Raw genomic sequence first — 113,467 nt, 5'->3', positions numbered from 1 at the left:
TGAGCCTGAGCTACGTCAACCTGCTGGCCTCGCTCAACGGGCAGATCCTGGCCCATCACGGCCGGCCGGAAGTCGTCGCGCCCTGGCTGGCGAAGCTCACGCGGGGCGAGGCGCTGTTCGCGATCGCCCTCACCGAGCCGCGCGGTGGTTCCGATGCCGCCAACCTGCGCCTGCGCATCGAACGCGTCGGCGACGAATACGTCGTCAATGGCGAGAAGACCTCGATCTCCGCCGCCGACCAGGCCGATGCGGCGGTGGTGTTCGGCCGCACCGGATCGATCGAATCGGCGGCCCATGGGGTCACGGCCCTGCTGGTGCCGATGGACCTGCCGGGCATCACCCGCAACCGCTTCGACTGCCACGGCCAGCGCGCGATCGGGCGCGGCTCGCTGTTCTTCGAGAACGTCCGGGTGCCGGCCAGCCACCGCCTGGGCGACGAGAACAAGGGCTTCGTGCAGGTCATGCAGGGCTTCGACTTCTCGCGTGCGCTGATCGGCCTGCAGGTGCTGGCTGTCGCCCGCGTGGCGCTGGAAGAGACCTGGGGGTACGTCGCGCAGCGCGAAGCCTTCGGCAAGCCGTTGTCGGCCTTCCAGGGCGTGTCGCATCCGCTGGCGGATTTCGACACCCAGGTCGAGGCGGCTCGCCTGCTGTGCCTGCAGACGCTTTGGCTGAAGGACAAGGGCGTACCGCACACCGCCGAAGCCGCGATGTGCAAGTGGTGGGCGCCCAAGCTGTCCTACGACGCGATCCACCAGTGCCTGCTGATGTTCGGCCATGGCGGCTACGACCGCGGCGCGATGGAGCAGCGCCTGCGCGACGTGCTGGGCTTCCAGATCGGCGACGGCACGGCCCAAATCATGAAAACCATCATCGCCCGCACGCGCGCCGGACGGGAAGCGGTGCCTTCCTGAGACCTTGCGGGACAGATCAAGAAACTGCGCAGCAGTTTTTGCTCTGTCCTCAACTGACCAGGCCGAGACACTACAACAAGGAGACACAACATGGAATTCGACGCCGTACTCATCGCGCCGCGCCGCGCCCGGATGGTGGCCCAAGGCCTCTGGCACGACCGCACCATCAACGACGACCTCGACGCCTGCGTCGCGGCCTGCCCCGACAAGATCGGGCTCACCGCCTTGCGGGTGGAGGAGGGCGGCACCACCCGCTTCACCTACCGCGAGATGGCCCGGATGGCCGACCGCATCGCGGTCGGGCTGGCGCGGCTGGGCGTGGGCCGCAACGACGTGGTGGCCTGCCAACTGCCCAACTGGTGGCAGTTCACACTGACCTACCTGGCCTGCTCGCGCATCGGCGCCGTGATGAATCCGCTGATGCACATCTTCCGCGAGCGCGAGCTGTCGTTCATGCTCAAGCACGGCGAAGCCAAGGTCCTGATCGTGCCGCAGGCCTTCCGCGGCCTCGACTTCGAAAAGATGGTGGCGGGCTTGCGGGGCGACCTGCCTGACCTCGAGCACGTGGTGGTGGTCGGCGGCAGCGGCGGCAACAGCTTCGATGCCCTGCTCAGCGGCCCGGCCTGGGAGGACAGCGCCGACGCGCAGGCGATCCTGGCGCGCAGCCGCCCCGGCCCCGACGACGTGACCCAGCTGATCTACACCTCGGGCACCACCGGCGAGCCCAAGGGCGTGATGCACACGGCCAACACCACCATGGCCAACATCATTCCGTACGCGCGGCGCCTGCGCCTGGGGGCCGACGACGTGGTGCTGATGGCCTCGCCGATGGCGCACCAGACGGGCTTCATGTATGGGCTGATGATGCCGATCATGCTCAAGGCGAGCGTGGTCCTGCAGGACATCTGGGAGCCGGGCCGGGCGCTGGAGCTGATCCGCAGCGAGCGGGTCAGCTTCACCATGGCCTCGACGCCGTTCCTGACGGACCTGACCCGCACCGTGGCGGAGCGCCGGCTGGAGGTGCCGACCTTGCGCACCTTCCTGTGCGCGGGCGCGCCGATTCCCGGCCCGCTGGTCGAGCAGGCCCGGGGCGTTCTGGGCACCAAGATCGTGTCGGCCTGGGGCATGAGCGAGAACGGCGCCGTCACCCTGATCGAACTCGACGACGAGGACGAGCGCGCCTTCAACACCGACGGCCACCCGCTGCCGGGCGTGGAGATCAAGGTGGCCGACGACGCGGGCCAGGCGCTGCCCGCGGGCGAGTCCGGCAGGTTGCTGGTGCGCGCGTGTTCCAACTTCGGCGGCTACCTCCGGCGGCCGCACCTCAACGGCACCGACGCCGACGACTGGTTCGATACCGGCGACCTCGCGCGCGTCGATGCAGAGGGCTACATCCGCATCACCGGCCGCAGCAAGGACGTGATCATCCGCGGCGGAGAGAACATCCCGGTGGTTGAGATCGAGTCGCTGCTCTACCGGCACCCCGCCATCGCCATGGCCGCGATCGTGGCCTACCCGGACGAACGCCTGGGCGAGCGGGCCTGTGCGGTGGTGGTGGCGCGGCCGGGCCACAGCGTGGACCTGCCTTCGATCGTCGACTTTCTCAAGCGCGAGAAGGTGGCCGTCCAGTACATCCCCGAGCGCCTGATCGTGCGCGACGCCATGCCATCCACGCCGTCCGGAAAGATCCAGAAATTCAAGCTGCGCGAACTGCTTGTTCAACCACAAAACAGTCGTAAACGAACCAAAACAGTCGTAAACGCATCAATAGAGTCGTAAACGACGCCTGGACTCAATCTTGCCGCGGAGGCAACGACTGGGAGGACGACCGGTTCTGGCCCATCTTGGGCGGGGCCATCCTCGTGAATGTTGCAACCCGTTAAGCCGTTAACCAACGAACCCTTTGATTTACTAAGGTTGTGGGATTTTTCCCTAGGGAAGCGGCCTCATTTGCTCAAAAAACGAGTTACGGGAACTTTCGACTAAAAGCCGGGGGGAGCGTTGCGCGCGGCGCCGGATGGTCGAACAGCCTCATGCGGCGAAGAACGCCAGCGTTCGACGAAGGTGTCCCCCTCAGTCGTCTTCAAGAGGGGGGAAGAATCCGAGCTGAATGTTCTTGCCAGGTGCGGGCGGCCGCTGCGAGCTCCCAATGAAGGCCATCCGAGTGCGTCGCGCCTCCCCGCAGATCGTGCCTTGCGTGCGCATTGGACATCTCTGAGGTGGTCGGCGCTGCTGCCGGCCCGCGACGAAGCCGACCGAATCCTCACGGGATCAATTTCGTCTGGGACGAAGAGGCATGGAATTTCTTTGTCTTAGAGGAGAGGGCCCAGGCGTTCCGACCTGGACCGCCGCGCCATCCTGATGAGTTCGTTCAAAGTTAGGCCGGAATTCCATCAAAATGAGGGCGTAAATTTGACGGCGATGCTCCTAAGTGACTGATTTATAAGAAGAATTTCCTCGGGTAGTCTCTGGGGCCGCGATGACCCTTCGTGGGTCATGGATTCCCGTGCGTTGCGGTCCGCAGCACCCATCGATCAGCACGGGCGCCCAAAAAACATTGCCTCACCTAGGCTTCCCTCTGGTTGTAGCCTTCAGTGGGGCACCGCCACGAGCTTCTGCCATGGCTATCAAAGATCTCTATATGCAACCGCTGAGGCCACCGCTGGATTGCTCCGAGCAGGGCGCAAGTACCGGCGCGAGCGGCTGCGGGCCGCAGACATGATCACCCTCGGCGAGGCGGCGTCGCTGATGGCAGTGGATAGGTCGACAGTCACCGCTTGGGTTCGCACCGGGAGGTGCATCGGGATCCCTGGCCGAACGATGGCGTTGCCGCGCTGGCAATTCGATCCCGCGGTTTGGCCCGCGATTCAACTCGTCGTCAATGGGCTGGGAACGACGGACGGATGGCGGGTGCTCATTTTCATGGAGACTGCGGCGCCAACCCTGAACGGCCTGACGCCCCGGATAGCGCTGGAACAAGGCGTCCCGATCAGTCGCATTGTGGACGTGGCCGTTGCGGATGCGCATTGAAAACGCTTTGAGACAGCGACGCGACGGCGGGAGCTTCGGTGGGCAGCAAGCTCATCTACCGCATGGACCGTACGTCCCGTGTAGGGATCCGGGCGCGTTTGCTCGTTTCGGTAGGCGGACTGAGCATCCGATCAACCCAAGCGCGGCCGGCAGCCAACGCTGCCGCACTCGTCGCCTGTCGACCCAGACTAGTGGCTGTCTTGGCCGTCTTTTGCGGGCCAATCGGTTTGCAGATCCAGCCCTCGGACGCTCCCCAAAAGGAATGATGCCACCGAACATGGAGAGTCCAGCCTTTGTACTCCTCCCGGAGAATAGACGTGGAGTTCAATGATCGGACAGCCATCGCGGCAGCATAGCCTTAAGGCCCGCGCCTTGCCGCAGCAGCTACTCGAAATCGAGGAGGGCAACCACTGCGATGGCAACATCGCGAAGTACTTCACTGACGATCGTGGTCGCCTCGCATAGATTTGAGGCTGAAGAAGAACAAGGAAGTCTGTAATGAAGAAATGGATCAGTATGGCGATCGCGATCGCGATCTCGGTCTTGGCGTACCTTCCAGGTGCGTATGCAAAAGGCGGCGGTCGCGTCGCGTATGGTGGTGGCAAGCACACGGCTAGCCATGGCGGCAACTACGCAGGTGGGCAGGGCAGCTCCCATCGTGGCGGCTCGTACAAGAACGGCCAGACCAGCGATCGATACGGGACGCACCAATAATTCCGCCGCGCGAGTTCGTCCGCCGCCGATCCGTCGCAGCATCGCCACGACTGGCGAGTCGAGCCAGCCACGTAGTCGAACAGCGACTTGACTCGGCAATGCGGGTCGCCTACGCACGAGCGCCACTCCACTTGTCCACGAACCCGAGGAAGAGGGGCGAGACGAACACGCGCAGTCGCAGATCGTTGAGCACGAAATGAGAGTCGCCAATCTAAAAATCGAAAACTTCCGCGGTGTCCGTTCGGGGTTTGTGCGCTTTGGAAAGCATCCAGTTATTGTTGGAGACAACAACACTGGCAAGACGACGCTCATCGAAGCGCTGACTCTTCTATTGGGACGAGACAGGTTGGTTCGGGAGTTGACCGAACATGACTTTTTCGGTTCCCGTCCGGAGCCCATTGATCGCATCAAGCTGGTCGCCACCATCACTGACTATCCGAATGACGACCCGGAGCACAGTAGTCACTGGTTTCGGGAGGGTAGAGCAGTCGTCAAATGGCTAGACGAGGCCACCGGCGCCGTGTATCCGTTGCGGGACAACCAGGCTTGGAAGCTGTGCTGTCAGATTTCGTCGCCAGAGTCCGCCTCGGTTCATACTAAATCACACCTTGCCCGTGGCCGCACACGAGCGATCAGGGAGAAGCTGCAGGCGCACCGAGGATGTGACTTGAGGTAGTCTCGGTGCGGCTCCTGTCTTGGGGCGAAGCTGAAAGGTTGAGCGTGACGCCTGCGGAACAGATTGCCTTCATCGCCAAAGAATTTCCCCACCTTGAGCAGAAGACAAGGACGACGCAAACGTCGTTTGGCATCAAGGAGATGGGTGCCCGTGGTCGGGCGATTCGAATCAAACACAGCAACGGCGAATTGAAGCTGGCAGCGACGGCTCTGCGCTTTCCCGACCGACAGTACCTCTACCCAAAGTTCAAAGGTCCGCCCGATGTGCTGCGTCAGCACGTCGAAGGCGAACTCGAGGTGCTGCACAACGAAGCGCCCGGGTCCGGACACACCGCTCCTCCGGTGCGCAACTGGCAGATCGCGCTTCGAGCTCTCGCACATGTCGGTGGCAAGGCCACACGCAAGGCGATCCTTGATGAAATTCGGATCGAACACCCAGCTTTCGACCCGGAGAACCTCCGCAAGGATCTCACCATGCTGAGCGTGAACGACGACTCCCGATTCAGCTATCGCGCGATCGAGACAAGGCGAACTGGATCACGTGCCGATCGCGACCTCGTCTTCCGAGGCGCCGGCCATGGGGATGAAACGGTACCCAACGCAAGCCGTCTTCGACAACGCCGTGCAGAACAGCTTGCGCGTGGTCTCATTGAACGCGGACGTCGCCGACGCAAGCTGGGCACGGCCCTACTGGCCGACCGACAAGAGAGAGGTCGAATACAAGAACGGTCGCTTGGTGATCTGGCTCTGTAGGCAACCTGGGTTTCGCGGAGTGCGCGGGGACGTGGATGCAATCAAAGAAGGATTGGCCACCGCAACACTTACCATCGATCAACTCAGGCAGGGGATCCTGCGATGGCTACTGGGCGTGGATGCGAACCAGCCCGGCAAGGACGGTCTCACACCGAGGCAGCGCTACTTGGAATATGGGCGCGCGCTGAAGCTGGCAAGGCGCAGTCCTCCTGACACGCGCCGACTCCGAATGCTCCGCATGCTTGCGCTTCCGAAACCGGTCACTTGGAATCGCTATGGCATTCGGATCCTGGGCGGCCTTACGTATCAGGACGCAGACCTGTTCACGCGCTATATCAACCGTTCTGGCGGCGAAATGAAAGTCAACGTCCGCATCGACCCGGACGACCTTTCCTCCATCTACGTGATCGTCCCAGATTCCGAGCTCGTCTTGGTGGTCGACTGTTGCGTTCCAGACTATGTCGAAGGACTGACCCTGTACGGGCAGAAGCTCATTCTGAAGCTCTGCCGCGAAAAGAAAAAGCAGAACCCTTCGATCATCGACCTGTGGTCTGCGCGAATGGAACTCCAGATGATGACCGAGCAATGGGTGGCGGACAAGAAGGTGGTCCTTCGCAAGCGCGCGGCCGCGATCAAGCAATCCATCGCACTCAAGAAGCAAAAGAAGGAGGAGGAATACGCGGCATCCCGGCTCGAGGTCGCCTGCACTGAGTTGGATGCCGTGACATTGGATCAGGAGGACGAAAGATGGCAGATGCCGACCGCCGCCTAGATCGGGAGCGTTGGCGAGGCGCCTCGCTCGCCGACCGCCATGCCGCCTTCAAGGCCGTCTACCTAGGGCACCCACAGTCCGTTAGGATCCTCAAAAACTTGGACATTCGACTCCGTATGCAAGGGCTGTCCGACGAAAGCACTGGCATCGTGATCCGCTGCCCGTCGGACGGTGGAAAATCCGCATTCGTCAGGTTCCTGAAGCGAAGATTTCCGCCTGTGGAAAAAGAGGATCGAACGTTGTATCCATGCATCGGATTCAGCGCTCCTATTCCATGCAATGCCCTCGGCATCGCCAACGCCATCCTCAAGGAGTTCCACGATCCCGATGCGGATGGAATGTATGCAGCGCGTCAAATCAGCCGCGCACGAACTCTATGCTGGGAAGCTCAAACAAGGATCATCGCGGTCGACAACTTCCAGGATGTTCCTGAGCGCCGAGGAGTCAAGGGGGTACAGATCGTCGGCAATGTGCTTCGTGACGTGATCGATTGCAACCTTATCGCAGTCCTTTTGGGAACCGACGAAGGGGACATTGTGGTGCGATCGAACGAGCAACTGCGACGTCGATCGCCGGCGAGCCTTCCGCTTGGCTACTACGACATCACGACGAAGGAAGGATTGTCGATTTGCCTTCGTCTCGTGGACCATTTCGAAGAAATATGCCCCTTGGCTGTCAGATCGAACTTGGCCTACACCTGGATCGGAAAGGCGATTGTCTTTGGCTCCAACGGGAAGGTCGGAGCAATGAGCAAGTTGTTCAGCTGGGGGCTGACCGCCTGCGTGGATGCCGGGCTCGAACAACTTCAGCTTGAGCACTTCCGTTACGCGTTCAACGAATACTTCGCCGGGTTCGAGGACTACAACCCATTCGTCGAGGCACCGCGTAAATGGCGACGCCTTGATCAACCGGGCGAGCCGTTCTTTCTCGTCAAAGCCTGAAGGGCAGGGCACATGTCCGAGGCATCGTCCTATCTTGTTCGAGTGCAGCCCAAGGTAGGCCAATCGCTCTCGTCTTGGCGACAGGATGCGGCCGTCGCCAACGGGTATGAGCTCTACCCTGTTCCGCAGGGCGCGCTGCGCCGCGTCGATCCTGACGCTGGCGCCAACCCCACGGAACTGGGTTGGCTCGCGAAGACGCACCGTATGGATTTGAGGGAGATCGAGGCGCTGACGCTGCGGGCCTTCGAGGGTAAGGTGTTTCGCTTGGCCCGCGTGCGAAGTCATCCGGTGTGGTTGCTGAGGACGAGGTACACGCGAGGGTGGCTGGTCCCCGGCCCTCAGTTCTGCCCGCGCTGCCTTGCTCAGCCCGACGGGGGGTACTTCAGAACGACTTGGCGCCTCGGCTTCATCACGCAGTGCCCGATCCATCTGTGTGAGTTGCTCGATCGCTGTCCGGCCTGCGGGGCAGGTGTATGGCCAGTTGGGGCGACAGTCCCGCGGTTGTTTGAGCTCGATAGGCAGACGGACTACATGCGATGCGCACGTTGCGGATTTCAACTCTGCACCGCGGACGTCAAGTTGGCCCCCGATGGGGAGGCTGCGGCTCGATGGGCAGGTTCCTTGACGGATGGGATGCCTCAGGAGATCTCGCGGGATAGGTCGGTAGCGAGCATGGACTACCTCCAGGCGTTGGACGCGATCTGTCATCTGTTCATCCGCAAGCGTGCCCGAGCGCAGATTCTCTCGGGGCCTTCAACCTGGGCTACGGTCGCACGGAGCTTGGTACTGGAGCCAGGGACGAACCAGGTCGAACTCCTTCGCGTGGAAGATCGCCGAATGCTGGTGAACCTTGCTCGGCCCATGCTCCGAGAATGGCCGGACGCCTTCGTGGACTTCGCCAGGCAGACGGGATTGAGCCAAGAGCATCTCAGTGGGACCGAACTCATGATGCCGGACTGGATGCGGTCGGCCGTCTATGAGAACCTGCGAAAGCAGAACAGGCTGACCGTGGAAGCCGTCACGGCCGAGATCGTGGCGATGCAAACCGCCGGACTTCAAGTCACCAAGCAGGCGCTGCGCGGACGGCTTGGAAGCGATGCGAAAGCGATCAAACTCCTCCTCCCGTCCAGGCTGAAGGCGAACTGGTTGGAGCTCAGGCGCTTCACGAGAAGGCTGACGAGCAAGCGCCAATGGCGGCGAAGGCGCCAGACAGTCGCGCTTGTAAGGAATCAGCTTCACTTGATTCTCGCGGTACTGTCTGGTCAGACCCTCGATGCGGTTGCGTCGATGACGGCCCGAGACATCCACGCCTTCGTCGACGGCGTTAGCGAGCCGACTGGCTCGGAGCGCGTACTTGCACAGGCGTTGTGCGAGCGTTGGAGCCGGCTGTCCGCACGCGCCTCGAGTTGGGCCGATCCGTCGTACCCATTGAGAACGTCCAAGAACACGGATGCTGTTCGATTCGCTCGTCAAGCCTTGGTCGCAGCGATGACTGGTTTGAAGCTGGATCTGCGGCGCGACGTCAGCGTCTTCTGGCGAACTGGGAGGCCACATCAGGTCTAGGGCTCCGCAGCCGACGGTCGGCCGTTTGCGCGAGGGGAGCCGATTTGTGGTTCGGCCACGGGCGCAAGGCGACATGTCTGGGCCGGGGGCGCTTATGGCTCTGTCGGAAGAGAATGGATTCGACGGAATCGAAGGGCTGGCTGCTCTGTATGGTGTCAGTGCGCGGCAGCTTGTCCAACTCGATTGCGGCGTTTGGTGGGATGTGATTCTCAATGGCAAACCAATTGAGGTTCGGTCAGCGGTAGGCCAGGCGGCGAGGTGTTCGATCTATTGCCGCGTTTGTGGGCAGTGCTTCGCCACCGACAGGAAGCCGTATCACCGCTCTGAGTGGGACCAGCCGCTCAGCCTCGTCTGTCGCATCCATTCGACGTTGCTTTTGGACGCGTGCGAATCTTGCGGTCGTCCGATTGACTATCTTCGCAGGAGCGTGACGAGGTGCTCGTGCGGCGCCCGTTTTCCGAATGCCGGCAAAGCGGTACCAGAGTGGGTGCATGGCATGGTGCGCTTTTTCGTGGATATTGAAGATCCGTCGCGCCGAGCAGGGTTTGCGTTGCCAAGCACCGACGAGACGAACGCCGCCCGCGCCCTGGTTCGGATTGCGGATCACCAAGCTGGCCGAAGGACGCTGTACGCGAGCGGGACGCGTGTTGTCGTGCCGATGGTGCGACAGACGCACCTCGAAGATCTGAGACCTTGGTTCGAGGAGGGGGCGGCATCGTTCCTTGCTCGCATGAGGGAACTCGGCGGCGAGAAGGAGGGATGGATGCGATACCGCATCAGTCTGAAGCTCTACAAGTTCCCGGCGCTGTCGGCAGTGCTTTCGGGCGCTATCAAGGGAAAGCCGTTGCGCGTTCGAAGGGCGGAGAGGAACGGTGAAGGCGCGCCAGAGGTGTTCTACCGCGCGAACGACCTGCGTCTAGCCTTCCATATGAATCCAGAGGCGCTCGACTATTGGGTCTCGGTTGGAATTCTTCCCGCGGACGCGTTCCCGCCAGGACAGCGTAGTCGCATCTCCTCCGCAGCGTTCGAGAAAGTCAAGAAGCTGTTCGAGGACAGTTGCTTGCAGCAAGAAGCTTCTGAACGCCTCGGATGCACGAGGCAGGTTGTACGCAGGCTGATCCGGTTGGGGGCGCTCAAGCGTGCGCACCTGCTACCCTCCGTCGCCAACGACCGAGTGGAACTGGAGTCGCTGCACGACCTGTGTCGGCTTTTCCTATCCCGTATCGCACCGGGACCCATTCAGGGTCAGTCCATCTCGTTCGAAGAGGTGGTCAAGACGATCGAGACCACGGAAGTGTGGAAGGCCATGCAATCGCACATCGAGTCGGAGGGCAGTGTCCAGCTGCAGGGAGGCGGAGGGAGTTGAAGGGCGTTGGCTGGGGACTTCTCCAGGCGGACGAACAAGGGACCCGCAGGCGCCAATCTATTCGCTTCACGAGTCGGTGCTGGACCTCGCGCCGAAATGGCGAGTGAGCGATGATCGAAGAACCGCTCAGGGTCGACCGCCGGCTGCCGGCTTGAAGCAGTCGTAGCCCGCAGCGCTAATCTCGCAGCCTCCGACAAGCAATAGGGCGGTCTGGCAGCGGTGCCACACCTCACTTGCGTGCGTCTAGGACGTCCGCCATTCACGGCGAAGCGTTTCTCGCGCACGCTTTGCACGATCGGCTAATGCTGATGACTATGAAGGTCGCGGAGGACGCATCGGTGCCGAGTAGGTGACCTGCGGCTCCGCCTTCACGGCCCGAATTTTCATGCGCGCAGGCGACATGAACGCAGGGGCCACTTGCGCCCCGCGAGTTCAGGCCGTTTGCGCCTTAGTGGGTCGGTGCAGGACGACCGGGCGCCCGCCGAACTGCCGTTTGCACATCCAGGCTGCAAGCGCAGAGTCCAGGTAGGCCGCATGTCCGGGGAACCAGTCAGCCAAGCTCTCAAGAAACGAAGGGGCCGCGCCGAAATCGCCGGCACTTGCTAGCTGCAGTACCTCCGCTGAGGACTTCAGCACTGCCGCGTGTTCGTCGATGTGGCAGTCGCGCGGCGGGAAGTCAGTGTCGATCATCCAACGGTTCTCGGCTTCGAAGTGGCTGCGCAGATGCGCGTCCAATTCCACGAGCAGGGGTAGCCAATTTCCCGCCGTGGCGATTCTTCCACGTCGTAGCAGCTCTTCGAATTCGGCATGGATGCTGTCCATCGGGGCATAGCCCAATTGCGCAGCGAAGTCGGCTGCGGGCGGTGCATCAGAGGCATGTCGGCGATCACTCATGTGTCGGTTCCATTCAATGCGATGGTAAGCACTCTCCCTCAAGCAATGGCCGCGGGGCAGCAGCTCTCGGGCTCTTCACGCGCACTAGTGACAGCGCTTGATGTCGGAGGTTGTGCGGGTAGCTTCGTCCCGATGCGTCCCACTTCAGAACGCGGACACGTCAAGACGTCTCAATCGGATCTTACAGCCACGCACGATGAAACATCGCACTAGTGCATCGATGTCCCGCTGCGCTGCGGGGTGCCGCGTGGTCGAACAGAGTCTTGGACTTCTAGCATCCTGACTCATCTTCTTGCGAGATGAACGCAACCTCAGCAAATTGATTGAGCCGAAAACGCGACTCCTCTAACCTGCGTGTGCAGCGCCAAAGCCGTCCGAGATGGCGATGTTGCCGAACCAACTTCCTGGCCGCGGAGCCGAGGAAGAATGGCTTCTGGTCGGTGCTGAACAGGAGCGCGTCAGGAAGACGCGCGCGTCAATTTGTGCTCTGCAGCCTCTTAGGCGATGGAGCTGTGTAGTTGTGACCCACATATCAAAGGAAAAGCCACATGCTCAGTAATTCGGACAATGCAACTCTCACGAGAGTTGGTCGAGGAACCCCCATGGGCAACTTGATGCGCCAGTTCTGGATGCCCGCGTGCTTGTCCACGGAATTGGAGCGCGGCGGCCCGCCCATGCGGCTTCTCCTACTCGGAGAGCCGTTGGTGGCCTTCCGAGATGGCGACGGGCACGTTGGAATAATGGACCACAGATGTCCTCATCGGGGAGCATCGCTGTTCTTCGGGCGTGTCGAGCAGTCGGGCATCCGCTGTGTCTACCACGGCTGGAAGTTCAAGCCCACAGGCCACTGTGAGGAAATCCCGAACTCGGAAGTCGACCCGGCGCTGGTCAACACCATTTCGGCGGATGCTTTTCCAACGCAGGAGCGCAATGGGGTGGTTTGGATCTACATGGGGGAGCAGCGCGACCAGTTGCCCGAGCTGCCGCGGATGGAGGCCTTGCTGCTCGATCCCGAGCAAGTCTCGGTGCAGTGCCTGCAGCGCAAGTACAACTGGCTTCAGGGTATCGAAGGCGACATTGACACGTCACACTTCGGCTTCCTGCATGTGGGGGGCGTCGACAAGGCCGACGTTGACCAGAAGAACATGCATCGGTACTCCGTCCTCGACCGAGCGCCGAAGTACCATGTGTCCAACACGCCTTGGGGCACCATGTACTGCGCGCATCGGCCGGCGGAGAAGGACGAGGTGTACTATCGCATTGCGCACTTCGTGTACCCCTTCTGGTCGCTCTTTCCGGATGGTGACTTCAACGACCTGATCGTCGCCAACTGCTACGTTCCCATGGACGACGAACACACCATGCTATTCACGTTCTACTACAACCAGAGCGCGATGGCCATGCGCCACACCAAGGATGGTGCACCCATTCCCGGGCTGGAGCCCGACGCCAATCACATGCCCATGCCGCCAACCTTGCCACCAACGAGCGACTGGTACGGACGGTGGCGCTCTGAGGCCAACGAAGAAAACGACTATCTGATCGACCGGGAGACGCAGCGTACTAAGTCCTACACGGGTCTGTCGGGGGTGCTGCTCCAGGATACGGCCATCGTAGAAAGCATGGGTAAGATCGTGGATCGCAGCAGGGAGCACCTAGTGGGAAGCGACGCCATGATCGTGCGCACGCGGCGTGCGCTCCTTTCCGCGGTTCGAGAGCTGGCCGAGGGCAAGCGTCCCCCGCTGGTGGACGATCCTCATGTCGTCGAAGCCGCGCGCAGCGGTTCGTTCATCGCACCGGCCACCGTTCCTTGGAGCGATGCCTATCTTCAGCACGCCAAGGCAGCTACGTCTCCGAAGGGAACGCTGCAGCTCGGCGTGGAGAAGCACCAGCAAGTCTTCGGCTGAGCCTTGCTAGGCTGCACTGGCGTGGGTCCATTTCAAAGCAATGAAGAGAACTGGTCTCGCAAGAAGTGATCTCGATCTGAACCTGCTCCAGGTGATTTTGGCGATCCATGATGCTGGCAGCGTCATGGAAGCAGCCAAGCAACTGGGCATGAGTCAGCCTGGGCTGAGCACGGCGCTGCAGCGCGCACGGACAGCTTTGGGCGACCCGCTGTTCGTGCGTGTCGCCAAGGGAATCGAACCCACTGCACGCACAAGAAAGATCGTCGGTCCCATTCGGTCCATCCTGGACAGCGTCAACAAAGAGGTCATCAAGTCGGATGACTTCGATCCAAAGGCCTATACAGGCGAACTGGCTCTTGTGTTAACCGACGTGGGTGAGGCGACGCTCCTCCCGCACGTCGTCAATTACCTGGTAGCACACTTTCCCACCGCCATCCGAACTCAGATGCCGGCGCTCAGCGAACTGCACAAGGCGATGGCCGAGGGAACTCTTGATTTTGCGCTGGGCTACTTTCCCGATCTGCACAACGCGAGCTACCGGCGAGCAGAAATCACAACCACAAGTTATCTCTGTATCCTGTCAAGCAGCCACCCAATCCGAGAAGGCGGCATTTCGCTCGCACAGTTCGAGCGCTATGGCCATGTGGATGTAGATCTCAAGACGCACAGCAGGCTGCTTCTTGACGACTATCTGGCCAGTCGGGGAATCCACCGGCGCGTACAGCTTCGCACGCGTCACTTCATGAGCATACCGGCCATTGTCGCGGCCACCGACTTGATCGCCACTGTCCCCGCGAGCGTGGTCTCTGGCCTGGGGCTCGGCGCGAGCCTCAGGATTGCACGCACGGACTTTCCAGTCCCTTCCTTCGAATCCAGCCTCTACTGGCACGCCTCGATGCATCTCGATCCACGCAATCGCTGGCTTCGCCAAGTGCTGGCACCTCAGTTGCGCAAGGCGGCCAAGAAGACGCCGCTTCTCTGAAGCGCCAATGTTCGCGGCAGGGGCGTGGCGCCCTCGCGCGAGCAAACCTGCGCGCTGTCGGCCTCCCGATCGAGAGTCAGGGTACGGCGGTCTCGCACGATATTTTCCATAGATAGGTGCGTCCCATGGGCGCACGAGGCACTGTCGAGAGCGAACGTTTCCGCATGCATGCGGTGAGAAACCGGTTCATCTGAAATGCAGATGTTCAAGACAAGCTGCGTGTGATTGGACCCCAAAGGTGCCGCTGCTAGAGTGACCTGGAGGTTGAAAATACATGATTGACACAGTACCTGCCGCCATCGTCGCAAGCAACAAAACGATCAACGCTGTTTCCTCGGGAAGCACAGCATCGAGCGATCCGCCGGGCCATCAAGGCTACGTCCCCGCAAGCCTGAACTTGATAGTGCGCGAGCGGCGATTGGTCGCGGCCGACATGCTGTTGCTGCACCTGGAGCTCGCCGACGGCAGCGAGCTGCCAGGATACGAGGCAGGTGCACATCTCACACTGCATCTCCATGACGGGTTGGAGAAGCGCTACTCGCTGCTTGTTCCACATGAGCGTTCCAGGACGCGGTACGTCATTTGCGTGAAGCTCGAAGCGGCCGGGCGGGGCGGCTCACGTCATATCCATTCGAACCTATTCCAAGGTTCATCCGTGCGTGTATCGCCCCCGGAGAACTACTTCCCTCTGGAGGAGGATGCCGCCCACTCCATCTTCATCGCGGGAGGGATCGGCATCACGCCGGTTCTCTGCATGGCCTTGCATCTGCAAGCGTTGGGGCGCCCTTGGGAGCTGCACTATGCAGCCCGTTCGCATGAGCACGCGCTTCCCTTACACGGCTACGACCTTGCTATGGAGCGGGTCCATCACTACTTCGATGATCGCTCTGAGAAGGTAAGCGTCGACGACATCTTGGAAAACGCGCCCCCCAGCTCTCACTTTTATTGTTGCGGCCCGCAAGGAATGCTCGACGCCTACAGGCGCGCCGCCCAACAGCTGCCGACGTCGGTGGTGCATTTCGAGAGTTTCGGCGTTCCGGAGATTGCGCCGGCTTCTGGATCGATGACCGTGAGGCTTGCACGTGATGGGCGCGTGTTCCAAGTTCCCGCGAGCCAGTCGATCCTGGACTGCCTTCGTGCCGGTGGCGTGGAATTGCCGTTCTCGTGTCGGCAGGGTGTTTGTGGTGCCTGCGAGACCAGGGTCGTCGCAGGCACTCCAGAGCATCGCGACATGGTGCTCTCGGAGGCAGAACGCAAGGCGAACAAAACCATGATGATCTGCTGCTCTCGCAGCCAAGGGGGCGAACTGGTCCTCGATCTATGAGCCGTAGCAAGACGGGACCACAAGGAAGACGAGAGCGCGTCTCGTTCTCGCTGATGTTCGATCACCCTCGGCTCGAGCGGCGCAGCGGAGTCAGCAACGTGGATGTACTACGTTGCGTGCTTCCGGAAGCTCTTCGAAAGCTGTACGCGCAGTGCTCGAACGAGCATCGCACCGCCCAAGAACAGCCTACCCAAGGGCACATCGGTTTGCGAGATGTGAGAGCCATGAGATTGTTGGTTGTAGCGGTCGAAAGATCCGGGCATTCTGCCGTGCACCGGATGTAGCGGTGTCGCGAGGAATTGGACTCTGCCAACCGTCCAGCGGTGCCCCGCAGTTCGAGCCTGCCGCTATGCGGGGACGCGGTCTCCCGTAGATCCACAACCCCCGTTCTTGAACGTTTCTTAACTCAGCCACGAAGGTCAAAATTTCATGCAAGACAAGGAGGCAGCCACCGTCAGTATTGGCGCATTGGCCGCCATCGCCACCTACCTCACCGAAACAGCGGTCCTCGTACCTACCTGGGTGACTTTCATCGGCTGGACGTCGTTCTACGCGGTCGGGGCCGGCCCTGCCGGCTTCGTGCGCAGCGTCTTCGCGAACCTCGGTGGAGTAGTCATCGGCTCGATCACCCTCTTGGCCATGCACCTGGGCGCCAACAACGCGGTGCTGATCGCCCTGGCTGTCGGGGTCGGAAGTGCAATGGCCGTACAGGCCTCGAAGATGTCCGTGGTCGGTTCACTGCCGGCCATCTTCTTCGGCTTTTCCTGCACCGTTGGCACGGTTGCTGTGACGGGCAAGTCCATCGCCACGATTGGGATCGATAGTCCTGTGTTGGTGGCAGGCACCGCGCTTCTGCTTGGCAACGCCTTTGGCATCGTGTCCCAATGGCTTGCCGAGGCGCTGGGCCCCTCCAAAAACATCCGCGGTGGCTAAATGACGGCCAACTGCAACCTGATGCACGTAGTCTGAAGAGGCTCGCGAGAATGATCCATAGCTCTACAGGATACGCAGCGCACGACCCTGCCAAAGACGTCTCCGACGTCATGCGCTCACGTCGGACGGTACGCGCCTTCCGGGATCAGCCCGTCGCCAGGGAACTCGTAGAGGAGGTCCTGAGGGATGCAGCGGCCGCTCCCAGCGGGGCCAACATGCAACCGTGGCGAGTCTATGTCGTTGCCGGGACAGTGAAAGACATGCTGTGTGCGGCCGTGCTCGCGGCCGCGCGGGGCGGCAAGGGGCTTCCGCCCGCTCACCTCCCTGAACCGTTACCGGAAGTTTTCCGCAGCAGAATGGCTGACTTCGGAGCGCGGTACTACCGGTCACTTGGCATCGAACGCAGCGATGTCCAGGCACGCGCAGGGCAGACGGAGAGAAACTATTTTTTCTTCGGCGCCCCCGTGGGGCTCATCTTCAGCATCGACCGCAGGCTGAAACCGCACAGCTGGATCGATCTTGGCCTATTCGCCCAGGGCTTGATGCTCTCAGCCAAGGCCCGTGGGCTGGACACGTGTCCGCAAGTGTCGTTCGCCCCCTTTCACGAGACGATCTCCTCGGTTCTGGGCATGCCTTCCGAAGAGGTGACGGTCTTCGGCATGTCCCTTGGGTACGGCGACCTGAATGCAGCAGTCAACCGCACCGAGATGCCCCGGCAGCCGCCCGAAAGCTTCGCCCGCCTGCTCGGCTTCCCCACATAGCGATCTCTCTCTACTGCTATTCCCGTGTAGTCGCTGGTCGTCCGCAGCGGCGTACGCAAAACCCCCAAATGTCCGGACTCGACCAAAAATAGAGGATCACATGAATGATGTCTCCCGCCGCGATTTTGTGTCCATTTCCCTCGGAACCGCACTTGCTGGTTGGCTGGGATCTAGCCAGGCCCAGACGGGGCAGACGGGCAAGCTGCTGGTGGGCTACCCGGCGGGTGGCTCGTTGGACGTGACTGCGCGACAACTCGCAGAGGCGTGGCGCAAAGGTGGGCGCATCTACATCGTGGAGAACCGCGTGGGTGCCGGCGGAAGAATCGCGAACAGCCACCTCAAACGTGAGCGCGCGGATGGCAACACCCTTCTGGTCACGCACAGTTCTGCCCTGACCATCTATCCTCATGTCTACAAGCAGCTGATGTATGACGTGGTCGCTGATTTCGCGCCGATCTCGCCCCTCGCGTCCGCAACTCTCGCGTTTGCGGTGAGCAGCGCCGTACCAGCCGACCGTGTGAAAACGCTGGACGACTACATCCGCTGGGTGCGGGCGCATCCCGAAGCAGCTAGCTACGCATCCCCGGCTGCAGGATCGTCTGCCCACCTCCTTGGCTTTCAGCTGTCACAGGCTCACTCTCTGAATCTCCAGCACGTCGCCTATCGAGGTTCCGCACCGGCAATGCAGGACTTGCTAGGCGGGCAGGTTCCCGCGTACTTCGGTCAGGTTCCCGATTTCATTCCGTACTTGCAAAAAGGCGGCATCCGGATATTGGGTGTGGCCGGCGAAAGACGATCCCGTTTCATGCCCGGAGTTCCAACCTTTGCTGAGCAGGGGTTGCCCTCCATGCGCCATGTAGAGACTTACGGTGTCTTTGCTCCGCCGAGCACACCTGATTCGACGATCAAAAAGTTGCAGGACGCTGTGGTCGAAGCGAGCGCGGACGCGCAACTCAGATCGGCGTTTGACCAACTGGGGCTGGAAGTTGTAACGTCGACTGCGAGCCAGTATGCAGTCGCGCTACGGCAGGAGCGCGACTCCTGGGCCCCTGTAGTGCGCGCCTCGGGATACCATGTCGAGGATTGAATAGCTGAACTCAGTGGCCGCGCGGCGGTGGGCGAAGCGGTGTTCCGGCAGGCGCCTGGCAGGCTCGGGCCGCACCGGTGGCGGCGGCCGCAGTATCAACCGGTTGCGAATCGCTCGGCTGGCGCTGCGCGTAGACGGCTTGTGCATCGCACGCAGACCCCGCCCCGCGCTCAGCCGCTAAGGAGTTCCACTCACGAGAATCCTCAGCGACCCGGACCTACTTTTGCTTGCGTCTTCCTGGTGTTCACAACGCGGAATGTCACTCGATCTCAATCTGCTACGAGTTATTCTGGCGGTCTACGACCATGGCGGCATCGCAGCCGCGGCGCACGCGCTTGATATGAGTCAACCCGGCTTGAGCGCTGCGTTGCAGCGCGCGCGCACTGCGTTGAATGATCCACTCTTCATCCGAGGTTCCAAAAGGATGGAGGCCACCGAGCGAACCAGGCGGATGTTGCCATCGCTCAGGCTCATCATGGAGACGGTGAACCGGGATGTGGAGAGTGCCGCCGAATTCGATCCGGACTCCTATCGCGGCGAGTTTAAGCTCGCTTTGACGGACGCGGGGGAGGCGATCCTACTCCCCTCGGTGTTGGTGGCGCTTGCCAAACACTGCCCCAATGCGGACATCCGATCGATGTCTTACACGATCCCCGAGCTCCAGAGCGCGATGGAAGAGGGTGCCGTTGACCTGGCCCTCGGCTTCTTCCCGGACCTGAGCTCCGTCAACTACTACAAGCAAGTCATCTCTACCCAGTCGTTCTGCTGCCTCATTTCTGCGGACCATCCCATTCGCGGCTCAACCATCTCCCGCGAAGAGTATTTCGCGGGTGATCACGTGCTCGTGGAGGGCCAGTCACCCAGCGAAGAGTTGCTCGAAACTTTTCTGGCGCGACAACGTGCCCGCAGGAAGATCGTACTGCGCACGCCGCACTTCATGAGCGCTCCTGCGATCGTTGCGCGAACCCAGCTCATCGCTACCGTGCCCGACGGCGTTGCAAACATCGTCGCGATGATGAGCAATCCACGAATCGTCCGCACCGAATTCCACATGCCGCGATTCGACACCTGCGTGTACTGGCACCCCAGCATGCAGGAGGATGCAAAGAACCGCTGGCTGCGGCGCACCTTGGTGGCCGAGTTACGTAGCAGGCTGTCCTAACCAGGATGTAGTGAGCGTTCCACTTCGCCTCACCTGGGGCGGCGAGCCACGTGATCGTTTGGCAAGTGCCACCGGGCTGCGCGTCGTGGCGGCTTGTTCAAGGTCGTGGTCAGGAGCGCTGAGGTCAGCAGGGGGCTGCGGGTCTGTCGCATCGCCTCCCACTTAGACGTGTGCCGCATTGAGCTCGCGAGTAGGCGCGCCTCGCATACGACCGGCACTGTCCGCCCATTGCGAAGCCAGGGGATCGATGGCAAAGCGCGGTCAGTCCGCGGTAGCAGCGTCGCAGGCCGGGAGGCGCATTGAACGAAATGCATCGACCGCGTGCAGAGACATCAGTTCCATCCACGTACGCCGCGGGTCATCATTCGCGGCATGGACAACGTGTCCGTCATACAAGGAACCGCCATGAGGATAGGTGAAATTCTTCGCTGCATCTCTATCTCTATCTCGCTCACGCTGACCGCATGCGTCGCGGCACCGAACGCTCATGCCCAGGCGGTCGCGCCACAACGGGACAGGGCCGTCCTGAACGAACGCGATCCACTCTCCGACGCGAGGATTCCCGAGACCGCGTTGGCGCGCGACGCGGCGCAGGCCATCCGACAGGCGGAGGGTGAGCTCTTGTACGAGCACTCGATGCGGGTCTATTACTGGGCCGCCTTGGTCGCAAAGCGCAAGGGGCTGGCCATCGACCCCGAACTTCTCTACGTCGCTGCCATGTTCCACGATTACGGGCTGACGGCCGGCTATGGAGAGAGCCATCTCCGCTTCGAGGTGGATGGCGCCAACGCTGCACGGGAGTTCCTGCGCAGGCACGGCAGGCCGGAGACGGAAGCCCAGAGAGTCTGGCTTTCGATCGCACTGCATACGACGAATGGCATCTCTCGCCATCTCGATCCCATCGCGCAGGTTCTGGCTGAGGGTGCCAACATGGACCTCGTCGGGGCAGGCTTTGGCGACTTCACGAGCGCGCAGCGGCGCGCGGTCGAGACTGCCCACCCGCGTCCGCCATCGTTCGCGGAGGACTTTCTGCGCGACGTATACGAAAGCCTGAAGCACCGCCCGGAGACCACGCAGGGCACCGGACTGGCGGACGTCATGGCGTCCCAGGATCCTGCTTTCGTCCGCAGGGACTTCAGCCGCCTGGTGCGCCAGTCGCCCTGGGCCAGCGGGAAATAGCGAGAACTGCCGCACGCGCGTCTGGAGTGACTTTCCGCGGTGCCGGTGACTTGAGCCGCCTGCAAGTTGTCCTTGCACAGAGTTCAGTTCCATTCCGTCCCCCGGCAGGTGATGATGACGCCATCGCGGTGCCGCGCAATCCGCATTGGCGAGCTGCAACGGCAAGACGTCCCACCGCCACCATTACCACCCGTCAAGGAAAGTTATGACGCCCAAAGAAGTTTCCGGAGTACGCATCCCCGATAGCCAGCTCGCCCGCGAGCTGACAGAGTTCGTTCGCGACACCGAGAGCGACCTGCTCTACAACCACTCCCTGCGCTGCTACTGCTGGGGCTGCCTAGCAGGGCGTCGCAAAGGGCTGAAGTACGACGCCGAACTGCTCTACGCCGCCTCGATGTTCCACGACATCGGCCTCACGGCTAGGTACGAGAACAGTCAGCTTCGCTTTGAAGTGGACGGCGCGAACGCGGCGGGTGATTTCCTCCGGAGCCATGGCATTTCTGAAACGGACATCGAGGCGGTCTGGAACGCCGTGGCCCTCCACACCACCCCCGGCATCCCGCAGTTCATGCGGGCGGAGATCGCCCTCGTCCAGGCGGCCGCGGGCATGGACGTTGCCGGGCGGGGATACGATGAGTTCACGGACGCGGAACGCCAGGCAGTGCTTGCTGCTTTTCCCCGCGAAGACGACTTCAAGAGCGGAATCATCGATGCCTTCTACGAAGGCATGAAGCACCGACCCGCCAGCACCATCGGCACCTTCAATGATGACTTCCTCGCGCACAAGGACCCTCACTTCCAGCGGGTCGACATGTGCGCAGTCATCTACGCGTCGAAGTGGCAGGGTTGATGCCGCTGCGGCTTCAGGAGCGCCCTGCTGGCGTCCTGAATTGAGGTGTGGAAAAGGCGCGCAGTGACGAGGCTCGCCGCTTGGAGGACTCGGATGCCCGTTGAAGCGGCGGGCGACGAACGTCGGCTACGCGAACGCGGAGGCCTTCCGCCGCGTTCAGCCGGCGGTTCGGCGTGAGTCCACGCGAGGATCGGAAGCAGTTCGCGGACTGAGCACAGTCGCCTCGCGTGAAGGCGCGGCAGGTTCGAAGCCGACGAACTGCGCGAACTCGCGCGTACCCTGTCGCGGCATTCGGACCTGGTTCACCGCCGCCACCGTTTCGGCGAAGCCCATCGACATCCCGCAGGCGGTCAGGTGGTCCGGGGACAGGCCAAGGTAGGAAGCGATCACGGGATGGAAGCGTGCGAACGAGACCTGCGGGCACGTGGCGATGCCGCGTGCCCCGGCTGCGATCATCACGTTCTGCACGAACAGGCCAAGGTCGAGCCAGCTGTGTGCCGTCAGGCGCCGGTCAATGCTGAAGAGCAGGCCGACCGGCGCGCCGAAGAAATGGAAGTTCTTCTCGGTCTGTGCGGCGCGCGCGGCGGCGTCGTGCCGGTCGATTCCTAGACAGCCGTAGTAGCGTGTTGCAAAGTCCGCCTGTCGTTCGCTGAATTCCGGGGGGAGCGGATCCGGAAAATGGGGCGATGGGGGCAGACTTCCTTCCCTGAAGCTCGCCACCAGCGCGTCGCCCAACTCGCGCAGGGCGGCGCCCGCTAGCACGTGCACGCGCCACGGCTGCGTGTTCGAATTGCTGGGCGCCGTCGCTGCGGCGTCGAGGATCTCGAGCACCGTCTCTGCCGGGAGCGGGTCCGGTCGGTATGCGCGCGTGGACCGGCGTGACTCCAGCACCCGGTCGACACAGCGCGCAATTTCCACCTGCGTGCAGTGCTCCATGTCAGTCCTCGGAGCGGAAACCGGAAGCCTGCACGATGGGACGCCAGAACTCCCGCTGCGACTGCAGCTGCTTCGCATACTCGCCGGGCGGAAGCGTCAGGGTTTCCAGGCCGACCTGTTCCAAGGCCGAGCGAAGCGCCGGATCCTTGGCGGCGGTAACAATGGACGCGTGCACCGCCTGCACGGTCGACTCGGAGGTCCCGGGTGGCGCGAAGATCCCATAGTTCTCCACCCCGACGACCTTTGGGTATCCCTGCTCGATGAAGGTTGGTGCCTTTGGCAGGAAGGCGGAGCGCTTCTCGCCGGAGACGCCAAGGATCCTGATCTTGCCCTGTTGCAGGTAAGGCAGGAAGTCGGCAACGAACCCGAAATACGCCGGGATCTGCCCGCCGATCAGGTCCTGAATCGCCGGTGCGGATCCGCGATAGCCCACGTGTTGCAGCTTCAGACCCGCAGTGTCGGAGAGCTGGTATCCGAGGAAGTGCGCGAAGGAGCCGGCAGCGGGCGACGCAAAGGTGGCGGAGCTCGGCGTGCGACGCACCCATTCGACATATGTCTGCAGGTCGTGAACGCTGGCCGGCGCAGCGCTGCTCACGGCAAACGCACAGGTCGCCGTGACCACTGGCGACACCGGCACCAAGTCTGCCGCTGGATCGTACGCGAGCCGCGCATAGACGTGCGGGTAGATCGTGAGCGCGGATGCGTGTGTGCACAGGAGCACACTGCCGTCCGCGCGCTCACGTTTCAACTGGCTGTTGGCGATGCGGCCGGCGGCCCCCGCCCGATTGTCAACGATGTACTGGCGCCCCTGCTTGCGCCAGGCCTCCGTCAGGTGGCGTGCCGTCGTGTCGAGAGTTCCCCCCGGGGGATAGCCGACGACCAGCTTGCCCACGCCCGTCTGGGACAACGCCGGCGGTAGCCAGCCCGCGGCCGGCACGGCCAGGGCGATCCGCGCAAAAGCGCGCCGATTGATTGCGTCCATTCCGCACCTCGCTTCGCTAAATGATTGGTATGGCCGAATCATGGTCGGCTGGCGCGCGAGTTGGAACTGAAGTCTTTGCAAGGGTAAAGTGCATGCCATTCAATTTGCCCGTTTGCGCCGCTAGCCGAGCGCGTCCTCGGCGACACGTGCCATTGCGGCCACCGCTTCGCGCAGCCAGACATGGCCCTCGTCGTGTTCGTCGCGGCGGTGCCAGACCGCCCGGATGGTGGACGTTCCTGCCTGATAAGGGGGTTGCCGTCGCAGCAGGTCGCTGTTCTTCGCCAGTGCCATGGCAAGCGAGGCGGGCACGATGGACAACATCTCGGTCTCGCGCAGCAGGGCGGGGATGGCCAGCGAGTGTGGAACTGTCACGCGCGCGCGCGGGACCTTCTGCGCCGTAAGCAGCGCCTCCTCCAGCGCGTGGCGGTCGAACATCTCGGACTGCCGCGCAAGGCCACGCTCCAGAATGAAGCCGCCCACCGCGCCTTCTTCCTCGCCCCCAACCGAAAGCGTGACCAGCGGGAATTTCGCCATGTCCTGGAGCGTGAGCTTGCGGCGCGAAGCAGGATGCCCCTTGCGCATCAGGATCGCTTCGCCCTGCGACATGAGGGTGCGGGAGTTCAGCCGGCCAGGCACCTGCGAGAAGATGCCGATGGCCAGATCGATGCGGCGCAGGTCGATCTGCTCCGCGAGGTCGAGCCGGGTGAAAGGACGGATGACGAGGTCCACGCCCGGTGCCGAGCGCTGCAGCTCGCGCGAGAGCGGTGCGACGATGACTGTCGTCAGGTGGTCATTCGCGGCGATGACGAAACGCCGCGTCGATTGTTGCGGAGAGAACGGCTCGACGCCCAGTGTGGCCTCGATCCGCCGCAGCGAGTCGCGCAAGGCAGGGGCCATCGCCGCGGCACGGCCGGTGGGGACCATGCCTTTTCCCGTGCGCATGAAGAGCTCGTCCCCCACCAGTTCACGAAGCCTGGCGAGGGCATGGCTCACCGCTGACTGCGATATGTGCAGCCGCTTGCCTGCGAGGACCAGGTTGCGTTCCTCGTACACGGCATCGAAGACCTTAAGCAGGTTGAGGTCGGTCCGACCGATGCTCATGTTCGTCCTCCAGCTAATGAACGGCATGCATTATGGGCTTGCAGAGAGATCAGTTCCGTTTCCGGGGAGGCTTGCCCATCATTGCGACCAGCCAATCAGGAGCTCACACCATGATCACCGAAACACTCATACAGGACCGCGAGGCCTTGATCGACCGCTGCATTCCCTTCCTCGCGGAAGTTAAGGACATGACGGCGAGCACCGAGGTCGAGCGCTGGCTGAACCAGAAGTACGGGCCGGACAGCGAGCTGTACCAGACGCTCGCGAGCCTCGTGAAGAAGGGTGTGGAAGACGGCTGGGCGGCGAATGTGGAGATCGACGGCCCGCACTACCGTCGCAGCCGCATCGCCGAACCTTCGGACAAGACCCTCCACTTCAGCATCACTGCGGTGTACATGAACAGCACGGGGAACGAGCAGGGCCATCCCGACCACCGGTTCCGCGGCCAATACCATGGCCACCCCTACGGCGAATTCAACATGGTTGTGCCCGTCACGCCCGGTGCAGCCTTGAACGGTCCGAACGGCTGGTGCTTCGGCGGGTGGACCGCGCCCTCGCCCGGCAGCCAGCACTATCCCGAAGCGAAGGGAGGCGCCGTCATCGCGCTCTTCTTCCTGCCTTCGGGCCGGATCTCGTATCACGCCGCGCCGCAGGAGTGAGCCATGACCACGAACCCTCGTGAATGGGCCCAGGAGGCCGTCGCGCAATGTGTGGCGAGCGTCGTGCGCTCCCGCCGGGCGGTGCGCGCCTTCAAACAGAAACCGCTCGAACGCAAGCTGGTGGAGGAGATTTTGTCGGACGCGGCCACCGCGCCGAGCGGCGCCAACGTCCAACCCTGGCGGGTGTATGTCGTGACCGGAGCGGCCAAGGAGGAATTGGCTGCGGCGCTGGTCGCGGCGTCGCGGTCCGGGACGACTCCCGCGCCCGCGCACTTTCCCGAACCGCTGCCCGAGGTGTTCCGCGCCAGGCTGCAGGACTTCGGCGCTCGGTACTACGCATCCCTGGGTATCGAACGCAGCGACGCGGCGGCACGCACCCGCCAGTCCGAACGGAATTTCTCGTTCTTCGGCGCGCCAGTCGGCCTCCTTTTCAGTATCGACCGCCGCCTGAAGCCGCACAGCTGGATCGATCTCGGTCTCTTCGCGCAGAACCTGATGATCTCTGCCAAGGCGCGGGGCATCGACACTTGTCCGCAGGTCTCTTTCGCCCCATTCCACGACGTGATCGCCTCGCATGTCGGGATGGCACCTGAGGAAGTGACGGCTTTCGGCATGTCCATGGGCTACGGCGACCCCGATGCACCCGTTAACCAAACGGCGATGTCGCGCGAGCGCGTGCAGGATTTCGCTCGCATGGTCGGCTTTCCCGAATGAACCTAGGAGAACTCACTTGAAGAACACGCTGCTCGCCTGCGTCGTCGCGGTCACGATGGGCGCACTTGCCCCCGCTTCCGTCTCGGCCCATGAGACGACCGAGAAGGTCACCCCCGCATTCCGGCAAGCCATCCCCAACATTCCCGGAAAGTCGCTCATCTCAGTCGTGGTGGACTACGCGCCCGGCGCTGCATCGCGTCCGCACGTGCACGCGAAGTCCGCGTTCATCTACGCGTACGTGCTTTCTGGCGCAATCGAATCTCGGATCGACGACGGCCCTGTGCAGGTCCTGCATGCGGGGGAAAGCTTTTATGAGCCCCCGGGCGCAAGACACCTCGTAAGCCGCAACGCGAGCAAGACCGAGCCTGCCAGGTTGCTCGCTGTCTTCGTGCTGGACACCGGGGACGCCCCTCTCACTACTCCCACTACCTCAACCGAATCTTCGGAGAACAAGCCATGACCATGCGTCTCGACTACAACCAACTCGCTCCCGCTGGCGCTAAGGCGCTCGGCACCCTCTATGGCTACGTCGCGCAGAGCGGCCTCTCGCCCGCCCTCGTGGACCTCGTCTACCTGCGCGTGTCCCAGATCAACAACTGCGCGTTCTGCCTGGACATGCACACGCGCGACTTGCTGAAGAAGGACTTGCCGATCGAGAAACTCGCGCTGCTGCAGGCATGGCGGGAGGCCGGCAATCTCTTTGACCCGCGGGAGCGGGCCGCACTCGCCTGGGCAGAGTCGGTGACTCGCGTCGCCGACACCGGCGTGCCGGATGAAGACTACGAAGCCGCGCGCGACGTCTTCGCCGAGAAGGAATTGGTGGACCTCACCCTGGCAATCGGGCTGATGAACACCTACAACCGTATGGCGATCAGCTTCCGCAACACGCCGCAGGCCGTCCTGAAGAAGTAGACCCTCGGGCTCGATCCGAGCCAATTCACCCGCAACTCTTCGTCGCACCGTTGCCGATCCCGCAATGGTGTCGCCGTGTGGCGGCCAATACTTTGGTGGCCTTTCCCAACGAATCACCGAATACCTGAAATCAAATGGCAAAAGTCCTCGTCCTGTACCACAGCTTCTACGGCCACATCGAGACCATGGCGGCAGCCGTAGCGCTCGGTGCGCGCAGCGTTCCCGAGACCGTGGTGGACTTGAAGCGGGTGCCCGAAACGGTGCCCCCGGACGTGTTCCGCGGAGCGGGTGGCAAGGCCGACCAGGCCGCCGCGCTCGCGAAGCCCGAAGAACTCGCGAACTACGACGCGATCGTCTTCGGCGCTCCCACCCGCTTCGGCAACGTCAGCGCACAGATGCGCACCTTCATCGACCAGACTGGACCGCTCTGGATGAGTGGTGCACTCGTTGGAAAGGTAGGGTCCGTGTTCACCTCCTCGGCAACCCAGCACGGCGGCCAGGAGAGCACCATCCTCACGTTCCTTCCGACCCTGCTGCACCATGGCATGGTCGTGGTCGGCCTGCCTTATGCGGAGAGGCGCCAGATGGGCATCGACGAGATCAAAGGCGGCAGCCCGTACGGGGCGGCAACTATCGCCGGTGGCCAGGGCGAGCGCATGCCCAGCGAGCAGGAGTTGGGCATGGCGGAGTTCCAGGGCCGTCACGTCGCCACGATCGCGACTAAGCTCCACGGCTGAAGCACGCGCCGATCCTGCCGGAAGGTGCGGGCGCCGATCGCGGAAAAAGACGGTGCGCCGGCGGCATTGCATCCTGGATGCAGTCTCGAAGACTCGAGGCATGGCTGCCGTGCGGTGGGATGCGGAGGGCGCCCCGCAGGCACTGCGCTCCGCGCCATTTGACATCGTGCTGGTCCGCATGCGCACAGCATCGTCCAGGTTGCGAAGCCGCTGCAAAAGCTTCTCTGCAAGGACCGGGAGGACTCACATCCTGACCCTCAGCCACAAGCTTCACAACGAGAACGCCGCATGAAGGACACGAAGCCCTATACCGAACTCTGCACTCGCTCGCTCACCTCGATCCACTATCGCAACGAGAGCTTGGTCGAGGACAACCTATTGCAACTCAACACCTCGGGGATTCTCCGTTAATTTGATCAGTAGGCCGAGTCTGCATCGTTGCATGGTGGCGGAGGTGCAGCCCATTGAAGGGCGTTCGCGGCTAGAGCCCAAGTTCTTCCATCAGAGATGGCCAGTGATGCTCCCAAGGACGTGCGCGCTCGAAAGCACGTGACGCCTTCAGAACAAGCCTGTCATCGAGATGGCGGCCAACAATCTGAAGTCCCACTGGGAGGCCATCGCGGGTAAAGCCCGCAGGTACCGACGCGGCGGGTTGACCCGTCATGTTGAAAGGAAATGTGAAACAAATCCAATCAGAGTTGCGCCCCATACGGCCCTCGATAACTTCCGGACCTTGCATATGGACCGGGAACGCGGGCGTTGCAAGTGTTGGCGTGAGCAGCAAGTCAAAATCCGCCATGAAGCGCCACATGCTGTTGCAGAGTTTCTTTCGCTGGGTGTGGGCGGACGTTAGCTCTTCGGCGGTCCATGGCCGACTCAGGAAATCGGCAACATTGGGCGCCATTTCGTGCTCGCGGCCTTGGCTCATCCGGCGCAAGCCCGTGAGATCCGTGTCCGCGGCTGTCAGCGCCCAGAATGTGCCTGCGATCGCAGGGCCCCAGCCCGGGTCGGCACGCTCGACCACGCATCCCAACTCCTTCTCGAAAACGGCGACCGCATCGCGCACGACACGGCGTACTTCCGGGTCAACGGCTGCAAACCCCAGGTCTTCGCTGTAAGCAATGCGAAGGTCGCTTACGTCGCCCCGAACGGCATCTAGCCAGTCGATGTCTCCGGTGGGGATCGAATGACGATCGCGCGGATCCGGGCCGGCAATCACACTCAGGATGAGAGCGGAGTCCGTGACAGTTCGAGTCATGGGACCGATATGCTCCAGCGTCTCCCAACTAGAGCCGCCGGGGTACCGCTCATCACGACAACTCGGGTACAAAGGAACACGTCCCATGGAGGGCTTTATGCCGTACAGGCCGCAGAAAGACGATGGAATCCGCACCGAACCGCCACCATCGCTGCCAATCGCGCACGGGCCCAAGCCGGCAGCGACCGAGGCCCCGGCTCCGGCGCTCGATCCTCCCGGCGTCAGCTCAAGGTTCCAAGGATTCCGCGTCGTTTCGAACACGGGGTTATGGCCGGTCCCGCTATAGCCAAATTCCGGCACATTGGTCTTGCCAACAATGATGGCCCCGGCTGCCTTCAACCGTTCGACGACAATGTCATCCTCTTCGGGAATGAAGTCCTTGTAGAGGGGTGAGCCCATCGCGGTCTTGATGCCTTTGGTCGATACGAGATCCTTGATGCCGATGGGCACGCCTGCCAACGGCCCGATCACCTCTCCACGGGCAATCTTGGCGTCGACCTTTGCCGCGGCTTGCCTGGCAAGGTCCGGAGTCGATGTACAGAAGGCATGAATATGCGGCTCGACCAAATCCATGCGTCGAAGCACCGCTTCGGTAGCTTCGAGCGCTGAAATTTCTTTTGCCCTAATTCGGCGAGCCAGCGTAGTGGCGTCCAACCTGCATATTTCGTTGTCTCCTGGCTTGATCGACATTGGATCTCCTCGCAGTTGTAGGTCGTTGCTTGCCAGACTCTAAAGGAGCATTCACACCACCACCTGCGGAAAGTTGCGCTACATGTCGAAAATTGCGTCAACGCACGCTCGCGCGGAATCGCTGTGGGCTCGCCCCCATGTGACGAGCAAAGGTGCGAGAGAAATGACCTGCATCACCAAAGCCAGCTTCCAATGCGACCTCAGCCACGGGCATCGTGCTTGATATCAGTAATGCGCGCGCTTTCTCCAAACGTCGCAGCAAAAGATAGTGGTAAGGTGTGTACCCAGTGGACTGACGAAACAGGCGAACGAAATGAAAGCGACTCATCTCACAAAAACCTGCGAGTTCGGGAAGCCCAAGATCATCGCCGAGCCTCGCTTCGATGAGGTCGAGAACGGCGTTGAGCTTGTTGGTCGAAAGCCCTGTTCGAACTTTCGAATCCGCGGATCGCGCGCCACCGCGACCAGTCAATGCACTCAAGATAGCGGCCTGGTAACTTTGCAACAGGAGCGTGGAGCATGGCTCCTGCGCCTTTGTCCGCATCCACAGGCGCATGATGATCTCGTAGACCATCGGATCAATGAAGCCGCGATCCATTACGGCCCATAAGCTAGACATGGGATCGGGCGCGTCGAGCTCCTTCAGGATTGCGTGCACATCGGTCATTGGAAATGCGAACATGACCGTGAGCGACTTGCCATTGACCCGCCAAGCATATGGGGTGTCGGGCGGAAGAACATGCAGCGGCTGAGGCTCCGAACAAAAGTGATCGCGCCACCCGGTTCCAAGATTGAACAAAGCTTCCGTTACACGGAACTGCGGTACAGCCATAACCATCAGGTCGGGGGTTCCCGGGTTCAGGAATTCATGCGCGGGAGCGTACCGGTTGGCGACTATGACGCGCCGCTCCAAGGACGGCTGCAGGCTGTACGTCGAGTACACCAAATCTGCCCCCTGGTTTCGCAGTATGTCCGGGAGGTCGGGTGGTCTGTCGGTCATATCGAGAACGCGTAGTCGTAGATGGCAATTCTCCTCGAACAAGCTCGCGCGGCGCCCGCAGCCTGGTGAAGGGCGTTGAGGGTCTTACGTGTCCTGTGCCGTGTCTAACGAGTTCTATCAGCGCGCTGGTTAACCCGGAGGCATCGCCGGATCATCTTCGCGAGAGTGGTCTCGATCCTCCTGAGTCGGCCCGCTGCGATGTAGGTCTGCAACCACCCATTCGGACAAGCATGCGAGGCCGAGGCCTGCCGAAGCAGCGTGCTTGATGGCCTCCGACTGCCAAGCTCAATACTGCGCGGGTACGAACGTAGGTGAGGGAGCAGTATGCTGACGCAGGACTTGGACTTGCTCAGCATTTCCCCTAAAGCAGCCCCTAACATCACTGGAACTCCAGCCGTCAATGGGTCATTCGTTGACGAGCGTGTCGATACGCCGCGACCAACTTGGCAGACTAGCCAACACCTTGATGATTGGAGCCGCGCTTTCGATTGTCCTTTTCGCTGTTGTCTCGAAGGCGGCGCTTCTCATAGGCGTGCTCTACGTTCGCGTCGCAGGCGCTGCGCTTCGAGCTAGTCTGCGGCAGGAAAGTCGAGCGTCGTGTCATTGATACGGTTGAACAAGTTGGTCAAGGCAATGCTGGCTACAGTCATCGTGACGTCGACAATTTGCGCATCGGTGACACCTGAATGCTTGATCTCTGCTACTACCTCGGCTTGGACTGGCCCGGTGGTTGTCAGCAGGTGGAGTACAAATTTGGCCAACGAATCATTGCGCGCATTGCCCGACGCCCGGCCCTGACGCAACGCCAGAATGGCTTCACGATCCAGGCCCAACTTTTTGCTCAGCAGCGTGTGTGCAGCGAGGCAATAGTCGCAGCCGGTTGTCTCGCTAACGACGAGCTTAACGACTTCGATATCTGTGGCGCTCAAGCTACTCTTCTTCAGCGATGCCTCAAGACTGAGAACTGCCTCCAGTGCGACCGGACTATTGGCCCCAATTGCAATGTATGAGTTCGGCACCTTGCCGACACTTGCTTTGACCGCGCTAAACAGTTCGGCCGCGCGCCCTGTGGCTTCGGACATTTCGACGGTATGGAGACGAGACATGATGTTTTCCTTGCAGTAGTGAGAAGATGGGCGAATGAAGCGCCGCGTGCCCTGCAGCTGACCGAGTCAGACTTCTGCGAGAGCTACGCTTTGATTGAGCAACAACGGGCGTGCGAGTACTCGGAAAGCCGATCCACCACCCGATGCGAAACAAGGGCGCTCGCCGCCGGTGATGGGCACGCCATTGCGATTTGAACGCCGCTCAGACTAGGCATTCTGGGCTTTGCGGCACTTCGTATCATGGTGACGAGAACCTTATGCAGCGATTTGCTGCGACGCTCAGGAGGATCAATCCGCATTCACGTAACGGATACTAGGCCATGCAAATTCGCGTCCGAGCATGGCCCGCGCATATAGATAGTTGTTTCGGGTACGCGTGGGCATGGCGTCCAGATTCACCAAACCGTTTTCGTCGGAGGGAAACGCGAGCGCCCTCCCAGAATGGGACAGGGATTCGAAGTGCAAGAAAAAGAACGCTCTTGGTGCGGCTTCCGCCGCTGGAGAACGGGATTGGTCCGCCCGAACGGATCGCGGTGATTCATGAAGCGAGGCATGCATCCTGCAGCTCCTGCTTTAGCCGTGCAACGCCGTCCGCACGAATGTCAAAGAAGAGGGATCGTCCGGCGTGTACGATCCAAACGGAGACCAGGGTCTGTGGGGAGTTCCTTGACGAGACGATGAGAGGTGCGATGCAACGGGCGGCTCACCACGCGCGGTGGCCAGCTCGCCGATGATCCGCAAAGATCAAGTTGAATGGAACTGAACTCTGTGCTCCATTTAGATTGAACATCATTCATTGCTCGTAGAAGCGGTCGTCCAGGAGCAGGTCCTCGAAGAACGCGCCGAATCGACGCTCCGGATCGCGCAAGTGGATCTCAAGCACCCACCGTGAGGGCGACGGCGAGAACGCGGCCTGCGCCAGCGAACCTGTGTGAATCGCCGCATGAGGGAAGTCGGACAGACGGTGGCCAGGCAGATCGAAGTTCAACTCCCAGCCCATTTGCCTCGCGCGCTCTTCGGCGTATTCGTAGAGACGGGTGCCAGTCCAGTTGTGCCGCCGCCAGGCTGCGCGAACTTCGTGGAACAGTTCCTCCGCGTTGCGTGCGCAGCGATCCAGTTCCTGGTCGCGTCCGACCACGAAGGTCGCGCCGCCGTCGCCTTCCCATGCTTCGTAGCGCGGGGCGATGTCCACGAAGAAGATGTCGTTCTCCTTCAGAACGACGCCGGGCACAGAAGGCTGTTTCATCGCCTTGATGGTGTTGATGCCGAACCGCACGCGCACCGGGTGCCAAGTCGCACGCAGACCCAACTTTGCGAGCACGCTCTTGGCGAGTTCCACGGCGTCTTCCTCGAGCATCCCCGGGCGCACTGCTTCAGCGATTTGCTGGATTGCTGTACGGGTGAACTGGCGCGCAGCGAGCATCCCGTCCTCCGAAAATGCGCTTCCAACGCGCTCTGCTTCAGTGATTGATGCGTTCATGGTTTCCTGCCGTGGGTTGAGTCGCCGCGTGGCGTGAGTTGCCGTTGCGGGAATTTTCCGCCACAATCGATTCGGCCGGTTTGCCCGATACCGGTGTTTTCCGCCAAACTTGCAGCGACTTCCGCCATGCGCATAGGACTCCTTGCTTTTCCCGGCTTCCAACTGCTCGATGTCTCGGGTCCCGCGGACGTGTTCGCTGAAGCGGCACGGCAGCTGGGTGATCCCCGGGCTTATTCCGTGGAGGTGATCGGCACTGAGCCGGGCATGCTTCGCAGTAGCTGCGGATTACGACTGGCCGTGGATGCCACCGTCTCGACCGTTCGCGGAAAGCTCCACACCCTGCTCGTTGCGGGCAGCCCTGAAGTTGAGGCGCTGCGCTCTGGCCAGGAATTGCATCGTTGGCTGCAAATGCAGTCGCGCTCCGTGCGGCGGTTGGGATCTGTGTGCACGGGAGCGTTCGTCCTCGCGGCTGCCGGCCTTCTGGATGGCCGACGAGCGACGACCCACTGGAACGAAGTTGCGCAGTTGAGCGTCCAGCACCCTCAAGTGCTTCTGGAGCCCGACGCGATTTACGTGAAGGACGGCAGCCTTTACACGTCAGCAGGCGTGACCGCAGGATTGGATCTGGCCCTTGCGATGGTCGAGGAAGACCACGGGCGCGATCTCGCATTGCGCGTCGCGCGGGAATTGGTCATGTTTCTCAAGCGCCCAGGCGGGCAAAGCCAGTTCAGCGCCTATCTTGCCGCGCAGACGGCGGAGAAGTCGCACATTCGGGAAGTACAGGAGCACGTGCTATCGCACCTAATGACCGACCTGTCGGTGCCGCGGCTCGCCATGCTCGCTGGGATGAGTGAGCGAAACTTCACCCGGGTATTCCACGAGGAGACAGGCATGACGCCGTCGCAGTTCGTCGAAAAGGCCAGGATCGATGAGGCGCGGCGCCAGCTGGAGGACTCCGACGATCCCCTGAAGAGGCTTTCAGCGAACGTCGGGTACGCGAATCTGGATGCGTTCAGTCGTGCCTTCAATCGCCGCGTCGGCGTGAGCCCCAGCGAGTACCGAAGGCAATTCTCAGGCAAGACAAGCTGCTAAGACTCAATGCTGCCCGAACCTGACATTCACTTGGTCCTCAACCAGGAGGCGCGCCGCGCTTTGTGATCAAAGTGGTTTCCGCCACATGGCGACGGTCGAAAAGTGGGCGAGCGCCTTTGCTTCACGTGCCGGACGTGTGCGAGATAGTGCTGCTGTCGGACTTAGTTTTTGGAAGGTGCCGTGGCCTCGCCCGTTGCGTTCCGAGTTCCGTCGCGTCCGGTTCAGACCCGGGGAGCTGCGACTTGGACGCCACGAAGTAAGGGCCCGTAATTGGAGAGCTTTGGGTATGCAAATCTCTCAGTTCGCGGTGGTTCGCAGGTAAAGATTGCACCCGTACATCGGGACTTTGCTGCAGCGCCATTGGCGCCGCGGTCCCTGACAGGATCTGCTGACTGGCTTCTCCATCGCCCCTCTGCTTCTGAGCCGAGGTCTACCGATCGGTCCTGGGCCAGAAACGGCGCTCGTGACGTTGAGAGTCAGTCGAAGGAGCCGGACCTCGAACTGCATTGACGCCAACTAGGGTCTCTACGATCGTCCTTTGAAGCTTGGCCCCGATTTTCCAGTTGCGGATTTAAGCTGCGCGTTGGCTAGATCTCCAAGACTCCTGATAGCCCCTTCCAAGCGCGGGTCGCCGAGATACCCGTAGTTAATGCGCAGGTGCCGGGTGTATCGACGGTCGGCTGAAAACAAATGGCCGGGCGCTACGCCTATGCGGAGCCGAAGAGCGTCCTTGTGCAGTGCGAGCGCGTCGACACCTTCCGGCAGCGCGAGCCACAGGAAATAGCCGCCCTCGGGGCGCGTGACCCGCGTTCCAGTCGGAAAGTATCGATCGATATATCGTAAGCAGGCGGCCTGCTGGCGGCTGAACGAATGCCGCAGGGCGCGCAGGTGACGATCGAAACTCTTGTGTTGCAGGTACTCCTGTAAGGCCAGTTGCGAGGGAAGTGCCGTTGCCAGCGAACTCATCAACTTGTTCCGACCCAAGGTAGCTGCGAAGCGACCGCCCGCTACCCATCCGATGCGATATCCGGGTGCCAGGGATTTCGAGAAAGAACTGCAGTGCAGCACCCAGCCGGCCCGGTCCCAGGCCTTGGCCGGTGGCGGTCTTCGAGGCCCATGCGCGAGCTCGCCGTACACGTCGTCTTCGATCAGCGGTATGGCGCGAGTGGCGAGCATGTTGACCAGTTGCTCTTTGGCTGCGTCGCTCATGGTGCAGCCCATTGGGTTCTGGAAGGTCGGCATGAACCAGCAGGCCTTCACCGGATGCTGGTCGATCACGCGAGCAAGAGAGCCGAGATCCACGCCTGTTCGCGGGTGGGTCTCAACCTCGACCGCGCGAAGACCGCGCCGCTCTAGTGCCTGCAACGCAGCATAAAAGGTTGGGGTTTCGATCGCCACGACGTCGCCTGGCTGCGTCACCGATTCGAGCGCAAGATTGAGGGCTTCCATCGCCCCGCTAGTGATGACCAGCTCTGACGCAGGAACATCCATCCCGACGCTGCCGTAACGGAGGGAGATCTGATGGCGCAAAAGGGCGTTTCCTGGTGACAAATCCTCGATGGTCTGCCAGGGATCCATCCGCTTGAGCGCTCGCGTCAGGCCGGCGGCAAGTTGCTCTAAGGGGAACAGCTCTGGCGATGGAAAAGCCGAGCCGAGCGGGACCATGTCGCGCTCGCGAGCCTGTGCGAGGACCTGAAAGACTAGCGACGAGACGTCGACCGACATGGACCCGAGGACGGGTTCGCTGGCGGCGAGTTCGTTGGACGGCACTTCCGCGCGCGCTCGGACGAAGTATCCCGACCGCTGCCGCGCTTCGACAAGCCCTTGCGCCTCCAGCAGGTAGTAAGCAGAGAACACTGTGGACGCACTGATGCCCATCTGCGACTTCAATTCGCGCACGGAGGGAAGGCGATCGTTCGCCTTTAGGTTACCCGCGCGAATGCGCTGAGCGATGTTGTCGGCAAGCTTCTCGTAGCGGTTCATGGGCGTGGGCATCTCATTCTGATACGGTCGTTCTGAACCGCTCCCGAGATTTTCCTATCAGACGTCGGCGTGCCAGCCCTGTCGATCAATCCCATCACTCGCGCGTCCGCCGGAGCGACGACCGGCCTTCTTGGATCTGATACGAAAATTTTCAGGCGATCTGGTTCTGTACGTATCAGCCTGGAAGATGAACACTCCCCAGCACCATGAGAGTGCTTCTGCGGTGCCGGCGGACTGCTCCGCCTTTCGACCGATGTATTTCGTGTCTTTCGACGCGCCTTGCCCGCCCATTCAGTTCACAGCAACTGCGTCGCCAGATTGTTTTCCGTTTCTTCATCGGTCTATTGAGCTACTCGCCGCACTCAGGCTTCGCCGTCTGTCACCTTTAATATTTTTTAGATCATGGAATCAATCCCTATCTCTTTTATTATTTTCAAGGTTCTCGTGCTCAGCGTGGGTATGTATTTGGCCGTCAAGTGGCATTACGACCGGGGACAGAAGGACAAGAATCAAAAGACAGCTGCAGTGGTGCTGACATCTATCAAGGTGGGCGCAGCGTTCGTCGCTGCTGCGTTCCTCATGTTGTTCCTCACCTTTGAAATCTGCATTAGGATGGGTCTGGACCTGGCCATGCCGTGATTGGAGTTTTTTTGTCGTGCATTGGCCGCATTCGGCTATGGAAATTACAACCGGTACGTCTCACAGTCGCGGCCGAGTCCTGCGGTGGCATCACGCGGCAGGCCTCGATGCCCTGTCTAGTGGCTTCCGGTGCGACGGACGCAAGTATTGCTCGCAGATGACGTCATGCACTGAGGCAAAGTTCTACCTCAAGAACTGCCCTGGCACCCAAATGGATGGGAACCAGGATGACGTGCCTTGCGGACAGCAATGGTGCACCGGTCCTCTTCCCTTGAAGGCAGGGTCGAATCTATGCGCGGCAGTCGCCCAAACCACGCCCGAAGCCGCGGCTCGAGGCGACCCGCAGGTCAATGCAGGACGCTTTGAATGTCGTCATCAAGAACGTCAGCTGGTAGGTCGGACATCTTCAAATAGAGCCTTCCGGCATCGACGGCTCGAGCGACAGAGTCCTGAAGCACTTGACTGATCTCGGGTGCCGTCAGATGGGCCAGCTCCTTGGTGATCAGAGGCGTAGGCCTAGCGAACTCGCGGATATTGAGTTGCTGTACCGCAGCAGCTGCAATCACACGCGCCGCTTCTAGCGCCTGGGCCCCAGACGGAGCCAGGATATGGAACTCCCGAAATCGGGAACGTAGCGATTCGGGCACCTTTGCCGGGTCATTGGACGTGGCGATGTAGGTGGCCAGGCTCGCGTCGAACTCGATATCAAGCGACGCATCTCGCACCTTGCTAGCCGTGATCGGTTCAAGAAGTGAATGCAGAGGTGCCAAGGGGTCGTACTGCGATCCTCAGGGCGCCTTGTCCAGCTCGTCAATCAGGAAAACGGTATTGGCAACCGCTCCAAGGCCGATTTGCTGGAAGATGAACCCTTGCGTGGCCGTGCTCCAATGCCGCTCCGTCCCAAGGAGCAGGGAGCTCGTCTGAGCGTTCTCCATGGAATGCCGTCGGATCGGCGTGCCAAGGGCCTGGGCCAGGTCGTTTGCATAGTGCGTCTTGCCCAGCCCGGGCTCGCCCCATAGATGCAGGGGCGGAATCCTCAGGGGTTCGCGCCCTCGGGTCGACGGCGTCGCGCGCCGAGCAACGAAGTCGGTGACTTCGATGAAATGCGGGTGCGCCTCGCGAAGGTAGGCGAGCAACTTTTCCCACTTTTGTGGCCGAAACGCCGGGTTGGCGACATCGCGCAGGGCGCCAGCGAGTTCCAGCTTCTTGGTGAGCTCCAGCTCGCGCTTCTGGTAGTCCTTGTCGCGAAGGGTGGCGATGCTTGCGATTACCCTGAACAGCTCCTCGCCGCGAAGGACCGGGTGGCGCCGATCTCGACGGCGGCGGGCTACCCCATGCTCGAATGTCTTCACGAACGCGACCTGGTTCGGCACAGGTGCGGCCGGGGCCGGAGGGCTGGAACTTTCACCAGATTTCCACACGATTCGCAACCACGGGCTCGGGGTCCGATGCGTTCAAGGCGCTATACAAGGACGCCTTCGAGTTGATGAAGCACGATCCTGAGAACTTGGGGTTGTACTTCGTGGTCGGGATTGCGACCCGGTCCTACGTCCGCAGTTACGAGGATCAAGGGGTGACGGGCGAGTTCGCCGATCGCGCCAAGGGGACCCTGGTGAACTTCAATGCAAAGATCACAGAAGCCCTCGCGAGCACGCCTGAGAAGCGACTGAAGCTGCTGGGTGAGGTCGCGATCGACTACGAGTGGAACGTGCACGATTTCTGAACCCGCGCGCCGGGTCGTCTGATGGACCTACTTGCCGGTTTGCCTGTCTGTTAACGACTCCCGTCGCACGGTGGAAGGCATGAGTTTGGCCACGGTCTGGCGAAGCCAGATGTTTGCGGGGTCCCGATGAAATCGCGAATGCCAGTGCTGCTTGATGACATATCGCGGCGAGGGAAACGGGAGGCGGTACACCTTGATGGATTCCCGCCGCTGGGTTACGAGCGCGTAATGCGTAGGAACCATCGCAAGCAGATCGGTTTCGCTCACGATCTGGGCAACCGCCAGGAAGCTCGGTACCTGGAGCGCGACCTGACGCACGATCCCCTCCGCACGGATCGCGTTCTGTATGACCCCGGTATGCCCCGTACCCTCTGTCAGGACCTCGATATGACGTTCGGCGCTGTACATCTGATCCGTCAAACGCCGTCGTAGCCGCGGATGGGATGCAGCCGCGATGCATCGGAAATCCTGCTCGACCAGGGATTGTTGATAGAAACCAGCATCAAGCTGAGGCATGTAGCCGACTGCAAGGTCGACGAGCCCTTCCTCCAGCCTGCGCCTGCTTTCACTCCCAATGCGTTCCGCGTCGATCCGCACGCCGGGGGCGGATGACTGCAGGGTGTTCAGAAGAGCAGGGAGGAGAGAGGTCTCTCCAAGATCAGTCATGCAGATCCGAAAGGCCCGTCGCGAAGTGGAAGGGTCGAAGCCGTTGGTCCCGGTGAGCGTGCCCTCCAGGCTCTCCCTGATTTGACGAAGCACGGGTTGAAGCTCGTCCGCCCGAGGCGTTGCCAGCATTCCGCGGGACGTTCGGGTGAACAGAGGGTCGCCGTAGAAACCCCGAAGTCGATTCAGCGCCGTGCTGGCAGCGCCCTGTGTCAAACCTAGTCGTTCGGCGGCCTTCGTCACGCTCGACGCTTTGTACACCTCATCGAAAACGGCGATCCATTCGAGGTCAAGTGCGGCCATTTCAGAGCTCCGAGATATCAAGAATTTCGATAGATGGTATCCGGGCCGCGTGTTGCCGGAGCCGTTTGCTGCGGACAAGAATCTCTCCGAGACATTCACCTAATCACAACCGGGAGTCACTCCATGGCGCTGCTTGCACATCGATACTTGGCCGCTTCTGTTCTCACTGCTGCGCTTGCCCTGGCCTTCGTAGGGGGTGCAGAAGCTGACACTGGAGGACCATCGTTTCCCTCGAAGCCGGTGACGATCCTCACGACCTTCTCGGCCGGGAGCGGTCCCGACACCATGATGAGGGCGGTCGGTGAAGTATTGAGCGCAAAGTGGAAGCAGCCTGTCTTGATCGACAACCGGCCGGGGGGCGCTGGGTTCATTGCGATCAACGCAGCGAAGGCCGCGGCACCTGATGGTCACACCATCCTGATGCACGATGGGGACGCCATGAGCGCCTTGCCTACGCTGTTCAAGAGCAGGAACTTTCGCGTCTTCGACAGTTTTGAGCCGGCAGGGGCCTTGTATAGCACCCCGTTCTTCGTCGTGGTGGCGGCAAGCTCCCCGTGGAAGAACGTCGGCGACCTTCTTGCAGCGGCCAAGGCGAAGCCCGATGCAGTGACTTACGGAACCTGGGGCGTCGGCACGACGGCGCATCTCCAGTCAGCGATGCTCGAGACTGCTGCTGGCGTCCAGATGCTTCATGTTCCCTACAAGGAGATGGGACAGCTTTACACAGCCGTGAGCACGGGGGAGACGGACTGGGCACTCGGCGCAATGGCTTCGACTCAATCGGTCTACGAGGGTGGGCGTGTGAAGTATCTGGCCATCGCGAGGTCGCGCCGCCTGTCGTCGCTCCCGAATGTCCCAACCCTAGCCGAGGCGGGGGGGCCGCCGAACGTTGAGGCCAGCGGCGTTGTGGTCTTGCTCACGCCCAAGAACACGCCAGCGGCCATCAATGACCGGATCAACCGCGACGTCAACGCGGCAGTCGATAGTCCGGAGGTGCAAGCGCGCTTCAAGACTTTCAACTTCGAAGCCGTGTCCTGGACCCCTCAGGAACTGCGTCGCCAGCTAGACGCCAAAGCTGCCGGGTACCAGGGCGTTGTTGCCCGATACAACATCAAGTTGGACTGAGAGCGCTCCATGGAAAGAGGAATGACGTCTGTTCGCCCTGTGGCCTCTCTGCCGCCCGAGCTCTGGAAGTGGGACGCGACCGACTTGGCGGCGCATATCAAGAGGCGCACCATTTCTTCGTTGGAAGTCATGGTCGCCTTTCACACACGAATTGATGAAGTCAACCCAAGGCTGAATGCGATTGTCCAGGCCGACCGAGACGCGGAGATCTCCGCTGCGCTCCGGGCCGACGCCGAACTCACCTCTAGTGTCGCTCCAGTCGGGCCTCTGCATGGTGTGCCGATCACCATCAAGCTGAATGCCGATGTTGAAGGACAGGCAACCACCAACGGCGTGCCTGCCTACAAGGTGCGCGTGGCGGAGCACGACAGTCTGGTCGTGGCCAACTTGAGGCGTGCGGGCGCGATCATCGCAGGGCGAACCAACGTGCCGCCGTTCTCGCATCGGTGGTTCACTGAGAACCCGATACATGGGCGGACGCTCAACCCTTGGAGTGACGACATCACGTCCGGCGGATCCAGTGGCGGCGCGGCTGTGGCTGTGGCCTCAGGCATGGGGGCAGTGGCTCACGGCACCGATATCGCTGGATCGATCCGATACCCTGCGTACGTGAACGGCGTTCTTGGTCTTCGCCCTACGCCAGGGCGCGTGCCCGCGTTGAACGGCACTGTGCCCGCGCGCTTTGCAGGCCTGCAGTTGTTTTCGGCGCAAGGGCCGCTCGCTCGAACCTCGCGCGATCTTGAACTCACGTTGCGAGCGATGGCAGTGGATGGGCAGGCGGACCCGATCTGGATCAACACACCCCTGGACTACCCGGACGACAACGCAGCATGTCCCGTAGGTTTGATCGATGAAATCGAAGGTGTCGCTCTCCCGTCGAAGATCCGGAGCGCGCTGGATATTGCCGCTCGGGCCCTGGAAGCCGCAGGCTACAAGGTTGATCCGGTTAAAGTACCTTCGATGCGGGACGCGTTGGAACTCTGGCTTTCGATCGTGATCACGGAAAACCGATTGGGAATGATGGCCGATGTTGACGCGATGGACGATCACGTGAGTTCGACATCCATACACGCGATGGCCTCTTGTGCGCCGAATCCGGATCTGCGTACCTACGTGACGGCCCTCGCAAAGCGTGATGCGTTGCGCCGAAAGTGGCAAGCTCTCTTCGTTCGGCATCCTCTTCTACTGATGCCCACATCGTGCCGATTGCCCATGAAATGGGATGATGATCTTGGAGGAGAAGAGGTGATAAGGAAGTTGCTGGACGACCAGTCCCCACTCATTTCGGTCGCGGCGCTAAGTCTGGGTGGACTGAATGTGCCGGTGGGGCAGGATGACGGCTTGCCGTTGGGAGTGCAGATCGTCGGTGCGCCTTTCCGGGAAATCCTCATGCTGCGTGCGGCTGCTGCGATCGAGCAATCGGCGCCCACGCGAAGGGTCTATGACTAGATGAAGAGCGCCTGAGGACGCAGTAGCGTGGATGGGACGGCGACGTTCACGCCTGCGAAGTATCACCCCACGCTCGAAGGCGGTCACGAACACAACCTAGCTTATCACGGGCGCGGATGGAGCCGGGGCCGGAGGGCCGAGCAGGCTCGGAGCTCCTCGCGGCGCTGTCGGGTCGTACGCAAGCTGATCCAGTGGCGCGCTCAAGCGCGCGCACCTACTACCCACTGTCGCCCACGAACGAGTGGAACTGAAATCGCGGCAGGCGCTGACCGTTCCACCGGACCGAGTGTGCTTGGTAACAAAGCCAGGAAAGAGGCTAGGGGACCTTGGCCGGCTGACAGTGCTTGCCGCGCCGCGCGGCTTTGTTAATTGCCACTGGTTCAGAAAGTCAATGTCCGATCTGTCCGCTCCGATGCGACGCGAGGCAAAAGTAGTAAGCTGTCGGGCATCCGCATTCTTTGCATTGAACAATGGCGACCACATACCGGACAATCCAGAAGCAGATCGACAAGCTTCAAAAGCAAGCGGAGAGCCTGCGCGATCGCGAGGTCTCTGGCGTGGTCGAACGGATAAAGGTGGCGATTGCGCACTATGGCCTCACCGCTGCGGATCTTGGCCTGGAGCCGAGAGGGGGCGCCAAAAAATCGACTCCGACAAAGAAGGCACCCGGTAAGGCGAAGTCTGCTTTCGGTGACTCGACCGGGAACGTGTGGTCAGGCCGGGGACCGCATCCGCATTGGCTTAGGGACGCGTTGGCTGCTGGGCATTCGCTTGAAGAGTTCCGCCTCGGGACGGGCTCTGGTCCAGAACCGATTCTGCAAAGAAGGGGATGACAAAGGCGAAGAAGGAGAAGCTCAAGCGTCCGCCTCCCAAGACCGTCTATACCGACGAGTCTGGCAACACCTGGAGCGGTCGAGGTCCCAGGCCGCGCTGGCTGCGCGCCGCACTCGAAAGCGGTCGGTCCTTGCAGGACTTTGCCAAGTAAAGCCCGTATGCGCCCGTCCGACAGCTCACGACGTGCGCGCGATGCTTCTTGAGCTGCTGGTCAGGTCTCCGGCGTTGTCCATACCTCCTGGAGAAATATGGTGAACGGGTCCTCGGCGATCTGACGCAAGGCGTTTTGAACTGTGTCGGTGGTCATGTCAAGCTTTACGGCCAGCGCCTGCAATGTCGCCGCGGCAGCAGCCTGACACGCTCTCGCCGCGGGGTCTTCACTGTCCAGATCGTCAATTTCATCGATCAGGTATTTGAACTCTACCGCGCCCCGCAGCCCCATCACTCGGAGTTCGGCTAGGTGCGTCTCGAAGTAGATCCAGGCGAGCGCTTGGCTCATGCAGTCGGTGACGAAGTTGAAAGACAAGTTCGAACGCATGACCAAGCGAACTGGATCGCAGTAGGCGAATTGGGGGATCGTGGTGATGTCCTCATTGGCGAGGCGCTCCGCGATGGACGAGTTCACCCCTTGCAGGCGGATCACGCTGTCGTGCGCACCCTCCTTGTCCGGGTCCGTATCGCCGATCACCTTCCTAAAACCTCGCTGAATCATCGAAATAAGGGTGCCCAAAGGGAACGCGCCAAGGGCGAACGCCACAAAGCCCGCTTTGTCACCCGCCCACCCCACGAAGGCATAACCCATTGGAATGGCGATGATGAACCGCAGTGTCGCCCAGTGCACGTCGGCGGGCGAGAAGTCCAATCTTCTGGCCCTGGAGATGTGATCGTCGGCGACCCAAAGGTAGGCGCCGGCCAAGGCATAAATCGCATTGTCAGGGAGGTTGCACAATGGGCCGCCGTCGATAGAGTCCAGCCGGTGCAACCCACCAGAAACGGCCAGCGCCACGGAAAGGAATCCGACTACGAAGAAGAGGACACCTGGCCAAAGAAAATAGCGACGCCCGAACCAATGCTTGTAGAGGTCTTCGAACGCGCCGACAGCATCTCCCGCGTTCGCTGGCGAATTTGTACGATTGAACATCTGAAAATAGGCCAATCGAGCTTCACCGCTGAGGCCATCGATGATGTCTAGGCGCTTGGCTCCCCATCCGGAGCGAAGGTAGCGCAGCATAGGAAGCATGAGGGCGAGCGTCACGATCAAGACAAGGGCGCCAGCTATTTTTCCGTGGTCGGTCCAAGGCATGTGAGTTCCTCGATGTTGCAGCGATACCAGATTGTCGATACCAAGCGAAAAGAAGTGCATGCTTCAATGTGGGGGCGCGACACGGCATAAATCAGACTAGGCGAACGTCTTCTTCCATGGCTGCTCACTGGTCAGGCAGTCGCCAGGCTAAGGTTTCGCACGTCGAGCACAGAAGTCGGACGCCCTCAGGGCGCTGAACGCGCCGACAGGCTTCCTGCCGGACCCGCCTGGAATAGCTGCTCTTCCCGCCTCTGCAACAGCCGAGACAGCGCGCACCAAGCCGAGCTTCGATCGCGCAGCGTCATCGAGCACCTCATCTGCAAGGATGGCTGTGTAGAGCTTTTCAAGCTGGTGCCGGATGAGCGTGTCGGGCCGAGGGCGCCGGGCGAGGACGAAGACGCCGACCCGATCGGTTGACGATAACGGCGCGATGGGACGCGACCCCGCGGTACCGGCGGGAAGAGGGGCGGCGCCGGAGCCGACTCGTTGACAGAAGTGGATCTTCTGCCTGCGAGTGACCCAGGAGCATCGCGACGATGTCTCCCTGATCTTGAAAAGCGTGGCCGACGCCAGATCTGTACCCGACGTCCGCTCTTTGACGGCAGGACTGAGGCCGTAGATCGAACCCGCGCTTTAGACTGGTTGCTGCCGGTCGCTTGCGACCCGTGGATGGCGCAGATGGGCCCGGAAGAGACATTGGCAACGCAAATCTGGCGGCCGGAAAGCCGACATTGCATCTAAGGGTCGGCTCTCCTTTTTGCGACGCGGCGATGTGCGGACGGATGACGAGACTTCCATGTCAGCGTAGCCTCGAACTTCCGACGACAAAGCAACGTTCTTTCTGCGAATGCGCAGAATCTTCGGCAAGCTGATCGGTTGCCGACCCACGCGCCGGCTCTTGCGGTACAGCGGTTCCACCACCGCTATCTAATGTGCCGAGGGCACGATGCGTTCCATCTCGGCGAGAAACCTCTCGCGCCGCGTCCGCTTCTTCTTCTTTATCGCGAACCCGGCACTGGCAAAGCTGCGCTGACTCGTCGTCGTTACTGGTCCCCTCTGGCGTTTGATCAACAGATCAACAACGCATCGCTCGCCGGCTGAGTGGACGCGACGTTGAAAAAATAAGCGTCTCCCTAGCTCCACCCACTGGGGGTGCGGCAAGTCCTCAGCCCGCGGCGTTTTCCGGATCACCATTCGAGTTCGCGGCACCGTCCTGTGCCTTGGCCATCACGGCCCGGCGAACCAGGCCGATGTGCTCGCGCAGCGTGTAGGCTTCGCTGGCATAGCTCAACGGAGCCCGAATCCGCGCGGCCGCCTGCTCGATGCGGTTCAGGTCGCCCAGCCATTGTTCGACGGGCAAGACGCCGGTGCGCGTACCGACCTCGCGTTCAAGCAGCGCCAGTTCCCCGTACCAGCGGTAGATGCGCGACCGCGTGCGCCAGCGGAGCAGTTGCGGCAGGAGCTTGGACAACGGAACGATCACGAACAACACGGGCACCAGCAGCACGATCAGGCGTTCGAGGTAGGCCGCGACGCCGAACGGCAGGTAGCGGTGAAGTAAGCTGGGGCCGAAGCGGTGGTGGCGATCCGCATCGGTCGAGACAGGCAGGTCCACCATGGCCGTGTTCGGAAACTCGTCGAGGGCTTCGAAATAGCCCTGCGATCCATGCAATTCACGCGCCGCTCCGAGGAGCAGGTTGACGATCGGCGTCGACAAGTCATCGCGCGAAACCAGCATCGCCTTTGTGCCAATCAGTTTCACCTCCTGCCCCGGAATATGCTGCGCGAGATCGATCGTGCCTGGCGGCAAGGTCAACTTCGTGATGTATGGGAATCTGCGCGGATAGGCTTCTGAGCGCGCCAGGCTCATCAGTTTCAACTCCGGGTCGTGCAGAGCCTGCCAGATCGCCGGGAACTCCGCGGGCCCGAGCAAGAACGCGGCGTCGACCTGGCCCGCCTGCAGCGCGCGCAAGGCCTCCAGATTGACCAGGGGCACCAGATCGGAGTTCAAGCTGGTGATGTTGTTCACCGCGAGCAAGGGCTCCATGAACGCGCGCACGCCGCTGTCCGCGGAGCCCACAGCGAGCCGCCGGTGGCGCAATTCATCGAAGTGCTCGTGCACGACGTTGTCGCGATAGAAGATCCACAGTGGTTCGTAGTACAGGGTGGCCAGCATGACCAGCTTCTCCCGGTCCGCCGGGCGCACCACACCACCATGTACGAAAGCCACATCCACGCCGGAATGGGGATCCCGCAGCAAGCGCTCGTTCTCTTCCGCGCCGCCCGTCATGCGTTCCTCGACGGTCACTCCGTCGCGTGCCAGAATCTCCTTGTAACGCTGCGCGTATTGGTGGTACATGCCGTCGCGCAGGCCGGACGCGAGAACGATGTGACGCGGAATCGCGCTTCGCAGCGACCAGGCGCCAACCAAGGCAAGGGCAATGCTTGCCACCACGAGCAAAGTCCAGCGCACACGTTCGCGTCGCGCTCCGCCGGGCAAATCACCGAGTTGCATACGAAGTCGAATGTGCAGGGAATGCCGGAAGTTGACGCCGCGGTCTTGAGAGTTGTCAAGTCATAGAGACAGTATCGGGGCAGATATATCTCGACGTCATACAGGGGCGGCCCACGACCTCGTTCGCTTGGCAGAACGCGCGCCCGCACGCGTTCTTTGTGCGTTAGTTGACTGGGCGATGTGCGGGGGCCGATCTTTTCAGGTTCCTTGCGCTACACAGGATCGTCATGATTTCCATCGCGCAGTTGATCAAATATCGACAGCATGTGGAAATGCCGACGGCCGACCTCCAGCCTTAAGCCAGCTGGCGCTCGGTGCCGCCAAGAAAGGGGCGCGCCTGCCACTGCTGCTCAGGCGACCGCTCGCCTCACGCGAAGCCTGCTCAGGATTCACGAGCTACACCAGTTCGGCCGCCCGATCCGGCTTCCACTCTCTTGCTGAGAGTCAACTACATGAACGGCCTGATGCAGACGGAACCACTGCTCATTTCAAACCTGCCTTCCTTTGCAAGCCTTTCGCTTCGCGGCGAGGCTATGTGAGACCCGAGAAAGCGGCCGCAACCGCGGCCGCTTTTCTTTGGGTTGACCAAAACGTGGATTTCGCCCGGGAAGTTGATATTCGTCAATTCGGAGCGCGCCATCTTCCTTAAGGTCGATGCACCCGACTCAGGAACTCAGCCATCGCTGAAGTCGGGCTGCATGAATTTGCCGAGGGGCGTCGGACCGGCCGATTCATGTCCCACGGGATCGTGCGTGACTTCTTGCCGCATGAATTTTCTTGGAGGATCGACCATGAAACTCGCTCTCGCCGCAATGGCCATTGCAGTCTCCGGCTGCGCCAGCCAGCCCACATCAGCGCCTTCAGCACCACTGCCCCCAGACGCCCGTCCCGTCGGCCAAAGCCAGCTTGCCCCGAAGGCGGCGGCCACATGTATTTCGCAGAAATGGGCGAACAGTACCGGGCAGACGGTCTATATCGAGTACGTCTTTGCCAACGACACAGCCTTCAACGTCTACGCTCCGGGCCAGCAACCGCCCAGCGGCTCGGCGGCCCTCATCCGTCCGGCCCCTGCGGGCACCGGCTCAGCAGTGGCCTTCCGCGGTCCCGAGTCCACGATCGGCGGCGTTGTTGGCCAATGCGCGTGACGTCGGCCTGCTGCGAACGCCAGCGCACCCGACTGACGTGGTTGCTCGAAGCGCGATCGACCAACGTGCCGCGGCGGCATCGTATGACCGACGCAAGCTGCCATCCGTGACGTTCCTGTTCGCAACACTTCCGGCGGCCGAAGTCCTCAAGGTCAAGGCGTAGATTCTCGCAATTCGCGACAAGACGCTCGTAACATGGGCGTCGGACAATGCCAAGGCGTCGGCGCCGAGTTTGCGGAACTGGTTGGACACTTCCGCGTTGTTGAAGAGCAAGACCTCGCTGAAATCCTTGTAGCTGATTCCCGGGCCGGTACGGGCCGCACGCCCGCCGACGGAAGAGCACGACGTTGATCTGGTAGGAATTCGCGAGTCGGTGATCGGCAGACAATCTGTCCGTACAGCCGGCCATTCGAAAAGGAGAATGCAAATGATAGATTCGGGATACGGACTTGGTCGCCGGACTGTGGGCCTTCTGGCCTCAACTGCTGTCTTGGTGTTTTCGGGCGTGGCCCTGGCCACCGACCAGTCGCAGCAACGGCAGCAAGGCAGGGACGCAAACCAAGCGGCCAAGCAGGACGCGCGATCGGAAAAGATCGATTGCCGGGCCGAGAATCAAAAAAGCAACGCCGCGTGCCGGCAAGACAAGCGCGACACGAAGCAAGACGGTCGCCAGGAAAAGCGAAGTATCAAGTATTGAAGGCACCGATTGACCGACCGCCACCTCGTGAGCAAATCGCCGCGCTTCCTTGTTGCGTTCCTGTGGGTCCTTGTCGGGACCGCGTTCGCCGCTGCTCCGGATCCCGGATCGCCTTGTCGGTCCCGTAGTCTCGCCTTCGATGACAGAAGTGCAGCCTGGACACACGTGCCCCTATCGAAGCTCAAGCGTGATACGGTATACCGCGTCGTGCAGGAGGGGGATCGATCGGCGGTGCTGCACGCGACAGCGGATCGGTCAGCCTCGCTTTTCGTGGCCGCACTGAAGCCTTCGCAGCGCCCGCCCATGACCCTCAGTTGGGAATGGAAGACTGATGCGCTGGTCGCGAACGCTGACAATCGCGACAGGGACCGCGAGGATGCTCCGCTGCGCGTGTTGGTGGCGTTCGACGGCGACGTCGCCACCCTGCCTGATGCGGAGCGGAAGCGATTCAGCCGAGCCAAGAAGCTGGCCGGGCGCGATCTGCCCTACGCAGTACTGATGTACATCTGGACCGATCATGTCCCAGTGGGTACGTTGATTCCCTCGGCGCACACCAGCCAGGTCAAGATGCTTGCCGCGGCCTCGGGCGCAGCCGGCCTGGGCCGTTGGCAGTCGGTGCGGCGCAATCTTGCTGACGACTACAGAAAGGCCTACGGCGCGGAACCGGGCCCGGTCCTGGCTGTCGCCGTGATGACCGACACCGACAACACCGCCGGGACGGCGCAGGGAAGCTACCACGGCATCCACATCGACTGCGAAGGCGGCTGATTCGGCGGCCGGGCATGAAGGCCCGTTCTAATTGCGGAACATATCACTGCGCTCGTCCGACGGCGTGCGAGGCGCGTCGTACCCCATCCACGCGCTGGCGGTCATCGTCGGCTGGAAGCCCGCGAACCATGTGACGATCGATCGGCCTCCACACCGGCTCCGCCCTTGACGATGCTCTGCAGCAGCGCATCCACGATGAAGGCGTTGCGTCTCGGCAAGTTCGAATAGGCGACCACGTGTGCAGCTAAGACGACGAACGACAAGCCCAGCGCCCCGGCCAGGGCCAGCCCGCGATCCCTCGCGTCGCGTTCGCATCAATCCGGGCCGCAGTGCTCATTGATCACCGAATCCCTAGGGAATGAACCTAGCCCGGCTGCTCGCCCGTGGCGCGGATCTCCACGCGGCGGTTCGGCTCGAAGCAGGCGATGAGCGCGGCGCGGGTCTTCGCCTTGCCCTGGGCCCTGCAATCGGCTTCGGTGACCTTCAACTCCGAGAAACTGCGGCCTTCGGTCGTGATGATGTTGGCCGGGACGCCTTGGACGACCAGGTAGTCGCGCACGGAGTTGGCCCGCGCCAGCGACAGGCGCTGGTTGAACTCGTTGCTGCCGATCGGGTCGGTGTGGCCGACGATGGAGATCGCGCGCAACCGGATGCCCGAGGACTTGAGCTCCGCGAGCGTGTTGTCGATGCGGGCGCGGCCGGTCGGCGTCAGGTCCGACTTGGCGAAGGCGAAGGTGCCGTCGGCCTTGAGCTCGAAGTTGCGCGCAGCCGGCGGCGGCGGGGGCGGCGGCGGCATCGGTGCCGGCATCGCCGCCGGCGGAGCGGCTCGCGCCACCTGCGGGGGCGGCCCGAACGGAATCTGCAGGCCCACCGAGAACAGCCAGTCGTTCATGCTCTGCCGGTTGCCAGTCAAGCTGTTGTTGGCGTTGTCGACATAGCGATAGCGTGCGTCTGCCACCAGGCGGCCCCAGGAGGAAAACGGCCAGACGATGCCGACCCCCGCATTGGCCATGAAACTCGTGTGGCTGTCGTTGATTCCGAACGCCCGCTCCACCTTGTTGTCGATGGCGCCGATGCCGCCCACGAGATAGGGATGCACCTGGTTCGACTGCCAGCGGTCGATCCCCAGGCGGCTCCATGGGAACCACTGCGCGTCGAGCGTGCCGCTCCAGTTCTTGTACTTGTTCGTGCTGTTGAAGACGCCGAAGTTGGTGCCGACGTTGCCGTCCAGTTCCTCGTACTGGCCACGCAGCTCGATGTTCCAACTCGGGCTGATCGGCTTGCCGATGGAGAAGCCTCCGCCCCAACCGTTGTCGGCATTGCGGTCACCGTCGGGATGCACGTAGGTGCCGAACGGCGTGATGTACCAACGGTTGTCGAAGTACTGATCCGGTGCGAAGGTGGTCTGCGCGAGGCAGGCACCATACGGGAGGGCCAGCGCGCAGCAAGCTGCGAAAGTGCGTCGGTGAAACATGAATTCTCCTCACTGTGTTGATGAGAGAGCCTCAGCGCGAGCCTCGGGACAGTCAATCACTCGAGCCAGTCGAAGTCGACAATAGGTTGATCATGTCCGCTGGAATGCATGAATGCAACCGAATGTGTCGTTGCCACAGTGAGCGAACAAACCTGCCGTTTCAATTAGAGTGACGGTTGCATGGCCTGAGTTGGGTTTCGGCAACGTTGATTGGCTTCGTCATGCTGCTCCATTTTCGAAGCGACAAACTCTATGTCCGTTCCAATCAACACTCCATGACTCGCATTCAATGACAAATGTCAATGCAGGCATTCGCGAGGGACAGACAATTGGCGTCCGCTGGCCTTGCCCTGAACCGGCTTTGCGGGATTCGAAGGAGAACTTCATGACGACGAACATCCGTACCCTGATGGCCGCATTGGCCTTCGCGTCCACCGCCCTCATGGGCGCGGGCACCGCAACGGCGGCTGACCAGTGGTTCGTGCTCGGTGAGCAGACGATCAAGGCCTCCGATCCCAGCGCGCAGATCAAGAGCACAGGCAATCGATGGGAAAAGGACGTCAAGCAGGTGAAGTTGTCGACCGAGGGCGCAGACGTGCAGATCACTCAACTCGTGCTCAACTGGGACAACCGCAGGGATGACACGCTGAAGGACGTCGGCGTCTTGAAGGCGGGTGGACAGACCGCTCCGGCGGACGCCCCGGGGCGCAAGGGGCGCCTGACGTCCGTGACGGTCCAGTACAAGATCCTCGGCAACGCGTCGGCGGCCACCCTCAAGGTCTGGGGCCTGGACTGAGCAACCGCGAGCGCGAGCGCGGGGCGAGGATGGTGAGGAGCCGGTTACCCGGTGCTGCCCTTCTCCGCTTGCGCCTTGATCATCTGTTGCAGCATCGCCATCAATGCGGCGCCGGTCAGGCCGAACATCAACACCCCGTTTCCGGCCTCGAGCGGACCCAGCAGCTTCCAGGGCTTGGTCATCACCACGTCACCATAGCCCAGCGAACTGAAATTCACTGCAGAGTGATACACCGCCTCGTACAACTCGTCGAACTCGCCCAGCACCATGAACAGCGATCCCCAGATCATGATCTGGAGGAAGTTGCCTAGTACCAGCACGAGCATTGCGACCAGCAGCGAGCGGATCTGAACGAGCGGACGTGCGAAGCCGACGCGCATCGATCGGTCGATGTAGTAGCGAACGCTCCAGAACGTAAACGCCGCCTGGAGCACCAGGCACAGCAGGATGGTCGGCAGCCCGATTGCGAGATTGATCAACATGGTGTGAATCCCTCCGTTCAGCCTTGTCTGTAGAACATCGCATCGGGCCGGGTGGCTCGCCAGCGTTCCAGCGCCCATACCGCCGCCCACGCATAGAGCGCCACGGCAACGAACAGAGCGACGCGCATGGCCGACGCCTTGAGCACGTCCTTGCCTCCACTGCCGCCGCTGTCTTCGATGGCCGGGCCCAGCAGGAGCAGCATGGTCACCAGCGACTGGACCCAGAACGACGGCGACAAGGCGTTGGGCCGAACCCGAAAGAGCCGCGTCCCGACCCAGAGTGCGGCCGCCGCCATCCACAGCATCAGCATCCACAGGTTGGGGCGCAGCGACAGGCCGACCCAGAGGCATCCGGCAATCACGGCGCCCAGGATCGTAGACCCCAGGAGCTCCTGTCCGGCCGCCCGGGCGCTGGCGGAGCCGGCCTGTTGGCCCAGAGCCACCGACTTCATGATGGCTGCGACGAAGAAGGATGGGTTGGTCAGCGCCAGCACGAAGACCGGCATGACGACCACGACGGCGCGCAACGCGGTCCAACTCGCCGACTCTCGCGAGCTGGGCTCAGGCGCCGCCCTTTTGCCCGCGGGCACGGGCGAATCAGGGAACAGCGCATGCGAAGCACCGCTGACCAGCACCCCGATGCACAGGCCTACCGTGAGTGTCGCGCCGATCTCGAAGGCCAGGACCTGCGCCGCCACCCCGACCACCGGAATCAGGGCAATGGCCATCACGAGAATCGTCGTCAGCGGATTGGCGTTGCGAGCGCCCGAATAGAACACCGCGTAGAGCAACGCGCCTGTCAGCAGCACCCCGGCCAGCGCGTAGTGTTGCAGTATCGGAACCACAAGCACCCCTGCGGCCATCAGGGCGAGGACAACGATGGCGAAGACGATGCCTTTGAAAAGCGGGATCGGCGGACCCGGCTTGCACAGGATCAGGACGGCGACCACGCACACTGCGTAGGGTGCCTTCAGCGCGAAACCGTAGGCCACCAGCACCGCGAGGCCCAGGCCGATGGCCAGCCGCAGCACGGCCTTGTCGGCCCGTCCCATGCGACGGCGTTCAATAGACATAGGACAGCATGCTCATCATGCGGACGAAGGCCGCTCCAAGCCAGTTCATCAGGCCGTGATCGCCGGTGTAGACCAGCACTTCGGCCTGCCCCCCGACCCGGACGGCGCGCAGCTTCTCGCGCTCGGACGGATCGAATTCGATGGCCACCGGAAATCGCTGCGCCTGCCGCAGCCAGTCACGGCTGTTCTCGATCGTCGGCAGTGTTCCGGGCTGCGCTGGCTGGCCGCTGGCGACACCCGTCCCGATGCTGCGCACGCGGCCCTTCAGCACGTGGCCCGGCATCACGTCGAGCACGATGGCCACCGCATTGCCGGGCTCGATGTTGCCGAGGTTGTTCTCGGTCATGTCCGCGCTGATCCAGAGGTCGCGGACGGTGATCAGCGTCATGACAGGCGCGCCGGCCTGCACGAACTGCCCGACGTCGGTGCGCAGGTCGGTCACCAGGCCGCCGCCGGGCGCGACCACCTCGGTGCGCTGCAGGTCCAACTCGGCTTTTTCGACGCCCGATCGCGCGCTGATCAGCTGCGCGTTCTTGTCGCCGTTGTCTCCCGCGGCTTCCTGGGCACGAATCAGGTCCACCCGGGCGGCCTGCTCCTGGCTGAGTGCCTTGACCCGGCTTGCCTGCGCGCTCTGGACCCGGCGGATGGAGATCGCGCCAGGGTCTTCGGCAAAGATCTGCTCCAGCCGCGTTGCATCCTGCTGAGCGTAGAGGTAGTTGGCCGTGGCTGCACGCAGGCCGGCCCGGGCGGCTTCGACCGACGCCACCGAGGCATTGACCGAGCGCCGAACCGACTCATAGTCGGAACGGCTGCGTTGCAGCGCGATGCGGTATTGCGTCGGGTCGATCTCGAAGAGCCGTTGTCCGGGTTCCACACTGTCATTGTTCTTGACATGCACCTTCAGCACCCGGCCCGACACCTCCGCCGCTACCGGCACCACGAAGGCCTGCACCCGGGCCTGCGACGTGTAGGGCGTCAGGCGGTCCGAAACGAAATACCAGACCAGGCTGGCGACGATCAGCACCAGCACGACGATCGCACCGATGCGCGCGCCCTTGCCGCTGTCGGGCGGCGGTTCCGGGGGCTGCTTGACTTCGTCGCTCATGGGCTTGTTCCTTCCAGAGGGGGCCACGCAGCGTCGCCGGGCGCCGGCAACGGGGCGGCCAGCAGCCCCTTCCAATCGCTGCGCCGACCCATGGCCTCTTGCGTCGCGTCGTCGAGCACCGGCCGGCTGCGGGCCGCCTCCCAACCTCCTCCCATGGCCTTGTAGAGGGTGATCAGGCTCTGCGACTGGCTGCCACGGCTGGCCACCAACTGGTCCTGTTCGCTGAACAAGGTGCGCTGCGAGTCGAGCACGCGCTGGAAGTCGACCAGGCCCTCGTTGTACTGCCGGTCGGCGATTTCCAGCGAACGCTGCGCGGCCTTCACCGCATCTGCCAGCAGCACGATCTGCTCGCCGGTCTTGGCAAAGCCGACCGACGCATCGTCGACCTCGCGAGCCGCTTGCAGCACCGTGTTCTGGTACTGCTCATAGAGTTGCTGAAACCGAGCGTCCTGCACCAGCACGGTGTTGGTCAGACGTCCATGGTCGAACACGTTCCAGACGAGGCTGGGCCCGATGGCGCCACTCAAGACCCGCGATGCCCCCTCGACCGTGGAACCCGACAGGCCCAGCGAGCCCAGCAGCGAGATGGAGGGATAGAGATCGGCCACGCTCACGCCGATCAGGGCGGACTGCGCAGCCAGCTGCATTTCCGCCGCCCGCACATCCGGACGGCGCCGCAGCAGGTCGGCCGGCATGTCGACGATCACGTCCAAGCCGGCCTGCGGGATCCTTTCTTTCCCCTCTTCCATCTCGGGCAAGGGGCCCGGCGGGCGGGCCAGCAGGATGCTCAAGGCGTTTTGCGCCTGGCGCAGCGCGATCTCCAGCGGGGGCACGGTCGAGAGCGTGCCCAGGTACTGGGCCCTGGCCTGCTGGACGTCCAGCTCGGACTCGTTGCCGCTTTTGAAGTGAAGCTCGGTGATCTGGAGGCTGCGCCTTTGCAGCTGCGCGTTCTCGCGAGAGATCCGCAGCCGCAGTTCCACGGTGCGGATCGTGCAATACAGGCCGGCGACTTGGGCCGCCATCAGCACCTGGACATCGTCGTACTGGGCGATGCTGGCGAGATAGGCGGCGTCCGCCGACTCGATGCTGCGCCTGAACTTGCCCCAGAAATCGATCTCCCAACCCAGGCTGAAGCCGGCATTCGCAGTCCACGCACTGTTGTCGCGCCCGCCAGAACGCTGCTCGCCGACGCCGAGCACCTGGGCCGTTGCCTGCTGCACCTGCGGATAGCGCGTGCTATCGGCAATGCCGAGTTGGGCCCGCGCCTCCATGATGCGCATGCCGGCGATTCGCACATTGGGATTGACGCGCTGCGCCTCGGCGACGAACTGGTCCAGCACAGGATCGTTGAAATTGCGCCACCACGCCTGCATCAAGCCATTGCGCGGGCGCCGCGCATCGGCGGCGAGCGTTTCCAGCGAACCTCCGCTCCACCCCGACAGCCACGGCACGCGGGGCCGCTCGAAATCGGGGCCCACCGTGGTGCATCCCCCGAGCGTCGCGGCGGCGCCGGCGAGGACAAAGATTCGCAAGCTCGACCCCATCGAAGGCATCTCGGGCATCGGTTCAGGACACGACCGGTGGCTTGCCCTCCAGTTCGTCCAGGTCGACGACGTCCGGATCCGTCACGACCCACCGCATGAGGATCTGATAGCCGAGGCTCAGCGCGGTCGCGCCGAGGAACATGCCCAGGATGCCGGCGCCCGCCAGACCGCCCAGGGCACCGATCAGAACCACCGGCATGGGCGCATCCACGCCCCGGCCCAGCAAGAGCGGCTTCAGCACGTTGTCGAGCATGCCGGCGACCACAAGAAGCACCGAATCGACGACGGCCGGTACGGTCTCGTAGTCCTTGCTGAGCCAGATGTAGGCGATGACCGGCACGGTGACCAGCAGTGCCGGCACCTGCGCGACGCCCAGCACCAGCACGATCACGGCCAGCACGCCAGCAAAGGGAACCTGGGCAAGGATCATGATGATGCCCACCGCCATCGCCTGGATGAAGGCCACGCCGACCACGCCCAGGGCGACTGCGCGGATGGTCGAGGTGGCGAGCGCAGCGAAATCCTCGCCTCGTCGGCTGCCGACAATGCGCCCGAGGATCGACTTCGCGGCTTGGGCACCCGACTCGCCGAAGGCCATGATGATGCCGGCGATGATGAACGAGACCATGAAGAGCAGGATGGTTCCGCCAATGCTCGCCACCATTGCCAGCGCCTTGGCGGCCAGTTCGCCGAGCTCCGGCTGCATCCTCTGAACGACCGCCGGCATGTCCGTGTGCGCCAGCGACCAGAAGCCGTGCAACTTGGCGCCGACGATCGGCACATCGGCCACGCGCGCCGGCGGCGCGGGCACCGCAAACTCGTTGTCTTTCACCCGCGAAATCGTCTCATGGACCGAATCGCCCATGGAGCCCAGGACGACGGCCATCGGGACCACGATCAACGCAATGCCGCCCACCACGAGCAAGGTGGCAGCCAGACCCTGTTTCCCGCCCAACCGACCGGCCAGCGCCTGGTGGCCCGGATACATCGTCACGGCCAGGATCAGGGCCCAGGCCATCATGGTGATGAAGGGCGAAAAGATCTTGTAGCAGAGAAGCGTCAGGGCCAGAACCAGTCCGGCCCGGATGAAGACGTCCATCAGCTTCCTGGAAATCCGCGTCTCGCGTACGAGATCGGGCTGGAGAAGCGTTCTCATGGGGTCGACCCTCCGAAAGTGGACGGGGTCTGCGCTAGGCAGGCCCCCGCCCCACCCTACTTCTTCGCCGGCTCGACCGACAGCGCCACCGCCTCGGTGTAGACGGCATGAACCTGATCGCCCACCTTGATCATCTTCAGTTGGTCGGGATCGCGGACGATCAGGTCGACCTCGTATTCCGTCCCGCGCAGGGTGATCATGTGGGTTTTCCGGTTGACGGCCACCACGTCTGCGGTGACCTCGACCTTTTCTCCCACCACACCGCCGGGTCGATCGCCGGCCTTGGCCCTGTCGCCGCTCATGGTCTCGACCCTGCTGCGCAGTTCCTTGCCATCCTTCATCAAGGTCAGCGTGAGTGCCTGTGCGTATCGGACGGTCACCTTGTCACCGACTTTGAGCTGCTCAAGGTTTCGTGCCTCGGGGCCGATTCCGAACACATGCACCTTGCCATTGGAATCCTTGATGGTGACATGGTGCTTCTCGAGGTCCACCGCCTGGATGACGCCCGTGGCCCTGATCACCTCCTTCAGCGTCCCGGTGCCGGGGCTCGCCGAAGCCGCGACCTCTCGGGCGGGTTTGTCCTGCGCGACAGCGGGCGCCAGCAGCGCACCCAGCATTGCGATGGCTGTAAGCGAAGTTGCGATGTTCATGAGAATCCCTTTCACGATGGTTGGGGAGGGTGCTGAGCATGATCCATTTCGGACGCGTGAAGTTGACGTTCGTCAATGAGTGGGCGCGCAGTACGCGCATGCTCACGCTTCTCATTCCTGATTGATGTTCTCGTAACACCAAAGGAGGCGTATGAAGCTCGCAGGACTCACATCGGCTGTGTTGGCCATGGCATTGGCCTCGCCACTCGTCGTCGCCCAGACGGCCGTGGCAGGCTCGACCGCTCCCGCAAGTGCCGTCGACACGGCTTCGTTTCAGGCTCTCAAAGACATGGGAACCTTCTTGCAGACCCTCAAGCGCTTCCGGGCGTCGACCTCGCTGACGGGCGAACGTGTTCTGGCGGACGGCCAGAAGCTGCTGCACACGGCGTCGGCCACGGTCGACGTGCAGCGTCCGGACCGGCTGCGCGCCCGCATGTGGAGCATTCGCTCCGAGCGCGAGATCATCTACGACGGCAAGACGGTCACTCTCTTCTTCCCTGAGCAGAAGTACTACTCGTCGGTCGAGTTCTCGGGGTCGAACGGCGAACTCGTCAAGAAGCTCGAGGAGCGCTATGGGTTCGAGGTTCCGTTGTCCGATCTGTTCCTCTGGGGCACTCCGGCTGCGCCGGTCGACAAGATCGAATCGGCCATGAACGCCGGCCAGGATCTGGTCGGGGGCGACCTCTGCGACCACTACGCCTTTCGCCAGGGAGACTTCGACTGGCAGATTTGGATCGCGACCGGCGCCAAGCCCTTACCGCGCAAGCTGGTGATCGTCAATCGCTCCGACGAGGCGCGGCCTCAATCGGTCAGCGTCATGGACTGGAACCTGAGCCCGGCCTTCAAGGAGTCCGCGTTCAGGTTCTCGCCACCCAAGGGCGCGACAAAGATCGAGTTCGTTCCGGCGAAGACCAACTAGAGGAGAACGACCATGAAAGGAACATTCGGCAGATTGCTCGCGGCCGCTCTGACCGCTGTCGCTCTGGTTGGTTACACCTGGATCCCCGTGGCCGAGGCCGCCGGCCGGGACGGTGGTGGCGGTGCTCGCGCCGGAGGGGGTGGGGGCGGTGGTGGTGCTCGCGCCGGAGGGGGCGGCGGCGGCGCACGCGCGGGCGCGGCGGCGGGAGGCGGTGGGACTCGCGCCGGGGCGGCTGCCGGTGGTTCCCGCCCCGGCGCGGGCGGAGGCGCAAGCGGAAGGCAAACCGCCCAGGCCGGCGGCAACAGGGCCGACGCGCGGACCAATGATGTTCGCAACGCCAGCGTCAACAGCGTCAACAACACCAACCGCAACACCAACGTCAACCGCAATACCAACGTCAACACGAACGTCAATGCCAACCGGAATACCAACGTGGTTGTCGCCGGCAACAACAACTGCTGTGGCGGTTGGGACAATGACTACCACCCGGTCGCCGGCGCCGTCGCCGTCGGCGCCGCGGTCGCGGTGACCTCCGCAGCGATCGGCTCGATGGTGCACTCGGTGCCGGCCAACTGTGTCCCGGTCAACTACGGCGGCATGGTCTACCAGCAATGCGGAAGCACCTGGTACCAGCCTCAGGGTTCGCAGTACATCGTGGTCAACGCCCCGTATTAGCCGCCCTCCAGGCTGCGGCCGTCCAGCGACGTCGAGCTGTCCTTCGGATGGTGGTGGAAGGAGCCAAGATGCAGAGGCTTGTGGCCGTCGCGGACGCCACGCTCGCCATGTGCGGGGCTGCTCGCACTCAGTCCAACAAGGCACTTGAGTGGCTGCCCGAGCGGGCCATGAGGACGATCCCGGGCCCAGGCGGCGCGACCGTCCTCAGCATCCGCCACTCCAGACTCGACGACAACTCCTTCATTCCCACGAGCTACGCGCAGATCAAGACCGACCTCAGCTTCGACGCCTTCGGTATCAACGGCAGCACGCAGGTCCACTGGCTTGATGCCTGGGTGGAACTGGGTATGTACGGCGCCGCCCAGACCTCCTCGAATTTCATTGACGTTGATGCGTTCCCAAGCACCATCAACTACCCGGGGCCAAGCTGCTTGGTCTTCGTGCGCACCCCCGAGTTGGGCATCGCGCCCTACGACAAGGACGGCCTGGGAATGGCGTTCTCCCCCGAGGCACCCAGTTCGGCGCTCGATACCGGGCGGATCAACCGCATCGATCCGGCGGTAGGCACGAGAATCACGCGCTGGCACCAGGCAATGGATGCGGTCACCTCGCTGCGGCTCGACCGCGCCTACCTGGGAGACAGCGGGTGCTGATCGTCATCGCCCTCGGAGGCAATGCACTTCTTCGGCGCGGGCAGCCCATGACGGTCGAGAACCAGCGTGAGAACGTGCGCATCGCCGCGCAGTCGCTGGCACCGATCGCGCGGCAGCACGACCTGGTCGTCGGCCACGGCAATGGGCCCCAGGTCGGCCTGCTGGCGCTGCAAGGTTCGGCCTATGCCGAGGTCGAGAGCGACCCCCTTGAGGTCTTCGGAGCAGAGACCGAGGGCATGATCGGCTACATGATCGAGCAGGAGCTCGGCAACCTGCTGCCCTCTGAGAGGCCGCTCGCGACGCTGCTGACCATGATCGAGGTCGACCCGAATGACCCGGCCTTCGCCAACCCGACCCACTTCATCGGCCCCGTCTATGCCAAGGACGACGCCGACCGGCTCACGCGGGCCAGGGGCTGGATCTTCAAGCGGGACGGCGACCAGTGGCGCCGCGTGGTCGCGTCCCCTGAGCCAAAACGAATTTTCGAGTCGCGGCCGATCCGGTGGCTGCTCGAGCGCGACACCATCGTGATCGCCGCGGGCGGCGGCGGCATCCCGGCCGCCCATGTGGCAGGCCAAAAGAGAAAGCTGACCGGCATCGAATGCGTGATCGACAAGGACCTGGCCACCGGGTTGCTGGCCCGCGAACTGGGAGCAGACTTGTACGTGATGCTGACCGATACGGACGCGGTGTATGCCGAGTGGGGCAAGCCCGGCCAACGAGCGATCCGCAGCGCAGCGCCAGATGCCTTGTCGGCCCTGCCCTTCGCGGCGAACTCGATGGGACCGAAGGTCCAGGCGGCCTGCCGCTTTGTGCGCGCGACTGGCAAGCGGGCCGCCATTGGTGAGCTGGTCGACCTGCGCCGCATCATCGCCGGCGAAGCGGGCACCACGATCGCCGCTGATGCCAGGGGCATCGTCTACGGCAGACCGTGACGATCCTTTGGGCTCCTCACGATGGCCGGCGAGCTCGGCGTCACTTTGGGGCCGCTGTCTTCGCGGCGGGTCAGCACATGTCGCTCGGCCCTAACGAGGAAGTGGGCGACCATCACGTCGCCCCTGATCATCCGCGTGGCATGCATGCGGAACCAGCGCTTCTCGATCTCCGAATGACACGGATATTCGCAGCTGAACGCCGTCCGGGTCTCCGCAAGCACCGCTTCGAGGCCTCTGAGAACCCTGAGCGCCGACAGGTCGTCCAGGGAACTGCGCCGGCAAACCTCCAGATAGCTCGCACCGGGTCCGACCGACGAGGCGTCGGGATCTCCGTTGTTGTGCGCGAACTGCCTCCACTCGCGATTGACGAAGCGGATCGTGCCGTGCTTGTCGATAACGGCCACGTTGCCAGAGATGGCGTCGATCACGTCCTGCAGCGTCTGGTCCGTCGCCCGGCCCAGGAGCCTCGGCAGCACCTGATCGTCAAGCCTGGCCTCTGCCGCATCATCCGGGCTCTCCGCCTCGCCGTCCGACTCGAACAGGCATGCGTTCGACGGCGCGCCGGCCAGCGGAAGGAGCACGTCCAACACCGTCCCAGCCCCGGGCATGCTATCGATATGCATGACGCCGCCATGGGCCCGGACGCGTTCCCGCATGCCCAGGATGCCGAACGATTCAGGCTTGCGCCGGTTCACGGATTCCATGCCCCGGCCGTTGTCCCGCAGACGCAGGGAAATCGAATTCGCAGGCACGTTCCCCAGCTGGATGCGCACCGCGCTGGCACGGGAGTGCTTGGCTACGTTGTTCAGCGCCTCCTGGACGACGCGGTAGAGGCAGATGGCGACCGCAGGGGATTCCAGCAACTCGTCGGTCCGTCCGCCAGCGACATCGATGTCGCACGCAATGCCGGACTGCTGGCTGAACTGGCTGGCCATGGCCTCCAGCGCAGGCAGCAGCCCCAGGTCCTCGAGCATGGGCGGTCGCAGGTCGTTCACGATGCGCCGCGTCGACACGACCGCTTCCGCCGCAAGGCCATCGATGCCGGCCAGCAATCCCGACAGTTCGGGCTGACCGGCGGAATATTGTTCGGTGACCAGCCGCAATCCCATGCGAATGGCCGCCAACCTTTGTTGCAGATCGTCGTGCAGCTCGCGTGCGATGCGCTTGCGCTCCTCTTCCTGCACATGGTCCCGCGATGCAATGAGTCTTTGCAGCGCCAAATGCGAGGATTCCAGGTCGAGCTGCACCTCCCGCATGGCGCTGACGTCGCGCGCGGTCATGACCGCACCCGCAATCGCGCCATCGTCCGTGAGGACGGGCGCGTAACTGTAGATTCCGATCCGTTTGGCACCAGTGTCGCGGCGCCGCAGCAGGTACTCGACGTTGGCTGCCGCCTCGCCGCGCAGGGCCCTCGAAAGCGGCCATTGCGCCAACGCCTCGAGACACCCTGCGCGGTCGAAGAGGTCCAGGAGCTCAGGGTAGTCGGCGAGCCGCCGGCTGCAGTCCGATCGCTTCTCGAACCCGTGAAACGAGGCGAAGGCATCGTTGATCTCGACCAGCCGGCCATCGACGTCGCAGATGCAGACGGCGTCGCTCATGCTGGCGAGCGCCGCCTGAAGTTTCAACGCGCTCGCGCGAAGATCTTCCTCGGCCTTCTTGCGCTGCGAGATGTCGCGCAGGATCGCCGTGTACGTCGCAGGGCCATCGATGGAAATTCGAGAGACCCAAGCTTCGCATGGGAACTCAACGCCATCCAGCCGCAACGCCGTCACATCGCGCTTCGCTGCCGTCGCCGGCGGTACGACCGGCGCCTCGACGAACACGGTGGCCTGTTCGGGGCGGCCGCGTCGGAGCAACTCGGGGAGGAAGCGCTTCAGAGACATGCCGATCAATTGGTCTAGCGGGCAACCGAACATGCGCGCCGCCACCGGATTGGCCTGTACGATGATCCGGTCCTCGTCGACAGTGAGGATTGCATCGAGCGCTGAAGCGAATACAGCCTCGCGTCTGGCTTCGCTCAAGGCACTCGCATCGAGCATCCGGTTGAACTGCTGCGCGACCGACCGGATCTCCGGCGGTCCGGTGAGTCGCGCACCCGTCAACCTCTTGCCAGCGATGACTTCGCCTGCAGCTTGCTGCAGCTGTGCGACAGGACCCGAAATGGCCGCACTCAGACGCCACGCAAGGACCATCACCAACAGGCACAGCCCCAGGCCGATAGCGATGGTTCGCCGGACGGCGGCCCGGACGTCGGCAAGGACTTCGGCTTCGGGCAAACCCGCAGCCACACGCCATTCGACGCCGGGGAGCGTCATGGAGGCCACGAGCCAAGGCTCGCCATCGCTTCCCTTCGCTAAAGCCAGGCCATCGGACATGCCCCAGGGGCCCGGCTCTTCGGGGGCAAGCCGTGAGCCGACAGAGTCGCCGGGATCGGTCGACCGCAGCAGCACCGCCCTCGTGCGGTCCGTCACCGTGACAACCGCGTGCCCCTTTGGCGCGGTCCGCAGTTGGTGGTTCAGGGACGCCAAGTCGATGGTCATGACCAGCAGACCGACGTTCTTTCCCGTCTCGTCACGAATCGGATAGCTCAGCGCGGCGAGGTTGCGGCCCCGGCCGTCGTCGACCCGGACGCCGCTGGCGGCGAACGCGCCCGAAGACAAGGCAGCCACGGCTTCTTCGAGTCGATCCGAGCCCCTCGCAAGGGGAACGAGGCCCGGTGCGTATTGGCAAACGGACTTCCCGCGCGCATCCCACACCCCAAAGCCGAGCGCATCCGAGCTGGGCGACGGGTTTTCGGAGAGCAGCAGCTCGCAGTTCGCCGGGTCGAGCGCCCGGACCATCGGCCGGGCCGACACCTGCGCCAACACCGACTCGTATAGGCCCAGCACGCGCCCCAGCTCCACCGCCGCCCCACCGGCGAGATTCCGGACCTGGTCATAGGCGCCGTTGCGGGCACGACGGACGTCGTCATGGAGCACCCATGCCAGCAGCGCGGCGACCGGAAGCAAGACGGCCACCATCATGAGGATGATTCGGCTGCGGATCGAAAGCCTGTCAAGCCACGCGTGCATGGAATCTCGCCATCCGGGCAATTGCGGCAAATTGCGCCAAGTCGCACAGCATGCCGCAGAACGTCGAATTCTTTGCTGTGAGATTGATTTTGCGCATCTCGTTCATCCCCAATCGGGGGCACCATCGCCGCAGGACCACGAAAACATGCGCAAGGTACAGGTTGTGAAGGTGCTCTTGGTCGACGATTCCGAGGCCATTCGGGAGAGCTTTGGTGCACTGCTGGCGACGGCGCCAGGGGTCGAGGTCGTGGGCTGCGCAGAGGATGTGGCCTCCGCGCTGGCGGCAATCGCCTCGACTCGACCAGATCTCATCGTGCTGGACGCCAGGTTGCGAGGGCTCGACAAGGGGATCGACGTGCTGCGGCATGTCCGGCAGAACTATTCGGACATCCAGGTCGTCGTTCTCTCGGCGTTTAGCTGGGCGTCCATGCGGAAGCGCCATATGGACGCCGGCGCCGTCGCCTATTTCGACAAGAGCACCGAGTTCTCGCAGGCGCGGGACTGTATCGTGGCGCTGTCGTCCGCCCGATCCATCAAGGCGTCGACCGACCGCAGCTGACGGCGCCCCGCAGCATTTCTCAGGCCGCAACCGCCAGCCTCTGGTCGGGCCACGATACGGCGGCCGACATGGGGCACTGCGCACTGGCGGGGGCGCGCGCGCCGTGGCCGTAGCGCCGCAGTGCATCGAAGTCGAGGATCTCGACCCGGCGTCTATCCACGGTGATGAACGCCGCATCCGCCAAGGCCTTGAACGAGCGGCTGACGGTCTCGTGCGCCACGCCGAGGTAGCTCCCGATGTCGCGGCGTGTCATCGGCAAGTGGAGGTATTCGGCCGGAAGGCCATGGTCCGAGGAGCGCCGGGACAGATGCACCAAAAATCTTGCAAGCCGGATTTCGGCTGCGACGGCCGCCATCATGTCGGAAAGCCGTGTCAGGTCGATCATCGCGTTGCTCACGGCGCGCATCGCACCGCGATAGAACGATGGCACGCTTTGTGCGAGGGCGAAGAAATCCGCAAGCGAAAGGGACAGGACGCTCGCATCCTCCAGTGCGACCGCCGCCATCAGGTGGTGGTCGCCGCACAATGCGTCGCAACCCAGCATATCGCCACGTGTGGCGAAGGCGAAGACCTGCTCGCAGCCACCCTCGTCGGTGCGAAAGACCTTGAAGCTCCCGCGGCGAACGACGCAGAGCGAGCTCGCCCGACCGCCTTCGAGGAAGAGGGGCTCACGAGTGCGGAGGCGGCGAAGAGTGGGCTGGACGAAGGCGACCGCGCTGCCGCCGACGCCGGGGATGCCGACGAGATCGAGCATTTCGTCCAGGCCGGTCCGGCCGCCACCGCCGGGGCCGCGCATGCGTCCCGTCTCGCCCGGGGTCAAGGGCGATGATCCGGCGGATAGAGGCACTGTGTTCACCTGATAGTCCCCGTCCTTGCTCGCCGCCCAAGGGGATGGTGGCAGCCGGCAAGAAGTCTGCGACGAACGGTCTTTGCTGAACATCGGCTCGATGCGCTTCCAACCGGCGGAGATTTCCGGGTCGATTCGGAATAATCCGAACGAAGCCCGGGACGTGCGTTCGCTGGCTGGGCCCTGCTTGACTTGCGGAGATGCGCATTTGCGGTCAAAGTCCCGAGGCTGAGGCAACGAGCACGGTGGCAGTATTGCTGCCGGCCGAGGAGGGACCCATGACAGCCTTGACCGTCACCGACCCGGCACTTCGACTGCTTCTGGTCGACGACCACACGATCGTCCGGGAGGGGCTGAAGCGTGTCCTCGATTCGGCTGGCAGCGGCTGGACGCTCGCCGAAGCGGTCACGGGTTTCCAGGCGCTGGAAATCCTGCGGGCACACGAAACTGACCTTGCACTCGTCGACCTGTCGATGCCCGGAATGAACGGCCTGGAATTGGTGCGGCGCATCAAGACCGAGTTCCCCGCTGTTCGGGTCCTGGTGCTGAGCATGCACTCGGAGGAACAATATGCACTGCGCGCCTTCAAGGCCGGGGCCGACGGCTATGTCACCAAGGACATCGCCGCCATCGAACTCGTGGGTGCCGTGCGCCGGGTGGCGGCGGGAGGATGCTACGTCACCGAGAGTCTGGCCGAACAGGTCGTGCGACAGCTCTACGGGCCTGGCGATGCGCCGCTGCACTCACGGCTGACAGACCGCGAATTGGATGTGCTGCAACGCATCGCTGCCGGACAGCGGCTCACCGAGATCGGCGATGAACTCCATCTGTCAGTGAAGACGGTGAGTTCCCACAAGACGCGTATCCAGGAAAAGCTGCACGTCTCGAATTCTGCCGAGTTGGTTCGCTATGCGTACGAGAACCGGATCGCGGACCCCTTGACGCCGACGGGCCCCGGGGATCTCTCCGCCCGATGACGGACATCCGGCGTCGAAGCGACAGTCCTCAGGACGGCGCCACGCGCCTTGAGGCCGCCGCCGAGCAGGCATCACCCAGGCCGAACGCAACACTAGGGAGGAAGCTGAGCGCTGCGACGAGCGCGCTGCCGAATTGGCCGCCATCCTGAAGGCCAATGACGATCTCGCCGCAACGCAGCGCGAGGAAGCCGACCGGCTGGCCGCGATCGAGCGCCAGCGCCTGGACGACGAGGCCGCAGTGGAGCGCAAGCGCCTGGAGCACGTCGCCGCCCAGCAGCGCGAGGAGCAGTGCCTCAAAGACGAAGCGGAGCGCGTCAAGGCCGCCGAGTTGGCGACCGAGGCCGCAAAGAAAGCTGCAGCCGAAGCCAGCAAGCCAGCGAAAGCCGCCGCGAAACTGGCCCAGTCGCAAAAGTGCGGCCCGCGCCTGCTGGCTCTGATGGGCGCTGGCGCTCGGAGTTTTCAGAGGCCGCCATCGAGAACCTGCACCGCGGGGATGAACGTGCCTATCGGAGAAGCGACGCTCATCAGCTCGATGTCCCGCAAGGGGTGCTCGCCGGACAACGCCGCATGCGAAGGATTCTTCGGACGCCTGAAAACGGAGATGTTTCACCCTCGGGACTGGAAGGCCACGACCATTGAGCAATTGATCGAGGTAGTTGATTCCTACATCCGTTGGTACGGCGAGAAGCGGATCAAGATCTCCCTTGGCTCTCGCAGGCCCATCAAATATCGAAAAAGTCTCGGACTCGCGACATAAAACCGGTCCAACTTTTTATCCGCCCTCCATCGAGCGGCGATCGAAGGCAGCCAGGGCACCCGAGTCAGCGGGCTTGCGCGCGTCACGGGGTTGGCGTACGTTTCGTGCAACTCCATTTTTGCATTGCAGTCTCTTCGTTCGCGAACACGTCTAAGAGACCCCGGCCTGGTGCATCGGGTTCCCGCCGGGAGCCCGAGATGCCGGCGGCAGCCTCACCCGACGCCAAGTACGATTCCGTGCAGATGCGTTTTCCGACAACCGATGACAGCCAGGAGGCCGCCCCCTCATGAGCATCCGCGAACCGCGCACCATTGCCCGCAGCCGCAAGGTCGCCGCAGGCGCTGTTACCGGCATCGCCTTGTGCGCTGCCGCTGTCGGTTGCACTGGCCGGGACGATCGATATACGCTATACCGTGATAGCGCGGTAGACCCCACCCAGCGCGTCCATGTCGCGACCTTTGACGCGGCGGACGGCGACGCATACAACCACGACAACTGCGAAGCGGCACGGGCCGTGTTCCAGGCCCACCCTGATATCAAAACCAAGTTCTGGTGCGAAAAAGGGCACTTCAAGAAATAGGCGGGCAGCGGAACCGAGCGCCGAGGCAGAGGACGCCTCCGTCCCGACGATGAGCACGCGTGCGCAGCGAAAGCACTTGAATCCGAACATCCCGGCCGCCGATCGCGGCGGTGCCGCCCCAGCCGACGCCGCTGACCACGATGGCTTCGCTCATAGCCGTCGAGAACCACTTGATCACGCCTTGCTTGTTCAGTTGCTCCGCCGGCATGATCAGCGCACCGAACCAGATCAACGTGTCCCAGGCGCTTTTCTTGGACAGCACGTCGTCCCAGTCACGACGATCCGGAGGCTCGCGCCACCGCACATGCACAGGCCGCCGGATGCGTCGCCTACTTTCGCAAGAACAACGCGGGGGCTTCCGGCACGGTCAAGGCCGTCCGCCGAGTCGCGGGATGACATCAAGGTGGACTACCGGAAAGCGGACGTTCATGTACTTCCGCTTCTCATGGCCGGTTGCCGAGATCCAGGCGCGCTTGTTGAACGACGGCTGACGCCGCGAAGCCGAATTCCGAACTCTCGAGATCGCCTCAACACACTCCCTATCGGCATTGGCCATCAGGTTACCGAAGAGGGTTGAGGCGGCTGGAGAGCCTCGCAGGGTCTTGCGCTCCGGATTTTTCCAGATCAATGGAGGACGCTTCGAACCGTGCACTCGTCCAAGACGGCCGCGGGAAGGTCGTCCAGTGTGAGACGGAGTCTTCCGGCCTCGACAGCTCGAGCTACGGCATCCTGTACCGTCTGATAGATCTCCCGAGCTGTCAGGTGAGCGAGCTTGTTGCAGATCGCGGACTCGGGGGAGGTAAATCCAGGAATTTCAAGCTGCTGCATCGCAGCAATTGCAACCACCCGAGCAGCCTGCAGCGCCTGGGCACCAGTTGGCGGCAGGATATGAAATTCACGAAATCGAGATCGCAGCGAGTCAGGCACTCTCGCCGGGTCGTTTGACGTCGCGATGTACGTTGCCAAGCTTGCATCGAACTCGATATCGAGCGACGCATCCCGGACCCTGCTTGCCGTGATCGGCTCAAGGAGTGAATGGAGGGGCGCCAACGGGTCGTATTGGGATCCCCGTGGCGCTTTGTCGAGTTCGTCGATCAGGAACACCGGGTTGGCTACCGTTCCGAGGCAGATCTGTTGAAAGATGAGCCCTTGCGTGGCAGTGCTCCAATGCCGTTCCGTGCCGAGGAGCAGTGAAGTGGTCTGAGCGTTCTCCATAGAGTGGCGACGGATCGGTGCTCCAAGGGCCAGTGCCAGATCATTGGCGTAGTGAGTCTTGCCGAGCCCAGGATCGCCCCATAGGTGAAGCGGTGGGATCTTCAGCGGTTGGCGCCCGTGCGTCGAAAGCGTCACGCGGCGAGCCACGAACTCCGTGACTTCGACAAAGTGTGGATGGGCCTCGCGAAGGTACTCGAGGGATTTCGCCCACTTCTCCGGGCGGAACGCCGGGTTGGCGACCTCGCGCAGAGCGCCAGCGAGCTCCAGTTTCTTTGTGAGCTCCAGTTCGCGCTTTTGGCAGTCTTTGTCACGCAGCGTGGCGATGCGCCCGATGACGCGCGATAGTTCCTCGCCGCGAAGGACTGGGTGGCGCCGATCTCGCCGGCGACGTGCCACGCCGCGCTCGAAGGACTTCACGAACGCGAGCTGGTTTGGCATAGGTGCGGCAGGCGCTTGCGCCGGAGGGTTCGTCCGCGTGCGCAACTCCTCCCGCCTGAGGTCCTCATTCGCCTCATGGGCGGCCTGCGCGATCCTGACGCACTCTTCCCGCTTCTCCTGCAGTACATGCGCGAGGGGCAACGGTAGCAGCAACTCGAACGCCTTCTCCGGATGGGCGCGAGCGATTGAAAAGAGACGGAAGCCTGCCGGTAGGTCGTCTTGTATCGAGAACACGATGGGCTCCCGGGGAGGAGCCCGGGGAGTCAGGCTCCTGGAATTGAACGAATGGGGGAGGCGAGGGAGTTCGAGGTTTCCGAAACTCGCGATCGATTCGTCTCATGCCGCGCGCGCATGCACCCGCAGATGCGTATCTGCGGGGTGACGGTGGTGGTCTTGAAAGAGTGCGGCATGGCGTTCATTTCGTGTATGCGCCAAATCCTAGCAACTGAAGGGCACGGAGTCAAAGCCTGGAGGAGCCGGCTTAAATTTGAAAAAACGGGGGGTGTAAATTTGAAAAGCGGCTTCCTAAGTTGTTGATTTTCCTGGGTAACCAGGCGAGACAACTTTGGAGGAACTCATTCGGTCAGTTCGTTCAAAGTTAGACCGGAATTCCATCAAACTAACGGCCTAACTTTGACGACGGCGCGCGCAAGTTGTTGATTCGATGAGGAATCGGCCCGTCACGGGCGCTTGAACTCCTTCGCGTCGCAAGCGAGCGAAAACACCGGGCAGGGTAGGGCGGTGCGGGTCGCGCGACCCGGTCACATCGAAGCGCGTGCGCACTGACCGAGTGGTGGGCAACAATTCGCCGCCAGCCGCTTCCGGCCAATGGACGAAACCGCTCGCGCGGTAGCCCGCCGTTGAGGCTGCGGTGGATGTCAAACGTTGCGCCCCTGTCTATGTTGTGGAGCGAGGCAATCGGCCTCGTTCTTCGACAGGAGCACGATCATGACCCCAGCGACACCAGCGGTCTCTGCGTTGCGCCAACGCATGCTCGACGACATGCACATGCGCAAGCTCGAACCCAAGACTCAATCCACCTACATTCGCGCGGTAAGGCATCTCGCCGGCTTTTTGCAGCGCTCCCCCGACACAGCCACCGCGGAGGATCTGCGGCGCTTCCAGTTGCACATGGTCGATCAAGGCGTCTCGCCGATCACGCTCAATGCAACCATCACCGGCTTGAAGTTCCTCTTCGACGTCACGCTCAGGCGTGGCGAACTGATGGCCGGGATGAGCCCCGTTCGTGTGCCCCAGAAGCTTCCGGTGGTGCTCAGCCGCGAGGAGGTCGCACGCCTGATCGCTGCGGCCTCCAACCTGAAGTACCAGACGGCACTGTCCATCGCCTATGGCACCGGCCTCCGAGTCGGTGAGATCGTCGCGCTGAAGATCAGCGACATCGACAGCCAGCGCATGACCCTGCGTGTCGAGCAGGGTAAGGGCGGCAAGGACCGCTACGCCATGCTCTCGCCGGTGCTGCTGGAGCGGCTGCGCGCCTGGTGGCGGTTCGCCAATGCGAAGGGCAAGATGCTGCCGGGCGGTTGGCTGTTCCCTGGCATGAACCCGGTGGACCCGTTGACCGCACGCCAGCTCAATCGTGCCGTTCACGACGCCGCCGAGGCCGCCAGGATCGACAAGCGCGTCACCATGCACACGCTTCGCCATTGCTTTGCCACTCACCTGCTGGAGCAGAAGGTGGACATTCGTCTGATCCAGGTCTTGCTCGGGCACAAGAGGCTGGACACGACAACGATCTACGCGCACGTGGCCACTGAGATCCTGCACGAAGTGGTCAGCCCGCTGGAGAACTTGCAACCTGCATAGGTCATCTCCGTGGCGCACTGCGCCCTGGAGGTCGCCGACATCTTCCGCACCCACGGTCCCGCCTGGCGCAAGGCGCAGCGGGGTCACCTGAGTTTGGGCCAACTCAAGGTCATGTCGGCCATCGAACAGTGCCGCAGCGCGGCGCTGGGAGGCCACGTGTTGCGTTGCGAAGCCTGCGGGCACGACCAGATCGCCTATAACTCGTGCCGCGATCGCCATTGTCCAAAGTGCCAGGCCAGCGCGGCGCAACGCTCGCTTGAGGCACGCCAAGCCGACCTGCTGCCGGTGGACTATTACCACGTCGTCTTCACCTTGCCGGCGCCCATCAGCGCTATCGCGTACTACAACAAGGCTGCGATCTACGCGCTGCTGTTCGACGTGGCCGCAGAGACGCTGATGACCATCGCGGCCGATCCGAAGCACCTCGGCGCAAGGATCGGTGCGACCTTGGTGCTGCACACGTGGGGATCGGCATTGACGCACCATCCCCATGCATGGCATCGTGCCGGGCGGTGGCCTGTCGCCGGACGGCGAGCGATGGATCGCCTGCAGGCCCGGCTTCTTCCTGTCCGTGCGCGTGCTCTCACGGCTGTTCCGGCGACGCTTCCTCGAAGAACTCGAGCGCGTTCATTGTGCCGGCCGGCTGCAGATCTTTGGCGAGTTCGCCGCGCTTGCCGATGCGCATTCCTTCGCCGAATGGCTCGCCCCGCTGCGCAAGTGCGAATGGGTCGTCTATGCCAAGCGCCCGTTCGCCGGCCCCGAAGCGGTGCTGGCCTATCTGTCGCGCTACACCCACCGGGTTGCCATCTCCAACAGCCGGCTGGTGGCCATGGACGAACGTGGCGTCTCCTTCCGCTGGAAGGACTACCGCGCCAAGGGCGCAACACGCCGCAAGACGATGACGCTCGATGCCGACGAATTCATGCGTCGCTTCCTCCTGCACGTCCTGCCGGGCGGCTTCCATCGCATCCGCCACTACGGGCCGTTGGCCAACGGCGCTCGCACAGCCAGCCTGGCACGCATTCGCGAGCTGTTGCTGCAAGCAGTCGATACCAGCGCACAAACATCGGGTGGCGACGCCGAGCCCGAATGCGCTCGATCGAGCTTCTTCTGTCCGCACTGCGGCAGTCCGATGATCATCCTGCAGACCTTCGCTCGCGGGCAACCCATCCGCGCGCCGCCTCGACAGGCTCAGGCACCATGAGTACGAACTTGCGTCACTGTCCCGTCCCGCCTCGATTCCTGCAGAGTCGATGCAGGGCAGTATTGCCTTTGCGCTCGACGCAAGTCCTTGCTGCGCGTCACGTCACCGCACAACTCGACGTACCGGCGCCCATCGGTGGTGTCCCCCCTACGTCATGGGCCGGCCCCTGGGGCCAGTCGACATCGCCAGCCCAATCGCCGCCGCCCGAATCCCCATAGCCTCGTCGCCTTCTCGCGCTCCCGTGGTGCATTCCGCGGTTTCCTCCCTTGGGGCTTGTCCAACACCTGCCCTCAGGTTGCTGTCGTGATTGGCGCAGTGCGTCGCAAGGGCAGGTATCGGACAACCCTCAACAATAGCGGACATTTCGCGCCGTAGCGAATCTGACCTGGTCAGGCAGGGTGGATGTGCGCGTTGCCTTCCATGCCGGCTTTGCGGAACGCACCCGGCGTCATCGCGGTCTCGCGGCGGAACACCCGGTTGAAGGCGGCCACCGATTCGTAGCCGACCTGGCGCGACACCTCGGACAAGGCCAGTTTTCCCTGATGCAGAAGCCGGGTCGCGCAGTACATGCGCCATTGGGTCAGATAGTCGAGCGGCGCCTTTCCAACCACCGCCTTGAAGCGTGCCGCGAAGCTCGAGCGGGACATGCCCGCCGCGCGCGCGAGGGACTCCACGGTCCAGTCCTCGGCCGGCGCGCCATGCATGGCTTTGAGGGCCTCTGCCAGATGGCGGTCGCCCATGGCGCTCAACCAGCCGACAGTCGGGCCGCCCGGCTGCGCCGCATAGGCGCGCACCGCATGCACGAAAAGCAGCTCGAAGAGGCGGCTGACCACCGCTTCTGAGCCCAACCCGGGACTCGCGGTCTCCACGGCCAGCATCTCCAACACGGACTGGAACGCAAGACTTCGCTGCTGGTCAAGTTTCAGATGTAGCAGAGCGGGCAGCGTTTGCAATAACGGACGCGCTTCCAGCGGGTCCAATTCAAAGGAGCCGGCGACGAAAGTGGTCACGGCCCCGCCTCCGCCGATCTCGATTTCGTGGCCGACGCGCAGCTTCTCCACGTCGACGCAGTCGATCAAGGTCGAGTCTTCGTGGTCGTACAGGCGGTACGGCGTGTCGTCCAATTTGATGAAGACGTCACCGCCGCGCAGCGCAATGGGTTGTCGGCTATCGGGCGTCCACAAGATGGCCGAGCCGCGCACAACGAGTACGAAGTTGACGCCGCGTCCGCTGGGCGAACGAATGCCCCACGGCGCGCTGGCTTCCATGCGCGTGAAGTTGGCAGTGCGGATGCGCAGGCCGGAAAGAATGTAGCTCAGGGGGTCCATGTATCCATTGTCGCAGACGATCGGGCAATAAATGAAGACGTTTGAATCTTGTTCATCCAATTGTCAGCCCATATTCTAGATGAATCATCTAACTGAAGGAATCAACCATGTCCAATCTGACCCCGTTCGAGCAGGTTCGCGTCGCGAAGGCGCGGTACTGCCGCTTCGTCGATACCAAGCAATGGGAGGCGTTCTCCACGCTCTTCGTCGCGGCCCCGGAAATCCTGGTCTATGACCTCGCCGACCAATTGATCGTCTCGTTCGATTCGCGCGACGCGTATGTCGCGGCGTGCCAGGGCTACCTGGTCGGCGCGCACTCCAGCCACCAGGTGCACAACGATGAACTGACGCAGGTTTCCGCCACTGAGATCAGCGCCATCTGGTCGATGGAAGACTGCGTGATCTTTCCGGAGGCGGACGCCAGCGTCGATGCGCGTCCGGCCCGTCATCACGGCTACGGCCACTACCACGAGACCTGGGTGCAGGAGGATGGCGCATGGCGCATCGCCCGCATCGAGTTGCGCCGGACCATTCTCGAGATCACCCCGAAGTAAGGAAGGAGCTGCAGTGAAAGCAGTCGTGATGAACCACACCGGCGATGTCGATGCGCTGGCCTATGTGATGCAGCCGGACCCGGTGGCGGGCCCCGGGCAGGTACTCGTGCAGATCGCCGTCGCCGGCGTCAACTTCATGGACATCGGCGTGCGCCAGGGGATGGCCTGGAACGAGATGCCCAACCCGAAGATCCTGGGCGTCGAAGGCGCCGGCCGCGTGCTGGCCGTCGGCGCAGGCGTTGAAGGCTTCGAGATGGGCCAGCGTGTGGCCTGGGTCTACGCGCCTGGCAGCTACGCGCAGAAGATCGCCATTCCGGCGGCGTCGCTGGTGCCCATCCCTGATGCCATCGACGACAAGACCGCCGCGGCCGTGATGATGCAAGGCCTGACCGCCAGCCATTTCGCCACCGATTTCTACTCGACACAGCCGGGCGACATCGCCTTTGTGCACGCGGCGGCCGGAGGCCTTGGATTGCTGTTGACGCAGATCATCAAGCTGCGCGGCGGGAAGGTGATCGGGCGGGTCTCTTCGAGCGACAAGGTGGCCGTCGCCAAGGCGGCCGGCGCGGACCATGTGATCGTCGATACCGTCGGCAACTTCGTGGACAAAGCGCGCGAGCTGTCCGGCGGTGACGGCGTGCACGTGGTGTTCGACGGTTCGGGCCCCAGCACCTTCCAGGGGTCGCTGGACGTGCTGCGCCGCTCGGGCACGTTCTGCTGGTATGGCCCGGTCCTCGGGTCGCCCGGTCCGATCGAGATCATGAGCCTGCCCAAGAGCATCAAGCTGGGCTATGCGGTCTTCTTCGACCACATCTACACGCCGGCGCTGCTGCGTGCGCACTCGGCGCGGCTGTTCGACTGGATCATGGAAGGCAAGCTGAAGGTGCACATCGGCGGCGAATACCCGCTCGCCGATGCCGCCCGGGCCCATGCCGACATGGAAAGCCGAGCGACCGTCGGCAAGCTGCTGCTGATCCTTTGACGCGCAGACAGGCCCGTCGCAGTCCACGCTATCCAGGCGAGCGCGCTGCCTTCCTATAGCGCCCTGGCGATAAGCCGATCTCCCGCACGAACATTCGGTTGAAGGCCGGTTCAGATCGGTATCCAACGGATCGAGCGATCTGACCAAGCGACAGGGCGCTGCCAAGAATCAATTTGGCAGCTGCGTGCGCACGCCACAGGGTCAGATACTGAAGCGGTGTCTGACCCGCACGATCTTTGAAGCGATTCGCGAAGCTCGTGCGAGACATCCCAGCCGTTCTAGCCAGCATCTCGAGCGTCCAATCATTTCCGAGGTTGTCGTGCATCGCGTGTGCGGCGTGTCTGAGGTTCGCATCTGCCATGACCGCGAGCCAACCAGTCAGGGGCGCGGCCTGCTGCTCGCAGTGGGCGCGTACCGCATGGATGAACAGGATTTCGAACAACCGCGCGATCAATGCATCGGAGCCCATCGCCAGCCTCCCGGCTTCATTGGCCAACATTCCGAGGACGGATTCGAACGCATGGCTGCGTTCCAATCCGGCGCGCAGGTAGAGAAACGATGGAAGGGCTGACAGCAGAGGCTTGGCGTCGATTGGATTGAGTTCAAAGACTCCGTTGACGAAAGTAGAGGGCGCGCCGCCGCCGCCGATGGTCACCGTATTGCCTACCTTCGTGGCGAGCACATCCTGGCAGTCTTGCAACCTCGATTGCGGCTCGTCTGAGACTTCGTAGCACGTCTGATCGAGGGTGATGAACACGTCGCCGCTACGAAGCGCGATGGGTGTGGGATGCGAGGCGACCTTGAGGACGCATGAACCTCGGACCAAAAGCACGAAGTTGACGCCGCGAAGCCCGGGCGTGATGACCCCCCAGGGCGCGGAGGCTTCCACTCGCGTGCACGACGCATTGCGCACCTGGATCGTGGCGCAGATATCGGATAGCGGATCCATCAACGATTGCTCAATCAATAGCGACCGAACAGGTTAGTGCAGCAGAAGATGCAGCCAGTCCACATCTATTGCTCATTCGTTCAAAACTTCGAATCAACGGTGCGCGTCGAGATTGGCTGCTGGAGCACCTGCGCCTCGACATCGAGACGCCCAACAGTGCGACGAGCATGTACGCTGAGGCAAAAAAAGTGAACCTTGCGTGGTCCAGATCACCCTACGATTCTGCGCATGGACAACACCCCTGGACTGGTTCTGACGTGACGAATGCAATCTCGTCTATCGGACGCTCGTCGACCTCCCACGCGAGCAACCCGGCCTCACAGATCGCCGCGCTGCAAAAGACCGTCACTGGACTCATGAAGCAATCGAGGGGCCTGCAGAAGGAACTCGTTTGCATAGATGAAGGCGATGCCAAGGAAGCCTTGAAGAAGCAACTCGAGGCAATCGCCCAGCAGATCGCGGTGCTCCAGCAACAGATCTCCGCCTTGCAAAGCCAAGGAGCGCAGCAGAAGGCAATCGCCGAGTCCGAGCATGCAGTGCGCGAGGGTCCTGCCGCTCGGGCCTCCTTGCGCATAGCGGATCTATCCGGAGGGACCGTCAGCACCAAGGTCTGACGGCTTCGATCTGCGTGATGAAGTCCGACGGCTGGTCGACCACTCGCCCTGCAGAGCCCGTTCTGAATGGGCAGCCGTTGCACCAAATGAATCCACCAGTAGCTCGTACCATTGGACCGCTCCTTGGCGCACTTCTTGACGCCCAAGATGGCGTCGGTAGCCTCGCACTTCTGCGCCTGCGCGAGGAACTTGGCCTCTCGCTTCGCGACATGATTCACCCCCTGTCGTGGCTCATCGATGCCAGGTTTGTCGAGTTGATGCGGTCAGAGGATCAGAGCCTTGCGGCAGTTCTCACAGAGGCAGGGCGGACGTTTGCGCGGCGACATCAGCAGGCTCAGACCATGGACCCTCTCTCGTCGTGGTTCCGCGCCGACGGCATTGGGGTTCACGAATAGAGATGGAGAAGGAGAATGATGAGCAAGGTATTCGTCAACATCGGGCTAAGCCTGGACGGCTATATGGCGCCGGAGGGCATGACCATGGGCGACCCCGAGTTCAAGAACTGGGGCGCCAAGTGGGGCGCAATGATGGCCTGGATACTCAAGCAGCAGTACTTTCGCGAGAGCCTCAAGATCGGGCCTGGAGGCGAGACCGGCCCAGTCAACGATCTAGTCCGGAGCACCTTCGAGCGTACCGGGGCAAACATCATGGGCAAGCGGATGTTCGAACAGGGGGAGACGGCTTGGCCGGAGGAGGCTCCGTTTCACACACCGGTGTACGTTCTTACCCACGAAGAGCGCGACCCGTGGGGGCGCCCCGGCGGAACAACCTTCCACTTCATCAATGACGGGCCGGAGCGCGCGCTGGCGTTCGCCCGCAAAGCCGCCGGCGATCGAGATGTCCGGATCTCAGGTGGAGCGGATGTGATCCAACAGTACTTGAACCTGGATGCGATCGACGAGGTGGAAGTGGCCCTGGCACCTGTGTTGTTCGGCAGCGGCCGGCGTCTATTCGAGAACCTGCAAGAGCCCGGGCCACGGTTTCGCATCGACAGCGTTCTGCATGGTTCGGCCGCCACGCATTTGCGCTACGTGCGCAAGTGAATGCCCCTCGATCCGCGAACTTCTGCTTCTGTTTAGGGTTGTGAGATACCTGCCCGGGGACTGGCGCAGCGCGTTGCTCGACGACGACCGGAGGGCAGGTGTCGCACAAGCCTCGAGGGAGGAAGCCGCGGAGAACCCGCAGCGGGGGTTCAGGTTCACCGGCGCTATGGCGATAGTGGCGAGCGCGAGGGGGACGGTGTAGTCGCATGGTGCTGCACACATGCCCCTTGGTACTTGGAGTCGATCCGTCGTACAGACGCGGCGCGCATGCCGCAGTGAGCGGAAACGGCTTCATCGAACTGGCAGCTGCTGTAGGCGCATGGCGTCCCAGCCGATGAGCACAGATCGATCATCGGCATCGAGCGCGAGAGGGATGGGTGACCGGTCATGGCGGCGCGCGGATTTCCGCTGCGTGGGCGAAGGTCTGAACGATGACCATGGCATGGCCGCAGTGCCGACAGATGAAGGCTGGGCGTACGGCGTGAGGGTCGGTGCTGCCGGTTGCAGCGGCTGCCACTGGTGCCGTGAGCAAGAGTTCGCGTGCCGCGGCCAGACTCGCCTTGCGGCTGCCGTTGGCCAGCAGGCCGTAGTGGCGGATGCGATGGAAGCCGCCGGGCAGCACGTGCAGTAGGAACCGACGCATGAACTCCTGGGGCGACAGCGTCATGGCCTTGTAGCGCGTCTTGCCCTTGGTGCGATAGTCCTTCCACCGGAAGGTCACGCCGCGCTCATCCAGCGCGAGCAGCCGGCTGTTGGCGATCGCCACCCGATGGGTGTAGCGCGACAGATAGGTCAGCACGGCCTCGGGGCCGGCGAAGGGTCGCTTGGCGTAGACCACCCACTCAACCTTGCGCAGCGGCGCGAGCCAGGCCTTGAAGGTCCGCGCATCGGCCAACTGCGCATGCTCACCGAAGAACTTCAGCTTGCCGTCCGCGTGCAGGCGCTGCAACTCTTCGAGGAAGCGCCGCCGGAACAGCCGCGACAGCACGCGCACCGGCAGGAAGAAGCCCGGCCGGCACGCCACCCAGGTCTTGCCATCGGGCGCGAGCCCGCCGCCAGGCACGATGCCGTGCACATGCGGATGGTGGGTCAGCGCCGAGCCCCATGTGTGCAGCACCAGCGTGGCGCCGATTCGGGCGCCCAGGTGCTTCGGATCGGCGGCGATTGTCAGCAGTACTTTGGCGGCCAGGTCGAACAGCAGCCCATAGATGGTGGCCTTGTTCTGGAACGCGATGTCGGCGATGGACGCCGGCAGCGTGAACACCACGTGGTAGTACTCCACCGGCAGCAGATCGGCCTGGCGCGCATCGAGCCAGCGCTGTGCCGCAGCGCTCTGGCACTTTGGGCAGTGGCGATTGCGGCAGGAGTTGTAGGAGATCTGGTCAGCGCCGCAGCCTTCGCAGCGCAAGACGTGTCCCCCCAGCGCCGCGCTGCGGCACTGTTCGATGGCCGACATGACCTTGAGTTGCCCCAGGCTCAGGTGGCCGCGCTGAGCGGCCCGCCACGCCGGGCCGTGCTGGCGGAAGATGTCGGCGACCTCCAAGGTGGGCCGTCCCACGGCCGGTGCCGGCACTTCAGGACGGCGGCAGAGCCTCCAGCGGGCTGAGCACCTCGTGCAGCAGGTCGGTCGCGACGTGGGTGTATACCGCTGTCGTCTCCAGCCGCTTGTGGCCCAGCAGGACCTGGATGACGCGGATGTCGACCTTGCGTTCCAGCAGATGGGTGGCGAAGCAGTGCCTCAGCGTGTGGAAGGACACGCGCTTGTCGATGCCGGCGGTCTCGGCGGCAGCATGCACGGCACGGTTGAGCTGGCGGGCGGTGAGGGGGTCGGTCGGGTTCATGCCCGGGAACAGCCATCCGCCGGGCAGCATGCGGCCCTGGGCATGGGCAATGCACCACCAAGAGCGCAGACGCTGTAACAGCACCGGGCTGAGCATGGCGTAGCGGTCCTTGCGGCCCTTGCCTTGTTCCACCCGAAGCGTCAAGCGCTGGCCATCCACGTCGGTGACCCTCAAGCCGATGACCTCGCTGGCACGCAGGCCCGCGCCATAGGCCACCGACAGTGCCGCCTGGTGCTTGACGTTGTGCGCCGCGGCGATCAATCGGGAGACTTCCTGCGGGCTGAGCACCACCGGCAATATGCGCGGCAGCTTGACCGGTTGCATCTTGGCCATCAGTTCGGCGCGGCCCAAGGTGACGTCGAAGAAGAACCGCAGGCCTGTCAGCGTGGCGTTGAGCGTGATGGGTGACGTGCCGGAGTCGACGAGGTGGAGTTGGAAGTTGCGCAGGTCCTCCACGGTTGCGCTGTCGGGCGAGCGGTGCAGGTATGCAGCGAGCTTGCGCACGGCGCGGATGTAGGCCTCCTGGGTGCGCGCCTCAAGCTTGCGAATGCGCATGTCCTCGAGCATGCATTGACGCAGCGGGGTAACCCCCGAAGTGATCGTGTCCATGGTTGCTGCTCCGTTGATGAACGAGGCGGGATTGCCTCGTCGTCAACGGTGGCGGCAACTCGGTCACGACGTGTCCATGGGGTGCGCGAAGCGCCTACCGCGAGAGCGGTTTCGTCCTTCGGCCAACTGCAGACCTCCATCTCTTGGGAATCACGGTCCGCTTTCAAGACAACCTGACATAGACCCAATTGAACTGCTCTAAAAGGCCGATTTCCATCGGACCTTCGACTCGGACGCAACGCGAGCGTCTCTCACTCAGCCGAAGCGGCAAGTAGTACCACAGACCATGATGAATCGGTAGTGCCCCTTAGGGCAGTAGCCAGCCCATTCGGGTCGATGGCATCATCGCGCGAGCCGCTGCAATCGTGCACGGATTTGAATCTTTGGACTAAAGGGCACTATGAAAGCGGAACTTGCCTTGTTCGCGAAGTGGGCAGCCATCTCCACTGCCGCGGTGGCATTGCTTGCGGGCTGCGCCAGCAAGAACGATCCCGTGGCCCAGGCCGCAAAAGCCGACGCTGCCAAGGGCATCGCCGCGCCTAGCCTCGCCGAGACCAAGGCGATCGCCGAGGAGGGCTTTATCTACGGCTTGCCGCTGGTCATGAACTACGCCGTGATGAACGAGTTTGCGGTGGACCCCAAGTCCAGCCAGTTCAAGGCGCCCTTCAATCAACTGCACAACGAGCATCGGGTCGCAACGCCCGCGGACACGGCCGTCATCACGCCGAACAGCGACACGCCCTATTCGATTCTCTGGGCCGACCTGCGCGCTGAACCCCTCGTGATCACGGTTCCGGCGGTTTCAAGCAAGCGTTATTACTCGGTTCAATTGATCGACGGCAACACCTATAACTACGGCTACATCGGGAGCCGGGCCACCGGAAGCGCGCCAGGAAGTTATCTGGTCGCCGGCCCCGGTTGGAAGGGCGCAACGCCCCCGGGCATCAAGAAGGTGTTCAACTCCACGACCCCCTTCGCGCTGACCTTGATCCGCACACAACTGTTCAATCCGGCCGACATGCCCAACGTCGAGAAGGTGCAGGCGGGCTACAGGATCCAGCCACTGTCCGCATTCCTGAGTCAACCTGCGCCGCCTCCGGCACCGAAGATTGATTTCGTTCCGGCCACCACGGCGGGCATCAAGGCCAACTACTTCGAGTACCTGTCGGCCGCGCTGCAGTACGTGCCGCCTTCAGCTGAGGACAAGGAGATCCGGGCCAAGCTGGCCAGCATCGGCGTGGGACCCGGCCGCACCTTCGAGTTCAAGGACCTCTCGATCGAGCACAAGGGCGCGGTTCTCTTGGGCATGAAGGCCGGGGACGAACAGGTGGACAAGTTCCTCGCCAGCGGGATGAAGAAAATCAACGGCTGGAACGTCGGCGCTTTCTTCGGAGACCAGGCGTTCTACAAGGCCGACTGGCTGATGCGTGCCGGCGCCGCGAAGGGCGGCCTCTATGGCAACGACGCTGTCGAGGCGATGTACCCTTACACGCGCACTGACGGCGCCGGCCAGACGCTCGATACCAGCAAGCATAACTACACGCTCACCTTCCCGGCCGGCAAGCTGCCGCCAGTCAATGCTTTCTGGTCAGTGACCATGTACGACGGCAAGAGCCAGCTGCTGATCAAGAATCCGATCAATCGATACCTGATCAATTCACCGATGCTGTCGGCGATGAAGAAGAACGCAGATGGCTCGATGACGCTGTACATCCAGAAGGATTCGCCGGGCAAGGGCAGGGAGGCCAATTGGTTGCCGGCGCCTGACGACACGGTCTATCTCGTGATGCGTCTCTACTGGCCGAAGGCCACCCCGCCTTCGATCCTGCCGGCCGGCGAAGGGACGTGGAAACCACCGGCGATCGTCGCGTCGAAGTAGCGAGCGGGCTCGTTCACACGACCGTGGAACTTCTCGTTCGAGCAGTGCACTCTGGCACCCGCGGGCAGCGGCAATGCCCGCTTTCACGCGCGTTGCTGCCGTCCGGCGCCGAAGAACGAAAGTCAGCAACGGGCCTTACAGCGGACGGCAATGGAGCCCCGAAGCGGCCGGTGGATGCTGCCTGCGCCTGCGCCGGCGGAACTTTGAAAACCCGACCGGTGCAACTTTGAAAACGGCGCTCGCAAGCTGTTGATTTTCTTGGGTAACCAAGCGAGACAACCTTGGAGAAACTCAATCATCCATCCTGAGCTCCGATGAGTTCGTTCAAAGTTGACGGCGGCGCGCATAAGTCGTGGCAGGGCAGGGCGGGGGAGCACGCGGGCGGCGCTAGGCCCCTCTCGCATGAGTCAACTCCTTTCGCCGCGGTGTGCCGCAAATAGGAGCCAAGCCGAGCGCGTGGTCGATTCAAGCTGAAGACGCATCAAGCAGCACCGCCGACAACACAAAACCGTCTGCGATCAGGATTCGAATGCTCGCGCGTTGTAAGTGGCGACATCGGCATGGAGCCGAAGCATAGAGCGCATTGCCTAGTACGAACTGGGGATGGCGTCGGCGGTACCCCGTACTAAGCTTCGGCCGCAGCCAGAACAGTTCTCGCCTCAGAAGGAACGGTAAGCCCCATGGCAATCAAGAAGAAGCCCGCGTCCAAGACCGCCGCCTTCCCGGCCGGTGCATTGCCCCACAGTGATCCGGGCAAGAAGGGCTTCCTGCCGGAGGTGCTGGACCGCAGCCCGATCGCGATCCCGCTGTTGAACGAGATGCGGGCGGAGAACGAGGCCCTCGCAGCCGCGTCCAAGGATGAAAAGGATCCCAAATACGCCAAGACCTCCACCGGCCGCAACCTGTATCCGGTCATCATCGACATAAACCTCGACTTCACCGGCGGGCGTGAAATGGCGGGCAAGCAACTGGAGCAGCTGGTCGATAACCTGCTGGCGGACCGTGGCCGCGAGTGGTCTATCGACAAGAAGCAACAAGGGCTCAACATGCCCAAGAGCAACATGTCGCAGCAATACTATTTCGGCGTGTTCGAAGGCCGCATGATTTGCGAACTCATCACGCGCGATCGCGATGGCAAGGCGACCGGCTGTGCCATCTTCCGCATTTGGCCCGACTTCGAGGTCAAGCCGCTCATGAACCAGTCGATCTGCACGATCAAGGCCGACGCGGCGCTCAACGCCTTCTCAACCACCGGCGACGGTATCGTCTGGGCCGTGATGGATTCGGGCATCGACGCGCTGCATCCGCACTTCGCCAAGTTCGACAACCTAAATCTCAAGGGCGTGCGGTCGATGACGCACTGCGACCTGACCGCGCTCGACGGCAATTTGGACGGGGCGCTGATCGATCGATTCGGGCACGGCACGCACGTTGCCGGCATCATCGCCGGCTCGTTTTCTTCGGCCGACGGCAAGATCGAAGCCGTCACGCGGCACCGCGACGAGCGCGGCGAGGTCAAGCGCTTGACGGACCACCCGCCGCTAATGTCGGGCATGGCGCCGCGCTGCAAGTTGCTGAGCCTCAAGGTGCTGGACGATGAGGGAAAGGGTCTTGCGAGCAACCTAATCGCCGCGATCGAGATGGTGCAGAAGACCAACGGCTACGGCCGGTCGATTCGCGTGCACGGCGTGAACATGAGCGTCGGCTACGACTTCGAGCCCGAGTGGTTTGCCTGCGGCCAGAGCCCGCTGTGCGTCGAGGTCGACCGGCTGGTGAAGTCGGGCGTTGTGGTGGTGGTCGCGGCCGGCAACACAGGCTACGGCTTTGCGCAGAGCCAGGCGCTCGGCACTGTCGCAGCAGGGCTCGGCCTGACCGTCAACGACCCTGGCAATGCGGCGCTCGCGCTCACGGTCGGCTCGACGCACCGCGAGATGCCGCACGTCTACGGCGTCTCGTACTTCTCATCCAAAGGTCCAACCGGCGACGGTCGCGCCAAGCCCGACCTAGTGGCGCCAGGCGAGAAGATCTTGTCCTGCGCCTCGACCTGGGCCGTCGACGAATTGCATCCAAAAACGCCGGCGCAGAGCGCCGAGTCCGAAAAATTGCGCACACAAGCCTTGGCGCAACGCGTAGCGAAATGGAAGTTACCGACCAAAGCCGCATCGGCAACGACGGCAACAACCGCGGCAGCGGATACGAAGGCGACTGCACGAGCGGGAGCAAAAACAGGTGCAAAGGACCCCGCCAGACTTGCTGTGCGCTACCGCGAGGATAGCGGCACCAGCATGGCGGCGCCGCACGTGTCGGGAGCCATCGCGGCCTTCCTGTCAGTCCGCAAGGAATTCATCGGCCGGCCAGAGAAGGTGAAGGAGATCTTCCTCGCGACCGCGACCGACCTGCAGCGCGATCGCTACTTCCAGGGCGCTGGCCTAGTCGATTTGATGCGCGCCATTCAATCCGTCTGAAGCCAAATCGAGCTCCAGGAGAAACACCATGGCCGACATCGCGGGCTTTCCGTATTTCGAGGTTCAGGTCGATAAGGCTGATCAGTTCGTCGACCCAGCCGAGCCGAAGAAGGTGATTGACTTCCTGGCGAGCGAGGGTCGTGGAGGAGGTAGCCCGACCGACCTCTTCGTTATGTCGCACGGCTGGAACAACGACATGGGCGAGGCGCGCGACTTGTACAAGCGCTTCTTCGCGGAGGTGCGCAAGTTGATGGACAACGCAATGCCCACGCTGGGGGCGCGCCGATTCGCGGTGCTCGGCGTGCTGTGGCCGTCGAAGAAATTCTCCGACGAGGAATTGATTCCGGGCGGCGCGGCCAGCGTTGCATCGGTGGTGACCGACGCGGTGATCCAGAAGACGCTCGACGGCCTGCGCAGGGGCGTGTTCGACAACCCGAAGGCCGACGAGATCATCGACAAGGCGAAGATGCTGGTGCCCGGCATGGCCGACAGCCCGGCGAAGCAGAAGGAGTTCGCCGACTTGGTGCGCTCGTTGCCTACGGTGGGCAAGGGCGATGCCGAGGACGCGTCCGACAGCTTCTTCAAGCTGTCGGGTGATGAAGCGATGAAGCGCTTATCGAAGCCGGTGATGCCGACGCCGACGACGCGAGCGGGCGGTGGTGCGGGTGGCGCGACAAGCCTGCGCGGTGTAGGACACGCAGGTAGCGCGGCTGGCGCCGGTGGTGCGGCCGGCCTCGGCAGCTTCTTCAGCGGCATTGGCTCGGCGGCATTGAACCTGCTCAACTACACGACTTACTACCAGATGAAGGAACGCGCCGGCCTGGTCGGACGCGGCGCCATCAACGACGTGCTGCGCGACATCGGGGCCAAGGCGCCGGCGGTCAAGCTGCACCTGATCGGCCACAGCTTCGGCGCGCGTCTGGTCACGGCGGTCGCACTTGGGCCGGACCGCAAGCCGCCTTTGACCTTCGCATCGCTGACGTTGCTTCAGGCCGCTTTCTCGCACAACGGCTTTGCGCTGAAGTTCGACGGGAAGCACGACGGGTTCTTCCGCGACGTGGTGGCCGAGGGCCGCGTCGCCGGCCCGATCGTCGTGACCTGCAGCGTGCACGATTCGGCCGTGGGCCGCGCGTACCCGATCGCGTCGTTGGCCGCGGGCCAGAACGCGGCTTCGCTCGGCGATGCCAATGACCCCTATGGCGGTATGGGCCGCAACGGCGCGCAGCACACGCCCGAAGCGAACACCACGACGCTCGGCGCGGTCGGCGGCTCCAATGCCTTCGTCGGCGGCAAGGTGCACAACCTGAATGCCGATGCGCTGATCGCCAACCATTCTGACATCTGCAAGCCGGAGGTGGCGTATGCGTTGTTGAGTGCGGTGGAGAAGTCATGATCGGCCCAGCTGCCGTCGAAACAGACAACGACCAGTGGCAACTCTCGGGCGCGCTCGATGCCATTCGGGACATCGATCGGATCTCGCCCGATCGATCCTTCGCCTTCATCCTTGGCGCAGGCGCGTCGGTCGGTTCCGGCATCCCGTCGGGTCAGAGCATGGCGGACACCTGGATTCGAGAGATCCACAAGCAGCAGGCGCCTTCGGATGTCCCATTCGAACAGTGGATCGCCGAGGGTGGCTGCGGCATCGAGGGTCTGACCGAAACGAATCTCGCGGAACACTATCCGACGATCTTCGAGAAGCGATTCGGCAAGGATCAGGACGAGGGCTACGCGCGCCTCGAAGCGCTGATGGACGGCAAGCAGCCCAGCCTTGGATACTCGCTGTTGGCCGAGATCATGAATCAGACCCGACATCGGACGGTGGTCACGACCAACTTCGACAATCTCGTAGTCGACGCGCTGTCGATGCATGCGCATAAGCCGCCACTGATCGTCGGTCACGAATCGCTCACGGGCTTCATCCGGCAGCGCCAGCGGCGGCCGCTGGTGGCGAAAATTCATCGCGACCTCTTCCTGGCACCAATCAGCAACCCTGGGGGCGTTAGCACGCTCGGCACTGGGTGGCAAGAAGCCCTGTGCAAGCTGTTCAAGGAACACACGCCGATCGTGGTCGGCTACGGCGGCAACGACGGCAGCCTGATGGGCTTCCTCGAGGCACTGACTCCCGCCGATGTCGTCGGCCGCATGATCTGGTGCTTTCGCGCCGGTTCTCTACCCAACGATGTCGCGCGTCGGGTCGTGAAACAACTCAACGGCGTGCTCGTTCCGATCACCACCTTCGACGACTTCATGCTTCGGCTGGCCGGCAGTCTGATCGAAGACTTCGATCTCGCTCGCGTCTCAAACCGACTCGAACGGCTCGGCCGCACGCGGGCCGAGCGCTATCGGGCGCAGGCCGAGGAGATTCGTCGCCGAGCAGTCCTCGAAGCCGCAGGCACCGCGGACGAACGCACGAACGCAGACGACGGCGAAAGCACGACTGGCCGCATCATGGACGACGCCCTCCGGGACGATTCGATCTGGTGGACCTGGGACATGCGGGCAAAGGCCAGACTCGGCTTCGATGAACGCAATGCCGTCTATCAGGAGGGACTGGAACACCTCCTGGGCCATGCCGATCTGCTGCTCAGCTACGCCCAGATGCTGGAGCGGGCCAACAAGCGCGACGACGCCAAGGTGCAGTACTTGCGCGCCATCGAGGCCAGGCCCGATGACGCGGTGATCCTGCAGAGCTACGCCACCTTTCTGCTGAAAGAAATCGGGGGTCTCGACGAGGCCGAAAAAATCTACCAGAAGTCGCTGCGACTTGATCCGCACAATGCCCGATCGCTGGGAAAGTACGCCGAATTCCTGGCCTATTGCCGGGACGAGCGCGACGCGGCTAAGCGCTATTTCAAGGAGGCGCTGGAGCTCGAACCGACCAATGCCGCTATCACTCGGGACTACGCTACCTTCCTGATTACGAAGATGCACGACCGCGCGGAGGCTCAAAGCAAGTACGTGGCGGCACTCAAGCTCAATCCGGACGACCCGTTGACCATCGGCAATCTCGCGTACTTCAAGGAACGCGAACTCGGCAAGGACGACGAAGCGGAAGGTCTTTATCGCAAGGCCCTCGGGATCGATGCGATGCTGCCCCTCAACCTGGTGAATTTCGGCAACTTCCTCGCCCGTAAGCGAGGCCGGAGCGAGGAAGCGGAAGACGTCTATCGAAAGCTGCTGACGCTCACACCGGGCCATTCGTCCAACGTCGGCGCGTACGTCGATCTACTTTTGAACGGCAAAACGCCGAACGATGTTGCGGGCGCCGCGCGGGTTCTTGCGGAAGCCTTGGCGCACGAACCCGACAATCCGAACAACGTAGTAAATCTGGCCGCCGTACAGCTCTGCGGCGGGTCGCTGGACGAGGCCAGAGCATCGGCACGCAAGGCCATCGCGCTGGCCGAACCGAAGACCTCGCAAATCGTTGCGGAAGCGCTGGTGTACGAATCCCTCATCGCCGAGTCGCGCAACCTGCCGGTTGAGCCCGCACTGTCGCGATTGAACCACTTGCTCAGCAAGGGCTACGAACGAATGCCTTGGGGCTTCAAGGCCGTCATGGATGTAGCGCTGGCCGGCGCCACGCCGGAGCGCCGAAATTTCTTCGATCTCGTCGCTTCCGCCGTGTTGGAGAAAAAGGGCGTCGCAGCGCTCGCACTGCATACCGGCTGGAAAGACATCAAGCCCGTCGACCCCACCACGCCGCTCTCGTCGTGACCCATCATCTCCCCATAGAGTCTTTCATCTTCATCTCGTTGATCGCGTTGATGTCCCGGTCTCGGATCAACCGACCGCAATCGCCGCGCAACGTTCGTACGACCGTTGTGGACGATAGGCAGCATTACCATTGCGGCCCTACAGCGGACGTCGAACCGACCCGGATGCAGTCGTTCGTTGAACGTCAGAGGCCGGGGCCAACGACTTTGAAAAAACGGACCGCGCAACTTTAGAGGCGCTCGCAACCTGTTGATTTTCCTGGGTAACCAAGCGCGACAACCTTGGAGGAACTCACTTGGTGAGTTGGTTCAAAGTTCGGCCGGATTCCCATCAAATTTAAGGCCGAACTTTGACGACGGCGCGCGCAGGTTGTTGATTCAAAGAGAAAGCGGTCGCCGCGGCTTCCGACCTCGGTTCGACGGGCACGAGTTGTAGGGGGCAAGGAAGGGCGGACGCGTCGGACCCAGCAATCGACAAGGAAGCCACCGATGACGAATTTGATCAAGCGCGTGCGCGCTGACCGCTCGACTCTTGGCGTGCCTATGCCGAACTCTGGCACCAGACGTTGGCAGCCTCGCGGGCCGAGGCGACATAGCGCCTGTCTCGACGCGGCGTTCCCTGTCTCGTCAATCAGAGTCGGGCCAGCTGGCTTCGGGTAGAGCCGTTGGTCTCCGCGGGGGCGCTTCTGTTACAAGATCGTGCACGGTGCTCATCCGGGCGCCCCGCCAATGCGGGCGCGGCAAGGCAGCCTGCAGGCAAGTCGTGGGTCGAAACGGCCCGATTCCATCAACAAGAGGCAGAAAGTTTTTCCAGATGGCATGCAAGGTCCGGTATCTGAACAGCGCGGGCATCATGCCCAGGGAAATAAAGGGCGTCGATGCGCTGGCGAAGGCGTTTCCCGCGGAGTGGCTGCTGTATGTGGCGTTGAATTGCTATCCACGCAATCAGGATCCGATGGAGATCGACGCGCTGTTAGTGATCGAGGATCAGATCCTCGTGCTGGAGATCAAGGACTGGAATCCCAAGCTTACATATCAGAACGACCGATGGTTTGTGGGTGGTCAGTCTCGAGGACGTTCCGCCGTTCTCCAGGTGAGCGAGAAGGCCAGGAAGCTGAAGTCCGTCCTAGCTTCGGAGATACCCAAGATCAGGGATGCGCTCTGGGTAGAGCCGCGTGTTGTCCTAACCGGGCAGGCAACGCGCGAGCACCTGCACCACACCGAAAAAGCGTATGTCTGGACGCTGGCCGAGGCTTGCTCGATCACGCACACCGCGACCAGGCGGCAGTTGCTCCAGTCGCGGCGAATTTCTCTCTTTAAGCTCTACCAGTTTGTCGACGACTTCGACCAGGTCTTGGGAAACACCAAGATATTTCAGCCACTTGAGGCGGATTGGGCAGGCTACCGTGTCACCGAAGAGGAAGTGTTCCGGCACCCGCGAGGTGTGTGGCAAGACCATCGCGCTGAACGCAAAGGCGAGCCCCGGCTCAAGGCACTCGTCCGGACCTGGTCGTTCGATAGCCTTCCGCCAACGCTGAACAGCGGCGACCGGCGTCGGCTCATCGCCGATCGTGAAACCAAGGCGTTTGCGCACCTCACTGCTGTCGGAAGCGACCTTATCGAACGCAACGCGATTTTGCGCGAGATAGGGCATTCGTCAGACGAAATTCTGACCAATCACTTCGAAGTCCGCGCCCTCGGTCAGGGATGGCTGACGCTGGACAGATACCTTGAGAAGGCACGCGACGATCTGTCGGACGTCGATCGGTTGTTGATTGCAACCGGGTTGTTGAACATCGTCAAGGAATTGCACTACCGCCTAGTTAGCCATCGCGACCTGGGTCCGCGCAGCGTATGGTTGTCAGGTCCTACTTCGATGGCGCTCACGGGTCTCATGTCCTGCCAGATTCCAGAGGAGATGTCGGTTGTCGACTGGCTGACGACTCTGCGCGGATATGCACCCGATTTGCCGGAAGACGGCACTGCCAAACTTCCCAGCACGGGGCGTCAACGCGACGTCTACCTCGCCGGCTATCTTGTGGGATGGATTTTGGCTAGCGGACCGGTCGGTGGCACCACGGGCTTGGACACGCTGCCCGACGAATTTGCCTTCCTCCGCCCGTGGCTCGCGAAGGCGTTAGATTCAAATCCGGTAGAGCGCTTCCCGGATGCGGGGACGATGACGGACGAGTTCACCCGACTCATCGAGTCGCAAACCGATCTGTCGTTCGATCAATCGCTGCTTGATCGGCATGAAACGCCTGATATCCCCTACCTCCGTTGGCCTGCCACGAGGCAGTTGCCCGGCACCGCGCGTTGCTCCGTCTACGTCAGCATTGGGCCGGACGGTCGGGAGTTGACCGTCAAGATCTGGAATGGACTCGCTAGAGGCCTTTCTTCCGAGACTGATCTTGCATTGCTCCGTCTGCTGGATAGCGCCAGCAGAATCATGTCCGCACCAACCGCAGCACTGCCGAGATTCATATGCGTTGGGCTGTCGCCCATCGGTCCGTTTGTTGTGTACGAGCATGAGACCGGACTCCCGCTGGACCAACTTGGCTCGCTGGAAGCCGCCGAGATTCTCGCTGTCTGCTCGAAGCTGATGGTTGCCGTCACGGCGCTGCATGATCTCGGATGCGATCACGGGGACATCGCACAGCGCAATGTCATTTACGACTCGGCGGCGTCAAAACTCTGCCTGATCGACCCGTTCGATATCTCGCCGGTAGGAGACGGCGCCGTCAGGACACCCACGTTGTGCCCGCCCAACTGGGAGCGGCTAAGCCAGCAGGCAATAGACCGCTCCGCGGTGCTGCGAATCGTTGCGGACCTTGTTGCCGAGCGAACCGAGGAGTGTTTCGGGCCGCTGCGCGAGACGCTGGCACAGGAATTTGGTCGACCAGTCGTCGAGACCCTTGAGGTCGCTGTAGCGGCGATTCATCGAGCCTCGAATTCCCTTGTGGCACCGAGAGTGCGGTCGTTCGTATTGACTTCGCGAATCTTTGAGATGGGGACGCAACGAACCGAGCCGTCGGAGTATCTGGTGAACCGCGCGAGCCGCGACCAAGGAACGTCGCGATATCACTTGACCTCCGCGGATCGACAGTTCGCATTCGAAGGGGCAGGCGACAAACTCATTCGATGGTTTCTGAATCCAGTGAAATTTCTGACGCTCGCACACGAGTCTCTGGGCGCAACGAAGATCAAGCTGGAGTTGACCCTCAGGCACGGGCCGGAAGAAGGCATGCTGGAACTCTTCGAGCATGTGCAGAGTGTCGTGGCGGTGGGCTTGCCCGCGGAAGCACACGATACCGAGGCGACCCCTTCGTTTCGTGTTGCCAGTCATTGGCAGCGGCTCATGGATCTGGAGGCAAACGATCGCATCGAGGTTCGACTCACCCGGGAGATCGCCGCGCGTGACGGCGTGGTCGTGTTTCGCTTCCAGAACCTCGGAAAGGGGTTCGATTTCGACCCCGACGACGTCGTCGACGTGTACTCGGAAGGCAACAAGCGCATTGGCGAAGTTGACCATGCGCTCAGCGACTTTGCAGGAACACTAGCGATCCGTTACGCGACGCGTAAGCTAACTGCGGGCGATAGCGTCTATCTCGCAGACCGAAGAGAGCAAACGTCGATCGATCGCCGATCCAAGGCAGTCCGCCGCATTCTCGACGGTTCCTCGGCCATTCCTGAACTAATCGACTACTTCGATCCGAACATCGAAGCCGAGCCCGTTGACTTCGATGGCCAGATCCCTGAGGACGACCTGGCTGCCTACGGCCTAAACGAAGGTCAGAACGCAGCGTTTCGGGCCTTCCTCGCTAGTGGTCCGGTCGGCTTGCTTCAAGGGCCACCCGGCACCGGCAAGACCCGTTTTATCGCCTCGTTCGCGCATTGGTTGATCACGCGGGGAGGGGCTAAGAGAATCCTCATCGCAAGTCAGTCGCATGAAGCGGTGAACAACGTGATCGACTCTTTGGTCCTGCTTTACAAGCGGCACGGCAACAAACCCAATCTGCTGCGCATTGGATCTAAGGGCATCACGGAGCGGATCCGCCCGTACCACACTGCAGAACTGAGGGAGAGGTACCGGCTCCGATTCGAAGGCGCGTTGGGATTTCGGTTTTCCCAGCTAGCATCTGCGAAGGGGATTCCGGCCGGAATCGCGAAAGATGTCGTGGCCCTCGATCAAGCCATCGGGACCCTGGCCAGACGTTGCGCGCAGCTGCAGTTACTCGCCGCGCAGGAATCCGACGAACTTGCGGTCGATCGGGAGCGATTTCGCGTCCAACTCGATCGCGCGGGTGCGGCATTCGAAGAGGCTGCGCGCGCGAATCTGAATCGCCGGGTCGATAGGTCGCGGCCCCTTGAAGAGCTTGATGAAGCGTTTTTGGGCTTACTTCAGAAGCATCCCGGCGCATCCCCAGCCGACCTAACTTCCGCGAGGGAGATTCTTGCGCTTACCCAGGACTGGTTGTCTTCGCTTGGTTCGCCGCAACGTAACTTCGAGGAGTTCCTGGCTAAGACCCGTTCGATCATCACGGCGACGTGTGTGGGCGTTGGGCAGACCAGAATCCGTATCGACTCCCAGACTTTTGACTGGGTCATCGTGGATGAGGCAGCGAGATGCACGCCGAGTGAGCTCGCAGTTCCCATCCAACTCGGGCGCCGTGTGCTACTGGTTGGCGATCATCTTCAACTGATGCCGATGATCGGTCGCGAACTGTTGGATCAACTGCAGGAGGATCGTCCTGACATTCCGCGTGAACAGTTCATCACCAGCGACTTCGAGCGATCGTTCAATTCTGCGTACGGACGCTCCGCTGGACAGAGATTGACGGAGCAGTATCGGATGGATCCTGCAATTTGCCGGATGGTTTCATCCTCCTTCTACGAGCCAAAAGACGTGAACCTTCTCACCTCTGCCGCGCGTTCGTCGGAATTCACGGTGGCTGCCGATGCACCCGACTGGCTGCGCAGGCCGATGGCCTGGATCGACACCTCTGAGGAGCGAAATCCGTTGGACGTAAAACTTCCGGGTCACACGACGTTTCACAACGACGCCGAGGTGACGACGATCGTTCGATTGCTGGAATCCCTGTCGACCCAGAAAGAGATTGTCGATCAGCTCGCCCGGGGCGACGACGAGTCCCCGATCGGCATCATCTGCATGTATTCCGGTCAGAAATCCAAGATCGAGATGGCTGTCGCACGCCACACGTGGGACGCCAAGTTCCGCCGGCTGTTGCGCATCGATACGGTCGATGCGTACCAGGGCAAGGAGAACACCATCGTGATCCTTTCGCTGGTCAGATCGAACAAGCATGGGGAGATCGGCCATGTCGGTTCGAACAATCGATGTAATGTGGCCGTGTCGAGGGCTAAAGACCGACTGATCGTCGTCGGATCATGTCCGATGTGGACCGGACAGCAATCCGCATCGCCTATGGGGCGGGTACTCGCATTCATGCTGGCTTCGCCGGACGAGGCCAAGGTCCTGACCTCCGGAGAGATTGAATGAACGATTTCGACCTTTCCGAACCGACGCAGGTAAGTTCCTTCGGTTTCAACGTGCCCTGCCGCGAGTTCGTCATCGCCGCGCAGGTGACTCGCGACAAGCGTATGCCAATGGTCGACGAATTCGTGTTGAAGGCGCTGAACCTGTGCGAAAGCGTCAGCGTATCGCGGTTAGCACGCTTCTTCGGCTTCAGCCAGACCGAGATGGATATCGTGCTGGCCGATCTCCAGGCACGAACACTCATCATGCTGGAGGGCAACGAAGTCTCGCTCCACTCGACGGGCAAGGAGCTGTTTCGCACTGCAGGAGACGGCCCCCCCGTGATCACCGATGTGGAGAGCTTCCCCGCCCGAATCTGGTTCGAGCTGATCAGCAAGAGCATGATCCGCTCCCGGGGTTTGCACAACGTCAAAAATCTGATTGACCTGACGGCGTCGCTGGGCCGAACAGACATCTCGGAGAGCTTCGCTCGGGAGGCATTTCACGACAATTTCCGAGACTATCTGCGTTTGATCCGGCGTATCAAGAACCCGGAGGCCTGGGGCCTGTATGCGATATCCGATGTCGCGCCAGGGCGATTCAGCTATGCGCAAATCTCCGGAAAGCAATCGCTTCTACTCGGAAGTCCGCCCAAGCTGGAAACTACGCTGATCGAGACGGAGACAGATCGGCCGCAGAAATTGCGCCTACTGACCGACGCGATGAGCCATGCGTTGGGAAGTCTGAGCGAACCAGATCCGACGGCGGCTGCACGTTCTGAGTTTGCGAGATTGACCTACTCCACGTTCATAGACGATTCAATCAACGCCGAGGGCTTCGTCGATCTAAACGTGTGGCTGCAGCGAGAACAAAGTAGCAGCTATCCCGGCGTGGCGTCGATCGTCGGTAGCCTCTGCCTTGAACGCAATCGAAAGAGGCTGACATCGCTGATTGCTAGCAGGAGCGAAGGCGCCCAGTCTCAGGAGGCGTGGGACCTGTTTTGGTTCAGACCTGGGGGCACGATTTGGGGCTTGACGGAAGACCTCCAAACCACGATCAGCGAATTGAAGGCCATGTCCCGCCGGAGCCTGTCCGGCGAAGGGGGATTGGTCGCGACGTTGATTGCGCCAGCGTCGGTCAGTTCGGACAGCGTGAAGCGGTTCGACCGGATCTTCGACCGCGGCCTCGGCGCGCGCGCTGGCCGCGGCAGTACGTCTGTCGAGGTGTTGCTCATTCGCGGCGTGTGCGCCGTCGTTTCAGTACTTGTGCCGCTGTCGGCCGGCGTCAACGTCTGGATCGGGCGCATCACGGTCATACCAAAAGACGTTTCTCGAATAGCGGAGCGTCTAAGGCCCAACGATCCGGAACCCGAATTGGTTTCCTTGTGGACAGAGAATCGAGCGCGACCTCGACCAAAGACGCCCACGGAAGCTTGACAGTGAACGGCTTCTGGACGTCCGCTGCTGCCGAGGAGTTCTGCGACCTGGGCTCATTGATCCGGTACGGTGGGACTTCGCGGATGGATCGCGGCCCTATCATTCCGCAGCGCAACTTCCCTAGGCGGAAATGGACCTGCACGCTTGGTTTGCATCGCTGACGCACGCGAAGATTCTCAAAATGGCCGGCGACGTGGAGTCGCAGGTCTTCGATTGCAAGCGCGTCGGAGACGAAGGCGACATCAAACGAAACCTTGCGACGGTCCTCTCTGGCTTCGCCAATGGGGCAGGCGGCGTCTGTCTCTGGGGAGTCACCGCGAAGAAGAATGCACACGGGATCGATTGCGTTACCGACTTTCCCGGCGTTCCGGAAGCACGCAAGCTTGCAAGCAGACTGGATGAGTTGACCCCGCAGGCCGTGGCGCCTGGCGTTCCCGGCGTAGTGCACCGCGCGCTCACTGCTCGCGGCCAAGCGCATGGTTTCGTCGTCACCTTTGTCCCTCCAAGCGACGGGGGGCCGCACATGGCGCGCTTCGGGGAGGACCGCTACTACCAGCGCATCGGCCTCAGCTTCATGCGCATGGAGCCGTTCCAGATCGCCGACATGTTCGGCAGACGTGCCCGCCCGAGGCTTGAAGTCACCGCGATTCACGCGGACGCGTATCAAGTACAGGTGCAGATTACGAACGCCGGTCGAGGAGCGGCCCGCGGCCTCTACCTCCAACTTGCCGTTGCAGGCCCTTTCGGGCGCTATAGCTATGGCATCGACGGCAATGGCACCGAAGCGCTGAAGTTCGCGATGACAAATCCAGATGGCTCTTGGATCCATGCGGCAGATTCTTCCGCCCTCTTGCATCCAACGATGAATATTCGTGTCGGGGGCGTATGGCTCGGGCCGGAACCCGGACGAGCGATCGCAAAGGGCCTCGTGCCCAACGTTCTGCGGATTCCTTTCAAAGTCGGTGCCCTTGATGTCGAGCCAACATCCGGGGTGCTCGAAGTCGATCTTTCCTGACCCAGCAAGATCCTCGCAGCTCCCAAAAGTTGTTGAGGGCGGGCGAGCAGCTAGGGCGCGAACGCTGTGTTGATAGGGAAAATTCGACAAATTACCGGTTGAATAACCAGTTGGCGCATCGGGGCTGTAGGTCGAGCCGCCTAGACTTCACGCCAGGAGTAAGAAGAATGAAAACTTGGGGAATCTGCGCCGCGGCGCTGTTGGCCGGTTCAGCGCACGCCGGCACGATCTATCTTTGCAAGGCGTACAACGGCTCGACGTTCTGGGCCCAAGCACACTGCAACCAGCACAACGCGCTCATCGAGCGTATTGAGAACGTCGCGGACGTGCCTTGGGATCAACAGGTGCAGCAGGCGGAGCAAGGCAAAGCGGCCCGCACCCAGCAGGCCCAGGCCACCACGGGCGACTCCCAGCGCGCCACCAGGTGCGCCCAGCTCGTCGCGGAGCGCAACAAGATCGAAAGCCGATACACGAACTGGCAATGGCAGCCACCGGAGGTGATCAACCCCGACCAGCAGCGCATGCGAGGACTCCGCGCCGAACTTTCAGCGAACCAGTGCTCGGTGCAATAGGACTGCGCATGAACAAGCTCTGGGCGTTGTTGCTCCTTCTGATCGTGCAGGTCGAAGCTCACGGCCAGACGGTCACGACGCTTCAAAACCTCACCCTTCAATCTACGATGAACGCTCCCAAGGGTGTCGTTGTATCGTGCGGCGTTCGCTTTGCTGGCCTCACATCCGTGCCGGGATCCTCAGACGACATCGAGGTCGTCGATGGGTCCATCGCTGTTTTCCTTGACGGTTTCACAGGCGTAAAGGGCGCACTCAAGCTCGGGAAGCTATCGGAACCCGCTGGGCAACTGAGGACCTCGGGGAAGACGATTGCTTGGGTGCGAATAGGCGACGGCGAGCCGTTGGCTCCGCTTGATGGGGCGACCGCACCCGGTGACGGTGCAGGCTACTTCATCTTTAGGGCGCCGACCGACCCAGGGTTTTCCGCAATCCAGGGATTCATGGAAGCAAAGAACCTATGGATCGGTTTCCAAGGCGGCACAGGACAGGACCGGATCTTCTCAGGTCAGGGCCAAATGAGTGCCCAAACACGTTCGGAATTGGCCGCCTGTTTTGGCGAGCTAAGCAGCGCCCCACAAAAGACCAAGTGACCGGTCATCAAGCAATCTGGAGAGAGCTATGAGATCAGTTCTAGCGATCGCACTCGCCATCGTTCTTGGAGCGTGTGCCGCGACCAGCGGCCCCCTTCGGATGGTCGCCGATGGAAAGTCCTACACCGGCACCTATGACAAGCGCACCAGTACGATGGACGTGAACATCGAGGGCCGCCTGTTCAAGGGCACGTACGTCCTCGATTCAACCCGTAGCGTCGGGGCTGGATTCGCTACCAATGGCCAGTCCACTGCAAGCGCTTTCGGAGGCGGCAGCACCACCTCGAGCAACGCTCGCGCCGTTTTGGTCTCGGCAGACAACCGTCCGCAATGGCATTTCTGAAGCGCCCGCGGATTGTCCTGCTAGTGCTGTTCTTGACCCTCTCCGGTTGCGCCGCGCACTACACGGCGGACTCCGTGGCCGATCCCTACGGCTTCTTCTCTGGCATCTGGCATGGAATCGTCTTCCCGCTGGCGCTGCTGACAAACGTCGTCTCGTGGATCCTGGGCAACTTCGGAATCTCGTTCCTCGACTCCATTCAGATCATCGGCCGGCCGAACACCGGCTTCTGGTACTACACAGGTTTTGTCCTGGGCCTCTTCACAAGTTCTGGCGCAGCCTCTTCATGAACGACCGATTGACCTTGATCGCGGAAATCCCGCCCTTCGTTCCTGCTGGCTCCGCGCTGCGCAACCTTCCGGTCAACCTCGACGCCAAGAAGCGTGTGATGCTCGATGCCATCAGGTACTCGATCGAGATCTTCGAGCTGAACTATCGAAGAGTCATCGCCACCGTTGAGGGGTGGCGGACAGCCGACGGACATCCTGGCGAAGGCATGTTTGCCTCGGTCCTTTCTGATTCGTGGGCGATGATCGATTCGTTGCACCGCCTCCAATCGGTCGTCTCGACGATGACAAAGAAGGAGAAGGCGCTTCCCCCCTACGTCAAGGTGCTCCGAGACGCCGCCTCAAATGTTGTCGTCTTGAGGAATGCCGTCCAGCATGTGACTGGTCGAATCGAGAGGCTAGTGAGCCGACGGGAGACGCCTTGGGGCACGATCAGTTGGCTCGAGCTTCGCGGCACAGATCCGATCGAGGGATGGACCTACACCATGGTGCCCGGCACGCTACAGGTTTCGGAGCGCCGCTCCCTTCCCTCGGTTGGAGGAAAAACCGTCCGTCATCAATTTGACCTTCTTACGCTGACCAGCGATGGCCACAGCTTCTGCTTGAGCGAGGCTTTCCAGGCCGTAGAGGTGTTCGCGCTCGGCTTGCAGGAAAGCCTTACGAAGCAATTTGGTGGCGCACCAACTGTCGGGAGCGACATGGTGATCGAAGCCCGCTTAGACGCGAACATTTCGCCGCCCCGGAAACCTGAGCCGACTCCCGCCTAGGCCGCGTAACCCGCCTACCTCGCAACGTCAAGATCGACTCTGCCGAAGATCCAGGAAAGGAACCCTTTCGGCCCATGGATCCGCCATTGCCTGCCCAACAGTTCCATCACGTCCGCCTCGAGCGGCACCTCAAAATCGTTGGCCGCGCTGAAATGAATGGCCTCGAAGAGTCGCAGCACAGGCCCTAGCGCCTTAGCGCGCTTCAGCAGTGAAGTGGCCAGCTTGCCCGCCTCTTCGTGGGCTTGCTGCTCACCCCTCATTAGTCTGGCGAAGAGCTCTGGCCTTGAGAGTTTCAAAGCGATGGGCCACGCAGCATCGACGGCTGCAGCGTTGAGAGGCTGAGCCAAAGAGTAGAGCACCACCGCACGTTCAACGTCGCGCAAGGAGAAGTTCAGCGATGTGGCGAGCACGCCCATGAATTGGGCGAACTGCTGCGTGGTTTGCGTGCGTTCGAACCCATACCGAACCAGCGTGGCGTCGCAATGCTTCTGGTTGTCGTCAGGCGTGTGCACCTCCAGCGAAGCCTGTTTCGGGAGGGTCAATGAAAGCTGAACGAACTTGGCAAGGTAGCCCTCGCCATCGATGTGCTCACCATAGATCCCCCGAATCGCCGAAACGAGCTGCCGACGATTCATCAGGAGCACGAACACTACGCCCGGGACTTCGAAGAAGTGCTTGATCCTTTCCACCGTTCGCACAGCGAAATCGGGCCGGCAGCGATCGAGCTCATCGAGGAAGATGACGATCGGCTTGTCGCCCTCCGAGGCCATCTCCTTCAGCGCGTCGCGGAAGCCGTCAACGCTCTTCTTGTCTGCCTCATAGTTTTCCAGCCTTTTGGCGACGAGCCTCTCCAGGGACGCTGCAGAGGACTCTTCAAGCGCAGCGATCGACTTCGCAATGTCATCACCCAGATCAGCTTTTCCCATCGCCCAATGCCCAACCGTGTTGGCTGCAAACTTTGCCGCGGATGGCAAGAGGGCCGCACCGAGCTTCTTGCTTGCTTCCACAAGCTTCTTTCGTCGCTGGGGTTCGCCTTTCTTCGGCAGGTGCAACATCTCCCCGGCGATCATGACAAACGGGTCCTCGATGTGGTCGCGCTCGAAACAGTCGATGTACGACGTTCGGTATCCCTCTTCGACCAAGGATGCGTGCCAGTTGCGGCCAAACCACGTCTTGCCTTCACCCCACGGTGCATCAACCGAAAGGACCGCCCCATCCGGAAGGCGACCAAGCAGTGCCGTCAGCCGGCCAGCCAACGCTTTTCTTTCGAACTGGTCCCCCGCGAACGGCTGGCTGTGGTCATGCGCTTTACCGCGCAGATAAATTGGCTTTGGGGATTCGCTAGACATGCCCAAATCATGCCTTGTAGTCGGGCGTTGGCCAGCGGGCAGGCTGGCCCGAGCGCCAACTACTTCCCATTTTCGCCCCTACGTAACGCTGTCCAGATGCTCTTGCTACTGTCGCAGTGCCGCTGTCATCGCCCTCGACATCTCCCGCAGCTCGCGCCAATGCCCCCCGGTGAAGGCGATACGCGAGACCTTTGCTTTTCCTTCGGCGGTCTTGGGGCCGGTTGTTTTCTCCCAAGGCCGCCAGGTGCGAATGAGCTCCGACTGCCGCGCTCTGCGCTCGGGTGTCCATCCATTCGCCATCGATGCTCTCCAATTTTTTGATTTCCGGGATCGGCTTTTCCCCCGCGGGCGCGGGAACGCCGTTATTGATGTTGAGCGGGGCCCCGCCTGTGCGCAAACGCCATCAATACTTTTACCAGATTTTGAATTCGTAACGGATTATTGGCGCGAATGAAAGGCGGTGATGATTTTTCGCTTACCGATGTTGTGCAGTAACGCGGACCGCCGCCAACAGCTGCTTTCAGCTTGCTCGATGCGTGGCGATGTCTTAAGTCACCGCCCGAGCAGAAATGAAGGAATCCATAGAGGTCGGAACCTGCCATGGTGATGCGGGCGTTGCGACGCAGAAGGCCGGGCTTCCGTCAGCTACCGCTGCGCGTGCGACACGGGGTGGCACCGTGGTCCCCGCAAATCACGGAGCGAGCAGCAACCTGTGATCCGACGTCCTCGAAGCGATTTCTCGCGCGACCCTCCCTACGCTGTACTGGTGGGTGCCACCGATGCAGCGCTGCGAAGTTCCTTCATGTACCTTTTCGAAACGGCGGTGATCAACTCGGCCGGCTCCGCACCGAGTCCCTCGGCGATGCGATAGACGCTCGACAGCGAGGGCATCGCCACTGCTCGCTCCACTTTCGCCACAAAGGTCCGATGGATCTCCGCCATCAGAGCAAATCTGTCCTGGCTGAGTCCGAGCGCCAACCTGCGAGCTTTCAGCTCGGCTGCAAATGCCCGGAGCAACGCCGGATCCTGGTCGGAACGCATGAGACGAATCTCGCCTCTTGCGTGCTTTTGCGCACCAGCCTATCGGGTTCAAAATGCTAGGACACGTGTGTATATGCTTGGGCATGAGCGGTGAGTTTTCCCCTGGCTAAGCCCAGTCTGTTACCACAAATTCTTGAGCTTTTAGGCACCAGCGTATAAGATACAAGGTGCATGGTGGTCGATGCGAGCGACGGGCCGTCGTCGGCGACATCGGCAGATCGCTGCGAGGTTTCGGGTCTCGCGTGATGCAACGCGGACCGACGCGCCTGAGTATTGGCGCAAGGACGACGTCCCGGGAGCTGTTGGACTCACGGCATCGTCCGACGTTTGATCGCGTGCACGCCCGCGATGGAGTGACCAGCATGAACGGTGCTCTTTTGAAAGCGCGCTTTCCGTACATGTTCGAAGGTGACCACGTAGGCCTGACCTTCTTTCGCGGCTGGACGCCGATTCTGGGTCACGCATGCGAGCAGATCGACCAGCTCCTGCCTCCGAGCAAACTTGGCTTTCGCTGGGTCCAGCTTCGAGCCGACGACCAAGGCTGCGGGCTCTTCTTGTATGTGTTGGGCGAGTTTCGAACGTTCGTGGTCAACCTCGAGGGCGATTCCCGCCGGGCCATGCTGTTCGCGGCCTACGACGTTGCCGCCGACCTAGCGCCCGAGGTGGATCGCGTCGTACTCGAGGCTGAACGTGTAACGAGCACCGCTTGCATGGTATGCGGTCGGCGCGCCGAAGCCGCCAACTATTTCGGAACTGAGCTCACGTTGTGCAGCCTGCACGGTCCGAGGGCCCTGGCGCGCTGTGGTGAAGAAGGCCTTGAAGGCTTTTGGAGGGAGGCGATCGAGTGGGAGGCTCATCCATCGTGAACACGATTCGCCGACGACCGTCTGCAGGGGGCGACTCAGACGATCTGGAGGGCTTCTCCTTGTATCGCACCGAGGCATCTGAGGACTCGTATCAGGGCGTGGAGATCTTGCTCCCTATCGCTTTGCAATGGCGCCTGGTCGAGGAGCGTCGTCGACTGGCTCGGGCCCGCGAGGAAGACAGGCGCGTCTCGACCCTGGAGCGACTCCGAGCCGACAGGGACGGAACGAGGGCTGCTGTCCCGCGAGCCGCGCAGTTGCATGCAGGACTAGACGACCGACTCTCCTTTATCAAGCAGTTCGAGCACGGCGTGGCGCGCCGTGACCGGAAGCGACGTCACCCCGTACTGAGAGGTGAAGAGGTCCTGCGCGTGCTTGCCAAGACGGCAACGGTGCGCAGCAAAGATGAGCAAAGGCGCGAACTTGAGCTCATGGAGAAGGTGAAGTCCCGGGGCGCGCTCAGAGATGTCGCCAATCCCGCTCGTCAGCCGGATAGATGGGCTCGAGCGGTGGCGGACTTGCGTGCGTCGCACCCACACTTTCTGGATGTCACCGACTTCGTTGTCGAACACGTGGCGCTATCGATGAGCAGCAGGGGCCCACTCTGGATTCCACCAATCCATATTTGGGGTCCACCTGGGATCGGCAAGTCTCACTACGCAAACGATTTGGCGACGGCGCTTGGGGCTCCGCTGCGGCGTCAATCCATGGAAAACGCCCAGACCACATCCTTGCTACTCGGCACCGAACGCCACTGGAGTACTGCATGCCCAGGGGCGGTGTTCGAGGAAATTGTGCTGGGGAGGTACGCGAACCCGGTCTTTCTGATCGACGAACTGGACAAGGCTCCGGCGAACTCGTCGTATGACCCCCTCAAACCGCTCCACTCTTTGTTGGAGCCGCTCACCGCGGCGACGGCTCGCGATGCCGCGCTGGACATCACGTTTGATGCCAGCCTGGCCATCTACATCGCGGCCTCGAACGACCCAAGAAAGATCCCGGAATCGCTGCGATCGAGGTTTACGGAGTTCGAGATCCCGCTTCCCCGCGGCGCGCACGCCATCCAGATCGCGCAAGTTGTGGCTGCTCGAACGGTCGAGAAGCTCTTGGTGCCGGGGTTCCTTCCGCCGGAGCCGCGGTTGGCATATCGACTCGCTCACCTGACGCCTCGCGCTATCCGCAAGGCTGTACAGGGCGCAGTAGCGCGCGCCGTTGTCAACGACCGCAGGTATCTGAAGACCTCGGATCTGCCGGCCGATGTACTCGACGAAGACGAGTCGAAGGTCGTCCTTCACTGACGCGTGGAGGAACTCGACGTCAGCGGAGCACTTTTTGAAGCCGGACGATTGGCACGCCGTGAGAAACCTCCCCCTCGCCGGAGCCCCAAGCCGGAGCGGCGGGAACTGTGTCTGTGAGCGAGCGATATGAACCTCGACACCCCTAAAGCTCTGCAACGCCGCTTCCCTTATATGTTCCCGCTCGAAGGGGAGGAGCGGCGACGCGCGTACATTTTCTTCCGAGGGTGGCTCGCGCCCTTGGCGAAGACCTGCGAAGTCATCGACGAGCTCCTTGGGGCAGACAAACGTGCCTTCCACTGGGTGCGGTTGCGCGAGAAATTCGGCTCACCGAGCTTTGCCTATCGGATGGAGGGTAAGTCGCGCGTCGCGGTCAACATCCATCGCCCGACCGAGGTGCATCGGCACGAATGTGGGCCCGCCGAGGGCCACGATCCGGTGGCGTTGGCGGTTGACGAGCGCGTGCTCCAGCTCGAGGTGGAACTGAGATCTCGGTGCATCGTCTGTGACGGGCCTTCGGAAATCTGCAACGATCGGGGGCCCTGGGCGTCGCTCTGCCTTGTGCACCGTTCAGAAGACGATGGGCCCCAAGGCCATATGGGGTCAGTTTGGGCAGCCGCTCAGGTGAAGCCATGAAAGCGCTGATCCTTTCCGACCTGCACCTCGAGTTCGAGCCCTTCGAACCGCTTCCGAAAGGAGAGTTCGACGTGGTGATCCTCGCAGGGGACATCCACACGCCCGGTCGGCGCGGCGTCGAGTGGGCTGAGGCGCAATTGGCCGGGAAGCCGGTGATCTACGTCCCCGGGAACCATGAGTACTACGGCAGTCGGATGGACCTGGCTCAGTCGGAGGCCCGAACTGCGGCGACTGGCGGCCAGGTGCATCTGCTGGATGGCGGCGAGGTTGTGATCGATGGCGTGCGCTTCCTCGGCTGTACGCTCTGGACGGACTTTGAGTTGGCGATCGAAACACCCGAAGGCCGACGACGAGACGCCGGGCTGGCCATGAGGAGGGCGACCAATCTCATGAACGACTACACCCTGATCCGGACCGCCGATGAACTCGCGGAACCAGGTACTTGGCGCAGCCGTCAAGGGCGAAGGCTGGGGGCGGAAGACACGCTCAGGTTCCATCAAGGCCAGCGAGCCTGGTTGAGAGCGAAACTCGCGGAAACATTCGCTGGACCCACCGTGGTCGTCACGCACCATCCACCGCATCGTGGCTCGCTCGCGGAGCGCTACGCCGCAGACTGGATCTCGGGCGCCTTCGTCAATGAACTTCCCGAGACGTTCTTCGACGTGCCAGTGCTCTGGGTGCACGGGCACACACACCAGAGCTTCGACTACCGCGTCCGCTCATGCCGCGTCGTATGCAACCCTCGCGGCTACGTCAATTGGAGTGGCAGGACGGAGAACCCGGCGTTTGATCCCGGTCTGGTGCTCCAATTGCCAGATTGCAGTGGTGGGCCGGCATGACCGACGTTCTCTACGCGACGGTCGAAGAGACAGCAGCCTTGCTTCGCGAGGGGAAAGGATACCGTCTAGAACGCTTGCAAGCTGCCGACATGATTACCGTCACAGAAGCCGCCTCGCTCCTGAACGTAGATGCTTCGACGATCGTCACGTGGATCAGTGGCGGCCGTTGCATTGGGCTGGCCAGCCCCGACGGAACGCTCAGGATGCCCCGTTGGCAGTTTGAGCCGTCTGCCTGGTCAGCGATTCAGCGCATCGCCCGATCTCTGGGCACGCAGGATCCCTGGCAGATCCTAGATTTCCTCGAGACGCTGGCGCCTGCGCTGGAAGGCTTGACGCCACGAGTAGCTCTCGAAAGAGGTACCGCTATCGAGCGTGTTCTCGCCGCGGCTATCGACGACGCACACTGATCAAACATGAGGCTTCTGATCCTTTCTGACCTTCACGCTGAATTCGAGACCTTCGAGGCGCCGAAGGACCTGGACTACGACGTGGCCATCTTAGCGGGCGACATTTCCTCGCCTGGCAGGGTGGTCGCGCGTTGGCTACGGGACCCGACCCGCTTTGGTGAAATGCCCATCGTTCAGATCGCCGGCAATCATGAGTACTACGAGTCCGTGCTCGATGAGGAAGGAGCGGAGATGCGGCGCCAAGCAAAAGAGCAGGGCGTTCACTTCCTCGACTGCGACGAGGTGGTGATCGCCGGCGTGCGCTTTCTTGGCTGCACCTTGTGGACGGACTTTCGCTTGCGGATCGATAACCCGGGCTTCGCGGGACAACAGGTGCGTCTGCTGTCGGATCGGCATCGCTCGATGATGGAATGCTTGCGCTACCTGGCCGACTATTCAGCCATCCGAGTCGATGACCCGCACACAGCCAACTCGCGTGGATCCCGGCGCCTGGTGCCGATGGACACCTTGCGTCTCCATCGGCAGCATCGCTCCTGGCTGCGCAGGAAGCTCGCCGAACCATTCGAAGGGCCAACTGTGGTGGTGACTCACCATGCTCCGCATCGCAAGTCGCTGGCACCGCGGTATGTCGACGATTGGTCCTCTGGCGGCTTCGTCAGCGAGATGCGGCCCGAGTTCTTCGAGGTCCCTGTGCTCTGGGTGCATGGGCACACGCACGACAGCTTCGACTACGAGGTGGGGAACTGCCGGGTGATCTCAAATCCGCGTGGCTATCTGAACTGGCACGGGGAATTCGAGAACAAGGCCTTCAACCCTGGACTTGTGGTCGAGGTTGAAGCCTCACCGAGTGTGGATCGAGTTCATGAGGAAAAGGAACTGCTCAATCTCGCCACAGAGGTCTTCGGGAACGAGGCCCACGCTTGGCTACGCAAACCGCATGTCCTCTTGGGAGGCCAAACGCCGGCAGAGATCGTCGCTGCCGGCGGTCAAGAGCGAGTGCAGATCCTTCTTCGAAGGATCCAGCACGGGATTGTTGTATGACGCGGCCAGCCGCTGGACAGCTGGGCACGGATTCCTGGGGAACAACGGACAATCTCGTGCGCGCCGTACGTGAATTTAGCCCTGGGATGTCACCGTCTCTGCCGGGGTGGGGGTCGACACAGGCGTCGCAATGGTCGTGGAGGCACGCGGGCGGCGGGTCTTGGCGGCGGCTTCCGACTTCGCGGTCTTGGCGACGGCTTGCCTGGGGTCCTTCGCTGCAGCCTGTGGAGCCTTGGCAGCTTTGGCTGCCTTGGGGGCGGCAGCCGCCTTCTTTGCCTGCGTGGCTTTCTTCGAAGGAGCGCCCTTCTTCGGGGCAGCCTTCCTTGCAACCGGCCTTTCTGCTTTCGCTTCGGGAGCTGCGACGGAAGCGGAAGCAACCTTCTTGGCGCGAATCGACTTCTTCACCGGTGCTGCAATGCTGCGGGCCTTGCGGGTTGCCTTTTTGGCCACAGCAGCGACAGGAACGTCGGCCTTCTCGACCGAAGGCGTCGCGATGACGCCAGATTGGTCGATGAGGAACTTGTCACGGTTGCGCGCGGAGGCAATCCACCCGGGAGCTTTGCCGAACCCAGTCCACGTTCTGCCCGTCTTGGAGTGGCGGTACTTGGGAATGCCTGCGCCCTTGCGCGTTGCCTTGCCACTGCCAAGCGCCTTGCCTGCGACTGTCTTCAAAGCTTTGGCGCCACGGCCAAAGAGGTGCTCGACGGTCAGGCCAAACGTGGCGATCGACTCTCTGATCTGCGCAACCACCTTTGTCGTTTCGGTTTCACGCAGTGCAGCCGCTTCCTTTTCGAGTTTGGCGATGGCGGATTTGAGTTGCGCGTAGGACTTCGTCATTGAGTCTGGAACCTTTGAAGTTGTTGGAGTTCGTCGCTTGGCCTCATGAACTTCTGCGACAAAGGCGCCTTTGATGAATCGTTGAATGCATATCGTCCATTCAAATCCACGCCGGAGCGGATTTTACGCACGAGTGAGAAGGAAGTCACTTTCCCGCGTGCATGACGAACTAAAGTGCCCCCAAGACGGCTACGTAAGGGGTGTTTCTTTGATAGCTCCTCCGCACCCCTTCCGTGGGCGACTCTCAAAGCGGGGATCTCTCGGGAGCCAGGTCAGCCGATGAACAGACCAAGAGTGAAGACGACCGCTGCACAATCCGTGGAATCCTGATTCTCAAGGTGGTAGGGCGAATGACCCAGTCCGCGCATATTGCCGGCGTGGTTCTGTTCTCGATCGAGGGTGTGGATTCGAAGCTCTTCGAGCGCGAGCTGCGAGAGCGCCACCGTGTGCATGTGAAGTACCGCCAGATTCGGCACTTGCAGGGACTGTGTGTTTCGCCGGGTGTCTACATGCGAAAGAGCGAGCTCGACGATTTCGTTGCAGCGCTTGCGCGAGTGGTCGACGCCTTGAGGGGCTTGGGTGGCGCGCCATCGGCATCCCCCACCGGCTCCATTGCGTCTGCCGCCCTGACCTAGCGACGGCCCCGCCGCAAGGGCCCGTGTCCCAGCTTTCCGCCGTGAAGCCGATCTTCTTGACGATCGGGCCCCACCGTTCCAGCGCGTTCTTCAGCAGGCTGGCCAATTCCGCCGGGGTGGAGGACTTGGCCTCCAGTCCCAAGGTGGCGAGGCCTTCGACGACATCCGGCGCCGCCAGCGCGGTGCAAATGGCGCTGTGGGCCTTGTTGACGATCTCGGAAGGTGTCTTGGCTCCCAATGTTCGAGGAAGTCGTTCTGCTCGTCGATGGACTCAAAGCGCCGGCCCTTCAAGGCCGTGGCCTGCGTGTGGCCGATGGCGTTCTCCACGGCGCCTTTGCGATTCGGATCTCGGACCCTGGCCGGGTCGGCGACCACGCCGTAGTGGGTCACACGGTGGAGTGGCGATGCAACTGACCGGAGATTCATCCCTCTCATTGGGTGACGAGTCGCTCCTGCAAGAATTCGATGAAGCGCAGCGTTTTGGCGGGCAAAAGCCGCGTTTCAGTCAAGGCGTAAACCGGTATGGGGCTTCCGTGCCAGTCAGGCAGGACGCGAAGCAGGCGACTCTCTGCAACATCATCAGCCACGACTCCCTCGGCCAGCAGGGCGATCCCTTGGCCTAGAACGGCAAAGCTGCGGTACATGCCGACGCTGTTGACAGTAAAGCGCCGGCCAATTTCCACCTCGGCAGTTGCATCCTCCTTGTGGAGTACCCATGGGCCGGACTTCGGGTAGCCAATGCACTCGTGCTGCCGCAAGTCGGCTGGGTCGGTCGGCTCGCCTGCCGTCTTCAAATACCGGGGCGACGCGTAAAGGTAGGGCGTCAGGCGCGCCAACTGGCGCGCGATGAGGGTTGAGCTGGGTTGCTCGCCCATGCGAATGGCAACGTCGAAAGGCTCAGTCACCAGGTCCACCCTGCGCGGAGTGAGATCCAACTCGAACGTGATGCCCGGATAGCGTCGAGCGAACTCCGCAATCAGTGGCGCCATGTAGGTGGTGGCGAAGTCGACTGGCAACGACGCACGCAGCACGCCGCTGGGTTGGGCCAGCATCTCGCCAAGTTGCTCATGCGCGATTCGCGCCTCTTCGACGATGCGCCGACAGCTCTCGTAGTAGAGCTGCCCTGCTTCTGTCAGTTCAATCTTGCGCGTCGTGCGGTGCAACAGGCGCAGGCCGATCGATTTTTCCAAGGCCCCGATTCGACGCGACAGGGTCGAATTGGGCACCCCCGTCGCGTCGCCTGCCGCGCGAAAGCTTTTAGCTTTTACGACCTCCACGAATAGGGCCATGTCGTTCAGATATTCCATGTGGATTGCGTCATTATTGGATCAATCATTCTCATTGAACAGTCTTTATCTCGTTGGTAGGTTAATCGAAGATAGGGCTTCGAATCAAGAAAGTCATCTATGAAGGCAGATCCATCGTTTAAGTTTTCCTTTCTGGAACTGGCAGACGCCGACGTGCGAGGGAAGAAGGTCGCCGTAGTGGGCGGAACTGGGGGGCTCGGCAGGGCGCTGGCCCGGGTGCTTGCCGCTCGCGGTGCCAAGGTGCTGGTGGTCGGGCAGACCTTCCGCGACGCCGACAAGCCGCACATCGAATTCGTCCGGGCGGACCTGAGCCTGATGAACGAAGCCTCGCGGGTCGGAGCCCTTCTGCCCGCAGAGTCCCTGGACTTGGTGGTCTTCACTACAGGCATCTTCGCTGCCCCCAAGCGGCAAGTTACCGCGGAAGGCCTGGAGCGCGACTTGGCGGTCAGCTTTCTGAGCCGGCTGGTGATTCTGCGGGAAATCGGGCCTCGGCTGGGCCGGGACCTACCCGCCAGCAGTGCCGGGCCCCGCGTCTTCATCATGGGGTACCCGGGCAGCGGCCAGGCCGGCAAGCTGGGGGACCTCAATGCCGACAAGTCCTATAGCGCGATGAGCGTGCATATGAACACGGTCGTCGGCAACGAGATGCTGGTCCTTGACACGGCCAGGCGCTTGCCGAACGTCGGTGTCTTCGGACTGAACCCCGGCCTGATCAAGACGGATATCCGCAGCAACTATCTGGGCGGCAACAAGTTCCTGTTCGCTGTCGTGGAGGGCTTGATCGGGATGCTCAATCCTACAGCCGAAGAATATGCCGAGCGCATGGCGCCCCTGATGCTGTCACCCGCACTGGAAGACCGAAGTGGCCTGCTGTTTAACAACAAGGCGCGGGCCATTCTCCCTTCTGTCGGGTTGACTGCGCCGCACATCAAAGCCTTTCTTTCCGAATCGCGAGCCCTCGTGGCACGTGTCAAAAGCCCTCACCTCGTCTGAGCCACTTTCCCCCTACCGGAGACTTTAATGACTCAACTCTTCAGCCCCGTCAAAGTCGGACGCTACACCTTCTCAAACCGCATCGTGATGGCACCGATGACCCGCTCGCGCGCCGAATTCGACGGTACGCCCAAGGCCCTGGCCGTCACCTACTACGCGCAGCGCGCCAGTGTCGGCCTGATCGTCTCCGAGGGCACGCAGCCTTCCGAGGACGGGCAGGGCTATCTCTGCACCCCCGGCATCTACACCGATGCCCAGGTCGCCGGCTGGAAGGCCATCACGCAGACCGTGCACGACAAGGGCTCGCGTCTCTTCATCCAGCTCATGCACGCGGGGCGCATGTCCCATCCCGACAACACGCCCCACCACCGGCAGGCCGTGGCGCCCTCGGCCATCGCCCCCGGCGCACCAATGTTCACCATGACGGGCATGCAGCCGATCCCCGAGCCTCGCGGGCTCACCACCGACGAGATTCGCCAGACCGTGGCGGACTTCCGCCTGGCCGCGCGCCGGGCAATCGAAGCAGGCGCCGACGGGGTCGAGGTCCACGGCGCGAACGCCTATCTCATCCAGCAGTTCTTCGCCCCCAGCGCCAATACCCGCACCGACCAGTATGGTGGATCGGTCGAAAACCGCGCCCGCTTCGCGATCGAGGTGGTCATGGCGATTGCCGAAGAAATTGGCGCGGACCGGACCGCCATTCGCTTGTCGCCCGGCGCCAAACTCTGGGGAATCGATGAGGGTTCCGAGGCACCGGCCCTGTACCGCCATCTGACCACCGAACTCGCCCAGCTGGGCCTAGCCTACGTGCACGTGATGCACGTAGGAGACGAAGCCTTGGTGGCAGACATCCGCAAGCTCTGGAGCGGCACGCTCATCGTGAACCGCCCGGGGCGCGCACGCGAGCATATCGGCACCGACCTGGCGTCGGGTCTGGCTGAACTTGAAGCCTACGGACAGATGGCGCTGGCCAACCCCGATTTCGTCGAACGCCTGAAGACCAATGCGCCGATGAACCCACCGGACCACGCTACCTACTACGGCGGTGACGGCAAGGGCTATACGGACTATCCGAGCTTGAGCGCCGCAGCGGCCTGACACGGCGCGGGGTTGCATCACCGGGCTCGTCCCCGGGGACCGCGCCCCGGTCATCGCAAATGAATGAGAAACCTTAAATGACAAGCACTCAACGCGCTGTTCTGATCCGGGCCTATGGCGGTGCTTCCGTCGCCGAGGTCGCGGAGATCCCCAAACCCTCCGCTGGTGACGGCCAGGTGCTGGTCCGCGTCGCAGCGGCCGGCGTGAACGGCATCGACTGGAAAGTTCGCGAAGGCTCTGTTCAGAAGGCTTTCCCCGTGGAACTGCCCGCCGTGCTGGGGATTGAGCTGGCAGGCAAGGTCGAGGCGGTTGGGCCGGGGGCTACACGCTTCAAAGTGGGCGATCGCGTCATGGGCCCCCTGGGCCGACTCGGTGCCTACGCCGAATTCGTGCCGGTCGCAGAGGCGAACTTGGTGCACACGCCAGAGGTCCTGAGCGACGTGCAGGCCGCCGGCATCCCCGTGGCGGCCGTGGCAGCCTGGCTGAGCCTGCACCAAGCGGGGCCGATCGCCGCAGGTCAGCGCATTCTGATTCACGGTGCCGCGGGAGGGCTGGGCGGATATGCCGTGCAGTATGCCAAGCAAGCGGGTGCCGAAGTCTTCGCAACGGCGTCAGCCGCAAACCTCAAGTACGTTCGCAGCCTTGGCGCGGACCACGTCGTCGACTACCGGAGTAAACCCTTCGAGTCGGTTGCGAAGGGCATCGACTTGGTGCTCGACTACGTCGGCGGCGATGTGCTGGACCGCTCGTGGGACGTGTTGACCCAGGACGGCGCCATCGTCAGCACAGCAGCGCCCGGAATCGTGGCACGCACGCCGGCTGGCCGTCGCGGACTGTGGTTCGTGAACAAGGCAGACGCGCCCCTTTTGGCGCGGCTCGCTGCGCAGATCGCCCAAGGCTCGCTGGTCTCGAAGCTCAGCGAGGTCGTGGGTTTTAACGACATCCCCGCTGCCATCGAACGCAGTCGCGTTGGCCCTCGCATCGGAAAGGTCGTCGCGGACTTCTCACGTTGATCGATCCCGGACTAGCTGGCGCTCTTTGCAAGGCCGAGCGGCGCCAACATCCGCGTTTACCGAGACGCAGGTTCTCGGTGAGCGAGCAGCAGAAGATTCTTCGGAAGCCCCGCGCCGGCCACGGAAACGACCCAGATCCCGTACCGCACCGCAGGTGATTCGCCCGTTCAGAGGTTAGCCCATCCAAGCTTCGGGCAGTCGGTGGATTGCCGAATCGCGCCGCGAAAATGACCAGCGACAGCGTTGATCGGCCGTCGCTGCTGGGCCGCGGACCCCCTGTCCGATCGAGGGGCGCGCGAGGCCGCCGACGAGACCCTCCCAGATGACGGTTAAGTTTGTCCATCTGCATGTAGCTGCCTTGGCGCTGAGTCCGAGTGGCGGCAGCGAAAGGAGAGGTACCGCAAGTGGTGCCTCATCGCGACAGGATCTCCAGCCGGATTGAGCGCGCGTTTGGCGACGAGCAATGCCGAACGTCCCTGCGATGTTCGCCGCGATCAACGCGTCTCGCCGAAGTGCTCGACGAGTATGTCAATCAAGACGCGAATCCTGCGAGAGGGAAAGGCACCCGGGGGGCGTACGACGAACATGCCGGCTTCGGGAACCGGGCAGTCTGTGAGTAGGGGGACGAGAGATCCCGCAGCGATGTGCGGCGCGGTCATGAAGTCGGGCAATGCCGCGATTCCCACGCCAGCCAAGGCGGCGGCCAGCAACGCTTCGCCGTTATCGGCGAAGAAGCGCACGCGCGGGCGAACCGTGACGGTCTTGTGCCCGTCCCCAAGTTGCCAAACTTCACCCTTCTTCGTCACGGCCTGGTGATGGGCCAGATCCTCCGGGTTCAGAGGCGCCCCATGCGTCGCAATGTACGTCCCACTGGCGACGAGCCCGCCCTTGAAGCCGACGATTCGCCGGGCGACGAGGCTCGAGTCGGAAAGGAAACCGAGCCGTACCGCGCAGTCGAAACCCTCACTGACGAGGTCGACAAAGCGATCGCTGTACGACGTCTCAATCTGCAGCAGAGGGTGTCGTCGAGCGAGTTCGGCGAACACGGGCGCAAGTCGGCTCGTGCCAAACGACAGTGGC

Annotated in this window: 105 protein-coding genes and 7 pseudogenes (2 of these 112 only partly in view); 73 read left to right on the top strand and 39 right to left on the bottom strand. The window is 62.3% G+C overall.

All coding sequences use genetic code 11. From position 1 onward, the window contains the following. From aliB to QTI68_RS02360, 11 genes and pseudogenes are all read left to right on the top strand, one after another. On the top strand, nt 1-911 hold the 3' portion of the coding sequence (gene aliB, locus QTI68_RS02405) for a cyclohexanecarboxyl-CoA dehydrogenase (RefSeq protein ID WP_286519440.1). 241 nt of this gene lie to the left of the window's left edge; 911 of the gene's 1,152 nt are visible here — the last part of the coding sequence; its start codon lies beyond the left edge, outside the window; its stop codon occupies nt 909-911. Nucleotides 912-1,001: 90 nt separating this feature from the next. Then, nucleotides 1,002-2,690 (top strand): cyclohexanecarboxylate-CoA ligase, encoded by a 1,689-nt coding sequence (gene aliA / locus QTI68_RS02400; RefSeq protein WP_286519439.1) that lies wholly within the window; start codon nt 1,002-1,004, stop codon nt 2,688-2,690. A gap of 939 nt (nt 2,691-3,629) precedes the next feature. Next, on the top strand, nt 3,630-3,941 hold the full coding sequence (locus QTI68_RS02395) for a hypothetical protein (protein ID WP_286519437.1): 312 nt from the start codon (nt 3,630-3,632) through the stop codon (nt 3,939-3,941). 498 nt (nt 3,942-4,439) lie between these two features. Beyond that, nucleotides 4,440-4,655, top strand: a complete 216-nt coding sequence (locus QTI68_RS02390; protein WP_286519436.1) for a hypothetical protein — start codon at nt 4,440-4,442, stop codon at nt 4,653-4,655. Between the two features lie 196 nt (nt 4,656-4,851). Continuing rightward, a complete protein-coding gene (locus tag QTI68_RS02385) occupies nt 4,852-5,331 on the top strand; it encodes an AAA family ATPase (protein ID WP_286519435.1) in 480 nt (159 codons plus the stop codon). A gap of 38 nt (nt 5,332-5,369) precedes the next feature. Further along, complete coding sequence (locus QTI68_RS02380) at nt 5,370-6,083, top strand: hypothetical protein (RefSeq protein ID WP_286519434.1); 714 nt, start codon at nt 5,370-5,372, stop codon at nt 6,081-6,083. A 31-nt stretch (nt 6,084-6,114) separates the two neighbouring features. Beyond that, the gene (locus QTI68_RS02375) at nt 6,115-6,855 is read left to right on the top strand and encodes a Mu transposase C-terminal domain-containing protein (RefSeq protein ID WP_286519432.1); all 741 of its coding nucleotides are present in this window, start codon (nt 6,115-6,117) and stop codon (nt 6,853-6,855) included. Then, a complete protein-coding gene (locus QTI68_RS02370; protein ID WP_286519431.1) occupies nt 6,831-7,796 on the top strand; it encodes a TniB family NTP-binding protein in 966 nt (321 codons plus the stop codon). Before QTI68_RS02375 ends, QTI68_RS02370 begins: the two co-directional genes overlap by 25 nt. A 12-nt stretch (nt 7,797-7,808) precedes the next feature. After that, nucleotides 7,809-8,225, top strand: a pseudogene (locus QTI68_RS40110) (TniQ family protein); the annotation flags it as partial. A 243-nt stretch (nt 8,226-8,468) separates the two neighbouring features. Further along, a complete protein-coding gene (locus QTI68_RS02365) occupies nt 8,469-9,359 on the top strand; it encodes a hypothetical protein (protein ID WP_286519429.1) in 891 nt (296 codons plus the stop codon). 94 nt (nt 9,360-9,453) lie between these two features. Continuing rightward, nucleotides 9,454-10,725 (top strand): TniQ family protein, encoded by a 1,272-nt coding sequence (locus QTI68_RS02360; RefSeq protein WP_286519428.1) that lies wholly within the window; start codon nt 9,454-9,456, stop codon nt 10,723-10,725. A 432-nt stretch (nt 10,726-11,157) separates the two neighbouring features. Here QTI68_RS02360 and QTI68_RS02355 read toward each other — a convergent pair whose 3' ends face one another. Continuing rightward, nucleotides 11,158-11,619 carry a hemerythrin domain-containing protein gene (locus QTI68_RS02355; protein WP_286519427.1) on the bottom strand — a complete coding sequence of 154 codons (462 nt, stop codon included), beginning with the start codon at nt 11,617-11,619 and terminating at the stop codon, nt 11,158-11,160. A gap of 602 nt (nt 11,620-12,221) precedes the next feature. Between QTI68_RS02355 and QTI68_RS02350 the strand changes: the two genes are divergently transcribed. The 9 genes from QTI68_RS02350 to QTI68_RS02310 all read left to right on the top strand — a co-directional run bounded on the left by QTI68_RS02350 (nt 12,222) and on the right by QTI68_RS02310 (nt 21,804). After that, nucleotides 12,222-13,526, top strand: coding sequence for a Rieske 2Fe-2S domain-containing protein (locus tag QTI68_RS02350; RefSeq protein ID WP_286519426.1), 1,305 nt, complete (start codon nt 12,222-12,224; stop codon nt 13,524-13,526). 40 nt (nt 13,527-13,566) lie between these two features. After that, complete coding sequence (locus QTI68_RS02345) at nt 13,567-14,508, top strand: LysR family transcriptional regulator (RefSeq protein WP_286519425.1); 942 nt, start codon at nt 13,567-13,569, stop codon at nt 14,506-14,508. Between the two features lie 274 nt (nt 14,509-14,782). After that, nucleotides 14,783-15,832 (top strand): PDR/VanB family oxidoreductase, encoded by a 1,050-nt coding sequence (locus QTI68_RS02340; RefSeq protein WP_286519424.1) that lies wholly within the window; start codon nt 14,783-14,785, stop codon nt 15,830-15,832. Between the two features lie 429 nt (nt 15,833-16,261). Further along, nucleotides 16,262-16,765, top strand: coding sequence for a DUF1097 domain-containing protein (locus QTI68_RS02335; RefSeq protein WP_286519423.1), 504 nt, complete (start codon nt 16,262-16,264; stop codon nt 16,763-16,765). Between the two features lie 50 nt (nt 16,766-16,815). Next, nucleotides 16,816-17,526, top strand: a complete 711-nt coding sequence (locus tag QTI68_RS02330) for a nitroreductase (protein ID WP_286519422.1) — start codon at nt 16,816-16,818, stop codon at nt 17,524-17,526. Nucleotides 17,527-17,626: 100 nt separating this feature from the next. Continuing rightward, nucleotides 17,627-18,613 (top strand): tripartite tricarboxylate transporter substrate-binding protein, encoded by a 987-nt coding sequence (locus tag QTI68_RS02325; RefSeq protein ID WP_286519420.1) that lies wholly within the window; start codon nt 17,627-17,629, stop codon nt 18,611-18,613. A gap of 256 nt (nt 18,614-18,869) precedes the next feature. Next, a complete protein-coding gene (locus QTI68_RS02320) occupies nt 18,870-19,775 on the top strand; it encodes a LysR family transcriptional regulator (RefSeq protein WP_286519419.1) in 906 nt (301 codons plus the stop codon). 372 nt (nt 19,776-20,147) lie between these two features. After that, entirely contained in the window at nt 20,148-20,954 is an 807-nt protein-coding gene (locus QTI68_RS02315; RefSeq protein ID WP_286519418.1) for an HD domain-containing protein, read from the top strand. Between the two features lie 205 nt (nt 20,955-21,159). Further along, a complete protein-coding gene (locus QTI68_RS02310; protein WP_286519417.1) occupies nt 21,160-21,804 on the top strand; it encodes an HD domain-containing protein in 645 nt (214 codons plus the stop codon). A 156-nt stretch (nt 21,805-21,960) separates the two neighbouring features. Here the strand turns inward: QTI68_RS02310 and QTI68_RS02305 are convergent, their stop codons facing one another. From QTI68_RS02305 to QTI68_RS02295, 3 genes are all read right to left on the bottom strand, one after another. Further along, nucleotides 21,961-22,740, bottom strand: a complete 780-nt coding sequence (locus QTI68_RS02305) for a nitroreductase (RefSeq protein WP_286519416.1) — start codon at nt 22,738-22,740, stop codon at nt 21,961-21,963. 1 nt (nt 22,741) lies between these two features. Then, nucleotides 22,742-23,722: a tripartite tricarboxylate transporter substrate-binding protein gene (locus QTI68_RS02300; RefSeq protein WP_286519415.1), complete on the bottom strand. Its 981-nt coding sequence runs from the start codon at nt 23,720-23,722 to the stop codon at nt 22,742-22,744. Nucleotides 23,723-23,842: 120 nt separating this feature from the next. Next, nucleotides 23,843-24,823 carry a LysR family transcriptional regulator gene (locus QTI68_RS02295; protein WP_286519414.1) on the bottom strand — a complete coding sequence of 327 codons (981 nt, stop codon included), beginning with the start codon at nt 24,821-24,823 and terminating at the stop codon, nt 23,843-23,845. A 110-nt stretch (nt 24,824-24,933) separates the two neighbouring features. On the opposite strand from QTI68_RS02295, the gene QTI68_RS02290 reads away from it, so the two are divergent. From QTI68_RS02290 to wrbA, 5 genes are all read left to right on the top strand, one after another. After that, on the top strand, nt 24,934-25,482 hold the full coding sequence (locus QTI68_RS02290; RefSeq protein WP_286519413.1) for a 4-hydroxylaminobenzoate lyase: 549 nt from the start codon (nt 24,934-24,936) through the stop codon (nt 25,480-25,482). Between the two features lie 3 nt (nt 25,483-25,485). Beyond that, a complete protein-coding gene (locus tag QTI68_RS02285) occupies nt 25,486-26,196 on the top strand; it encodes a nitroreductase (protein WP_286519412.1) in 711 nt (236 codons plus the stop codon). A gap of 55 nt (nt 26,197-26,251) precedes the next feature. After that, nucleotides 26,252-26,656 carry a cupin domain-containing protein gene (locus QTI68_RS02280; protein ID WP_286520200.1) on the top strand — a complete coding sequence of 135 codons (405 nt, stop codon included), beginning with the start codon at nt 26,252-26,254 and terminating at the stop codon, nt 26,654-26,656. Further along, nucleotides 26,653-27,108: a carboxymuconolactone decarboxylase family protein gene (locus tag QTI68_RS02275; RefSeq protein ID WP_286519410.1), complete on the top strand. Its 456-nt coding sequence runs from the start codon at nt 26,653-26,655 to the stop codon at nt 27,106-27,108. Before QTI68_RS02280 ends, QTI68_RS02275 begins: the two co-directional genes overlap by 4 nt. A gap of 134 nt (nt 27,109-27,242) precedes the next feature. Continuing rightward, entirely contained in the window at nt 27,243-27,845 is a 603-nt protein-coding gene (wrbA, locus tag QTI68_RS02270; RefSeq protein ID WP_286519409.1) for an NAD(P)H:quinone oxidoreductase, read from the top strand. Between the two features lie 481 nt (nt 27,846-28,326). Here wrbA and QTI68_RS02265 read toward each other — a convergent pair whose 3' ends face one another. The 4 genes from QTI68_RS02265 to QTI68_RS02250 form a co-directional block, all read right to left on the bottom strand. Beyond that, entirely contained in the window at nt 28,327-29,793 is a 1,467-nt protein-coding gene (locus QTI68_RS02265) for an amidase (protein WP_286519408.1), read from the bottom strand. Nucleotides 29,794-29,890: 97 nt separating this feature from the next. After that, nucleotides 29,891-30,706 carry an AraC family transcriptional regulator gene (locus QTI68_RS02260; RefSeq protein ID WP_286519407.1) on the bottom strand — a complete coding sequence of 272 codons (816 nt, stop codon included), beginning with the start codon at nt 30,704-30,706 and terminating at the stop codon, nt 29,891-29,893. 656 nt (nt 30,707-31,362) lie between these two features. Beyond that, a complete protein-coding gene (locus QTI68_RS02255) occupies nt 31,363-31,899 on the bottom strand; it encodes a carboxymuconolactone decarboxylase family protein (RefSeq protein ID WP_286519406.1) in 537 nt (178 codons plus the stop codon). A gap of 793 nt (nt 31,900-32,692) precedes the next feature. Beyond that, nucleotides 32,693-33,379, bottom strand: a complete 687-nt coding sequence (locus QTI68_RS02250) for a M24 family metallopeptidase (RefSeq protein ID WP_286519405.1) — start codon at nt 33,377-33,379, stop codon at nt 32,693-32,695. A gap of 126 nt (nt 33,380-33,505) precedes the next feature. On the opposite strand from QTI68_RS02250, the gene QTI68_RS02245 reads away from it, so the two are divergent. After that, nucleotides 33,506-34,471 (top strand): GlxA family transcriptional regulator, encoded by a 966-nt coding sequence (locus QTI68_RS02245; RefSeq protein WP_286520198.1) that lies wholly within the window; start codon nt 33,506-33,508, stop codon nt 34,469-34,471. Nucleotides 34,472-34,996: 525 nt separating this feature from the next. Here QTI68_RS02245 and QTI68_RS02240 read toward each other — a convergent pair. Next, entirely contained in the window at nt 34,997-36,454 is a 1,458-nt protein-coding gene (locus QTI68_RS02240; protein WP_286519404.1) for an aminotransferase-like domain-containing protein, read from the bottom strand. A gap of 402 nt (nt 36,455-36,856) precedes the next feature. Between QTI68_RS02240 and QTI68_RS02235 the strand changes: the two genes are divergently transcribed. Both QTI68_RS02235 and QTI68_RS40105 read left to right on the top strand, forming a co-directional pair. Beyond that, a complete protein-coding gene (locus QTI68_RS02235) occupies nt 36,857-37,093 on the top strand; it encodes a hypothetical protein (protein WP_286519403.1) in 237 nt (78 codons plus the stop codon). Nucleotides 37,094-37,130: 37 nt separating this feature from the next. Next, on the top strand, nt 37,131-37,559 hold the full coding sequence (locus tag QTI68_RS40105; protein WP_353506390.1) for an excalibur calcium-binding domain-containing protein: 429 nt from the start codon (nt 37,131-37,133) through the stop codon (nt 37,557-37,559). Here the strand turns inward: QTI68_RS40105 and QTI68_RS02225 are convergent. Continuing rightward, on the bottom strand, nt 37,441-37,863 hold the full coding sequence (locus QTI68_RS02225) for a P-loop NTPase family protein (RefSeq protein ID WP_286520237.1): 423 nt from the start codon (nt 37,861-37,863) through the stop codon (nt 37,441-37,443). The two genes, QTI68_RS40105 and QTI68_RS02225, sit on opposite strands and share 119 nt — an antisense overlap. 18 nt (nt 37,864-37,881) lie before the next feature. Further along, complete coding sequence (locus QTI68_RS02220) at nt 37,882-38,445, bottom strand: AAA family ATPase (RefSeq protein ID WP_286519402.1); 564 nt, start codon at nt 38,443-38,445, stop codon at nt 37,882-37,884. Here QTI68_RS02220 and QTI68_RS02215 point away from each other — a divergent pair. Continuing rightward, entirely contained in the window at nt 38,436-38,816 is a 381-nt protein-coding gene (locus QTI68_RS02215; protein ID WP_286519400.1) for a hypothetical protein, read from the top strand. The genes QTI68_RS02220 and QTI68_RS02215 overlap by 10 nt on opposite strands. 27 nt (nt 38,817-38,843) lie before the next feature. On the opposite strand, the gene QTI68_RS02210 is transcribed toward QTI68_RS02215, so the two are convergent. Continuing rightward, nucleotides 38,844-39,782 (bottom strand): LysR family transcriptional regulator, encoded by a 939-nt coding sequence (locus tag QTI68_RS02210; protein WP_286519399.1) that lies wholly within the window; start codon nt 39,780-39,782, stop codon nt 38,844-38,846. 123 nt (nt 39,783-39,905) lie between these two features. Here QTI68_RS02210 and QTI68_RS02205 point away from each other — a divergent pair, with 123 nt between their 5' ends. From QTI68_RS02205 to QTI68_RS02190, 4 genes are all read left to right on the top strand, one after another. Further along, a complete protein-coding gene (locus QTI68_RS02205) occupies nt 39,906-40,907 on the top strand; it encodes a Bug family tripartite tricarboxylate transporter substrate binding protein (protein ID WP_286519398.1) in 1,002 nt (333 codons plus the stop codon). Between the two features lie 21 nt (nt 40,908-40,928). Further along, nucleotides 40,929-42,356, top strand: a complete 1,428-nt coding sequence (locus QTI68_RS02200; protein ID WP_286519397.1) for an amidase — start codon at nt 40,929-40,931, stop codon at nt 42,354-42,356. A gap of 470 nt (nt 42,357-42,826) precedes the next feature. Then, complete coding sequence (locus QTI68_RS02195; RefSeq protein WP_286519395.1) at nt 42,827-43,189, top strand: H-NS histone family protein; 363 nt, start codon at nt 42,827-42,829, stop codon at nt 43,187-43,189. After that, complete coding sequence (locus QTI68_RS02190; RefSeq protein WP_286519393.1) at nt 43,186-43,341, top strand: H-NS family nucleoid-associated regulatory protein; 156 nt, start codon at nt 43,186-43,188, stop codon at nt 43,339-43,341. Before QTI68_RS02195 ends, QTI68_RS02190 begins: the two co-directional genes overlap by 4 nt. 60 nt (nt 43,342-43,401) lie before the next feature. On the opposite strand, the gene QTI68_RS02185 is transcribed toward QTI68_RS02190, so the two are convergent. The 3 genes and pseudogenes from QTI68_RS02185 to QTI68_RS02175 form a co-directional block, all read right to left on the bottom strand. Further along, nucleotides 43,402-44,493 carry a hypothetical protein gene (locus tag QTI68_RS02185; protein ID WP_286519392.1) on the bottom strand — a complete coding sequence of 364 codons (1,092 nt, stop codon included), beginning with the start codon at nt 44,491-44,493 and terminating at the stop codon, nt 43,402-43,404. An 846-nt stretch (nt 44,494-45,339) separates the two neighbouring features. Next, nucleotides 45,340-45,561, bottom strand: a pseudogene (locus QTI68_RS02180) (hypothetical protein); the annotation flags it as partial. Between the two features lie 97 nt (nt 45,562-45,658). Then, nucleotides 45,659-47,008 (bottom strand): TAXI family TRAP transporter solute-binding subunit, encoded by a 1,350-nt coding sequence (locus QTI68_RS02175; protein ID WP_286519391.1) that lies wholly within the window; start codon nt 47,006-47,008, stop codon nt 45,659-45,661. A gap of 791 nt (nt 47,009-47,799) precedes the next feature. On the opposite strand from QTI68_RS02175, the gene QTI68_RS02170 reads away from it, so the two are divergent. The 3 genes from QTI68_RS02170 to QTI68_RS02160 all read left to right on the top strand — a co-directional run bounded on the left by QTI68_RS02170 (nt 47,800) and on the right by QTI68_RS02160 (nt 49,618). Then, entirely contained in the window at nt 47,800-48,153 is a 354-nt protein-coding gene (locus QTI68_RS02170) for a hypothetical protein (protein WP_286505169.1), read from the top strand. A gap of 427 nt (nt 48,154-48,580) precedes the next feature. Beyond that, on the top strand, nt 48,581-48,850 hold the full coding sequence (locus QTI68_RS02165) for a hypothetical protein (RefSeq protein WP_286519389.1): 270 nt from the start codon (nt 48,581-48,583) through the stop codon (nt 48,848-48,850). Between the two features lie 9 nt (nt 48,851-48,859). Beyond that, nucleotides 48,860-49,618, top strand: a complete 759-nt coding sequence (locus QTI68_RS02160) for a DUF3047 domain-containing protein (RefSeq protein WP_286519388.1) — start codon at nt 48,860-48,862, stop codon at nt 49,616-49,618. A 364-nt stretch (nt 49,619-49,982) separates the two neighbouring features. On the opposite strand, the gene QTI68_RS02155 is transcribed toward QTI68_RS02160, so the two are convergent. Then, nucleotides 49,983-51,092, bottom strand: coding sequence for an OmpA family protein (locus QTI68_RS02155; RefSeq protein WP_286519387.1), 1,110 nt, complete (start codon nt 51,090-51,092; stop codon nt 49,983-49,985). A gap of 385 nt (nt 51,093-51,477) precedes the next feature. Between QTI68_RS02155 and QTI68_RS02150 the strand changes: the two genes are divergently transcribed. Continuing rightward, nucleotides 51,478-51,888 (top strand): DUF2541 family protein, encoded by a 411-nt coding sequence (locus QTI68_RS02150; RefSeq protein ID WP_286519385.1) that lies wholly within the window; start codon nt 51,478-51,480, stop codon nt 51,886-51,888. Between the two features lie 44 nt (nt 51,889-51,932). On the opposite strand, the gene QTI68_RS02145 is transcribed toward QTI68_RS02150, so the two are convergent. From QTI68_RS02145 to QTI68_RS02120, 6 genes are read right to left on the bottom strand one after another with little or no spacing between them, the layout of a single operon-like run. Then, a complete protein-coding gene (locus QTI68_RS02145; protein WP_286505162.1) occupies nt 51,933-52,370 on the bottom strand; it encodes an ion channel in 438 nt (145 codons plus the stop codon). Between the two features lie 17 nt (nt 52,371-52,387). Continuing rightward, nucleotides 52,388-53,443: a DUF2955 domain-containing protein gene (locus QTI68_RS02140; protein ID WP_286519383.1), complete on the bottom strand. Its 1,056-nt coding sequence runs from the start codon at nt 53,441-53,443 to the stop codon at nt 52,388-52,390. Continuing rightward, nucleotides 53,433-54,548 (bottom strand): HlyD family secretion protein, encoded by a 1,116-nt coding sequence (locus QTI68_RS02135; protein WP_286519382.1) that lies wholly within the window; start codon nt 54,546-54,548, stop codon nt 53,433-53,435. Before QTI68_RS02135 ends, QTI68_RS02140 begins: the two co-directional genes overlap by 11 nt. Then, entirely contained in the window at nt 54,545-56,080 is a 1,536-nt protein-coding gene (locus QTI68_RS02130; protein WP_286519381.1) for an efflux transporter outer membrane subunit, read from the bottom strand. The genes QTI68_RS02135 and QTI68_RS02130 overlap by 4 nt, the downstream gene beginning before the upstream one ends. A 34-nt stretch (nt 56,081-56,114) precedes the next feature. Next, entirely contained in the window at nt 56,115-57,248 is a 1,134-nt protein-coding gene (locus tag QTI68_RS02125; RefSeq protein ID WP_286519380.1) for an AI-2E family transporter, read from the bottom strand. A 56-nt stretch (nt 57,249-57,304) separates the two neighbouring features. Then, nucleotides 57,305-57,898, bottom strand: a complete 594-nt coding sequence (locus tag QTI68_RS02120; RefSeq protein WP_286519379.1) for a hypothetical protein — start codon at nt 57,896-57,898, stop codon at nt 57,305-57,307. Nucleotides 57,899-58,049: 151 nt separating this feature from the next. Between QTI68_RS02120 and QTI68_RS02115 the strand changes: the two genes are divergently transcribed. The 4 genes from QTI68_RS02115 (at nt 58,050) to arcC (ending at nt 61,080) form a co-directional block, all read left to right on the top strand. Next, nucleotides 58,050-58,817 carry a DUF2092 domain-containing protein gene (locus QTI68_RS02115; RefSeq protein WP_353506389.1) on the top strand — a complete coding sequence of 256 codons (768 nt, stop codon included), beginning with the start codon at nt 58,050-58,052 and terminating at the stop codon, nt 58,815-58,817. A 12-nt stretch (nt 58,818-58,829) separates the two neighbouring features. Next, nucleotides 58,830-59,492 (top strand): hypothetical protein, encoded by a 663-nt coding sequence (locus QTI68_RS02110; protein WP_286505155.1) that lies wholly within the window; start codon nt 58,830-58,832, stop codon nt 59,490-59,492. 68 nt (nt 59,493-59,560) lie between these two features. Continuing rightward, nucleotides 59,561-60,145 carry a hypothetical protein gene (locus QTI68_RS02105; RefSeq protein WP_286519378.1) on the top strand — a complete coding sequence of 195 codons (585 nt, stop codon included), beginning with the start codon at nt 59,561-59,563 and terminating at the stop codon, nt 60,143-60,145. After that, complete coding sequence (gene arcC, locus QTI68_RS02100) at nt 60,139-61,080, top strand: carbamate kinase (protein WP_286519377.1); 942 nt, start codon at nt 60,139-60,141, stop codon at nt 61,078-61,080. The genes QTI68_RS02105 and arcC overlap by 7 nt, the downstream gene beginning before the upstream one ends. Here the strand turns inward: arcC and QTI68_RS02095 are convergent. Both QTI68_RS02095 and QTI68_RS02090 read right to left on the bottom strand, forming a co-directional pair. Beyond that, nucleotides 61,065-64,151: a PAS domain-containing protein gene (locus tag QTI68_RS02095; RefSeq protein ID WP_286519376.1), complete on the bottom strand. Its 3,087-nt coding sequence runs from the start codon at nt 64,149-64,151 to the stop codon at nt 61,065-61,067. The genes arcC and QTI68_RS02095 overlap by 16 nt on opposite strands. Further along, a complete protein-coding gene (locus QTI68_RS02090; RefSeq protein ID WP_286519375.1) occupies nt 64,135-64,257 on the bottom strand; it encodes a hypothetical protein in 123 nt (40 codons plus the stop codon). Before QTI68_RS02090 ends, QTI68_RS02095 begins: the two co-directional genes overlap by 17 nt. A gap of 39 nt (nt 64,258-64,296) precedes the next feature. Here QTI68_RS02090 and QTI68_RS02085 point away from each other — a divergent pair, with 39 nt between their 5' ends. After that, nucleotides 64,297-64,710 carry a response regulator gene (locus QTI68_RS02085; protein WP_286519374.1) on the top strand — a complete coding sequence of 138 codons (414 nt, stop codon included), beginning with the start codon at nt 64,297-64,299 and terminating at the stop codon, nt 64,708-64,710. Between the two features lie 19 nt (nt 64,711-64,729). Here the strand turns inward: QTI68_RS02085 and QTI68_RS02080 are convergent, their stop codons facing one another. Continuing rightward, nucleotides 64,730-65,530, bottom strand: a complete 801-nt coding sequence (locus tag QTI68_RS02080; protein ID WP_286519372.1) for a Crp/Fnr family transcriptional regulator — start codon at nt 65,528-65,530, stop codon at nt 64,730-64,732. Between the two features lie 305 nt (nt 65,531-65,835). On the opposite strand from QTI68_RS02080, the gene QTI68_RS02075 reads away from it, so the two are divergent. The 3 genes and pseudogenes from QTI68_RS02075 (at nt 65,836) to QTI68_RS02065 (ending at nt 67,871) form a co-directional block, all read left to right on the top strand. After that, nucleotides 65,836-66,534, top strand: a complete 699-nt coding sequence (locus QTI68_RS02075; RefSeq protein WP_286519371.1) for a response regulator — start codon at nt 65,836-65,838, stop codon at nt 66,532-66,534. A gap of 505 nt (nt 66,535-67,039) precedes the next feature. Beyond that, nucleotides 67,040-67,291, top strand: a pseudogene (locus QTI68_RS02070) (IS3 family transposase); the annotation flags it as partial. Between the two features lie 286 nt (nt 67,292-67,577). Beyond that, nucleotides 67,578-67,871, top strand: coding sequence for a hypothetical protein (locus tag QTI68_RS02065; protein ID WP_286519370.1), 294 nt, complete (start codon nt 67,578-67,580; stop codon nt 67,869-67,871). Nucleotides 67,872-67,971: 100 nt separating this feature from the next. On the opposite strand, the pseudogene QTI68_RS02060 reads toward QTI68_RS02065, so the two are convergent. Further along, nucleotides 67,972-68,145: pseudogene (locus QTI68_RS02060) on the bottom strand (anion permease); the annotation flags it as partial. Between the two features lie 350 nt (nt 68,146-68,495). Next, nucleotides 68,496-69,758 (bottom strand): AAA family ATPase, encoded by a 1,263-nt coding sequence (locus tag QTI68_RS02055; RefSeq protein ID WP_286519369.1) that lies wholly within the window; start codon nt 69,756-69,758, stop codon nt 68,496-68,498. A gap of 714 nt (nt 69,759-70,472) precedes the next feature. On the opposite strand from QTI68_RS02055, the gene QTI68_RS02050 reads away from it, so the two are divergent. Both QTI68_RS02050 and QTI68_RS02045 read left to right on the top strand, forming a co-directional pair. After that, nucleotides 70,473-71,348, top strand: a complete 876-nt coding sequence (locus QTI68_RS02050) for a tyrosine-type recombinase/integrase (RefSeq protein WP_286519368.1) — start codon at nt 70,473-70,475, stop codon at nt 71,346-71,348. 9 nt (nt 71,349-71,357) lie between these two features. Next, a pseudogene (locus QTI68_RS02045) lies at nt 71,358-72,552 on the top strand (IS91 family transposase). Nucleotides 72,553-72,941: 389 nt separating this feature from the next. Here QTI68_RS02045 and QTI68_RS02040 read toward each other — a convergent pair. Beyond that, entirely contained in the window at nt 72,942-73,880 is a 939-nt protein-coding gene (locus QTI68_RS02040; protein WP_286519367.1) for an AraC family transcriptional regulator, read from the bottom strand. Nucleotides 73,881-73,987: 107 nt separating this feature from the next. Between QTI68_RS02040 and QTI68_RS02035 the strand changes: the two genes are divergently transcribed. Further along, the gene (locus tag QTI68_RS02035; protein ID WP_286519366.1) at nt 73,988-74,434 is read left to right on the top strand and encodes a nuclear transport factor 2 family protein; all 447 of its coding nucleotides are present in this window, start codon (nt 73,988-73,990) and stop codon (nt 74,432-74,434) included. 13 nt (nt 74,435-74,447) lie between these two features. Further along, on the top strand, nt 74,448-75,416 hold the full coding sequence (locus tag QTI68_RS02030) for a quinone oxidoreductase family protein (RefSeq protein WP_286519365.1): 969 nt from the start codon (nt 74,448-74,450) through the stop codon (nt 75,414-75,416). Nucleotides 75,417-75,444: 28 nt separating this feature from the next. Here the strand turns inward: QTI68_RS02030 and QTI68_RS02025 are convergent, their stop codons facing one another. After that, nucleotides 75,445-76,365, bottom strand: coding sequence for an AraC family transcriptional regulator (locus tag QTI68_RS02025; RefSeq protein ID WP_286519364.1), 921 nt, complete (start codon nt 76,363-76,365; stop codon nt 75,445-75,447). Between the two features lie 257 nt (nt 76,366-76,622). On the opposite strand from QTI68_RS02025, the gene QTI68_RS02020 reads away from it, so the two are divergent. Both QTI68_RS02020 and QTI68_RS02015 read left to right on the top strand, forming a co-directional pair. Next, on the top strand, nt 76,623-76,979 hold the full coding sequence (locus QTI68_RS02020) for a FlxA-like family protein (protein ID WP_286519363.1): 357 nt from the start codon (nt 76,623-76,625) through the stop codon (nt 76,977-76,979). Nucleotides 76,980-77,389: 410 nt separating this feature from the next. Further along, nucleotides 77,390-78,022, top strand: coding sequence for a dihydrofolate reductase family protein (locus tag QTI68_RS02015; RefSeq protein WP_286519362.1), 633 nt, complete (start codon nt 77,390-77,392; stop codon nt 78,020-78,022). Between the two features lie 385 nt (nt 78,023-78,407). On the opposite strand, the gene QTI68_RS02010 is transcribed toward QTI68_RS02015, so the two are convergent. Then, nucleotides 78,408-79,580, bottom strand: coding sequence for an IS91 family transposase (locus tag QTI68_RS02010; RefSeq protein WP_286519361.1), 1,173 nt, complete (start codon nt 79,578-79,580; stop codon nt 78,408-78,410). Between the two features lie 16 nt (nt 79,581-79,596). Further along, nucleotides 79,597-80,472 carry a tyrosine-type recombinase/integrase gene (locus QTI68_RS02005; RefSeq protein WP_286519360.1) on the bottom strand — a complete coding sequence of 292 codons (876 nt, stop codon included), beginning with the start codon at nt 80,470-80,472 and terminating at the stop codon, nt 79,597-79,599. 400 nt (nt 80,473-80,872) lie between these two features. Between QTI68_RS02005 and QTI68_RS02000 the strand changes: the two genes are divergently transcribed. The 12 genes from QTI68_RS02000 (at nt 80,873) to QTI68_RS01945 (ending at nt 99,033) form a co-directional block, all read left to right on the top strand. Beyond that, a complete protein-coding gene (locus QTI68_RS02000; protein ID WP_286519359.1) occupies nt 80,873-82,351 on the top strand; it encodes a DUF1254 domain-containing protein in 1,479 nt (492 codons plus the stop codon). A 680-nt stretch (nt 82,352-83,031) separates the two neighbouring features. Next, nucleotides 83,032-84,816 carry a S8 family peptidase gene (locus tag QTI68_RS01995; RefSeq protein WP_286519358.1) on the top strand — a complete coding sequence of 595 codons (1,785 nt, stop codon included), beginning with the start codon at nt 83,032-83,034 and terminating at the stop codon, nt 84,814-84,816. A 28-nt stretch (nt 84,817-84,844) separates the two neighbouring features. Continuing rightward, nucleotides 84,845-86,209 (top strand): alpha/beta hydrolase family protein, encoded by a 1,365-nt coding sequence (locus QTI68_RS01990; protein WP_286519357.1) that lies wholly within the window; start codon nt 84,845-84,847, stop codon nt 86,207-86,209. Further along, the gene (locus QTI68_RS01985) at nt 86,206-88,530 is read left to right on the top strand and encodes a hypothetical protein (protein ID WP_286519355.1); all 2,325 of its coding nucleotides are present in this window, start codon (nt 86,206-86,208) and stop codon (nt 88,528-88,530) included. Before QTI68_RS01990 ends, QTI68_RS01985 begins: the two co-directional genes overlap by 4 nt. Before the next feature lie 813 nt (nt 88,531-89,343). Next, the gene (locus tag QTI68_RS01980) at nt 89,344-94,050 is read left to right on the top strand and encodes an AAA domain-containing protein (protein ID WP_286519354.1); all 4,707 of its coding nucleotides are present in this window, start codon (nt 89,344-89,346) and stop codon (nt 94,048-94,050) included. Further along, nucleotides 94,047-95,462, top strand: a complete 1,416-nt coding sequence (locus QTI68_RS01975; RefSeq protein ID WP_286519353.1) for a hypothetical protein — start codon at nt 94,047-94,049, stop codon at nt 95,460-95,462. Before QTI68_RS01980 ends, QTI68_RS01975 begins: the two co-directional genes overlap by 4 nt. A gap of 130 nt (nt 95,463-95,592) precedes the next feature. Beyond that, nucleotides 95,593-96,477: an AlbA family DNA-binding domain-containing protein gene (locus QTI68_RS01970; RefSeq protein WP_286519350.1), complete on the top strand. Its 885-nt coding sequence runs from the start codon at nt 95,593-95,595 to the stop codon at nt 96,475-96,477. A gap of 167 nt (nt 96,478-96,644) precedes the next feature. Continuing rightward, a complete protein-coding gene (locus tag QTI68_RS01965) occupies nt 96,645-97,049 on the top strand; it encodes a hypothetical protein (RefSeq protein ID WP_286519348.1) in 405 nt (134 codons plus the stop codon). 8 nt (nt 97,050-97,057) lie between these two features. After that, nucleotides 97,058-97,639: a hypothetical protein gene (locus QTI68_RS01960; protein WP_286519346.1), complete on the top strand. Its 582-nt coding sequence runs from the start codon at nt 97,058-97,060 to the stop codon at nt 97,637-97,639. Between the two features lie 28 nt (nt 97,640-97,667). Beyond that, on the top strand, nt 97,668-97,982 hold the full coding sequence (locus QTI68_RS01955) for a hypothetical protein (RefSeq protein ID WP_286519344.1): 315 nt from the start codon (nt 97,668-97,670) through the stop codon (nt 97,980-97,982). Continuing rightward, nucleotides 97,970-98,269, top strand: coding sequence for a hypothetical protein (locus QTI68_RS01950; protein ID WP_286519343.1), 300 nt, complete (start codon nt 97,970-97,972; stop codon nt 98,267-98,269). The genes QTI68_RS01955 and QTI68_RS01950 overlap by 13 nt, the downstream gene beginning before the upstream one ends. Then, nucleotides 98,266-99,033, top strand: a complete 768-nt coding sequence (locus tag QTI68_RS01945; protein ID WP_286519340.1) for a hypothetical protein — start codon at nt 98,266-98,268, stop codon at nt 99,031-99,033. Before QTI68_RS01950 ends, QTI68_RS01945 begins: the two co-directional genes overlap by 4 nt. 14 nt (nt 99,034-99,047) lie before the next feature. Here QTI68_RS01945 and QTI68_RS01940 read toward each other — a convergent pair whose 3' ends face one another. Together QTI68_RS01940 and QTI68_RS01935 are read right to left on the bottom strand one after the other, a co-directional pair. Continuing rightward, entirely contained in the window at nt 99,048-100,382 is a 1,335-nt protein-coding gene (locus QTI68_RS01940; protein WP_286519338.1) for a KAP family P-loop NTPase fold protein, read from the bottom strand. A gap of 753 nt (nt 100,383-101,135) precedes the next feature. Then, nucleotides 101,136-101,423: a helix-turn-helix domain-containing protein gene (locus QTI68_RS01935; protein WP_286519336.1), complete on the bottom strand. Its 288-nt coding sequence runs from the start codon at nt 101,421-101,423 to the stop codon at nt 101,136-101,138. A gap of 362 nt (nt 101,424-101,785) precedes the next feature. Here QTI68_RS01935 and QTI68_RS01930 point away from each other — a divergent pair, with 362 nt between their 5' ends. Beyond that, nucleotides 101,786-102,289 carry a hypothetical protein gene (locus QTI68_RS01930; protein WP_286519334.1) on the top strand — a complete coding sequence of 168 codons (504 nt, stop codon included), beginning with the start codon at nt 101,786-101,788 and terminating at the stop codon, nt 102,287-102,289. Between the two features lie 266 nt (nt 102,290-102,555). Here the strand turns inward: QTI68_RS01930 and QTI68_RS01925 are convergent, their stop codons facing one another. Continuing rightward, a complete protein-coding gene (locus tag QTI68_RS01925; protein ID WP_286520236.1) occupies nt 102,556-102,858 on the bottom strand; it encodes a hypothetical protein in 303 nt (100 codons plus the stop codon). A gap of 12 nt (nt 102,859-102,870) precedes the next feature. On the opposite strand from QTI68_RS01925, the gene QTI68_RS01920 reads away from it, so the two are divergent. The 5 genes from QTI68_RS01920 to QTI68_RS01900 all read left to right on the top strand — a co-directional run bounded on the left by QTI68_RS01920 (nt 102,871) and on the right by QTI68_RS01900 (nt 106,504). Beyond that, nucleotides 102,871-103,584 (top strand): AAA family ATPase, encoded by a 714-nt coding sequence (locus QTI68_RS01920; protein WP_286520193.1) that lies wholly within the window; start codon nt 102,871-102,873, stop codon nt 103,582-103,584. Between the two features lie 126 nt (nt 103,585-103,710). Further along, complete coding sequence (locus tag QTI68_RS01915) at nt 103,711-104,217, top strand: hypothetical protein (protein ID WP_286519333.1); 507 nt, start codon at nt 103,711-103,713, stop codon at nt 104,215-104,217. Continuing rightward, entirely contained in the window at nt 104,214-105,056 is an 843-nt protein-coding gene (locus QTI68_RS01910; protein ID WP_286519332.1) for a metallophosphoesterase, read from the top strand. Before QTI68_RS01915 ends, QTI68_RS01910 begins: the two co-directional genes overlap by 4 nt. Further along, the gene (locus QTI68_RS01905) at nt 105,053-105,463 is read left to right on the top strand and encodes a hypothetical protein (protein WP_286519329.1); all 411 of its coding nucleotides are present in this window, start codon (nt 105,053-105,055) and stop codon (nt 105,461-105,463) included. The genes QTI68_RS01910 and QTI68_RS01905 overlap by 4 nt, the downstream gene beginning before the upstream one ends. Nucleotides 105,464-105,469: 6 nt before the next feature. Then, entirely contained in the window at nt 105,470-106,504 is a 1,035-nt protein-coding gene (locus QTI68_RS01900) for a metallophosphoesterase (protein ID WP_353506388.1), read from the top strand. 75 nt (nt 106,505-106,579) lie between these two features. On the opposite strand, the gene QTI68_RS01890 is transcribed toward QTI68_RS01900, so the two are convergent. After that, nucleotides 106,580-107,341, bottom strand: a complete 762-nt coding sequence (locus tag QTI68_RS01890; RefSeq protein ID WP_286519327.1) for an H-NS histone family protein — start codon at nt 107,339-107,341, stop codon at nt 106,580-106,582. 350 nt (nt 107,342-107,691) lie between these two features. On the opposite strand from QTI68_RS01890, the gene QTI68_RS01885 reads away from it, so the two are divergent. Then, nucleotides 107,692-107,976 (top strand): hypothetical protein, encoded by a 285-nt coding sequence (locus tag QTI68_RS01885; RefSeq protein ID WP_286520235.1) that lies wholly within the window; start codon nt 107,692-107,694, stop codon nt 107,974-107,976. A 106-nt stretch (nt 107,977-108,082) separates the two neighbouring features. Here the strand turns inward: QTI68_RS01885 and QTI68_RS01880 are convergent. The 3 genes and pseudogenes from QTI68_RS01880 to QTI68_RS01870 all read right to left on the bottom strand — a co-directional run. Further along, nucleotides 108,083-108,214, bottom strand: a pseudogene (locus tag QTI68_RS01880) (twin-arginine translocation pathway signal protein); the annotation flags it as partial. Beyond that, nucleotides 108,208-108,366: pseudogene (locus QTI68_RS01875) on the bottom strand (IS21 family transposase); the annotation flags it as partial. The pseudogenes QTI68_RS01880 and QTI68_RS01875, both read right to left, overlap by 7 nt. A 41-nt stretch (nt 108,367-108,407) precedes the next feature. Next, a complete protein-coding gene (locus QTI68_RS01870) occupies nt 108,408-109,283 on the bottom strand; it encodes a LysR family transcriptional regulator (protein WP_286519326.1) in 876 nt (291 codons plus the stop codon). Between the two features lie 99 nt (nt 109,284-109,382). Between QTI68_RS01870 and QTI68_RS01865 the strand changes: the two genes are divergently transcribed. The 3 genes from QTI68_RS01865 (at nt 109,383) to QTI68_RS01855 (ending at nt 112,387) form a co-directional block, all read left to right on the top strand. Further along, nucleotides 109,383-110,276, top strand: a complete 894-nt coding sequence (locus QTI68_RS01865; RefSeq protein WP_286519325.1) for an SDR family NAD(P)-dependent oxidoreductase — start codon at nt 109,383-109,385, stop codon at nt 110,274-110,276. 27 nt (nt 110,277-110,303) lie between these two features. After that, complete coding sequence (locus tag QTI68_RS01860; RefSeq protein WP_286519322.1) at nt 110,304-111,374, top strand: alkene reductase; 1,071 nt, start codon at nt 110,304-110,306, stop codon at nt 111,372-111,374. 77 nt (nt 111,375-111,451) lie between these two features. Then, a complete protein-coding gene (locus QTI68_RS01855; protein WP_286519320.1) occupies nt 111,452-112,387 on the top strand; it encodes an NADP-dependent oxidoreductase in 936 nt (311 codons plus the stop codon). 494 nt (nt 112,388-112,881) lie between these two features. On the opposite strand, the gene QTI68_RS01850 is transcribed toward QTI68_RS01855, so the two are convergent. Further along, nucleotides 112,882-113,467: the 3' portion of a LysR family transcriptional regulator gene (locus QTI68_RS01850; RefSeq protein ID WP_286519318.1), read on the bottom strand. Its footprint extends 287 nt past the window's final position; 586 of the gene's 873 nt are visible here — the last part of the coding sequence; the start codon falls outside the window, past its right edge — the gene reads right to left on this strand; its stop codon occupies nt 112,882-112,884.

This window comes from Variovorax sp. J31P207, from assembly GCF_030316965.1.
Lineage (GTDB): Bacteria > Pseudomonadota > Gammaproteobacteria > Burkholderiales > Burkholderiaceae_C > Variovorax > Variovorax ginsengisoli_B.
Note: the sequence above shows the minus strand (reverse complement) of the source record. Positions and strands in the feature narration are given on the sequence as shown.

Bases quoted from the DNA above. Each gene is read 5' to 3' on its own strand.
- aliA (WP_286519439.1), top strand. From the start codon at position 1,002: ATGGAATTCGACGCCGTACTCATCGCGCCGCGCCGCGCCCGGATGGTG.
- QTI68_RS02395 (WP_286519437.1), top strand. From the start codon at position 3,630: ATGATCACCCTCGGCGAGGCGGCGTCGCTGATGGCAGTGGATAGGTCG.
- QTI68_RS02390 (WP_286519436.1), top strand. From the start codon at position 4,440: ATGAAGAAATGGATCAGTATGGCGATCGCGATCGCGATCTCGGTCTTG.
- QTI68_RS02385 (WP_286519435.1), top strand. From the start codon at position 4,852: ATGAGAGTCGCCAATCTAAAAATCGAAAACTTCCGCGGTGTCCGTTCG.
- QTI68_RS02370 (WP_286519431.1), top strand. From the start codon at position 6,831: ATGGCAGATGCCGACCGCCGCCTAGATCGGGAGCGTTGGCGAGGCGCC.
- QTI68_RS02365 (WP_286519429.1), top strand. From the start codon at position 8,469: ATGGACTACCTCCAGGCGTTGGACGCGATCTGTCATCTGTTCATCCGC.
- QTI68_RS02360 (WP_286519428.1), top strand. From the start codon at position 9,454: ATGGCTCTGTCGGAAGAGAATGGATTCGACGGAATCGAAGGGCTGGCT.
- QTI68_RS02355 (WP_286519427.1), bottom strand. From the start codon at position 11,619: ATGAGTGATCGCCGACATGCCTCTGATGCACCGCCCGCAGCCGACTTC.
- QTI68_RS02350 (WP_286519426.1), top strand. From the start codon at position 12,222: ATGGGCAACTTGATGCGCCAGTTCTGGATGCCCGCGTGCTTGTCCACG.
- QTI68_RS02345 (WP_286519425.1), top strand. From the start codon at position 13,567: ATGAAGAGAACTGGTCTCGCAAGAAGTGATCTCGATCTGAACCTGCTC.
- QTI68_RS02340 (WP_286519424.1), top strand. From the start codon at position 14,783: ATGATTGACACAGTACCTGCCGCCATCGTCGCAAGCAACAAAACGATC.
- QTI68_RS02335 (WP_286519423.1), top strand. From the start codon at position 16,262: ATGCAAGACAAGGAGGCAGCCACCGTCAGTATTGGCGCATTGGCCGCC.
- QTI68_RS02330 (WP_286519422.1), top strand. From the start codon at position 16,816: ATGATCCATAGCTCTACAGGATACGCAGCGCACGACCCTGCCAAAGAC.
- QTI68_RS02325 (WP_286519420.1), top strand. From the start codon at position 17,627: ATGAATGATGTCTCCCGCCGCGATTTTGTGTCCATTTCCCTCGGAACC.
- QTI68_RS02320 (WP_286519419.1), top strand. From the start codon at position 18,870: ATGTCACTCGATCTCAATCTGCTACGAGTTATTCTGGCGGTCTACGAC.
- QTI68_RS02315 (WP_286519418.1), top strand. From the start codon at position 20,148: ATGGACAACGTGTCCGTCATACAAGGAACCGCCATGAGGATAGGTGAA.
- QTI68_RS02310 (WP_286519417.1), top strand. From the start codon at position 21,160: ATGACGCCCAAAGAAGTTTCCGGAGTACGCATCCCCGATAGCCAGCTC.
- QTI68_RS02305 (WP_286519416.1), bottom strand. From the start codon at position 22,740: ATGGAGCACTGCACGCAGGTGGAAATTGCGCGCTGTGTCGACCGGGTG.
- QTI68_RS02300 (WP_286519415.1), bottom strand. From the start codon at position 23,722: ATGGACGCAATCAATCGGCGCGCTTTTGCGCGGATCGCCCTGGCCGTG.
- QTI68_RS02295 (WP_286519414.1), bottom strand. From the start codon at position 24,823: ATGAGCATCGGTCGGACCGACCTCAACCTGCTTAAGGTCTTCGATGCC.
- QTI68_RS02290 (WP_286519413.1), top strand. From the start codon at position 24,934: ATGATCACCGAAACACTCATACAGGACCGCGAGGCCTTGATCGACCGC.
- QTI68_RS02285 (WP_286519412.1), top strand. From the start codon at position 25,486: ATGACCACGAACCCTCGTGAATGGGCCCAGGAGGCCGTCGCGCAATGT.
- QTI68_RS02280 (WP_286520200.1), top strand. From the start codon at position 26,252: ATGGGCGCACTTGCCCCCGCTTCCGTCTCGGCCCATGAGACGACCGAG.
- QTI68_RS02275 (WP_286519410.1), top strand. From the start codon at position 26,653: ATGACCATGCGTCTCGACTACAACCAACTCGCTCCCGCTGGCGCTAAG.
- wrbA (WP_286519409.1), top strand. From the start codon at position 27,243: ATGGCAAAAGTCCTCGTCCTGTACCACAGCTTCTACGGCCACATCGAG.
- QTI68_RS02265 (WP_286519408.1), bottom strand. From the start codon at position 29,793: ATGTCGATCAAGCCAGGAGACAACGAAATATGCAGGTTGGACGCCACT.
- QTI68_RS02255 (WP_286519406.1), bottom strand. From the start codon at position 31,899: ATGTCTCGTCTCCATACCGTCGAAATGTCCGAAGCCACAGGGCGCGCG.
- QTI68_RS02250 (WP_286519405.1), bottom strand. From the start codon at position 33,379: ATGAACGCATCAATCACTGAAGCAGAGCGCGTTGGAAGCGCATTTTCG.
- QTI68_RS02245 (WP_286520198.1), top strand. From the start codon at position 33,506: ATGCGCATAGGACTCCTTGCTTTTCCCGGCTTCCAACTGCTCGATGTC.
- QTI68_RS02240 (WP_286519404.1), bottom strand. From the start codon at position 36,454: ATGAACCGCTACGAGAAGCTTGCCGACAACATCGCTCAGCGCATTCGC.
- QTI68_RS02235 (WP_286519403.1), top strand. From the start codon at position 36,857: ATGGAATCAATCCCTATCTCTTTTATTATTTTCAAGGTTCTCGTGCTC.
- QTI68_RS40105 (WP_353506390.1), top strand. From the start codon at position 37,131: ATGGAAATTACAACCGGTACGTCTCACAGTCGCGGCCGAGTCCTGCGG.
- QTI68_RS02215 (WP_286519400.1), top strand. From the start codon at position 38,436: ATGTCTTCACGAACGCGACCTGGTTCGGCACAGGTGCGGCCGGGGCCG.
- QTI68_RS02210 (WP_286519399.1), bottom strand. From the start codon at position 39,782: ATGGCCGCACTTGACCTCGAATGGATCGCCGTTTTCGATGAGGTGTAC.
- QTI68_RS02205 (WP_286519398.1), top strand. From the start codon at position 39,906: ATGGCGCTGCTTGCACATCGATACTTGGCCGCTTCTGTTCTCACTGCT.
- QTI68_RS02200 (WP_286519397.1), top strand. From the start codon at position 40,929: ATGACGTCTGTTCGCCCTGTGGCCTCTCTGCCGCCCGAGCTCTGGAAG.
- QTI68_RS02195 (WP_286519395.1), top strand. From the start codon at position 42,827: ATGGCGACCACATACCGGACAATCCAGAAGCAGATCGACAAGCTTCAA.
- QTI68_RS02190 (WP_286519393.1), top strand. From the start codon at position 43,186: ATGACAAAGGCGAAGAAGGAGAAGCTCAAGCGTCCGCCTCCCAAGACC.
- QTI68_RS02185 (WP_286519392.1), bottom strand. From the start codon at position 44,493: ATGCCTTGGACCGACCACGGAAAAATAGCTGGCGCCCTTGTCTTGATC.
- QTI68_RS02175 (WP_286519391.1), bottom strand. From the start codon at position 47,008: ATGCAACTCGGTGATTTGCCCGGCGGAGCGCGACGCGAACGTGTGCGC.
- QTI68_RS02170 (WP_286505169.1), top strand. From the start codon at position 47,800: ATGAAACTCGCTCTCGCCGCAATGGCCATTGCAGTCTCCGGCTGCGCC.
- QTI68_RS02165 (WP_286519389.1), top strand. From the start codon at position 48,581: ATGATAGATTCGGGATACGGACTTGGTCGCCGGACTGTGGGCCTTCTG.
- QTI68_RS02155 (WP_286519387.1), bottom strand. From the start codon at position 51,092: ATGTTTCACCGACGCACTTTCGCAGCTTGCTGCGCGCTGGCCCTCCCG.
- QTI68_RS02150 (WP_286519385.1), top strand. From the start codon at position 51,478: ATGACGACGAACATCCGTACCCTGATGGCCGCATTGGCCTTCGCGTCC.
- QTI68_RS02145 (WP_286505162.1), bottom strand. From the start codon at position 52,370: ATGTTGATCAATCTCGCAATCGGGCTGCCGACCATCCTGCTGTGCCTG.
- QTI68_RS02140 (WP_286519383.1), bottom strand. From the start codon at position 53,443: ATGTCTATTGAACGCCGTCGCATGGGACGGGCCGACAAGGCCGTGCTG.
- QTI68_RS02135 (WP_286519382.1), bottom strand. From the start codon at position 54,548: ATGAGCGACGAAGTCAAGCAGCCCCCGGAACCGCCGCCCGACAGCGGC.
- QTI68_RS02125 (WP_286519380.1), bottom strand. From the start codon at position 57,248: ATGAGAACGCTTCTCCAGCCCGATCTCGTACGCGAGACGCGGATTTCC.
- QTI68_RS02120 (WP_286519379.1), bottom strand. From the start codon at position 57,898: ATGAACATCGCAACTTCGCTTACAGCCATCGCAATGCTGGGTGCGCTG.
- QTI68_RS02115 (WP_353506389.1), top strand. From the start codon at position 58,050: ATGAAGCTCGCAGGACTCACATCGGCTGTGTTGGCCATGGCATTGGCC.
- QTI68_RS02110 (WP_286505155.1), top strand. From the start codon at position 58,830: ATGAAAGGAACATTCGGCAGATTGCTCGCGGCCGCTCTGACCGCTGTC.
- QTI68_RS02105 (WP_286519378.1), top strand. From the start codon at position 59,561: ATGCAGAGGCTTGTGGCCGTCGCGGACGCCACGCTCGCCATGTGCGGG.
- QTI68_RS02095 (WP_286519376.1), bottom strand. From the start codon at position 64,151: ATGCACGCGTGGCTTGACAGGCTTTCGATCCGCAGCCGAATCATCCTC.
- QTI68_RS02090 (WP_286519375.1), bottom strand. From the start codon at position 64,257: ATGAACGAGATGCGCAAAATCAATCTCACAGCAAAGAATTCGACGTTC.
- QTI68_RS02085 (WP_286519374.1), top strand. From the start codon at position 64,297: ATGCGCAAGGTACAGGTTGTGAAGGTGCTCTTGGTCGACGATTCCGAG.
- QTI68_RS02075 (WP_286519371.1), top strand. From the start codon at position 65,836: ATGACAGCCTTGACCGTCACCGACCCGGCACTTCGACTGCTTCTGGTC.
- QTI68_RS02065 (WP_286519370.1), top strand. From the start codon at position 67,578: ATGAGCATCCGCGAACCGCGCACCATTGCCCGCAGCCGCAAGGTCGCC.
- QTI68_RS02050 (WP_286519368.1), top strand. From the start codon at position 70,473: ATGACCCCAGCGACACCAGCGGTCTCTGCGTTGCGCCAACGCATGCTC.
- QTI68_RS02040 (WP_286519367.1), bottom strand. From the start codon at position 73,880: ATGGACCCCCTGAGCTACATTCTTTCCGGCCTGCGCATCCGCACTGCC.
- QTI68_RS02035 (WP_286519366.1), top strand. From the start codon at position 73,988: ATGTCCAATCTGACCCCGTTCGAGCAGGTTCGCGTCGCGAAGGCGCGG.
- QTI68_RS02025 (WP_286519364.1), bottom strand. From the start codon at position 76,365: ATGGATCCGCTATCCGATATCTGCGCCACGATCCAGGTGCGCAATGCG.
- QTI68_RS02015 (WP_286519362.1), top strand. From the start codon at position 77,390: ATGATGAGCAAGGTATTCGTCAACATCGGGCTAAGCCTGGACGGCTAT.
- QTI68_RS02005 (WP_286519360.1), bottom strand. From the start codon at position 80,472: ATGGACACGATCACTTCGGGGGTTACCCCGCTGCGTCAATGCATGCTC.
- QTI68_RS02000 (WP_286519359.1), top strand. From the start codon at position 80,873: ATGAAAGCGGAACTTGCCTTGTTCGCGAAGTGGGCAGCCATCTCCACT.
- QTI68_RS01995 (WP_286519358.1), top strand. From the start codon at position 83,032: ATGGCAATCAAGAAGAAGCCCGCGTCCAAGACCGCCGCCTTCCCGGCC.
- QTI68_RS01990 (WP_286519357.1), top strand. From the start codon at position 84,845: ATGGCCGACATCGCGGGCTTTCCGTATTTCGAGGTTCAGGTCGATAAG.
- QTI68_RS01985 (WP_286519355.1), top strand. From the start codon at position 86,206: ATGATCGGCCCAGCTGCCGTCGAAACAGACAACGACCAGTGGCAACTC.
- QTI68_RS01980 (WP_286519354.1), top strand. From the start codon at position 89,344: ATGGCATGCAAGGTCCGGTATCTGAACAGCGCGGGCATCATGCCCAGG.
- QTI68_RS01975 (WP_286519353.1), top strand. From the start codon at position 94,047: ATGAACGATTTCGACCTTTCCGAACCGACGCAGGTAAGTTCCTTCGGT.
- QTI68_RS01970 (WP_286519350.1), top strand. From the start codon at position 95,593: ATGGACCTGCACGCTTGGTTTGCATCGCTGACGCACGCGAAGATTCTC.
- QTI68_RS01965 (WP_286519348.1), top strand. From the start codon at position 96,645: ATGAAAACTTGGGGAATCTGCGCCGCGGCGCTGTTGGCCGGTTCAGCG.
- QTI68_RS01960 (WP_286519346.1), top strand. From the start codon at position 97,058: ATGAACAAGCTCTGGGCGTTGTTGCTCCTTCTGATCGTGCAGGTCGAA.
- QTI68_RS01955 (WP_286519344.1), top strand. From the start codon at position 97,668: ATGAGATCAGTTCTAGCGATCGCACTCGCCATCGTTCTTGGAGCGTGT.
- QTI68_RS01950 (WP_286519343.1), top strand. From the start codon at position 97,970: ATGGCATTTCTGAAGCGCCCGCGGATTGTCCTGCTAGTGCTGTTCTTG.
- QTI68_RS01945 (WP_286519340.1), top strand. From the start codon at position 98,266: ATGAACGACCGATTGACCTTGATCGCGGAAATCCCGCCCTTCGTTCCT.
- QTI68_RS01940 (WP_286519338.1), bottom strand. From the start codon at position 100,382: ATGTCTAGCGAATCCCCAAAGCCAATTTATCTGCGCGGTAAAGCGCAT.
- QTI68_RS01935 (WP_286519336.1), bottom strand. From the start codon at position 101,423: ATGCGTTCCGACCAGGATCCGGCGTTGCTCCGGGCATTTGCAGCCGAG.
- QTI68_RS01930 (WP_286519334.1), top strand. From the start codon at position 101,786: ATGAACGGTGCTCTTTTGAAAGCGCGCTTTCCGTACATGTTCGAAGGT.
- QTI68_RS01920 (WP_286520193.1), top strand. From the start codon at position 102,871: ATGAGCAGCAGGGGCCCACTCTGGATTCCACCAATCCATATTTGGGGT.
- QTI68_RS01915 (WP_286519333.1), top strand. From the start codon at position 103,711: ATGAACCTCGACACCCCTAAAGCTCTGCAACGCCGCTTCCCTTATATG.
- QTI68_RS01910 (WP_286519332.1), top strand. From the start codon at position 104,214: ATGAAAGCGCTGATCCTTTCCGACCTGCACCTCGAGTTCGAGCCCTTC.
- QTI68_RS01905 (WP_286519329.1), top strand. From the start codon at position 105,053: ATGACCGACGTTCTCTACGCGACGGTCGAAGAGACAGCAGCCTTGCTT.
- QTI68_RS01900 (WP_353506388.1), top strand. From the start codon at position 105,470: ATGAGGCTTCTGATCCTTTCTGACCTTCACGCTGAATTCGAGACCTTC.
- QTI68_RS01890 (WP_286519327.1), bottom strand. From the start codon at position 107,341: ATGACGAAGTCCTACGCGCAACTCAAATCCGCCATCGCCAAACTCGAA.
- QTI68_RS01885 (WP_286520235.1), top strand. From the start codon at position 107,692: ATGACCCAGTCCGCGCATATTGCCGGCGTGGTTCTGTTCTCGATCGAG.
- QTI68_RS01870 (WP_286519326.1), bottom strand. From the start codon at position 109,283: ATGGAATATCTGAACGACATGGCCCTATTCGTGGAGGTCGTAAAAGCT.
- QTI68_RS01865 (WP_286519325.1), top strand. From the start codon at position 109,383: ATGAAGGCAGATCCATCGTTTAAGTTTTCCTTTCTGGAACTGGCAGAC.
- QTI68_RS01860 (WP_286519322.1), top strand. From the start codon at position 110,304: ATGACTCAACTCTTCAGCCCCGTCAAAGTCGGACGCTACACCTTCTCA.
- QTI68_RS01855 (WP_286519320.1), top strand. From the start codon at position 111,452: ATGACAAGCACTCAACGCGCTGTTCTGATCCGGGCCTATGGCGGTGCT.